The 110,961-nt window shown below is 61.5% G+C and carries 108 protein-coding genes and 3 pseudogenes (1 of these 111 only partly in view); 70 read left to right on the forward strand and 41 right to left on the reverse strand.

Going from position 1 to position 110,961, the window contains the following annotated elements; genetic code table 11:
- The 4 genes and pseudogenes from BHD07_RS24260 to BHD07_RS24275 form a co-directional block, all read left to right on the forward strand.
- A pseudogene (locus BHD07_RS24260) lies at positions 1–554 on the forward strand (polysaccharide biosynthesis/export family protein); the annotation flags it as partial.
- A gap of 528 nt (positions 555–1,082) precedes the next feature.
- Positions 1,083–2,072, forward strand: a complete 990-nt coding sequence (locus BHD07_RS24265) for a glycoside hydrolase family 19 protein (protein ID WP_338283462.1) — start codon at positions 1,083–1,085, stop codon at positions 2,070–2,072.
- 120 nt (positions 2,073–2,192) lie between these two features.
- Complete coding sequence (locus BHD07_RS24270) at positions 2,193–2,435, forward strand: hypothetical protein (protein ID WP_338283463.1); 243 nt, start codon at positions 2,193–2,195, stop codon at positions 2,433–2,435.
- Positions 2,436–2,488: 53 nt separating this feature from the next.
- Positions 2,489–2,854 carry a hypothetical protein gene (locus BHD07_RS24275; protein ID WP_318917972.1) on the forward strand — a complete coding sequence of 122 codons (366 nt, stop codon included), beginning with the start codon at positions 2,489–2,491 and terminating at the stop codon, positions 2,852–2,854.
- Positions 2,855–2,937: 83 nt separating this feature from the next.
- Here BHD07_RS24275 and BHD07_RS24280 read toward each other — a convergent pair whose 3' ends face one another.
- Positions 2,938–4,542 (reverse strand): calcium-binding protein, encoded by a 1,605-nt coding sequence (locus tag BHD07_RS24280; RefSeq protein WP_338283465.1) that lies wholly within the window; start codon positions 4,540–4,542, stop codon positions 2,938–2,940.
- Positions 4,543–4,750: 208 nt separating this feature from the next.
- On the opposite strand from BHD07_RS24280, the gene BHD07_RS24285 reads away from it, so the two are divergent.
- A complete protein-coding gene (locus BHD07_RS24285; protein WP_338283467.1) occupies positions 4,751–5,140 on the forward strand; it encodes a helix-turn-helix domain-containing protein in 390 nt (129 codons plus the stop codon).
- An 18-nt stretch (positions 5,141–5,158) separates the two neighbouring features.
- On the opposite strand, the gene BHD07_RS24290 is transcribed toward BHD07_RS24285, so the two are convergent.
- The gene (locus tag BHD07_RS24290) at positions 5,159–5,398 is read right to left on the reverse strand and encodes a hypothetical protein (RefSeq protein WP_338283468.1); all 240 of its coding nucleotides are present in this window, start codon (positions 5,396–5,398) and stop codon (positions 5,159–5,161) included.
- 182 nt (positions 5,399–5,580) lie between these two features.
- A complete protein-coding gene (locus BHD07_RS24295; protein WP_338283469.1) occupies positions 5,581–5,817 on the reverse strand; it encodes a hypothetical protein in 237 nt (78 codons plus the stop codon).
- Between the two features lie 112 nt (positions 5,818–5,929).
- On the opposite strand from BHD07_RS24295, the gene BHD07_RS24300 reads away from it, so the two are divergent.
- Together BHD07_RS24300 and ligD are read left to right on the forward strand one after the other, a co-directional pair.
- Positions 5,930–6,205 carry a hypothetical protein gene (locus BHD07_RS24300; RefSeq protein WP_338283470.1) on the forward strand — a complete coding sequence of 92 codons (276 nt, stop codon included), beginning with the start codon at positions 5,930–5,932 and terminating at the stop codon, positions 6,203–6,205.
- Between the two features lie 605 nt (positions 6,206–6,810).
- The gene (gene ligD, locus BHD07_RS24305) at positions 6,811–7,785 is read left to right on the forward strand and encodes a non-homologous end-joining DNA ligase (RefSeq protein WP_445190498.1); all 975 of its coding nucleotides are present in this window, start codon (positions 6,811–6,813) and stop codon (positions 7,783–7,785) included.
- Between the two features lie 16 nt (positions 7,786–7,801).
- On the opposite strand, the gene BHD07_RS24310 is transcribed toward ligD, so the two are convergent.
- Together BHD07_RS24310 and BHD07_RS24315 are read right to left on the reverse strand one after the other, a co-directional pair.
- Positions 7,802–8,713, reverse strand: coding sequence for a DUF6236 family protein (locus BHD07_RS24310; protein ID WP_338283472.1), 912 nt, complete (start codon positions 8,711–8,713; stop codon positions 7,802–7,804).
- A gap of 499 nt (positions 8,714–9,212) precedes the next feature.
- Complete coding sequence (locus BHD07_RS24315; RefSeq protein ID WP_338283473.1) at positions 9,213–9,635, reverse strand: hypothetical protein; 423 nt, start codon at positions 9,633–9,635, stop codon at positions 9,213–9,215.
- Positions 9,636–10,156: 521 nt separating this feature from the next.
- On the opposite strand from BHD07_RS24315, the pseudogene BHD07_RS24320 reads away from it, so the two are divergent.
- From BHD07_RS24320 to BHD07_RS24335, 4 genes and pseudogenes are all read left to right on the forward strand, one after another.
- Positions 10,157–10,246: pseudogene (locus BHD07_RS24320) on the forward strand (Stf0 family sulfotransferase); the annotation flags it as partial.
- Between the two features lie 249 nt (positions 10,247–10,495).
- Positions 10,496–11,395 carry a glycosyltransferase family 2 protein gene (locus BHD07_RS24325; protein ID WP_338283622.1) on the forward strand — a complete coding sequence of 300 codons (900 nt, stop codon included), beginning with the start codon at positions 10,496–10,498 and terminating at the stop codon, positions 11,393–11,395.
- Positions 11,396–11,576: 181 nt separating this feature from the next.
- On the forward strand, positions 11,577–12,572 hold the full coding sequence (locus BHD07_RS24330) for a Tim44 domain-containing protein (RefSeq protein ID WP_338283474.1): 996 nt from the start codon (positions 11,577–11,579) through the stop codon (positions 12,570–12,572).
- 228 nt (positions 12,573–12,800) lie between these two features.
- Positions 12,801–13,523: a pentapeptide repeat-containing protein gene (locus BHD07_RS24335; RefSeq protein WP_338283475.1), complete on the forward strand. Its 723-nt coding sequence runs from the start codon at positions 12,801–12,803 to the stop codon at positions 13,521–13,523.
- A gap of 19 nt (positions 13,524–13,542) precedes the next feature.
- Here the strand turns inward: BHD07_RS24335 and BHD07_RS24340 are convergent, their stop codons facing one another.
- The 3 genes from BHD07_RS24340 to BHD07_RS24350 form a co-directional block, all read right to left on the reverse strand.
- Positions 13,543–13,827: a hypothetical protein gene (locus BHD07_RS24340; protein ID WP_100674863.1), complete on the reverse strand. Its 285-nt coding sequence runs from the start codon at positions 13,825–13,827 to the stop codon at positions 13,543–13,545.
- On the reverse strand, positions 13,824–14,153 hold the full coding sequence (locus BHD07_RS24345; RefSeq protein WP_338283476.1) for a hypothetical protein: 330 nt from the start codon (positions 14,151–14,153) through the stop codon (positions 13,824–13,826). The genes BHD07_RS24340 and BHD07_RS24345 overlap by 4 nt, the downstream gene beginning before the upstream one ends.
- A 205-nt stretch (positions 14,154–14,358) precedes the next feature.
- Positions 14,359–15,048: a LexA family transcriptional regulator gene (locus tag BHD07_RS24350; RefSeq protein ID WP_324761939.1), complete on the reverse strand. Its 690-nt coding sequence runs from the start codon at positions 15,046–15,048 to the stop codon at positions 14,359–14,361.
- A gap of 135 nt (positions 15,049–15,183) precedes the next feature.
- Here BHD07_RS24350 and BHD07_RS24355 point away from each other — a divergent pair, with 135 nt between their 5' ends.
- The 3 genes from BHD07_RS24355 (at position 15,184) to BHD07_RS24365 (ending at position 17,074) form a co-directional block, all read left to right on the forward strand.
- Positions 15,184–15,720, forward strand: coding sequence for a helix-turn-helix domain-containing protein (locus tag BHD07_RS24355; protein ID WP_338283477.1), 537 nt, complete (start codon positions 15,184–15,186; stop codon positions 15,718–15,720).
- Positions 15,721–15,842: 122 nt separating this feature from the next.
- Positions 15,843–16,460, forward strand: a complete 618-nt coding sequence (locus BHD07_RS24360) for a hypothetical protein (RefSeq protein WP_338283478.1) — start codon at positions 15,843–15,845, stop codon at positions 16,458–16,460.
- Positions 16,461–16,708: 248 nt separating this feature from the next.
- Positions 16,709–17,074: a BA14K family protein gene (locus tag BHD07_RS24365; RefSeq protein WP_338283624.1), complete on the forward strand. Its 366-nt coding sequence runs from the start codon at positions 16,709–16,711 to the stop codon at positions 17,072–17,074.
- Positions 17,075–17,087: 13 nt separating this feature from the next.
- On the opposite strand, the gene BHD07_RS24370 is transcribed toward BHD07_RS24365, so the two are convergent.
- The 3 genes from BHD07_RS24370 to BHD07_RS24380 all read right to left on the reverse strand — a co-directional run bounded on the left by BHD07_RS24370 (position 17,088) and on the right by BHD07_RS24380 (position 19,325).
- Positions 17,088–17,267, reverse strand: a complete 180-nt coding sequence (locus BHD07_RS24370) for a hypothetical protein (RefSeq protein WP_275597732.1) — start codon at positions 17,265–17,267, stop codon at positions 17,088–17,090.
- Between the two features lie 163 nt (positions 17,268–17,430).
- Positions 17,431–17,631: a hypothetical protein gene (locus tag BHD07_RS24375; protein WP_018095315.1), complete on the reverse strand. Its 201-nt coding sequence runs from the start codon at positions 17,629–17,631 to the stop codon at positions 17,431–17,433.
- 1,286 nt (positions 17,632–18,917) lie between these two features.
- Complete coding sequence (locus BHD07_RS24380; RefSeq protein WP_338283626.1) at positions 18,918–19,325, reverse strand: hypothetical protein; 408 nt, start codon at positions 19,323–19,325, stop codon at positions 18,918–18,920.
- Between the two features lie 175 nt (positions 19,326–19,500).
- Between BHD07_RS24380 and BHD07_RS24385 the strand changes: the two genes are divergently transcribed.
- A complete protein-coding gene (locus BHD07_RS24385; RefSeq protein ID WP_100674885.1) occupies positions 19,501–19,866 on the forward strand; it encodes a hypothetical protein in 366 nt (121 codons plus the stop codon).
- On the opposite strand, the gene BHD07_RS24390 is transcribed toward BHD07_RS24385, so the two are convergent.
- The gene (locus BHD07_RS24390; RefSeq protein WP_018095312.1) at positions 19,863–20,267 is read right to left on the reverse strand and encodes a hypothetical protein; all 405 of its coding nucleotides are present in this window, start codon (positions 20,265–20,267) and stop codon (positions 19,863–19,865) included. The two genes, BHD07_RS24385 and BHD07_RS24390, sit on opposite strands and share 4 nt — an antisense overlap.
- A 338-nt stretch (positions 20,268–20,605) precedes the next feature.
- Here BHD07_RS24390 and BHD07_RS24395 point away from each other — a divergent pair, with 338 nt between their 5' ends.
- Positions 20,606–20,761, forward strand: coding sequence for a DUF3309 family protein (locus BHD07_RS24395; protein ID WP_020487478.1), 156 nt, complete (start codon positions 20,606–20,608; stop codon positions 20,759–20,761).
- A gap of 25 nt (positions 20,762–20,786) precedes the next feature.
- On the opposite strand, the gene BHD07_RS24400 is transcribed toward BHD07_RS24395, so the two are convergent.
- Positions 20,787–21,128, reverse strand: a complete 342-nt coding sequence (locus tag BHD07_RS24400; protein WP_018095310.1) for a GFA family protein — start codon at positions 21,126–21,128, stop codon at positions 20,787–20,789.
- A gap of 141 nt (positions 21,129–21,269) precedes the next feature.
- On the opposite strand from BHD07_RS24400, the pseudogene BHD07_RS31990 reads away from it, so the two are divergent.
- Both BHD07_RS31990 and BHD07_RS24410 read left to right on the forward strand, forming a co-directional pair.
- Positions 21,270–22,367, forward strand: a pseudogene (locus BHD07_RS31990) (phage adaptor protein); the annotation flags it as partial.
- A 44-nt stretch (positions 22,368–22,411) separates the two neighbouring features.
- A complete protein-coding gene (locus tag BHD07_RS24410) occupies positions 22,412–23,119 on the forward strand; it encodes a hypothetical protein (RefSeq protein WP_338283482.1) in 708 nt (235 codons plus the stop codon).
- On the opposite strand, the gene BHD07_RS24415 is transcribed toward BHD07_RS24410, so the two are convergent.
- Positions 23,026–23,607 carry a hypothetical protein gene (locus tag BHD07_RS24415; RefSeq protein ID WP_338283483.1) on the reverse strand — a complete coding sequence of 194 codons (582 nt, stop codon included), beginning with the start codon at positions 23,605–23,607 and terminating at the stop codon, positions 23,026–23,028. The two genes, BHD07_RS24410 and BHD07_RS24415, sit on opposite strands and share 94 nt — an antisense overlap.
- A gap of 533 nt (positions 23,608–24,140) precedes the next feature.
- Here BHD07_RS24415 and BHD07_RS24420 point away from each other — a divergent pair.
- From BHD07_RS24420 to BHD07_RS24455, 8 genes are all read left to right on the forward strand, one after another.
- Positions 24,141–24,869: a hypothetical protein gene (locus BHD07_RS24420; protein ID WP_338283484.1), complete on the forward strand. Its 729-nt coding sequence runs from the start codon at positions 24,141–24,143 to the stop codon at positions 24,867–24,869.
- Positions 24,866–25,468, forward strand: coding sequence for a phage adaptor protein (locus BHD07_RS24425; protein ID WP_338283485.1), 603 nt, complete (start codon positions 24,866–24,868; stop codon positions 25,466–25,468). Before BHD07_RS24420 ends, BHD07_RS24425 begins: the two co-directional genes overlap by 4 nt.
- On the forward strand, positions 25,465–27,081 hold the full coding sequence (locus tag BHD07_RS24430; protein WP_338283486.1) for a hypothetical protein: 1,617 nt from the start codon (positions 25,465–25,467) through the stop codon (positions 27,079–27,081). Before BHD07_RS24425 ends, BHD07_RS24430 begins: the two co-directional genes overlap by 4 nt.
- Positions 27,078–27,524 (forward strand): GNAT family N-acetyltransferase, encoded by a 447-nt coding sequence (locus BHD07_RS24435; protein WP_338283487.1) that lies wholly within the window; start codon positions 27,078–27,080, stop codon positions 27,522–27,524. The genes BHD07_RS24430 and BHD07_RS24435 overlap by 4 nt, the downstream gene beginning before the upstream one ends.
- 5 nt (positions 27,525–27,529) lie before the next feature.
- On the forward strand, positions 27,530–29,395 hold the full coding sequence (locus tag BHD07_RS24440) for a tail fiber domain-containing protein (protein ID WP_338283488.1): 1,866 nt from the start codon (positions 27,530–27,532) through the stop codon (positions 29,393–29,395).
- Complete coding sequence (locus tag BHD07_RS24445; RefSeq protein ID WP_338283489.1) at positions 29,395–30,690, forward strand: hypothetical protein; 1,296 nt, start codon at positions 29,395–29,397, stop codon at positions 30,688–30,690. Before BHD07_RS24440 ends, BHD07_RS24445 begins: the two co-directional genes overlap by 1 nt.
- Before the next feature lie 197 nt (positions 30,691–30,887).
- Positions 30,888–32,684, forward strand: coding sequence for a hypothetical protein (locus BHD07_RS24450; RefSeq protein WP_338283490.1), 1,797 nt, complete (start codon positions 30,888–30,890; stop codon positions 32,682–32,684).
- Entirely contained in the window at positions 32,685–33,170 is a 486-nt protein-coding gene (locus BHD07_RS24455) for a hypothetical protein (RefSeq protein WP_338283491.1), read from the forward strand.
- Between the two features lie 67 nt (positions 33,171–33,237).
- Here BHD07_RS24455 and BHD07_RS24460 read toward each other — a convergent pair whose 3' ends face one another.
- Entirely contained in the window at positions 33,238–34,080 is an 843-nt protein-coding gene (locus BHD07_RS24460; RefSeq protein ID WP_338283628.1) for a glycosyltransferase family 2 protein, read from the reverse strand.
- A gap of 229 nt (positions 34,081–34,309) precedes the next feature.
- Here BHD07_RS24460 and BHD07_RS24465 point away from each other — a divergent pair, with 229 nt between their 5' ends.
- The 3 genes from BHD07_RS24465 to BHD07_RS24475 all read left to right on the forward strand — a co-directional run bounded on the left by BHD07_RS24465 (position 34,310) and on the right by BHD07_RS24475 (position 35,825).
- A complete protein-coding gene (locus tag BHD07_RS24465) occupies positions 34,310–35,122 on the forward strand; it encodes a hypothetical protein (protein WP_338283492.1) in 813 nt (270 codons plus the stop codon).
- A 120-nt stretch (positions 35,123–35,242) separates the two neighbouring features.
- Positions 35,243–35,494: a hypothetical protein gene (locus BHD07_RS24470; protein ID WP_338283493.1), complete on the forward strand. Its 252-nt coding sequence runs from the start codon at positions 35,243–35,245 to the stop codon at positions 35,492–35,494.
- A complete protein-coding gene (locus tag BHD07_RS24475; protein WP_338283495.1) occupies positions 35,487–35,825 on the forward strand; it encodes a DUF1515 family protein in 339 nt (112 codons plus the stop codon). The genes BHD07_RS24470 and BHD07_RS24475 overlap by 8 nt, the downstream gene beginning before the upstream one ends.
- A gap of 144 nt (positions 35,826–35,969) precedes the next feature.
- Here BHD07_RS24475 and BHD07_RS24480 read toward each other — a convergent pair whose 3' ends face one another.
- Complete coding sequence (locus tag BHD07_RS24480; RefSeq protein ID WP_026168635.1) at positions 35,970–36,254, reverse strand: hypothetical protein; 285 nt, start codon at positions 36,252–36,254, stop codon at positions 35,970–35,972.
- A 36-nt stretch (positions 36,255–36,290) separates the two neighbouring features.
- On the reverse strand, positions 36,291–36,710 hold the full coding sequence (locus tag BHD07_RS24485; protein ID WP_338283496.1) for a hypothetical protein: 420 nt from the start codon (positions 36,708–36,710) through the stop codon (positions 36,291–36,293).
- Between the two features lie 283 nt (positions 36,711–36,993).
- Here BHD07_RS24485 and BHD07_RS24490 point away from each other — a divergent pair, with 283 nt between their 5' ends.
- The 4 genes from BHD07_RS24490 to BHD07_RS24505 all read left to right on the forward strand — a co-directional run bounded on the left by BHD07_RS24490 (position 36,994) and on the right by BHD07_RS24505 (position 42,659).
- Positions 36,994–38,769, forward strand: coding sequence for an SLC13 family permease (locus BHD07_RS24490; protein ID WP_018095300.1), 1,776 nt, complete (start codon positions 36,994–36,996; stop codon positions 38,767–38,769).
- Positions 38,770–38,916: 147 nt separating this feature from the next.
- Positions 38,917–39,477, forward strand: a complete 561-nt coding sequence (locus BHD07_RS24495; protein ID WP_100673781.1) for a DUF924 family protein — start codon at positions 38,917–38,919, stop codon at positions 39,475–39,477.
- A 41-nt stretch (positions 39,478–39,518) separates the two neighbouring features.
- Positions 39,519–39,980: a GFA family protein gene (locus BHD07_RS24500; protein WP_275597743.1), complete on the forward strand. Its 462-nt coding sequence runs from the start codon at positions 39,519–39,521 to the stop codon at positions 39,978–39,980.
- A 39-nt stretch (positions 39,981–40,019) separates the two neighbouring features.
- Positions 40,020–42,659, forward strand: a complete 2,640-nt coding sequence (locus tag BHD07_RS24505; protein WP_338283497.1) for a mechanosensitive ion channel family protein — start codon at positions 40,020–40,022, stop codon at positions 42,657–42,659.
- A gap of 167 nt (positions 42,660–42,826) precedes the next feature.
- Here BHD07_RS24505 and BHD07_RS24510 read toward each other — a convergent pair whose 3' ends face one another.
- Positions 42,827–43,468, reverse strand: coding sequence for a TerC family protein (locus tag BHD07_RS24510; RefSeq protein WP_100673778.1), 642 nt, complete (start codon positions 43,466–43,468; stop codon positions 42,827–42,829).
- Positions 43,469–43,869: 401 nt separating this feature from the next.
- Between BHD07_RS24510 and BHD07_RS24515 the strand changes: the two genes are divergently transcribed.
- Positions 43,870–44,133, forward strand: coding sequence for a hypothetical protein (locus BHD07_RS24515; protein ID WP_338283498.1), 264 nt, complete (start codon positions 43,870–43,872; stop codon positions 44,131–44,133).
- A gap of 99 nt (positions 44,134–44,232) precedes the next feature.
- Here BHD07_RS24515 and BHD07_RS24520 read toward each other — a convergent pair whose 3' ends face one another.
- Both BHD07_RS24520 and BHD07_RS24525 read right to left on the reverse strand, forming a co-directional pair.
- Entirely contained in the window at positions 44,233–44,892 is a 660-nt protein-coding gene (locus BHD07_RS24520) for a dihydrofolate reductase family protein (protein ID WP_338283499.1), read from the reverse strand.
- Between the two features lie 115 nt (positions 44,893–45,007).
- Complete coding sequence (locus BHD07_RS24525) at positions 45,008–46,417, reverse strand: adenylate/guanylate cyclase domain-containing protein (protein ID WP_275597747.1); 1,410 nt, start codon at positions 46,415–46,417, stop codon at positions 45,008–45,010.
- A 187-nt stretch (positions 46,418–46,604) separates the two neighbouring features.
- Here BHD07_RS24525 and BHD07_RS24530 point away from each other — a divergent pair, with 187 nt between their 5' ends.
- Both BHD07_RS24530 and BHD07_RS24535 read left to right on the forward strand, forming a co-directional pair.
- Positions 46,605–48,218: an SMc04171 family calcium-binding repeat protein gene (locus BHD07_RS24530; protein ID WP_338283500.1), complete on the forward strand. Its 1,614-nt coding sequence runs from the start codon at positions 46,605–46,607 to the stop codon at positions 48,216–48,218.
- 103 nt (positions 48,219–48,321) lie between these two features.
- Complete coding sequence (locus tag BHD07_RS24535; protein ID WP_100673774.1) at positions 48,322–49,155, forward strand: response regulator; 834 nt, start codon at positions 48,322–48,324, stop codon at positions 49,153–49,155.
- A gap of 63 nt (positions 49,156–49,218) precedes the next feature.
- Here BHD07_RS24535 and BHD07_RS24540 read toward each other — a convergent pair whose 3' ends face one another.
- From BHD07_RS24540 to BHD07_RS24550, 3 genes are all read right to left on the reverse strand, one after another.
- Complete coding sequence (locus BHD07_RS24540) at positions 49,219–54,351, reverse strand: beta strand repeat-containing protein (RefSeq protein ID WP_338283501.1); 5,133 nt, start codon at positions 54,349–54,351, stop codon at positions 49,219–49,221.
- A gap of 212 nt (positions 54,352–54,563) precedes the next feature.
- Positions 54,564–55,325: an outer membrane protein gene (locus tag BHD07_RS24545; protein ID WP_018095290.1), complete on the reverse strand. Its 762-nt coding sequence runs from the start codon at positions 55,323–55,325 to the stop codon at positions 54,564–54,566.
- Between the two features lie 408 nt (positions 55,326–55,733).
- Positions 55,734–56,738 (reverse strand): GlxA family transcriptional regulator, encoded by a 1,005-nt coding sequence (locus BHD07_RS24550; protein ID WP_003530649.1) that lies wholly within the window; start codon positions 56,736–56,738, stop codon positions 55,734–55,736.
- A gap of 506 nt (positions 56,739–57,244) precedes the next feature.
- Between BHD07_RS24550 and BHD07_RS24555 the strand changes: the two genes are divergently transcribed.
- On the forward strand, positions 57,245–57,517 hold the full coding sequence (locus BHD07_RS24555) for a metal/formaldehyde-sensitive transcriptional repressor (RefSeq protein WP_018095287.1): 273 nt from the start codon (positions 57,245–57,247) through the stop codon (positions 57,515–57,517).
- The gene (gene dmeF / locus BHD07_RS24560) at positions 57,514–58,470 is read left to right on the forward strand and encodes a CDF family Co(II)/Ni(II) efflux transporter DmeF (RefSeq protein ID WP_338283504.1); all 957 of its coding nucleotides are present in this window, start codon (positions 57,514–57,516) and stop codon (positions 58,468–58,470) included. The genes BHD07_RS24555 and dmeF overlap by 4 nt, the downstream gene beginning before the upstream one ends.
- Before the next feature lie 13 nt (positions 58,471–58,483).
- Here dmeF and BHD07_RS24565 read toward each other — a convergent pair whose 3' ends face one another.
- Positions 58,484–59,083 carry a YdeI/OmpD-associated family protein gene (locus BHD07_RS24565; RefSeq protein ID WP_338283506.1) on the reverse strand — a complete coding sequence of 200 codons (600 nt, stop codon included), beginning with the start codon at positions 59,081–59,083 and terminating at the stop codon, positions 58,484–58,486.
- A gap of 234 nt (positions 59,084–59,317) precedes the next feature.
- On the opposite strand from BHD07_RS24565, the gene BHD07_RS24570 reads away from it, so the two are divergent.
- Positions 59,318–60,181 carry an alpha/beta fold hydrolase gene (locus tag BHD07_RS24570; protein ID WP_338283507.1) on the forward strand — a complete coding sequence of 288 codons (864 nt, stop codon included), beginning with the start codon at positions 59,318–59,320 and terminating at the stop codon, positions 60,179–60,181.
- 123 nt (positions 60,182–60,304) lie between these two features.
- On the opposite strand, the gene BHD07_RS24575 is transcribed toward BHD07_RS24570, so the two are convergent.
- The gene (locus BHD07_RS24575) at positions 60,305–60,505 is read right to left on the reverse strand and encodes a hypothetical protein (protein ID WP_018095283.1); all 201 of its coding nucleotides are present in this window, start codon (positions 60,503–60,505) and stop codon (positions 60,305–60,307) included.
- Between the two features lie 550 nt (positions 60,506–61,055).
- Here BHD07_RS24575 and BHD07_RS24580 point away from each other — a divergent pair.
- The 3 genes from BHD07_RS24580 to BHD07_RS24590 all read left to right on the forward strand — a co-directional run bounded on the left by BHD07_RS24580 (position 61,056) and on the right by BHD07_RS24590 (position 62,880).
- Positions 61,056–61,952, forward strand: coding sequence for a LysR substrate-binding domain-containing protein (locus BHD07_RS24580; protein ID WP_338283508.1), 897 nt, complete (start codon positions 61,056–61,058; stop codon positions 61,950–61,952).
- Between the two features lie 97 nt (positions 61,953–62,049).
- Complete coding sequence (locus BHD07_RS24585; RefSeq protein WP_338283509.1) at positions 62,050–62,379, forward strand: ArsR/SmtB family transcription factor; 330 nt, start codon at positions 62,050–62,052, stop codon at positions 62,377–62,379.
- A 30-nt stretch (positions 62,380–62,409) separates the two neighbouring features.
- Entirely contained in the window at positions 62,410–62,880 is a 471-nt protein-coding gene (locus tag BHD07_RS24590) for an SRPBCC family protein (RefSeq protein ID WP_275597752.1), read from the forward strand.
- A gap of 196 nt (positions 62,881–63,076) precedes the next feature.
- Here BHD07_RS24590 and BHD07_RS24595 read toward each other — a convergent pair whose 3' ends face one another.
- The 7 genes from BHD07_RS24595 to BHD07_RS24625 all read right to left on the reverse strand — a co-directional run bounded on the left by BHD07_RS24595 (position 63,077) and on the right by BHD07_RS24625 (position 69,267).
- Positions 63,077–63,739, reverse strand: a complete 663-nt coding sequence (locus tag BHD07_RS24595; protein ID WP_338283510.1) for a phosphotransferase-like protein — start codon at positions 63,737–63,739, stop codon at positions 63,077–63,079.
- Between the two features lie 61 nt (positions 63,740–63,800).
- Positions 63,801–65,852, reverse strand: a complete 2,052-nt coding sequence (locus BHD07_RS24600; RefSeq protein ID WP_338283511.1) for an ASKHA domain-containing protein — start codon at positions 65,850–65,852, stop codon at positions 63,801–63,803.
- Positions 65,853–65,871: 19 nt separating this feature from the next.
- Positions 65,872–66,210 (reverse strand): hypothetical protein, encoded by a 339-nt coding sequence (locus BHD07_RS24605; protein ID WP_018095276.1) that lies wholly within the window; start codon positions 66,208–66,210, stop codon positions 65,872–65,874.
- A 2-nt stretch (positions 66,211–66,212) separates the two neighbouring features.
- Positions 66,213–67,175 (reverse strand): methyltetrahydrofolate cobalamin methyltransferase, encoded by a 963-nt coding sequence (locus BHD07_RS24610; protein ID WP_100673765.1) that lies wholly within the window; start codon positions 67,173–67,175, stop codon positions 66,213–66,215.
- Between the two features lie 121 nt (positions 67,176–67,296).
- Positions 67,297–68,388, reverse strand: coding sequence for a methylenetetrahydrofolate reductase (locus tag BHD07_RS24615; RefSeq protein ID WP_018095274.1), 1,092 nt, complete (start codon positions 68,386–68,388; stop codon positions 67,297–67,299).
- Entirely contained in the window at positions 68,385–68,972 is a 588-nt protein-coding gene (locus BHD07_RS24620) for a methylenetetrahydrofolate reductase C-terminal domain-containing protein (protein ID WP_275597755.1), read from the reverse strand. The genes BHD07_RS24615 and BHD07_RS24620 overlap by 4 nt, the downstream gene beginning before the upstream one ends.
- Positions 68,965–69,267 carry a virulence factor gene (locus BHD07_RS24625; protein ID WP_003530676.1) on the reverse strand — a complete coding sequence of 101 codons (303 nt, stop codon included), beginning with the start codon at positions 69,265–69,267 and terminating at the stop codon, positions 68,965–68,967. Before BHD07_RS24625 ends, BHD07_RS24620 begins: the two co-directional genes overlap by 8 nt.
- A gap of 305 nt (positions 69,268–69,572) precedes the next feature.
- Between BHD07_RS24625 and BHD07_RS24630 the strand changes: the two genes are divergently transcribed.
- Positions 69,573–70,040 (forward strand): BA14K family protein, encoded by a 468-nt coding sequence (locus BHD07_RS24630; RefSeq protein ID WP_275597756.1) that lies wholly within the window; start codon positions 69,573–69,575, stop codon positions 70,038–70,040.
- Positions 70,041–70,347: 307 nt separating this feature from the next.
- Here the strand turns inward: BHD07_RS24630 and BHD07_RS24635 are convergent, their stop codons facing one another.
- Positions 70,348–70,968, reverse strand: a complete 621-nt coding sequence (locus tag BHD07_RS24635) for a DUF1638 domain-containing protein (RefSeq protein WP_275597757.1) — start codon at positions 70,966–70,968, stop codon at positions 70,348–70,350.
- Between the two features lie 37 nt (positions 70,969–71,005).
- On the opposite strand from BHD07_RS24635, the gene BHD07_RS24640 reads away from it, so the two are divergent.
- Positions 71,006–71,164, forward strand: coding sequence for an entericidin A/B family lipoprotein (locus BHD07_RS24640; RefSeq protein ID WP_029956755.1), 159 nt, complete (start codon positions 71,006–71,008; stop codon positions 71,162–71,164).
- A 91-nt stretch (positions 71,165–71,255) separates the two neighbouring features.
- Here the strand turns inward: BHD07_RS24640 and BHD07_RS24645 are convergent, their stop codons facing one another.
- Positions 71,256–71,954 (reverse strand): corrinoid protein, encoded by a 699-nt coding sequence (locus tag BHD07_RS24645; RefSeq protein WP_018095269.1) that lies wholly within the window; start codon positions 71,952–71,954, stop codon positions 71,256–71,258.
- Between the two features lie 509 nt (positions 71,955–72,463).
- On the opposite strand from BHD07_RS24645, the gene BHD07_RS24650 reads away from it, so the two are divergent.
- The 6 genes from BHD07_RS24650 to BHD07_RS24675 all read left to right on the forward strand — a co-directional run bounded on the left by BHD07_RS24650 (position 72,464) and on the right by BHD07_RS24675 (position 79,695).
- Positions 72,464–74,038, forward strand: coding sequence for a trimethylamine methyltransferase family protein (locus tag BHD07_RS24650; RefSeq protein WP_018095268.1), 1,575 nt, complete (start codon positions 72,464–72,466; stop codon positions 74,036–74,038).
- 107 nt (positions 74,039–74,145) lie between these two features.
- On the forward strand, positions 74,146–74,850 hold the full coding sequence (locus tag BHD07_RS24655) for a ferredoxin (protein ID WP_338283513.1): 705 nt from the start codon (positions 74,146–74,148) through the stop codon (positions 74,848–74,850).
- A gap of 73 nt (positions 74,851–74,923) precedes the next feature.
- Entirely contained in the window at positions 74,924–75,676 is a 753-nt protein-coding gene (locus BHD07_RS24660; RefSeq protein WP_338283514.1) for a phosphodiester glycosidase family protein, read from the forward strand.
- A 78-nt stretch (positions 75,677–75,754) separates the two neighbouring features.
- The gene (locus tag BHD07_RS24665) at positions 75,755–76,390 is read left to right on the forward strand and encodes a helix-turn-helix transcriptional regulator (RefSeq protein ID WP_338283515.1); all 636 of its coding nucleotides are present in this window, start codon (positions 75,755–75,757) and stop codon (positions 76,388–76,390) included.
- 38 nt (positions 76,391–76,428) lie between these two features.
- A complete protein-coding gene (locus BHD07_RS24670) occupies positions 76,429–77,571 on the forward strand; it encodes a pyridoxal phosphate-dependent aminotransferase (protein ID WP_338283516.1) in 1,143 nt (380 codons plus the stop codon).
- A 72-nt stretch (positions 77,572–77,643) separates the two neighbouring features.
- A complete protein-coding gene (locus BHD07_RS24675) occupies positions 77,644–79,695 on the forward strand; it encodes an acyltransferase family protein (protein ID WP_338283517.1) in 2,052 nt (683 codons plus the stop codon).
- Positions 79,696–79,737: 42 nt separating this feature from the next.
- Here BHD07_RS24675 and bmt read toward each other — a convergent pair whose 3' ends face one another.
- Both bmt and BHD07_RS24685 read right to left on the reverse strand, forming a co-directional pair.
- Entirely contained in the window at positions 79,738–80,751 is a 1,014-nt protein-coding gene (bmt, locus tag BHD07_RS24680; RefSeq protein WP_338283518.1) for a betaine--homocysteine S-methyltransferase, read from the reverse strand.
- Positions 80,752–80,826: 75 nt separating this feature from the next.
- Positions 80,827–81,675 carry a LysR substrate-binding domain-containing protein gene (locus BHD07_RS24685; protein ID WP_275599855.1) on the reverse strand — a complete coding sequence of 283 codons (849 nt, stop codon included), beginning with the start codon at positions 81,673–81,675 and terminating at the stop codon, positions 80,827–80,829.
- Positions 81,676–81,772: 97 nt separating this feature from the next.
- Between BHD07_RS24685 and BHD07_RS24690 the strand changes: the two genes are divergently transcribed.
- On the forward strand, positions 81,773–82,180 hold the full coding sequence (locus BHD07_RS24690) for a tautomerase family protein (protein ID WP_338283520.1): 408 nt from the start codon (positions 81,773–81,775) through the stop codon (positions 82,178–82,180).
- Positions 82,181–82,222: 42 nt separating this feature from the next.
- On the opposite strand, the gene BHD07_RS24695 is transcribed toward BHD07_RS24690, so the two are convergent.
- From BHD07_RS24695 to BHD07_RS24705, 3 genes are all read right to left on the reverse strand, one after another.
- Positions 82,223–83,269, reverse strand: a complete 1,047-nt coding sequence (locus BHD07_RS24695; RefSeq protein WP_100673754.1) for a quaternary amine ABC transporter ATP-binding protein — start codon at positions 83,267–83,269, stop codon at positions 82,223–82,225.
- Positions 83,270–83,498: 229 nt separating this feature from the next.
- Positions 83,499–84,497 carry an ABC transporter substrate-binding protein gene (locus tag BHD07_RS24700; RefSeq protein ID WP_338283521.1) on the reverse strand — a complete coding sequence of 333 codons (999 nt, stop codon included), beginning with the start codon at positions 84,495–84,497 and terminating at the stop codon, positions 83,499–83,501.
- A 461-nt stretch (positions 84,498–84,958) separates the two neighbouring features.
- Positions 84,959–85,102, reverse strand: a complete 144-nt coding sequence (locus tag BHD07_RS24705; RefSeq protein WP_010969600.1) for a hypothetical protein — start codon at positions 85,100–85,102, stop codon at positions 84,959–84,961.
- A 283-nt stretch (positions 85,103–85,385) separates the two neighbouring features.
- Between BHD07_RS24705 and BHD07_RS24710 the strand changes: the two genes are divergently transcribed.
- The 3 genes from BHD07_RS24710 (at position 85,386) to cyaD2 (ending at position 90,049) form a co-directional block, all read left to right on the forward strand.
- Positions 85,386–86,840, forward strand: coding sequence for a cobyric acid synthase (locus BHD07_RS24710; protein ID WP_338283522.1), 1,455 nt, complete (start codon positions 85,386–85,388; stop codon positions 86,838–86,840).
- Positions 86,841–86,931: 91 nt separating this feature from the next.
- Positions 86,932–87,747, forward strand: a complete 816-nt coding sequence (locus tag BHD07_RS24715) for an alpha/beta fold hydrolase (RefSeq protein WP_338283523.1) — start codon at positions 86,932–86,934, stop codon at positions 87,745–87,747.
- Positions 87,748–87,871: 124 nt separating this feature from the next.
- Positions 87,872–90,049, forward strand: coding sequence for an adenylate cyclase CyaD2 (gene cyaD2, locus BHD07_RS24720; RefSeq protein ID WP_338283524.1), 2,178 nt, complete (start codon positions 87,872–87,874; stop codon positions 90,047–90,049).
- 60 nt (positions 90,050–90,109) lie between these two features.
- Here the strand turns inward: cyaD2 and BHD07_RS24725 are convergent, their stop codons facing one another.
- Positions 90,110–90,994: a FecR family protein gene (locus tag BHD07_RS24725; protein WP_338283525.1), complete on the reverse strand. Its 885-nt coding sequence runs from the start codon at positions 90,992–90,994 to the stop codon at positions 90,110–90,112.
- 763 nt (positions 90,995–91,757) lie between these two features.
- Here BHD07_RS24725 and cobU point away from each other — a divergent pair.
- The 12 genes from cobU to BHD07_RS24785 all read left to right on the forward strand — a co-directional run bounded on the left by cobU (position 91,758) and on the right by BHD07_RS24785 (position 106,465).
- Positions 91,758–92,285: a bifunctional adenosylcobinamide kinase/adenosylcobinamide-phosphate guanylyltransferase gene (gene cobU, locus BHD07_RS24730; RefSeq protein ID WP_100673749.1), complete on the forward strand. Its 528-nt coding sequence runs from the start codon at positions 91,758–91,760 to the stop codon at positions 92,283–92,285.
- Between the two features lie 3 nt (positions 92,286–92,288).
- Positions 92,289–93,353, forward strand: coding sequence for a cobalamin biosynthesis protein CobW (gene cobW / locus BHD07_RS24735; RefSeq protein WP_018095253.1), 1,065 nt, complete (start codon positions 92,289–92,291; stop codon positions 93,351–93,353).
- A 39-nt stretch (positions 93,354–93,392) separates the two neighbouring features.
- Entirely contained in the window at positions 93,393–97,208 is a 3,816-nt protein-coding gene (gene cobN / locus BHD07_RS24740; RefSeq protein ID WP_338283527.1) for a cobaltochelatase subunit CobN, read from the forward strand.
- A 10-nt stretch (positions 97,209–97,218) separates the two neighbouring features.
- A complete protein-coding gene (gene cobO, locus BHD07_RS24745; protein ID WP_338283528.1) occupies positions 97,219–97,863 on the forward strand; it encodes a cob(I)yrinic acid a,c-diamide adenosyltransferase in 645 nt (214 codons plus the stop codon).
- Positions 97,863–98,288 carry an EamA family transporter gene (locus tag BHD07_RS24750; protein ID WP_338283530.1) on the forward strand — a complete coding sequence of 142 codons (426 nt, stop codon included), beginning with the start codon at positions 97,863–97,865 and terminating at the stop codon, positions 98,286–98,288. Before cobO ends, BHD07_RS24750 begins: the two co-directional genes overlap by 1 nt.
- Before the next feature lie 160 nt (positions 98,289–98,448).
- Positions 98,449–99,615 carry a transporter substrate-binding domain-containing protein gene (locus BHD07_RS24755; protein ID WP_338283531.1) on the forward strand — a complete coding sequence of 389 codons (1,167 nt, stop codon included), beginning with the start codon at positions 98,449–98,451 and terminating at the stop codon, positions 99,613–99,615.
- Complete coding sequence (locus BHD07_RS24760) at positions 99,612–100,226, forward strand: ANTAR domain-containing response regulator (protein WP_338283533.1); 615 nt, start codon at positions 99,612–99,614, stop codon at positions 100,224–100,226. Before BHD07_RS24755 ends, BHD07_RS24760 begins: the two co-directional genes overlap by 4 nt.
- Entirely contained in the window at positions 100,207–101,103 is an 897-nt protein-coding gene (locus BHD07_RS24765; RefSeq protein ID WP_102761297.1) for an ABC transporter permease, read from the forward strand. The genes BHD07_RS24760 and BHD07_RS24765 overlap by 20 nt, the downstream gene beginning before the upstream one ends.
- Positions 101,103–102,023 (forward strand): ABC transporter permease, encoded by a 921-nt coding sequence (locus BHD07_RS24770; RefSeq protein ID WP_018095246.1) that lies wholly within the window; start codon positions 101,103–101,105, stop codon positions 102,021–102,023. The genes BHD07_RS24765 and BHD07_RS24770 overlap by 1 nt, the downstream gene beginning before the upstream one ends.
- 41 nt (positions 102,024–102,064) lie before the next feature.
- Positions 102,065–103,681, forward strand: a complete 1,617-nt coding sequence (locus BHD07_RS24775; RefSeq protein WP_127711066.1) for an ABC transporter substrate-binding protein — start codon at positions 102,065–102,067, stop codon at positions 103,679–103,681.
- Positions 103,671–104,615, forward strand: coding sequence for an acetamidase/formamidase family protein (locus tag BHD07_RS24780; RefSeq protein ID WP_338283534.1), 945 nt, complete (start codon positions 103,671–103,673; stop codon positions 104,613–104,615). The genes BHD07_RS24775 and BHD07_RS24780 overlap by 11 nt, the downstream gene beginning before the upstream one ends.
- 68 nt (positions 104,616–104,683) lie before the next feature.
- On the forward strand, positions 104,684–106,465 hold the full coding sequence (locus BHD07_RS24785; protein WP_338283535.1) for an ABC transporter ATP-binding protein: 1,782 nt from the start codon (positions 104,684–104,686) through the stop codon (positions 106,463–106,465).
- A 23-nt stretch (positions 106,466–106,488) separates the two neighbouring features.
- Here BHD07_RS24785 and BHD07_RS24790 read toward each other — a convergent pair whose 3' ends face one another.
- Positions 106,489–107,274 carry a TSUP family transporter gene (locus tag BHD07_RS24790; RefSeq protein ID WP_026168628.1) on the reverse strand — a complete coding sequence of 262 codons (786 nt, stop codon included), beginning with the start codon at positions 107,272–107,274 and terminating at the stop codon, positions 106,489–106,491.
- A 326-nt stretch (positions 107,275–107,600) separates the two neighbouring features.
- Between BHD07_RS24790 and BHD07_RS24795 the strand changes: the two genes are divergently transcribed.
- From BHD07_RS24795 to cobD, 4 genes are all read left to right on the forward strand, one after another.
- Entirely contained in the window at positions 107,601–108,029 is a 429-nt protein-coding gene (locus tag BHD07_RS24795) for a cobalamin biosynthesis protein (RefSeq protein WP_100673739.1), read from the forward strand.
- A gap of 133 nt (positions 108,030–108,162) precedes the next feature.
- Positions 108,163–109,002: a uroporphyrinogen-III C-methyltransferase gene (gene cobA, locus BHD07_RS24800; protein ID WP_338283537.1), complete on the forward strand. Its 840-nt coding sequence runs from the start codon at positions 108,163–108,165 to the stop codon at positions 109,000–109,002.
- The gene (locus BHD07_RS24805; RefSeq protein WP_338283538.1) at positions 108,999–110,288 is read left to right on the forward strand and encodes a cobyrinate a,c-diamide synthase; all 1,290 of its coding nucleotides are present in this window, start codon (positions 108,999–109,001) and stop codon (positions 110,286–110,288) included. Before cobA ends, BHD07_RS24805 begins: the two co-directional genes overlap by 4 nt.
- A gap of 2 nt (positions 110,289–110,290) precedes the next feature.
- Positions 110,291–110,961: the 5' portion of a threonine-phosphate decarboxylase CobD gene (gene cobD / locus BHD07_RS24810; RefSeq protein WP_100673736.1), read on the forward strand. Its footprint extends 331 nt past the window's final position; the window shows 671 of its 1,002 coding nt (coding positions 1–671); the start codon lies at positions 110,291–110,293; the stop codon falls past the right edge of the window.

Consider the following 110,961-nt stretch of genomic DNA (forward strand, 5'->3'; position numbering starts at 1 on the left):
TGACCCTCGTGCGCGGCAAGAAGACCGGCACGGTCCTGCTGAAATCGATCATCGAGAGCCCGTCGGAAAACATTCACGTAAAGCCGGGCGACCAGATCTTCGTGACGCGCGATCCGCGGACCTTCACTGTGCTCGGCCAGGTCCGCGCAAATCAGCGCGTCGAATTCGGCGCCAACGATCTCAACCTGCTCGAGGCCGTGGCGCTCGCCGGCGGCGGCTCGGATCGGACGGTGGATGCCAAGGGTTACTTCGTCTTCCGCTACGAGGAGCCGGACATCGTCATGAGCCTGCTTGGGCAGGAGCGGTTTCACAAGCTGTTGAGCAAGGGCATGAAGGCCGACCGCGTCGGGCGCTACCCGGTCGTCTACCGGTTCGATATGACGAAACCGGACAGCCTCATCGTCGGTCAGACCTTCCCGGTCAAGAATCGCGACGTCATCTATGCCTCGCGCCATCCTTCTGTCGACATCACGAAATTCCTCGATTTCGTCGCAAGGCCGATCGGGACTGTCAGATCGGGAATAGTCTTGACGGAGAATATGCAGGGAATGTGAGCCGCGAAGGCGGAGCGAAAAACCAGTGATCCGGGCGGGGTCACTGGTCAGCCGTACACGTTCTTCCGCACCACTAGGGTGGTAGGTCGGGACAAAATGACGCAGGGAGCGCGGGCTGTCCATACTGATGCCACGGCTTGCGTAAGCTCATGCGACCAACTAAAAATTGCATCGTCTGTGAATTCGAACGCTCAGACGCGGGCCTCTTCTTTCATTAAGAGAGAAGGAGCCTTTTTCGCGTCTAAGAACAGATACCCGCCATTCGATCGCTGAATCCCCGCTCCGGGGAAATGGGTCGGGAAACCCTTCCCGTCGCCCTGGAAGTCATCTGCGGGGGGGATTTTCGATCGCCTGCGTTAGGCGGCTCCTCGGGCGAGGCCCGTCGCTGGAGGCAGGCGCCAGGCCTCTAACCGCCCCATCCGCTGCGAGTACGGCAGGACGGCTGCGCGGCGTTACCACAACGCGCCGGCAGCCTCCATTCGCCCGTTCGGGCTAAGCGAAACTCAACATCACAATCAGGAGATACCGATGAGCGCCATCACCGCTCAGCAGGTTCGCGCTGCCGCGAAGGGCAGGGTGAACGAGAGCAATCTTGCGTCCGTACTTGTGGCGCTGGACAGATTCGGCGACCGCTTCGGAATGGATCGTCCGCACCGCCTCGCGCAGTATTTCGCACAGCTCATGCATGAGAGCGGCGACTTCCGTTACGATCAGGAGATCTGGGGTCCGACGCCAGCGCAGCAACGCTACGACACCCGCACCGACCTCGGCAACACGCCGGAGAGGGATGGTGACGGCCATCGCTACCGCGGTCGTACTGGGATGCAGCTCACTGGCAAGTACAACTATCGCCAGTTCCGCGACTGGTGCCGAGCGGCCGGCCTTGATTGCCCGGACTTCGTCGAGGATCCCGATGCCGTAAACACCGATCCTTGGGAAGGTCTCGTGCCTCTTTTCTACTGGGATACGCGCGGCCTTAACCGCTGGGCCGATGAAGGCGATGCCGAGACCATCACGAAGAAAATCAATGGCGGCAAGAACGGTCTCGCCGATCGCTTCGATCGGTTGGCCAGGATCTCGCTCGTGCTGCTCGGCTACCGCCCCGATAATATTCGCCAATTCCAGGCTGATCAGCGGATCGACGTCGACGGGGATGTCGGACCGAAAACACGCGCAGTCATGCATACCGCCCTTGTGGCGCTCACCCCTGGTGAGGCGGCGCGGCCCGAAGTCAAGGCGGCGCCGGTAACAGAGGAAAAGCCGGTTCCCGTACCGGTCACGCCTCCATCGCTCGAAAAACCGTGGTGGCAAACGAAGGAGGTCCTCACGCCGGTGCTGACCGGCGGCGCCCTGACCAGCGTCGGCACCTTCTTCGAGAAGTTCGGCAGCATCCCGACGGAAAACCTCATCGTCCTCGTGGTCGCGGGCATTGCGATCACGGTCGGAACGCTTCTCTACCTGCGCCATCGGGATCGTCAGAAGGTGCAGGCCGCGGCAAAGCAGATCGGAGCCGCGTGATGCTCTCAACTCCGCGCATAATTGCGGCACTCGTCGCGCTCGCCGTCCTCACCGCCATCGTTGCCTGGATCTACCAGCAGGGCGGTGACGACGTTCGTCAATCCATAGAAAGGCAGAACAATGAAGCTGGCCGCACTGCGGACGATGTCCGCACTCGCTTTGATTATTGCCCTGACGGGATGTGGGACTTCGGCGCCAGCAAGTGTCGACGGTCTCCGCCGCGTGGTGGGAACTGATCTGATCGGCGCGCGCGGCGCGACGCCGGCAGATCAGCGGAAGATCGACCGCACCGTTGTCGGCATCTGCGCCGCGGCGGTCTGGTCGAAAGCGGAATGCGCCCGTCACGGCGAAGCGCAGCAGTAAATCGCATCATTCACGAGGGCAGGGGATTGGCTGAAACACAGGAAACCGAAAAGATGGTCGCAACTCCGAAATGGAGGTTTGAATACAACCTCAACACCCTGGTGATCCTATTCGGCTTTGCCGGCGGCCTCGTAGCGTGGGGCGCGACCTGGGAGAGGGTCAACGCCAACCAGGGTTCTCAGGCTAATTCCATCGATCGTCTCGACAAGCGCCTGACGGCTGCCGAAGTCTCCCTGCGGCAGATCGATAATCACGAACTCCGGATCTCGGCGGTGGAGAAGCAGGCGGCCGAAGCGGCTACTTCGATGAAGGCCGTCGAGAACACGCTCAACAGCCTATCCATCGATACACGTGTGATGCGGGAGATCCTACAGAGGATTGAAGCCAGTCAGCGCGATGGCGCGCAGCTGCGGCGCTGATCGGGTTCGCGGAGGCTTGTTAAAACGAACAGCGCCCCAAGCATGAGGCGCTGTTTGTGCACATTTAGAGAAGCGGGATGACCTCACGTGATAATGAAGTCACCCGCAGTAATCCCGAGGTTGATACTGGCCGTTGCAAAATGTACCGCGCCACCGGCGCCATTACCGTCGCTGTCGTAGAACAGTTTGCCGGTGTCGCTCTCGTAGATAATGCGGTCGTCTGCGTCAGCGGCGAGGCCGGTAGTGTTGCTGGCAAATTGCCCCGCTGTCAATGCACCGGTTCCAACAACCCCGGTAAAGACGGCGTTGTCGATCCGCATCACGTCGTCGGCAACGACGAAGTCAGAGATTGTATCGACGTTCGATGCGGCATTCAGGGCGGTGCTGAAGACGAATGTGTCTAGCCCGGCAGATCCGATTAGAGTGTCATTGCCGAGGCCGCCATCGATGAAGTCGTTGCCATCGGCGCCGTCAATTGTGTTCGCCGCGTTATTTCCTGTCAGCTTATTATGAAGGGCATTTCCAGTGCCATTTATTGCGTCGTTGCCCATCAGTGCAAGCCGCTCGACGGCTCCTACCACGGCGCTGCTATTGGTAAGGCTGAAGGAAATATACGATCGGACTGTATCCAGACCGGCGCCACTGTCTGATTTCTCATCAACGATGTCGCCGCTATTATCAACGTAGTATAAGTCATCTCCAAGACCGCCGCGCATATTGTCAGCACCGCGCCCCCCGTTGAGAGTGTCAGCGCCGGCAAATGCTCGGAGCAAGTTGGCGCCTGAACTTCCTACAAGCATGTCCTTGAAATTCGTGGCGCGGACATTCTCGATGTTGGACAAAGTGTCTTGAGACCCAAAGCTGTCCGTTGCAGTTCTCATGGTGAGATTGATGCTGATGCCCTTGGTGCCGCCCTGCTGAGCATCCCTGTCGTATCGAATGGTGTCTATGCCCGCGCCACCATCAATAGTGTCGCGTCCGCCGAAGCCCGTAAATGTCTCATCGGCCGATGATCCTACCATCGAGTCCGAGAATTGGGTTCCTCTGAACTCCTCGAAATTATGGAATGTTTCTGAAAACCCGAACTGATCAACGACGGTACCGGCGGTCGCGTTCAGGTTGATGCCTCTTATCGCTGTTGGTGCGTCATAAGCGTCCTGGAAACTCAGAACATCAAACCCGGCTCCTCCATCGTAGGTGTCGGCACCTCCGCCGCCCGTAACGATGTCATCGCCGGCACCGGCATTCAAAATATCGTTGCCGAGGTGGCCTTTTAGTTCGTCATTACCGTTCGACCCGTTGAGCGTATCGTTTCCGCTCAGAAGCCAGCTTTCAAGCTCGGAACTGTCAAACCCGTCGGCAGCGTTTTGGAAAACTTCGAGCGAGAGGTTCAGGCCGGTTATGGTTTGCACCAACCCCGCACCGTTGTTCAAGAGAACCTCGATCGATGTCACTGTCCCTGCGACGGCTTCACCGCTCGCGTTGAAACTGAACCCCGTACCGACCAGCTTTACCTTGAGACCGTTGTCCAGCCGATAGAGGACCTCGGTGCTGGTAGTGGTCGAGCGGCTCGCCTTGTGCATGTCTACGAGCTCGCCGAAAGACGGGTTAACGCTGACGCCGCTCAGAGGTGGATTGTACTGGTTGGGATAGAGTCCTGCTGGAAAATGATACGTAACTGTGGCCATGATTTCCTCCGGGGCCGGTAATTTCCGGCCAAAATGACTAGTGCTATGGATAAAAAATAGACGCATTACAGGCAATTATAGGTTGTCACAGTTAGCAGAATAGCTTGTTCCTGTCGATCACCCAATCGGGTGAGTTGCCCTAAATGGATGGCTCGACACTCCCAGCGGCCAGCGTAATAATTGACGGCGGCGAAGAATGGGGAGAGCCATGAATAGTACAAACACGACGGGCGAGGTCGACGTTATCATCGGATCCAACATTCACCGCATACGGGTACTGGCTGGAGTGTCTCGGAGGGGGCTGGCAAGGGCGGTCGGCGTCTCCTGGTCACAGTTGAAAAAATGCGAGGACGGGGCGAGGAGGATCTCCGCAGGAAACCTCTTTGCCGTGGCTAGGGCCCTTAATTGCAGCATCGACGAGTTCTGTAGGGGAATTGACACGGGCGAAGCCAAGGTTGTTCCGCCAGAGCAAAGCGATGATGCCATGACCGTAGCAAGGAACTTCGATAGGATACGATCGCCTGCCCACAGAGCCGCGATCGCAAACCTGATTGCCACGCTTGCCGACGACGCCGCTTTCAAGTCGGCGGCAGAATGATCCTGCCCCCGCTGTTTCTCAGATCTCAACAAATTCTGGCTGCACGTTCCTTCCCGGAAGACGAGCCGTAAAGTCGATGTAAGGCACTGGCGTGCGAGCGTATGTGGTGAACGACAATGTTCCCGGCCTCAGTTCAATTTCGAACCCACATTTCGCAGCGTGCTTAATGGCCGCGTTGAAGGTGCGCATGGCCTCGGTCAGTTGGCGCTCTGCCTCCTGCTCTTCGGAGGTCTTCGGGAAGAGATAAATCTCGGCCATGGGCTCGGTTCCTTCTAAGTTTTCCCGGGCGCACTTGATCCCGCTTCCGCTGAGAGTACAATATGCGGAGCGACGTTCGAAGCGGTTCCCTTTAATGGAACAGGCGAGAGCCGATGACGTTGGAATACGTCGCTTATGGAGCTGCAGCGGTCCTCACTTCCACCACTGCAGCTCTATTCATGTCAGGCCATCTCTCGGTCTTGAGGAGCGGGGCTGCCGCCGTCGCCGCCACCATCGTCATCTGGCCACCAGCCTTGCCAATCGTCGCCTAGCGCTTCCTTCGCCTGGCTCCCGTCGAGACGGGCGATGAGCATCTGCACCAGCTCGTGCTCCGAAATGCCGCTCTCGTCGGGCAGGTATGCGGCAATGTCTTTCTGGCAATCCCAGATCAGCTGTTTCATCTTCAGTGCGTCGGCCATTGGTCGTCTCCTCGGAAGGTCAACGTCTTCAAAGTAAATCCATGCACAGGCGGAATATCGCTGACCCTGAGTGTGTCCTATGCACAGGGGCAACAACAGTGGAGTTTTCGCTATGAAGACACATCTTTTGATGACCTCCGCGGCAGTCCTGCTGATTTTCTCCGGCGTTGCCCAAGCGGATGATCACCTCTTTCAGGCGCAGCAGAACGGGCTGAAATCAGGCAGTACGGCGTCTTCGAACACGCACGCTTTCACGGCCAATGGCGCCGGCCATAGCGGTGCCCTTGCGCCAGGCCAGGGAAGCCCGTTCACGGGAGAAGAAACTCAAACGCCGGCCACTGAAACAGGCCCGGCCAACCAGCACGCCAATGTAAAGAGCCGAATTTAGAGCATTTGATACCACGATTATGCGAGTGCCCGCGCCAGGTGCCGTCGCGGGCACTTTCCTAACAGGTTGGGGGACCTGAATGCCGAATTGCTCGGCATCATGATAATTCCTCGGTGACCGCCTTTGTTCCCAAGGCTCTACGATCTGGTACGCATCCATTCCTCGTCGTCTAGCATGCATTGCAGGTCCTCCGGCACCATGCCAGGCCATTCGCACCTCAGGACAGATTCGTAGCATTCCTCGGCTTCAAGAGCCGCTGCCCTTGCAGAGCCGGCCTGACCGTTAGGACGTCTCCATTTGCTCGCGTTCTTTGCCCAGTGCCAGCACATGAACCAGTTCCACCACCCCATGTGGTACCAGTGGATGTGCGCGAATTTCCGTTCGCCGTCGAAGCCTGTAAAGTGCTTCCGGTGATCCGGCCAAGTCTGCCGCCATTTGTATTTCGGCTTGGGGAGATCGGACACGGCTGATCCTCCTCGTTTGAGGTTGCAACATTCGCCCCATTTCCGTGGAAGCGCCCGAACCGCCATCGGGCATGTTCCTAATATGTTCTCTCAGCCGAAAGAGTCAATTCGGCTTTTCGCGGGCCTGTGCGTTAATGGTCCATGGCCAGAGCATCCTCAAAGAAGCCCCGCGATCTCCCTCCGTCAGATCCTATGCCCGCTCGCGTCGATCCCTGCCCTGCGACGCTCGTCGACAAGCCGCCGAAGGGGCCAGACTGGGCCTACGAGGTAAAGTGGGACGGCTACCGGTTGGCCGTGCATATCGAGCCAGGCCGGGTGAGGGTGCTCACGCGCGGCGGTTATGACTGGACCGAGCGCTTCCCCTCGATCGTCGATGACGCTCGGAGGCTCGCCGTGCAAACCGCCATCCTCGATGGCGAGGCGGTCGTTCTCGATGAGCATGGCCGATCTGATTTCGGCATGCTGCAGCGGGCCCTTGGTCGGTTGCCATCCGCGATCGAGGCCGGCGCGATCGTTTTCCTCTCCTTCGATCTTCTCTATCTCGACGGCCGCGATCTTCGCCGGCTGCCGTTGCGCGAGCGCCGGCGATTGCTCGAGCCGCTGGTCGCCGGCCGGGAAGGTGCTGTCCGTCTTTCGGAGGAGGTCCAGGCTGACGGCGACGAGTTCTTCCGCGTTGCCTGCGCGCATGGCCTCGAGGGCATCATCGCCAAGCACGTTGAGAAGCCCTACCGCTCCGGCCGGGGCGACTGGTGGCAGAAAATCACCTGCAAGCGGCGCGACAGCTTCGTGATTGTCGGCTACGAGCCGTCGACCGTTCCTGGTCATATCGGCCGGCTGCTGCTGGCTGCGTGGAAGGACGGACAGTTGGTCTATGTCGGCGGCTGCGGTACCGGCTGGTCAAATGAGCTCTCGCGAGAGCTGCGCAAGCTGCTCGAGGGGATGGCGACAAAGACACCGGCCGTGACCTTGAGAAGGAAAGGAGCCGTCTTCGTGGAGCCGGTCCTGGTCGCCGAGGTCGAGTATCGCGCCTGGACGGACGACGGGAAGCTACGGCATGCATCGTTCAAGGGTATCAGGGAGCGGGCCGACGAAGCGATCATATATCACCTTGGTTGATGCGCATGCCGAGCGGCTATCCGGCATTGAACACCTCACTGTGAAACGAGGCCACGTATTGAAACGGGCTTTTTTGGCACTTTACCCGGCGGCTAATGTCACCCCCGACCCTAAACGAAGCATTCTTCGTGATTGTGTGGCTGAGAAGCGCGAGAGAAAGCGACGGCATGGAAGTGGCGGCTTGGACCGCGGCTGACGTGATGAATCCGCCGACGATCTTCAAAATGTCCATCTCGAAACGAGGTTTGACGTTTGAAAATCTGAACGGGAAACCAGCTTCTTTGGTCGCCGCGAGAACATCAAGGCAGCCTTTTTCGATCTTCTCAAGCGCGGAGACGAAAGCTCCGGCATCATCTCCCGCCCGCAGTACACTCGATGAAAAATCTTGGATTTCGATGCGCAAGCCCAGAAGCTCATCGCGCCGTTTTTCTTTGAATTCCAGTATGTCGTTGATCGGGACGTCTTCGTTTGGCACCGGTATAGCGCCCAAGAGTTCGACGTATGAACCGCCGGAAGTCACGAACTGTGAGGAGTGGTTAACTACGTTGACATACGTGTTCGATAAGGACCAGAACCCTGGTTCTTTGGTCTGCATGTCCTCAAAAGCCTTTAAATGAACATCAACGAATAGCTTCGCCAATGGGCCGCTGCTGGCAGAGCGGTATTTAGGACGACTAACAATACCGCATTTTTCAAGAAAAGTAACGCTTTCACCCGATCCGATCGACACGAGGTTGTTATCTGGCCACATTATTCTGTCGAAGAACAGTAGGCTAAAGCGTATCTCTTGCTCGTCAATACTGGCGCCCTTTATAGTCAATTTGTTGCCATCAACTTCTACTGGAGGGCTTATTATAATGCCCCTACCACGCTTTGGCTCACGTCCAAATAGGGCGTCGTTCCTCTTTCGCCGCGCGGCCTCTCCCATGACAGATCCCCCCTATTGTTTGATTGTCATCTGGTGCTAGCGCAACTCAAGAGCGGGGACAAGTATACGGCTATGATATTGTGGTTTGTACAGGTTCAGGACCCCGCTATCACCGTCGAGGGCCTTACAAACTACGGCCGCACTGAATCTTGCTAGCTGTTCGAGGAAGACCGCTGCTGCTCAAGCTCGCGCTTCGCCTTCAATGCTACGCTCCTGTTGTGGGATTGCTCTCAAGCAAAAATACAACCTGAAGTCCAGTAAAATGCGGTCACGACTGTGTGCGTTGGCGAGAACGGCAAATTGCAAAACCGAGTCACCAAGTCCCGAAATAATTCCCGAACTGATCATCTGGACATGGCGCAACGCCTTGTGTATCAGGGCGTCCCGCAAATTAGCCCTCTCTCCTGGGGGGCAAGTGGTAGATTCCCAAGACGGGAAGCTCCGGCTTGCATCGTTCAGGGGCATCAGCGAGCGGGAAGACGAGGCTCCCATTTACGAGCTACGGCCGCACTGCCTCTGCGGAGATATTCGCTACCGGTCTCCTGAACTGGCGCAACGTGAAATAACCCGCAACGCCACTGATGACCGGCGTGATCGCGCCAAAATAAGTCCAAGGTCTCGCTGCTTCTCCATCACCGTCAAAGTAGGTGACTACTATTTCAGTAGCGGCAACAGTGGTCAGCACGGCCAGCGCCAATTCCAGCAAGTAAACCCCTGTAAGAACCGCGAACCTCGCCCAGAAACCCGTTCGGGGGACAATTGCGGCGACAACGATGGCAGCGAAGGTCGCCCTTACCCATGGCGCGATCGGAAGTTCGCCTACTGGTATTTCGTGGTGGTAGGCGACTTCGGAGGTTGCAACCATGCCAAGGCCGGCGGCCAGGGTCAGTGCGATAATGTTCAATGCGAATGCCTTGGCCATTTCCGCTCCACGAATGCGCTACTTCTTTTCCGCGGGACCCTTTGGGCTACGAAAGAGAAGAAGTCCTCCGCCTGCATCTCCACGCATAGCGGGCGGAATGAAGCAAAACTCGGCCAGGTTGTCGAGAGAAAATCGATCCCGGTGGAAAACTGCAGCACACATCGTTCAGCGCCGATTAGATCGAACCGCGCTGGCCAACTGAGACGGCAGCACATCAAGGCGAATATTCGAAATTCCTGTTGCAGATTAACTTGAGACTCCGTAATTTGCGGTTTCCAATTCACGAAACGTTCCGCGTTTTTAGGTGTAGTTATCGCACGGCATTGGAAACTTCTTTACTTGATTTGCGGGCTGTTCAGAGAAAAATAGATTACTCTTAATCAGCGGGTCCACGGTTCGAGCCCGTGATCACCCACCAAAACCTCAAATTCTCTCGGAACGCAGCAATGGTTCGGCTTACGCCTGGATCGCTCCGGCTAAGCTGACGAGCGGACTTCGCATAGTCGCCACAGCCTCTTTTGTATGACCGGCGGGAGCACATTCCGGGAAAGATCGAGAACTTCGTCAAGCTTGGCAGCCGGACCCTGCGACCGCGGCACCCGTTTGCATTCCAGGCCGGCGGTTCTGTCCTCAACCGGCGCAAGCTTCGCGGTTGCGGCGGAGTTGAATTCGCGCACCGATGCCGATAAACGCTTCCTCTCGCAGCGGTCGATCGGGAGCAGACCTTGAAAGAACTTCACTATCCTTTTCGCCGAGCTGAGAGCGAGCGGGTTCGCAGAGGGATATTCGATCGCGTTCTTACCCGTTACGAAACCTACAAGCTGACGGCGCGGGTCCGCAAGCGGAAGCGGACGATCGAGATGTCGTGCCTGACGCCGGGCGGGCAGCGGGCGCTCGGCAAGGAAGACATTCCGCTCGTGTTCAATACGCATAACGACCGGAAGCTGCTGCCTTCGTTTCTCGCACACTACCGAAGGCTCGGCGTTACCCGCTTCATCTGCGTCGATGACGTATCGTCGGACGGGACGCGGGACTACCTGCTTGCGCAGGCGGATGTGGACCTTTGGAGCTCGCCGGTGCGGTATCGCGATGCCCGCAGGGGGCGTGAATGGCGAGAGGCTCTGTTCGAGCGCTATGGCTGGAACCGGTGGTATCTGAATGTCGATTCCGACGAGTTCCTGATCTACGAGGATTGCGAGAACCGGCCGCTCGATGCTCTTCTGCGGGCGCTGGAGAACAAAGGGGAAAAGCGCCTCGCAGCCCCGATGCTCGACATGTATCCGATCGGACCGCTCGGGGCTGCCACGCTCGACAGCGATGATGGCCGCATGCCGTGGGAAATCGCCGATCATTTCGACGGCTCCGGATACGAGATCAGCTATACGAAGCGGGCGATCAGCATCACGGGCGGCCCGCGGAAGCGCAAATTCGCCCATCTGCTCGAACTCATCAAATATCCTGTCATCTTCTGGGACAGGGAATGCAGCCTCGGCGTCAGCATTCATCAGCCGTTGCCCTGCGAAAGGAATTTCACCGCCGTCTCCGGTGTGCTGCTGCACTTCAAGTTCTTCTCCGACTACAAGGAAAAGATCGAACAGGCAGTCGCCGACGGGCAGTATTTCGATGCTGCGGCCGTCTACCGCAAGATGTTTGAAGATCTTCAGGAAACCGGTGAGTTCGACTTTTCCGATGCGTGCTCGACGCGGTTCTCGAGTTCCAGGCAGTTGCTTGAACTCGGCTTTATCGGACCCGTGCGCTAGCCGTAGCCGCGTCCGAGGCATCGGGAGGAACGGCGCCAAACGCCTCAATCTGGTGGACAGTTTACCGTTAGCTCACACCGAATACGAGGAAAGTCGGGGCAGCACTCTTAAATTCCTGCGCCTCTGGCTCTATATGACCTCGTATTGACCGATTGCGGTCGAGAGACAGGGAAGGGTGGAAATGCAGCGTTTCGGACGTGTTCTGGCCATTGCGGCAATCGGTGTTGCGGCGATGATGACGGTGGTCGACGTCGCTGACGCGAGGCGGGCAGGCGGTGGCTTCGGCTCGCGCGGCAGCCGGACCTTTTCCGCCCCGCCGGTCACTCGGACGGCACCGGCACCGGCCGCGCCGATCGACAGAACCATGACACCGCGGCAGAGCACCCAGCCCTCTACCGCGACCAATCCGGCCAGCCAGAACCGGACCAATGCACGGCCGGGCTTTTTCAATGGTTTCGGCGGATCCATGCTCGGCGGTCTCATGATGGGCGGTCTCATCGGCATGCTGCTCGGCCATGGCATCGGCGGCGGCATCGGCTTCCTCGGCCTGCTGCTGCAGGTCGGCCTCGTCGTTCTGCTGATCTCCCTGGCAATGCGCTTCTTCGGCCGCAACCAGCGTCCGGCCTATTCGGCGCCCGCTGCCTCGGCCCGCTCTTCGGCGGCAGCCGGCGCAGCGCCGTCCTTCCGTATTCCGCGGATAGGTGAAGCCATGGGTGGTGCTGCCACAGGGGCGTCAGCCGCCGCACCGGTACCGGTGCAGACAGATGAGATCAGCGTGGGCCAAGACGATCTCGATCGCTTCGAGGCGATGCTGAAGGATGTGCAGGCTGCCTACGGAGCGGAGGATTATGCGGCGCTGCGTAAGCTGACCACACCCGAAGCCATGTCCTACCTCGCGGAAGAGCTGAGCGACAACGCAACAAAGGGCCTCAAGAACGAAGTCCGCGACGTTCACCTCGTTCAGGGCGACCTCGCGGAGGCATGGAGAGAAAACGGTACCGAATATGCGACGGTCGCCATGCGCTACGAGAGCATCGACGTGATGCGTGACAGGGCCACCGGCAGGGTCGTGAGCGGCAATGCCGACGAGGCGACAGACGCCGTCGAGATATGGACGTTCGCGCGAAAGCCCGGCGCCGACTGGCAGGTATCTGCCATCCAGGGCGTCGAGGCCTGAACGCCCGCCAGCCTGACCGCCGGGCGGCAAGCCTGCCACCGGCATCATGATCCGATCAGAAGAAGGCGAAGATCGGCTATTGACGGCGCTGCTCTTTGCCGCTCTTTTCTGACGGGCGGATTCGCCTTAACATCTTGAATTCCGGTTGAGTTCTGCGCGGTGGTTCGTTCAGTCCGGCACGTGTCGGCCTGCTGATCTTTCGCCCGCAGCCGATCGAGGAGCGGCGATATGACGAAGCTTGGCAAGACGGGTGGCAGCGCGCGTACAACGTTCTGCGCTGCGGCGATCACGGTGTGGGCCCTTGCCGCCGGCGTCGCCGCAGCGGCGGATTGCAAAAGCGCTGCTGGACCGGGTACGGACTGGCAGGATTGCAACAAAAAGCAGATCATGCTGGGTGGTAGCGACCTCCCGGACAGCAATTTGTTCAACACCGATTTTACGATGACCGACCTGCGCGGGGCCAATCTCACGTCCGCTAATCTGGAGAAGGCGACGCTCGTTCGTGCTTCGCTCGCCAGGGCGAAAGCGGACAAGGCGAATTTCAGCAGGGTGGAGGCCTATCGCGGCAACTTTTCAGCCATCTCTGCGGAGAATGCATCCTTCGCGAGTGCCGAGCTGCAGCGCACCGACTTCACCGGAGCACGGCTGGCAGGCGCCGACTTCGAGAAAGCGGAACTCGGGCGCGCCAATTTCGACAAGGCCGTACTGACGGGCACGCGCTTCGCGATGGCCAATCTTTCGCGCGCCAAGCTGAGCGGTGCGGTTCTCGAAGGACCGATCGATCTGGATCGCGCCTTTCTTTTCCTGACGAGGATAGAGGGCGTCGACCTTTCCAGAGCCTCCGGGCTCACACAGGAACAGGTCGATCTCACCTGCGGTGACGGCGCGACCAAGTTGCCGTCGGGACTGGCCGTGCCCGCTAAATGGCCGTGCCCTCCCGACGACGATTGAAGCGTGAAGGTCGGGCGCTTCAACGATCACCGTTCGGTGCCGCAAGCTCGGCGGACACAAGCCTGAGACCCGGTCGTGCCTGCGGCGACTCCGCGCCGGCTCTCCGTTGCGGCCGATCGTCCTGCGCCGCCGCTTCAGCCAGATCATAGCCGAGAGCGAAGGCGATTTTCTTCAGCATTTCGCGAGCGCGAAACTCATGACGGGCTATGGCCTGGCTTTCGGTGACGAAGTAGGCGGCACTGACAGCCTCGATGAGATTGAGGGCAGCGAGATTGACGACGGCATATGTCTCGGCGCGGATCACAGGGCGCCTCCGAATTGCTGCCGGGGATTGTGCGTACCGAGCTGCCGCTGGACCTGGCTCGCATCCGCGCCGCTGCCGAACTCGCGCTCGCGATTGAGTGCGAAGAAGGCGTCGTCGACGAGATCCGACGCGGGCCGGGCTTCACGCTGGAAGATATGCCCATCTGCACCAAGATGCCAGGCGAGCGAAGCCAGGCTGGAATAGGCGGAGGAGAGAAAGCACTTGAGCGCCATCTGGTTCTGCGCGTCGGTTGAACGGAGAAAGTCGGCGGCGAAGAGTTCGTCGACCTGGCCATGAAGATCGGATCTGATGCGGGGGAGGGACATGTGGCGCTTATTCTCCTCGTATCGCTGCCGGCGTTCGTCCGCCGTGCAATTCTGCCCTGTGTTCACCCAACATTGCATCTGACACGATACATGTCAACACGAATTGTGTTGAGCCAGCCGACATGAGTGATGCCGTCGGGGTGCGGCAAAGGAATAAGCTCGCTGGTTCGACTTTCGCCCGACGACTGGGGGGGCTTTGCGTCTCTCAGGCGTTGCCGGCGAGCGCGATATAATGGACGGAGTGAACGGTACAGGCTTCGAAGCGCAGTTCCTTATGGGGGTTGAACTGCTCGAGAACCAGTTCGGAGCTGTTGTGGCGCACGAACTTCTTGACGTAGGCCAGCAGGGCCCCGCCTTCTTCCAGCCGAATCTGAGCGATCACGTAGTCGCCTTTCCGGACGCGGCGGCTGGGATCAACGAAGCAGACCTCGCCGTCTTCGTAGCGCGGGTACATCGAATCGCCTGAAACCGAGACCGCATAGGCGCCCGAGATGTCCGAGAGTATCGGCGGCGCCATGACTTCGTACAGCACGTTGCCGTTCATTATGAATTCACCGTCAACCCCGCCGACTGCCTGACCGAAGACCGGGATCTTTTCCCCCTGGCCGATTACCTTGGCGCCGATCCGGGCGTTCGGCGCGTCGACTTCGGCCATTGTCGAGCCGGTCGCGGAGCCCGTGGAGCTTCGGCGGTCGGTGCCGGTCAGCAGCCAAAGCGGGTCGACATTGAACTTGCGGCCGTAGATCTCGGCTTCGCTGAGTTCGAACTCGTTCTGCCCATTCTCGTGGGCGCGATAGGTCGAGGCCACGATGCCCAAGGCATTCGCTGCGTCGGAGGCGAACCGATAGCCCGCTTTGACGCGCGCCTCGCGCAATCTTTCAGCTCTTTCGCTCATGACACGGGACTTAGCAATGTTGATAACATAAATCATGTTGACAACACGACATTATAGATGTCATTGGTAAAGTCAAGTCGCGGCTGCGGAGGCACCGCGACTGCTGGGAGCACGGGAAAGGGGAGTTCGAGAACAGTGGCGGAGAATTCGGAACTGGCAAGGCAGACGCGACACTATCGCGCCGTGCGGGAGCGGCTGGCTCGCCCGAGCGAAGCGATGGGCCGATCTGCGCGCATCAAAGAGCTCGAAGGACAATTGGTCGACCTTGCTTCCGACAACGAAGCGAAAGGACGGCGGATTGCGAGACTGGAAGCCGATCTCGCCGATGCGGGAGCGCGGCTGCTCGCCCAGGCCCGAATTCTGCTTGGCAGCCGAGATAACGGTGCGTCGAATGAGGACGGCCGCGGCAGAGCACCGATCGAGGAGATCGTTGCCGCCGTGCTCGAGGATTTTCCCGGTGTTAGCTGGGACGACATCATCAGTGTGCGCCGGGAGCGCCGGCTGGTGAAGCCGAGGCATGCCTGCATGCGCGCGGTCTATGAGCGCCGCCGGGATCTCTCGCTGGCGGGGATCGGCCGCATCTTCCATAGAGACCACACGACCGTGCTTGCGGTCGTGAATGATGGCGGTGCCGGAAGCCGGGCAGCTTCCAGAGATGACACCGTCGGCTGAGCCTTGCGGCGGCTCGTATTCCATACCCACCCTCAGTTCACCCTGAATACCGTCACGTCCCGCCGCTTCACGGCAGGTCGCCCGCAACGGATGTCTCAATCACCACGCTCGAAAGGATTCCCATGTTGACCAAGGCTCAGAAATTGCGTGCAAAGCGCAAGGCACAACTCGGACGGCCGCGGAAGGCCAATGCCGAGCGCTTTGCATGCGCCAAGATAAAGCCGGAGTGGTCCAAACAGGAAAGCGAAAAGGAGGCCATGGCTGTGGCGCTTGCAGCGCGCAAGCGCATGCATGGCCTCGAGACCAGAGGCGCGCTCGCCGGCTACACGCTCGGCCGGCTGTTTCTAGACGGGCGGATTACCGAGCAGCAGCGGGAGGCGGGCGACGACTACGCGGCGGCGATGGTGCGCTATTATCATTTGACCGGCATTCCGTTTCCAAGCGTCAGGGCCCAGCAGATCGGCCACGTAAGAGGACATGCAAGCGAGCCGAGCGAGGCTCGCGCCGTGAAGGCGAAGAGCGCGGCGGAGAGAATGATGAGGCTTGAAGGCCTGTTGCTCGGATGCGAGGAGGGGCGGCAGGTGAAAGCCACCGTCTTCAACGTCTGCGTGATGGATTACGAAGGGTTGAGAATGATGCCGGAAGCCCAATTGGATTGGCTGAAGCGGGGCCTGAATGCCCTCCTCTTCGAAAAGGGCTTGCGTGAATATGGGAAGAAGGATACTTCGTTTACTCCATAATAGGAATAATATCCTATAGTTCGATCCGGCCTAAGGCGGTTCAGACCGTGCCCACAAGAATGCCGGGCAAACCATCGTCCCAAAACCGCTGCACTTTTGGGCGAATAGAGGTTAAATGCTTTCAATGCGAAGGTGCCTCGAACGAGCATGTGCGAGGCACATCGACCGTTTCCCCGGAGCAGAAAGAAGGTGAGTCCGTGAAAGCTTCAGCAATGCTCGCCTTTGCGGTGATTGCCGTAGCGACAGGTATGCTACCGGCACAAGCCCAGACCTGCAGCACGGGAATTTGCGCCGGTCGTCCCGCGGGCACCAGCAACCACGATCTCTTCATCGAGAGGGAATACCGCGACTTCCTGCAACAGCGATATCCGAACTACGGCTCCCGCTATCGCGGCAGGGCTCCCGACATCGGCATAGGCCCCGGTGCGACGGTGGGAGGCCCTTCGCCCCGGGCGGTGGACAGATCGCGCCTGCGCCAACGGCAAAGGGGGCAGTTCGACGCCAATGCGCATCTTCGCTGGTGCCAGGAGCGGTACGCCTCGTATCGCGCTACGGACGACACGTTTCAGCCCTTCGACGGCGGGCGCCGCCGGTGTAACTCGCCTTACAATTAGAGGGGGTAACCCCTCAGCGCGTTTTGCGCAGGAGTTTAACAGCGACGTAAGCCGCGGACTGCGCCTGAAGCTGAGTGGCGAACTGACCCTGGGCCGGATAGGTGACGCCGCGATAGCTGAGGACGAAGGCCCAGCGCCCGTTCGTTCGCTTTTCGACTCTGATTTCGGCATCGGGCTTGTTATCTGGACTCACCGCAGTCTTCCTCGTTCGCCATTCAGCGCCGGCATGACCCCGGCGCGAGTAACTTGCGCATCCGGCGGCGGAAAGCAAGAGTTCGCGGCGGTGCCCGGCATGCCTGAAGCGCTGCCTGCCGCACCTGTAAATGGTCCAGTGCAGGTTTGAACGTCGTGCCCGGTTACTCGACGGATTTAACCGGGCCGAAACGCTCCATGACGAACGAAGTCTGGACGCCACCCTGCAGGCGGTCGGTCTTTTCAAGTTTTACGCTGGCGAACTGACCGGATTCGGCGAGGGGCGTGCGGTGCCAGGCCGTGGTGACGAACAAGCCGGCACCGACGATGAAACCGACGGCGACATAGATCCAAGGATTGCGCATGGACGAAGCTCCTTCTCTCGGGAAGGCAAATGCATTGCGGGCTGTCGTGGTTCCCCGACGATCGGGATACTGGCCTAAATTTCAGTCTCTATAGTAATGTTCAAAGCAATGTGTTTTGCCTCGGCACGAAACGTCGTCCGACATCGAGCAACGATAGCGAACCGATCGCTGCCGTTCATCCGAGACATCATTATCGAAATATATACCCAAGCCCTCAAGCATCAGCCTTTCAGGATTGAAGCAGAGGCCAATGTCTTATGCAAGGAAATTATAATATACATCTGTACAACAAAATTTGAGCAGCCTCTTCATCAAGCAGGCATCCGAGCAGCGGGTTCATAGCGGGCCGCGCGTTGGCAGCAGCAGGCGAACTTACCTCCTGCGGTCCGCCGTGAGACATCGGAGAGATTTCCCGTGGGAAAATCGAAAAACAAGCGCTCTTGGCATGACGAAGGCTTGCGAACCGAGGGGCATTTGCGGTATTCCATAAATCAAGGATAGGAATTTTATCCTCTCAGGGCTTCAGCATTGCGATCTATGGCTTGTTGAGATTCTGATACCCGCCCCGGGTTGTCCAGTGCTCGTCACAGGGTCCAGTGAGACCAAGCCCTTGAGCCGAAAGAACGCTTCCCGCGCCGCAGACGCGGCGCTGCTGGATCTCTGTGACAAGCACAGAGATGAGGGAGGGGATTGCAGTCCTCCGATATGTTTACCGGGCCGCGCAGTCGGCAAGATGGCTTAAATACACGCAGACGGCAGCTGCCGTAATGTCCACCCTCCCGATCTCCTCATCCCTGCGACAAGCACAGGGATGAGCACGGAGGAGGAATTGCAATCCTGCTCTGATCCTGCGAAGGCGACCTCGAAAACGTCCGGCGCTCCTCTCGGCGCCACGCGCTCCTCACTTCCATGGTTCACGGCGATGCCGCGCGTTCCAAGACGCCGCGGCGCCGTGTGCGGCCGGCGATGCGCTTCCGCGTCACCCGAATCCGCGAAGCGGATTCTGCGTGAAGACGCGTTGACCCCAATATCTCGCATGATCCAGGCGCCAGCGGCGCCGGGCGAGTGGGCGGCATCGCCGGCCGCAAATGAATTTGATCCACCGCAATACCCGCGAAACGCAAATGTTCATGAGGAGAAGTCCATGAGTGAAAGGAAGGGCCAGCCCCTCCTGGGCCAACGATGACACTTAAACAGGCGTTATCGAGATGGCGGGAACAGGCGGCATCCAACATGCTTTCCCAAGGGATCCGCTTCAGAGACCTGGCTTCGGCGACCGGAGGCGGTTAGCCCAAGTACTCGACTGCTATGACGAGATTGCCGAAGAGTATCTGCCCCGGGTCGCCTGATACTCTCGGGGTGTAGTAAAGAGGAACGACGCGGGGACGTCCGCTCCAAAGGCGCAACGTAGGAAAACCAGTGTGGCTCACGCAGCAGGCATCCTGCTGCGTGGGGTCGTTCCAAAAGCTGAATGAGTAAGATGAGGCCGACATATCCCGCAACTGGATCACGTGCTCACCGATCGGCACGAAACAATCATCTTCTCCATCGCACCAGCCGCTCGTGTGCTCGAAACTTCTGTCAGGCATTTGAAGCCAGGCCTTCACGAAGTATTGCGGTTCGCCCCGTTCCCCCGCAGAGGCGGAGATCGTCGATGCGGCAATGAGAAAGGCGGTGGCGAGGCTTCGGCGCATATTCGCTCCTGGCGTGGCGGTTTTCTCTTCGATAAACGAGGCGGCACAGTCCTGTTGCGCCAATCTGATCCGGGATACTGGCGCAATTATGGATTGCATATGGCGGGAAGATTGTTCCAGAAATTGTGGTCATGAGCTGCCGGCCCGAGAAGGACGAGGAGCGGAGAAATTCATGATGAAAGATCAGAGCGCCATGCCGGAGGCGGAAGCGCCGGACGCGGCGGGCATGCCGGCTGCGAGAGGTGAGGGCAGCCCGCTGGGGAGCAGCTTTCTCGGTGCCGTGCGCGCGGATTTCGCCCAGCATGGCAGCGAGGTCATCGCTCGCATTCGCGACGAGAAGCCGGAAGCCTATCTGAAGCTCGTCGCCTCGGTTCTGCCGAAGGACCTGAGTGCCGCAACCGGCGGGGTTGACGATTTGTCGGACGAACAGATCATCGACCGGATCCGCGCGCTGGACGCTGCGATCCGGCCACTGCTTCCCGCCAGGAAGAGGGCAGGCGGCCTGCGAAAGCGCGTGCCGCCCGCGAAAGTGCAGCTTTAATGCGTCGGCGCCACTCTTGCCGAAACAGACGCTTCGCTGCTCGAGAAGATGATGACGGCAAAGAGCAGAACGCCAGCGAAGGCGATGAGCGACGAAACGGCGACGATCGGCTCCACGGCCGTGTTTCCGGATAGCATCAGGTAGAGCGACGGGATCAGGACGGCCACCCCGAAGGTGTAGACGGCGTACTGAATCACCGCCAGCCGCCTTGCCGCCTTTTGAGGATTAAGCGCGTGATAGCCGCCGAAAATCGCCATGGTTACCCAGCCGAGCAGATTGGCGTGGGCGTGGGCGCCCGTTGCGGCATGGTTGCCTGTGATCGACATATGCAGGCCGATCGAAATGCCCAGGATCAAAAAAACAATCGCCGTTCTGAAATAAAGATTTGCAATACGTGGCATCGGTTTCCCCTCCGAGAAAAAAAGAAAATTAGCATGTTCTCATGCGTATGAGAACATGCAGATAAAAGGCCCTTTCACGCCGCCTCGCTGTTCCAGATGTGACAAATCGGAAAACGAGGACCAGGCTTCCAAGGAAACTGCCCGTTCTGATTGAGTGTTGCCCGCATATGGGTCGCGTGGGGCGTGGAACATATTCTGACTTCTCGCATTCGTAGGATGAACGATGTTCTTTGTAGCGCACCCACATCTTCGGAGGCGCGCAAAAGTCGCTGCAGAAACTCGATTTGGCGCGTGATTTCGTTCGCAGAAATTTCGATCGTGCAAGGGAGAACCGCAATATGCTTGGCACCGTCCTCCTCATTATTCTGATCCTGCTTTTGATCGGCGCCATTCCGGCCTGGCCCTACTCGTCCGGCTGGGGATACGGCCCTTCGGGAATTCTCGGCGTTCTGGTCGTGGTCCTGTTGATCTTGCTCTTGATGGGCAGAATCTGAAGGCCCGAGGCACACAGAGCCGATTTCACCAACTCGCGCCGTCGATAAGGCGGTGCGGGATGTCTTCCCAGACCGAACGATCGAAGACGCGCATGTTGACCCCCATGCGCGGTGAGCTGCGGCCGGCCGGCGACCAGTGGGTTATGCAGCCGCAAACGCCGCAGTGGTGCATAGTCAAGGTCCTGTCGCCTTGGACATATCCGACGAGCTTTCTTTCAGGATCGGTGATGCTGACCTCGCTGGAAGGGTAATAGCCCCAAAGCGTGCCGAGCCTGCTGCAGAGCGAGCAGTTGCAATCGCCGAGCGTCTCCGGGCGGACGGGGACCGCGACGCGGACCGCCCTGCAATGGCAATGGCCTTCGATCATGATTTTCTCCCATCGGCGCTTCGTATGTCAGCACGGCATTGGGGACATTATTGATGTTATTCCGGCGCAGTCCAGCAAAGACGAAGCGATGCTTACGCCGGCTACGACCGCAATTCGCAAAATATAGAGGCGTGATCACGGATGAGCGTATCCAACCCATCCGAGGGGACAATTGCGTCCGGCCTTTCCGCGATGCTCAGGGAACAGATGCTGCTGATGGCGGAGCTCCACAGGCGGCAACGAACGAATATCCTTGCCGCCTACCGGCCCTATGCCAAGCAGCGGGAGTTCCATGCGGCGGGCGCGGCTTTTCGCGAGAGGCTGTTCATGGCCGGCAACCAGCTCGGCAAGACGCTGGCCGGCGCAGCGGAGGCGGCGATGCACCTGACCGGGCGCTATCCCGACTGGTGGCAGGGCCGGCGGTTCGACCGGCCGATCGTCTTGCTGGCGGGCTCGGAGTCCTATGAACTGACCCGCGACGGCGTGCAACGGCTACTGGTCGGGCCGCCCCTCAACGAGGAGGAGTGGGGCACCGGATTTCTCCCGAAAGCGGCGATCAAGGCGACGACGCGCCGCGCCGGCGCTTCCGGTGCTCTCGACAGCGTGACGGTGCGGCATGTTTCGGGCAGAGCCTCGACGCTGCTCTTCAAGGCATACGAACAGGGGCGCGCCAAATGGCAGGCCAATACGGTGGATTACGTCTGGTTCGACGAGGAGCCGCCGGAAGACGTCTATTTCGAAGGGATTACCCGCACCAATGCAACGCGCGGCGCCATCGCGGTCACCTTTACGCCGCTCAACCGCGGGCTTCGCGTCGCCGACATGGAAGTGACTGATGAAATCGCGCTGATCGACGGGGAGGGCACGCTACCGGCCGATTTCCTCGAAGCGCGCGAGGTCAGGAACGCTTCGGGAATTCCGATTCGCGCCGTATCGCTGCAGCAACTGACGAACAGCTGCGTGGACCGCAGCGGCACGCCGGCGGGCTACGCCATCGTCGGCAGCACCATCAAGGTCCGCCCGGTCTCCGACAATGAGCTGACGGTCACCTATTACGCCCGCATCCCGGCGCTCGCGCCGTCGAATCCGACGAACTGGCTGCTGGAGAAGGCGGCCGACGTGTACCTCTATGCCTTGGTGACAGAAATCGCGATCTGGGAGCGCGATGCCGCCAAGGCACAGGCGGGGCAGCAGCTTATGTCTCTCGCGCTTTCCGGGCTCACTGTCGAAGACGAGCGTACCCGCTGGGGCAATGCGAAGATGGTCGTTGGAGGGGTGACGCCATGACGGATACGAAGAACTTGATTTTCTCCTGGCTGACGAACGCGTCGAACCTTCGCGCACAAATCATCAGGAATTGGCGGACGCCATTTCCTCCCGAAGAGCGGGAGCTGGTCATCCGCCAGGCCCGCCGAATCTACAACGACCGCAACATGCATCCGGACAATCCGCGGATGGTGATGCAGGAGCGTACAGGCGTGCCAGTAAAAGAAGAATACCAGGTGACGCCGCAGAAGCAGGGTTATCCAGACGATACCGCCGAGCGTGAATATGCCGCGGAAGCCTTTGCCGCCTATATGAGCAACGCAAACGGCACCAAGACGGATGCCCCCGATCTGGCGAAGATGCTGCGGCCGATCGTCCGGGAGACGCCGGAACTGAAGGGTATTCTGCGGCTCAACGGCGTTGGCGGCTTGGGGTTACCGCGGCCGGGTCCAACGGCCTGGCTGGATACGACGCCAAAGGAAGCAGGACCGGGGAGAGTTGGCCGTGACCCTGGCGATTGTCTTCTCGCCGATGACCTGCTCGCCATGCGGGGTGGCAGGCGAAGCCAGTCCCGCGCTGCTTTGGCCGCCGACGTTCAATCGCTCATTCGCGGGCTATCTTCGCAGACGGTTCAGTTGAACCGGATAATATGTTTGAGCGTCGGGTGGCGCCTGACTTGGTCACGGATAAGAAAGGCAATGTCCGGCCCCACCGTCTTGATATAGTTCGGATCGAGCAAATAGGCGCAGATCGAAATGGCCGCATATTCCCGGCGGATGGCGTCGCCTTGATATCCGTGGTTCTCGGGGCCGACCCAGTGTTCTTCCGGTATGGGCACGCCGCTCTGCTCCTGCCGGACCATGCGCGGATCGTCCGGGGGAGTGTGCATATCGTTGTAAATACGGCGCGCTTGCATCAAGGCTGCCCCGGCCAGCGGTATTCCACCGACCTTCCGGTCGATCATGTGTCCGATTTCAAGGCAGAGAGCGAGCTTGTCTTGCGGCGACATCCCGTCCACGACGCGCTCGATTTCGTGATCGGGGGCGGACTCATCCACCGCCTCGCGATCTTCGGTCGATGCCGGCGACGATTTTGCGTTCGGCGCGGCCTCCGGCTTCCGGGGGGCAAACCATTTCAAAACGGCGTCGAGAGACGACCGCAGGAAGGTATGCCCGGCACCCGCCGGTTTCGCCTGCGACTCTTCGTTCGACATGCCTTTTCTCCCCGCCGGATAAGCCTCCACGAACGGACGTCGAGGCACAGCCGGAGGAGCGTATCGAGACGCGTTATCGAGAGCAAGCTTTCAGCACGAGCCATTGTGCCGACGCGGCAAGACTCCCGGCCGCGGCTTTTGCAAGCCCGCACCGGAGCGCATTTACCGCGGCACAGGAGAACCGCATGAGCGAATATCTTCACGACTGAATCGTGCAAAAAAATGCTGAACGAAGCTTCGACGCCGCGGCGTGCGATTGATGCCGCCTGCCATCCGACATCGTCGGCAGCATCCGGTGCTTTGCCGAGCGGGTGTTCTGGACACGGTGCAAGTCCTGTCCGATTTCGAGAGCGGCTCCGGACGTTTTGAACATATGCCCACGTCTTGAATGGGGGTCCGCATCAACAAGCGGCGGGTTCGGCTCGCCCTTCTTTTAGAGGAAAGACCATGGGGGAAGCCAAGGAGAAGACGACGATCGGAGACGAGCGCGCCCGTTGCGGGAATGCGCGGACAGTCATCGCAGGAGCGACGCCATGACCGATGCGGCGAAGAAGCGGATCGCATCCATGATTCTCGATGGCGTTCCGCCGCAGGCTGAGGGCCTGCAACCCCAGATTGCTGGGTCACTTTCCTCCCGACAGGAGATGGAGTATGATCCTCCAACTTTGCCTCAGCGGCCGGTCGAGTTGGATTATCCCGCAGGAGAAAAGAGCTATGTCGAACGAGGAATCGCCGATGAATCAGGACGATTGCTGCAAGACATCGACGGAAGACCCCTCACAGCGCGCTATGTCGCGGGCCGTACGCATGTGCGCGGGGCTGATACCGTACTCGGCAACGAGGGACTCGGTCGAATTGTCCTTTGGGGAACAGGAGAGTTTCCTAGACAAGTTCATGGAAGCAAGATCCAAGGCGCAAACGGCGCAACGGAAATAGATCTCAATACGGGCGAACCAAGAGGCGTCCTTCTTTCCGCCGACCTTCATCCGGACGATATCCCGCGCGTTCTTGCCCATGAGCGCGTTCTTGCCCGTGAGACGGGGCATGTCATCGATCAGCTCACCGACACCATGTCGATCAACGGGATCGAGGACGAAGCGCGACGCAATTATCACTGGCTCATCACGGGCGAAGCGCCACAGCCCGGCGCAAAGCTCGTCGGCCCCGAGGATCTCGGATATCCGCAGCACCTGATCGATCTCGCCGGGACCGGCGGATTGGCAGATTTCAAGGAAACCGGGACGGGGAAAGGCGAGCTATGACCCTGCTTTCCGCAGTCAATCGAGTTTGCGACATCGTCTCGCTCTCGCCGTTCGACAGCGTCTACGGCTCCGACGAGCCGAACGCGCAGACGATGGTTGCCATGGCGCAGGAGGCAGGCGACGAGATCGCCCGCCGCGCCGACTGGCAGAAGCTCTTGAAGGCGCACACCGCTGCCGCCTCGCCGGTGACCCTACCTGACGATTTCCAGCGGCTGACGCCTGGCGGCCCGGTCAGGACAGCCGCCGGCGTCTTCGTCCGCCCCGTCACCAATTCCGGCCAGTGGGCGGTCATCGCCCGGATATCCGCGGCGCAGCCATATTTCTTCATCAGAGGCGGGCAGGCGCTGTTCTCGCCGGCCTCTGCTGCCGCGAGCGCCGTCATCGATTACGTCTCGAAGAACTGGATTCTGCACGATCCGGATGGGCCGCAGGATGCCTTTTCGGCAGACGATGACACGACGCTTTTCCCCGAGAGACTGCTGGTCAAGGGCATCGTGTGGCGCTGGAAGAGGCAAAAAGGCCTCGCCTACGAGGACAACCTTGCCGAGTTCGAAGCCGACCTCGCGCAGGAGATCAACGCCGACAGGGGCGCCCAATGAGAATTCAGCCAAGGCCGGCCCGTATAGGGCAATCCAATCGCGGGGCGGTATCCATCGGCCGTCAACAGACATCGCAGCCGGTGACCTTCCCTGCGCCCAAGGGCGGGCTGGTCACGACCGCGGACATGGCGTCGCAAGAGCCGGGCTCGGCCACCGTGCTGCGCAACTTCTTCCCGACGCTGATGGGCTGCAAGATCCGCGGCGGCTCGCAGAAGCAAGGTCTTGCGGTAGACGGCGGCGATATCAAGAGCGCCTTCAAATACAAATACGGCAGCAACGAAAAGCTGTTCATGGCGACGAACGCCGGCATCTACAACATGACGTCGCCGGCCGCGCCCCCGATCACGACCGCGGCGGATGTTTCCGGCATGAGCGGCGGTGATTGGTGCGCCTTTCAGCATACCAATGCCGGCACGTCCTATCTCGTGTGCCTCAACGGCGCCAATAACCGGCAGCTTTACAACGGCGCGAGCTGGACGACCTCTCCTGCCATCACCTTCACCGATGGCACGACGATGCCGCAGCTCAATTACGGCTGGCTGTTCAAGAACCGGCAGTTCTTCCTGAAGAACGCGACGCTTGACGCCTATTACCTGGCGGTCAACGCGGTCGGTGGCGCCGCTTCCGTCTTTCCCCTTGGCGGCGTGATGAAGAAGGGCGGCTCACTACTTACCGGCTTCTCCTGGTCGCTGGAAAGCGGGGACGGCCTCAGCGACATGTGCGTGTTCGTCTCGACAGAGGGCGAAATTGCGGTCTATGCCGGGTCCGATCCGTCGAGCGCTTCCGACTTTGCATTGAAAGGCGTCTATCAGATCGGAAAGCCGCTCGGAAAGAATGCCTGGATCAGGGCAGGGGGCGACATTCTCGTTGCCACGACGGACGGACTCACGCCGATGTCGCAGGTGTTCCAGCGCGACCGGCAGGCTCTTTCGCTGGTGTCCGTCTCTCGCCCGATCGAGGATGACTGGCGCAAGGCAGCCAACGCCACCGGGAGCGGCTGGACGCTGACGCAGTGGCCGGAACAGAACCTCGTCTTCGTGGCCTTTCCGGAAAACACCGTGGTCACCGACACGACCTTCGTCCTCAACGTGCTGACCGGCCGCTGGTCGACGATCAGCAACTGGCAGGCGCTCTGCTACGAGACGCTGCAGGGCGGGCTGTTCTTCGGCTCGCTCGACGGCGTTATGTGGCAGGGAGATGCGGGCGGGACGGATGACGGGATGGCCTTCTCGGCGACCTATCTTTCGCAGTTCTCGCCGGCCGGCCGGTTCGGCCAGCGGGCGACGGCCACGATGGCGCATATGTACTTTCGAGCGAAGTCCAGCCCCAAGGTAAGGCTGTTTGCCCGTGCCGACCACGACCGGTCGACGCCCACATTCGCCACCGCGACCGAAGGCGATGCAACCTCGTCCGAATGGGACGTCGGTTTCTGGGACGTGGCGATCTGGGACGGCGTTTCACAGGTGCGGCGCTACGAATTCCGGCAGAACGTCCGGGCGGCTGGCGACATGCTGGCTGCCGGCTGTGTGATCACCTCGGGCGGAAAATTCAAGCTCGATATCGAGGTCGATCTCGCCACGGTGCAAGTCTCGGTCGGGGAGGCCAGCGCTTGAGCCTGATCTGGGGCGGGGCATCGAACCCCGCCGTCAATCAGACCATAGCCCGGTTCGTCGCAAGCCGCATTCCCGGCTGCGACCGCGGCTTCGAGCATTTCACGACACTGGGAATGATCGAAGGCGAGCACCTCGTCGCCGGCATCGTCTTCCACAACTACACGCCCGAGGCCGGGGTCATAGAGCTTTCGTCCGCTTCGACCAGCAAGCGCTGGCTGACGCGCCCGATGCTCAAAGCGATGTTCGGCTACCCCTTCGACCAGATCGGCTGCCAGTTGGTCGTTCTCAGGGTTTCCGAGCGCAACACCGTAATGATCGAAATAGCCGAGCGTTTCGGCTTCAAGGCCTACCGCATCCCGCGCCTTAGGGGCCGGGAGGAAGCGGAAATCATTTTTACGTTCACAGATGACGACTGGCGCAGCCACGCCGTCAACAGAAGGTAGACGCCATGGGGAAGCAAAAAGCTCCAAGCCCTCCGGATCCGAACAAGACGGCCGCGGCACAGACGGCAACCAATATCGGCACGGCGATTGCCAACCAGACGCTCGGCAACGTCAACCAGGTGACGCCCGACGGCAACCTGACCTATTCGCAGACGGGCTCGACGAAATGGACGGATCCGTTGAACGGCAAGGAATATGATCTGCCGACCTATACGGCAACGCAAACGCTTTCGCCCGAGCAGCAGGCCATCAAGAACCAGACCGATGCCGCCGAACTGAGCATGGCGACGCTTGCCAGCACACAATCGGGCAAGCTCAACACTCTGCTCGGCAGCCAACTCGACATCTCCAAGGCGCCGGCAGCGGGAAGCGCGGGTGCGATCGGGCTGCCGAAGTATCAGAGCTTCACCGGCGGCCCGCAGCTTCAGACCGGCCTTGGCAATTACGGGAACGTGCAAAGCTCGATCGCCGGAGCCGGCCCCATCCAGACGGGCCTTGGAAATACCTGCAAAGTTCAGACGGCGCTTGCCGGCGCCGGGAACGTTCAAAGCGCGATCGTGAGCGCCGGCCCCATTCAGAACCAGGTTGCAAATGCCGGCAAGATCCAGACATCACTTGGCAATGCAGGCGACATCACCAAGTCCTATGCTTTCGATATCGACACCTCGAAATACGAACAGGCGTTGCTCGACCGGCTGAACCCGCAGCTCGAGCGGGACCGGGCGGCGCTCGAAACGAAGCTCAGCAACCAAGGCCTGCAGCCGGGTTCCGAAGCCTATAACCGCGCGATCGACGAAGCGAACCGCGCAGCGAACGACGCGCGGATAGGGGCGACGCTGAGCGCGGGGCAGGAACAGTCCCGGATCGCCGGGCTCGCGCAAGGCCAGGCGATGTTCCAAAACTCCGCCCAGCAGCAGGCCTATGACCAGATGACGGGGATCGGCCAGTTCTACAATTCCGCTCAGGCGCAGCAATATGCGCAGAACGCGAACGACATGCAGATGGCCAACGCCGCCCAAGAGCAGACGTTCGGCCAGAACAAGGCGCAGCTCGAGGCCCGCAATGCCGCCCAGCAGCAGCAGTACGACCAAACCCTTTCTTCCGGCCAATTCGCGAATGCCGCCCAGCAGCAGCTGTTCAACAATGCCCTGCAGGCCGCCCAGTTCACGAACGCCGCCCAAGAGCAGACGTTCGGCCAGAACAAGGCGCAACTCGATGCCGGCAATGCAGCCCAGAACCAGAAGTTCACCCAAGGATTGGCGGGTGCCGAATTCGGCAACAACGCACTGCAGCAGCAATACCAGAACCAGAACACCGCCACGGCCGGCAACAATGCGCTTGCCGATCAGCGCTTCAACGCCCAGCAGGCGAAGTTCAACCTGCAGAACCAGGAGAGAGAGCAATATCTGAACGAGCTCTATGCCCAGCGCAACCAGCCGGTCAACGAGATTTCGGCGCTCCTGTCCGGCGCCCAGGTCGGCAGCCCGAATTTCGTGCCGACGCAGGGGGTGCAAGTCCCGACGGTCGACTACGCCGGTCTCGTCAACCAAAACTACCAGAATCAGCTCAGTACATGGCAGCAGAACAACGCCAACTCGCAAAGCCTGCTCGGCGGCCTGCTCGGCTTCGGAGGGCAACTCGCCGCGCTCTCCGACAAGCGGGCGAAGAAGGACGTCGAGAAAGTCGGCCAACTCAAGGGCCATGGCCTCTACGAGTATCGCTATAAAGGCAAGCACGACGACGGGAAGCGGCACATCGGCGTGATGGCCCAGGAAGTCGAGAAGATGCGGCCGGACGCAGTGTCGCGCCGCCCTGACGGGCTCCGCCAAGTCGACTACGGCAAGCTTTTCACTGCTGGAAGGAAGAAATAATGGCTCCATCCTTCATCTTCGGTGGGAATACGGGCGAGACGCCCCAATCCGTCAAGCGCAAGCGGGATCTCGCCATGGCGATCATGGGTGCTTCCGCTGCGCCCAGGAACGTCGGCGAAGGCCTCAATGCGCTCGGCTCCGGGATTGTCGCGGGCATCATGAACCGGCGCGCCGACAAGGCCGAAAAGAGTGGCAGGGCCGGTGCCGACAGTGTGTTCCAAGGCATCGTGAACAGGATTACCGGTCAAGCGCCGGATGCGGACGGGTCACGCATGGTTTCGACCGGGGCAGGACCGGCGAGCACTGGCCCTGTATCTTCGCAGTCTTCCGCTTATCGAGATGCAATCGCCTCGATCGAGAGTGCAGGCAGCGGCGGCTACAAAGCGATTGGCCCGACGCATCCGAAAATGGGCCGCGCGCTCGGCCGATACCAGATCATGGAGGCAAATGTCGGCCCATGGTCTCGCGAAGTGCTCGGCCGCGAAGTATCGCCGGACGAGTTCATGGCCGACGCGCGGATTCAGGACGCCATTTTCGACGGCAAATTCAACAGCTATGTGCAGCAGTTCGGTCCAGAGGGCGCGGCTCAGGCGTGGTTCGCGGGCCCCGGCGGGGTCGGCAAGACAGACCGGAAGGATACGCTCGGAACCGACACAGGCACCTATGGACGCAAGTTCATGCGCGCCCTTGGTTCACAGGGGCAGCCGCAGAAAGCCGCCGGCCGCGATCCCTCGATCGGGATGCCGCATCAAACCGCCGCGGGCGCGGTCAACGCCATGAGTGCGGGGATAAGCAGCCCTTCAGCGTCGCTTTCGGAAGAGGTCGCCGCCTTCGAGCAGACGCCTGAGTACCGGGCCCAATTCCCCGGCATGAACGTGCCGCAGGGCATCCCCGCGCAGTTCCAAGGCTCCCGGACGCTCGCCAATGCGCAGGGCGGCATCATGCCGGCGCTCATGGGCGGCGCCCCGGCCTCGCCCGAGCAGATCGCAGAGGCGCAGGCGATCGGGCAGCAGCAGGCGCCGCAAGCCCCGACCCGGATGGAGCTACTTCAAGCCCTCGGCAATCCGTTCCTCAGCGAAGAGCAGCGCGCGATTCTGCAGACACTCTATCAGCAGCAGGTGCAGCAGTCCGATCCGGTGCGACTGATGGAGCTTGAAAGAGGACGCCTTGAAATCGATGCCATGCGAAACGGCGACTGGTCAAAACTCGATGACGGCAGATTCTACAATCAGCGTACGGGAGAAGTGAGGGACACCCGAACCAAACCGAACGCGTGCCTCCCGACCTTGCCCTGAGCCCGCGATACGGCGTTGACAACGTGGTCGTACGACCCTGCCTGAGACGTCAGTTTGTCGAAGCAACCCAAGGGCCGGGTGTGGCGCTGGTGGGGCTAAGGCAATCAAGGAAGAGTGTTGCCGGCAGTCCAGCGGAATGAACGAAACGGGAAACCACGGGCGGTTCTTCGGAGCCGCCTTATTTCATGGAGGTTACGATGCCACGCACAGGCGGAGTCTATTCACCACCTGCCGGCACGAAAGGTGTGTCCAATACGACCATTCAGAGCGTGCCCTACAATGCGCTTGTGGATGACCTCAGCGCCGACGCCAATGCCGCGCGGCCGGTCACGGCAGGAGGAACGGGGGCGACCTCGGCAAGCGCAGCCCGGACCAATCTCGGATTGGCGATCGGTACGAACGTGCAGGCCTACGACGCCGGCCTGCAATCGATTGCCGCGCTCGCGACTGCCGCCGACAGGATGATCTACACAACGGCAGCCGATGCCTATGCCACGACGGCGCTGACGCCGTTCGCGCGCACGATCCTCGGCGACGCAGACGCAGCGGCGGCGCTGACGACCCTGGGTGTGTCCGCCTTCGCCAAAGCGATCCTGGACGACACGGATGCGGCTACCGCCCGGACGACGCTCGGAGTGGCAATCGGAGCGGACGTGCAGGCCTACGACGCCGGTTTGCAGTCGATCTCCGGGCTGACGACCGCCGCAGACAGGACGGTCTACACGACCGCATCGGATGTCTATGCGACCACGGCGCTGACGCCATTTGCGCGAACGATCCTCGACGACACCAGCGCCGCTGCCGTGAAGACCACGCTCGGCCTTGCGGCAGTGGCGTCGTCCGGATCGGCCTCGGATCTCAGCTCGGGAACGATTTCCGACGCACGGCTTCCGGGCTCGATGGCGGGCAAGAATTTTTCGTCGGGCATAAGCTTCGCCAATGCGGTTGCTGCCGGGAGTACCGATCTTTCGAAGCATATCCAGCTCTACAGCGGTTACGGATTCACGATCACGGGTTCGACCCTGAACTATACGGTCCCGGCCAACTCCTCTCATGTGTGGAACGTCAACGGAACGGAAGTCGGCCGCCTCAATTCCTCGGGCCTGACGCTGGCAACACCGCTTGCGCTCGCCGAAGGAGGTACGGGCTCGACGGACGCCGCGACGGCGAGAGGCAATCTCGGTGCGAACAGCGCTTCCAATCTCACGACCGGAACCGTTCCGAACGCCAGAATTGCCGGAGCCTATGACGGCATCACGACGCTCGGCCAGACCGGCACCCATACGATCACCACCCCCGGCGAGGCGATACGTATCGTTGGCCCCGCCTCCACCGACGATCCGTATGTGAGCTTCTATAAGGGGGCCACTCGCCAAGCTTATATCCAGCACACCGACGGCACGGGGGTGAATCAAGGGCTTCGCATTTATAACGATACGGCGACCGGCGGAGACACGGCCCTCACACTGAAGAATTCCGGCGGCGTCGACAGCCTGGAATTCCAGGTCAACGGCGCCGAGCACGTCGTCTATCACTCCGGAAATCTATCCTCGGCCGACCTCAACTCGATCTATGGCTACACGCCGGCGAATTCTGCAAAACAGATCATCGCCGGCAACGGCCTGACCGGCGGCGGCACGCTTGCCGCAGATCGCACCCTGACGCTCGGCACGCCTGGCGACATTACCAACTCGACGACAAACTCCGTCACCTCTACCAGCCACACCCATGCCCTCGGGTTTACTGCGGCGGAGGTCTATGTTGGAACTGGTGCCAACGACACGAGCTTTCCGCTCGGCCATATTGTGGCACTGGGTAACGACGCCAACATTGCACGCAATGCCTCCGGCACCCCCACCCTCCACAATTCGATCAACAGGTACTACGTCCCATCGACCCACCCGAGCGCCGGAGCAGCATTGGCGGGGACCTGGCGCTCACGCGGAGTAGTCAATGGCAACGGCGAGTACAACATCATGCAAAGGGTCGCTTAAATGGAAAAGTCGATTTTCGAGGTGGTCACCGTCCACAAGGTCACGGATACGCCGACCCCTGGCATCTACGACCTTGATCTCACGTTGAGCATCAACGGCGTGGAGGAACGTTTCGAACACTACGTTTCCACACCTGACGACTCGATCGGTGCGAACCCAGCAATCCGTACCTGGATGAAGCAGCATCCGGACTTTCCGGTTCAAAGCTATGTACCGCCGACGACGGAGCAAGTCCGTGCATCGCTTCCGCTACTGACCACCCGTCGGTTTCGTCTAGGCCTCGTCAAGAACGGGTTTACTCCGGCTCAGGTCGCGGCCGCTATTGAGACAATGCAGGAAGGTCCTGAGAAGGAGGTTGCGAAAATTGAGTGGGAATACGCCACCACATTCAACCGCGCGCATCCGCTCATAGACCTCATTGGCACCGCCCTCGGCCTCTCGGACGAGCAGATTGACGCCATGTGGTCCACATCTGCCGACCTCTAGCCTGTCCTATCACGGATCGACATACAAAGCTGCGCTGTGGCAACGAAACAATTGCCATCAAATGACATTAGAAAATCCAAAAAATCTTATACCGAGTCTTTCGTCGCGCGTCGTTCCAACACATCCGAAAGAATTTCATCCGGGTCGACCAGCTGACATCTGGAAGCTTTTTTACCAGATTGTAGCAGCCTTTAGTATATTTCAGTCTCTGAGTTAGGCGATCTCGAAAACTTTTGGCCCCATAACGCGCCTCAGAGCCAGATCCCTCTGTGAAGTCGAATGTTGGTCCGTCGACGTACACTACGAGGTCGCGGACGACAAGTTCTGAAACGACGTATGATGCGAAACACCAAGGATTTCCAAGTTCGAACCAGCGTTCCATGAGCATATCTTTTGCGCTGGCTCTGTACAGACCGTAGATCCACTCAGCCGGGAACGTTAGATTTCTCGGGACCTTGCCTGATGCGTATTTACTTGTGAATTCGAAGACAGAGTCGTCCGGGGCTTTGATTCTGGACCCGCTTCGCCCTACCAGCTTCGTCGAGCATGCGGCAAGAAGCTTTCCGGGATTTTCGTCAAGTGCTTCAACCAAGCGCGCGAGAAAATCCGGCGACGAATGGTCATCGCATGCGCGCAGGCAAAAATATTCGCCACGTTCGGCGCCGAGCCGGACTGCTCTCGCGAAGTTATCGATCGCGCTTACATGTTCTGCGCATTTGACGACGGAGAAGCGTTCATCCGACCGGCAAAATTGCTCGGCTATGTCGACCGTCTTATCCGTCGATTTATTGTCGAGAATGATTGCTTCGAAGCCATCGAACGTCTGTTCGGCAATGCACCGTAGACTGCTGGTGAGTGTCTTTTCGCCATTGTAGACGGGGAAAACGACGACAACCTTCGGCTTGGGCACTGATTTTATCTCTACCGTTGAATCAGTCTTGCACATATCCAATGGCGCAACGATCCGCAACGGGCGTCCATGGCGAGAGCGCCAAGCGCTTCTTCGGCGGCAGCAAGCTCGCAACGGACGAAGGCCTGTTGAGGAGATCAAACAAGCCGCGGCGCGTATCCCGAATCTCAACAGGCCTTCGTCCGCCTTTTTTCGCCGACGAACTGCAGTTTCAGCAGAAAGGAAACCCATGACCCAAACCGTGCCTCCGGGCGCGGCGATGCTGCTCGACTTTATCCGGGAGGCGGAAGTCGGCAGCAAAGGCCGCGCGTCTTACGACGTGATCTACGGACATAACCAGGGAAAGCTCACAAAGCCGCTTACGCACATGGCGATCGCCGAGGTGATCCGTGCGCAGAAGGGGTGGGCGAGGGCGCATGGATCGAGTGCGGCGGGGGGCTATCAGTTCATGCGGGCCACGCTCTCCGGACTTTTGCAGGAAGTACCGGGATTGGGCGGAGATCAGCGCTTCGATCCTGCGCTTCAGGACCGGCTCGCCCTTCACCTTCTGAACCGCCGTGGTTTCGCCGGCTTTATCTCCGGCGAAATTGGCCCCGTTGAATTTGCGAGGCGCCTGGCGATGGAATGGGCGTCTCTGCCGGTTCTCGCCGATAGCCAGGGTGACCGGCAGCGAATAAGGCGCGGGCAGTCCTATTATGACGGCGACGGGCTCAACCGAGCGCTGGTGCGGCCGGAAAAGTTGGAAGCCGTGCTTCGCGCAGTGCTGGCAGCCGGTCCACGAGAGGTCGAGGGGGACCGCGCGGGCGAGGCGGCGGCGGTTGTGGTTCCAGCACGCCCGCGCAAGCCGGTTTCCCGGTCCGGCCGCTTCTGGACCTGGTTGCTGACGGCTGGCGGCACGATCGTCACGGCGCTGAAGGAGCTGAACCTCGTCGCGCTGGATTGGCGGGTGCAGCTTGCGATCCTCGTCATAATCGTCAGCTTTGCCGTTTACGCGATCTGGTCGATGCCGGCGGTCCGCGACGCTTTGAGGCTCACACGATGACGTTTCCGTGGAGCAACCTGGTCATCGCTGCCTTGATCCTGGCCGGAATTTCCTGGGCCATACTCGAAATCCGTTCGAATGCCGCGCAGGCGGTCCGCAATTCCATCGAAAGGCAGAACAATGAAGCAGCAAAGGGCGCTGACGCGAAGCGCTTTGACTATGACGTCTGTTCTTCTTCTGGAGGGCTGTGGAACTTCGGGACCGGCCGATGTGAGCGGCCTTCGCAGCATCGTGGGAACTGAGCTTGCCGGCGCCCGCGGCGCGACGCAGATCGACCAGCGCAAGATCGACCGCACGGTGGTCGGCCTCTGTGCGGCATCCGTCTGGACCAGGGCGGAGTGTGCGAGACACGGGGAGGGCGGAGATGATTGACGCCGGCGTTCACCAACAGCTCGGCACCTTGGTCGCCGAGGTGAAGAACCTGCGGGAGGACCTGCGCCGATCGGAGGACAGATCGGATGCCGGCCGCGTATCCATGACGCGCCGGATGGACGAGTTGGTCGAGCGCATGCGGACCCTCGAGGGCTCGATGATGCTCGTCAAGGACGATATTGCCGCGATGAAACCGGTGACCGAGGACGTGCGCAAATGGAAGCTGATGGGGATGGGCGCTCTCGGCGTTATCGGGATCGGCGGGGCGGCGCTCGGCGTGACCTTTGCCGATGTGGCAAGACGCGTGCTGATGCTCACGAAGGCAGGGTAGAGAAATTTTCGCAGTAAGTACGTTGCAGCGGCGCTGAAGACGCCGTTGCAATAGGTTCCTTTTTTACCGCAATCCGTTGGCCCGACCGGCGTCACTTTCCTCGAAGAGGCTCCAGGGTGCTCCAGCGCAGGAACGCGGCCCAATTCAGTCGTCGTCGAAGAGGGGAAGGTCGCGATAGCGGCGGCTTACCAACCGCAACGATCGGTCCGGCTCTATGACATAGCTTTCGTAGACCCGGCGGCCGAATCGGTCGATGAACTGATGCGGCACAATGCTGCCGACCGGTGCCTTGGTAAGCCTGGTGCGCGGCTGGCCACCATAGGTGATGCTGCCGGGAATCGGCTCCAAATAGGGCGAATAGCCCATCGAGGTCGCCTCGCAGCCGGTCAGAAGTGTGAGCATGCACAGGATAGGAAGAACATATTTCATGACGATCCTCGCCACTTGCATGGTTCTCGCCGGCGTTCAGTCGCTGAAGATGTCGTAATCTATGCGGCGGCTGGTCAGTCGCAACGAGCGGTCCGGATTAATGACATAGGTCTCGTAAACCCGGTGACCATAGGTGTCGAAGAACTGGTGCGGCACCATGCTGCCGATCGGCGCCTTCGTCAGCTTCGTTCGCGGCTGACCGCCATAGGTAATGCTGCCGGGAATCGGTTCCAGTCTGGGACCGTAGCCAACCGTTTGCGTCGATGTACAGGCACTGAGCGCGACGGCGGCGCAGAGGGTGAAGAGAGCTGTGCTCAGGGCACCGCGCCTCCGGATGGACGTGTGGGCATGTCCTGCATCGGCTTGCATTGTCGCGCGGTTCTCCGCCTTCGTTTCGGTTTCGGGTAAGATGCAGTAGGCTGCGGCGGATTGCATCGCGTGACGGTTCATGTACATGCTTCGCCTCACATGAGTTGCACCACCTTATTCCTTATTCGACAACGTGCAAAGAAAGCAGGAAGTTCGGCATGTCGCGGCAACCACCCGCGTTTCGTGGGGATTTCGCGATATTTCGATTGCATAGGCAGAAATCTTTGAACGATGTAATGGCCGAAGCCCGCCGATGCTCGCGCAATGCCGCCCGAACCTTCGGGTGGTATCGCGCGTTTGATCCGGTGTCGGTAAATGGGCTTGCAAACAGAACCCCGGTTTCCGACGAGTCGCTGCTCAGGTACTGCCCATGACCGCCGAACAGACCCTTTCGTTTCTTGTGCTCGGCGCCATGATGATCTTCTTCATTTGGGGTCGCTTTCGCTACGACATCATCGCCTGCTCGGCGTTGATGCTTTCGGTAGCCGTCGGCATCGTTCCTTTCGATAACGCTTTTGACGGCTTCAGCGACGACATCGTCATCATCGTCGGCAGCGCACTGATCGTCAGCGCGGGCGTGGCGCGTTCGGGTGTGGTCGATGCGGCCATCCAGCGATTTCTTCCGGACCTGCAATCGGTAAGGGCACAGCTCGCTCTTCTCGTCGTCACGGTCACGGTCCTTTCCGCCTTCATCAAGAACATCGGCGCGCTTGCGATCATGATTCCGGTAGCGTTCCAGTTCGCGCGTCGCTCGAATGTGCAACCGTCCGTCTTCCTGATGCCTATGGCTTTCGGCTCGCTGATCGGTGGCCTGATGACGCAGGTCGGCACCTCGCCCAACGTGGTCGTGTCCCGGGTGCGTGCGGATCTGACGGGCGAGAGTTTCACCATGTTCGACTTCACGCCCGTCGGCGCTTCGCTGGCACTGGTCGGCGCGGTGTTTCTGCTGTTCGGCTATCGCCTGGTGCCGGAGCGGAAAAGTCAGCAGGTCGGCATGCATCAGGCGATCGAGATCACCGACTACACGTCCGAGGCGATGGTCCCTGCCGGATCGCCGGTGATCGGCAAGCCGCTCAGTAATCTGGTCAAGATCGGCGATGGCGGAGCCGTGGTGATCGCCGTCTTCCGTCGCGGCACGCATCTGGCGCCGCTGCCCGATGTCGTCGTCGAACTCGACGATATCCTTCTGCTCGAAGGCGGTCCCGCTGCGCTCGACCGCATCGTCTCCCAGGCAAAGCTCAAGATCTCCGGCGATCGTGCGCCGATGCCGAACGACAAGGAGAAAGCCGAGACCGAAGCCATCGAGGCGGTAATCGCCACCGGCTCACCGCTCATCGGCATGTCGGCTCAGCGCCTGGCGCTCTTCAACAATCACAACATCAACCTGCTGGCGGTCAGCCGCCAAGGCGAACGACTGAAACAGAGGCTTGGCAGCATCAGGCTGCGGGCCGGCGACATCGTCGTGCTGCAGGGTACCCGCAGGGACTTGCCGTCTTTCCTGCAGGACTTCGGCTGCCTGCCGCTCGCACAACGGGAAATTCTGCTCGGCACCATTCGCCGTGCCACCGTCCCGCTGCTTGTTCTGGCGACCGCGATGGGGGCGACAGCGGTTGGGGTCGTGCCTGTGCAAATCGCCTTTTTTGCCGCGGCGCTTGCCATGGTAGTGTTTCGCGTCATCCCTCTGCGTGACGTTTACCGCGCCGTGGACGGACCGATTCTGGTCATGCTTGCCGCGCTGATTCCCGTCAGCGACACTTTACGCACGACGGGCGGCTCGGACCTGATCGCGGGCTGGCTGAGCGGGATGGCGGTGAATCTACCGCCTGCGGGGGCGCTTGCCATCATGGTCGTTGCGGCCATGGCGGTGACACCCTTCCTGAACAATGCCGCCACGGTCCTTGTCATGGCGCCGATTGCCGCCAGTTTTGCAACGGCGCTCGAATACAGGCCAGACGCGTTCCTGATGGCGGTAGCGATCGGTGCCGGCTCTGACTTCCTCACGCCGATCGGCCACCAATGCAACACGCTGGTAATGGGACCCGGTGGTTACCGGTTCAGCGACTACCCACGACTGGGGCTGCCGCTTTCCATCGTCATCGTGATCGTCGCGGTGCCGATGCTGATGTGGATCTGGCCGCTGCGTTAGAATGCCGGGGAAAAATGGAACCGCGCGAATACGGATTGCCTGCAAAATCGCAGGCATTCGGTGGAAACGGCCTGATCGCCGCCTATCTTGCGGCGGAAGCGTAACTTTTGTGGAATGGCTCTGGCAGCAGGGAGGCATGTGGGCGTCATGACTGGCGATATCGAGATCTGTACGCCGGAAGAGGTGCTGAAATTCTGGTTCACGGAACTTTCCTATGACCACTGGTTCACGCCGGATCCCGGACTCGATGAGCAGTGCGCGCGGAGATTTCAGGCGTCGCACCTGGCCCTGTCCAGAAACCTCGACAATGTCTGGCGCGAGACCCCGCAGAACTGGCTGGCGGCGGTCATTCTTTTCGATCAGATGCCGCGCAACATGTATCGCGGGTCGCCCTTGGCCTTTGCCACCGATTGTCTGGCATTGCGCGAGGCGAAGCTCGCCATCGGCGCGAGCGCCGACATGGCAGTGCCGACGGAATGGCGCGCGTTTTTCTATATGCCCTTCGAACACTCCGAAAACCTGACCGACCAGACCATGTCGGTCAAGCTGTTCACGGAACTAGGAGACGCCGGCTACCTCGACTATGCGATCCGGCATCGGGACGTGATCGAGCGGTTCGGCCGCTTCCCGCATCGCAATGGCATTTTGGCCCGCACTTCGTCACCGGCCGAGGAAGAGTACCTCGCGCAGCCCGGCGCCGGGTTCTAGACATGAACCATGGCGGAAAACGCTGAGATCAGGAGGAAAACATGAGTGCCGGAGAACTGCCCTGGCAAGGGGGATGCCGTTGCGGAGAGGTCCGCATCAAGGTGAGCGCGCAACCGCTTCTCACGATGGCATGCCATTGTACCGGCTGCCAGCGAATGACCGGGAGCGCGTTCTCGTTGAGTGTCGCCATTCCGAGCGAAGGCTTCGAGGTCACACGCGGCGAGCCTGTCATCGGCGGCCTTCATGGCGCAACGCGCCACTATTTCTGTCCTCATTGCATGAGCTGGATGTTCACGCGCCCCGAAGGCATGGACTGGTTCGTCAATCTCCGCGCGACCATGCTCGACGATCCCAGCTGGTGCAGGCCTTTCATCGAAACCTGGACCAGTGAAAAGCTGCCGTGGGTGAGCACATCCGCCGTTCATAGCTATGCGGCGTTGCCACCGCTGGAGGATTACGAACAGTTGCTGGCAGACTACGCCGCGCATTCCGAAGGGGATTGAACCGCGAGACTGTTCAGATCGGCCTAGATCTCAAAGGGTTTGCATCTTTTCGCCGTTATGCATGTGCAGACCGGTCATCGGCGAAGCCTGGAGCGGTTCTGCGCGGCGCAGGGATTATCGAAGGGTAGGAAATTGCATCTCCTGGATAAACTAAGGGCGCTTTCGATTGCCCTGTCTTTCGGTGCGCTGACGCTTGCTGCCGGCGGATACGCAGTTGCGCAGGAGCCCGCGCCGAGCGTCGAGCAAACGCGGCCGGCCGCACCGGCCCAGCCTGCCCAATCCGACCAGCCTGCGCCGCAGGCCGAACCGGCACAGCGGGCGGAGCAAACGGGGGCCGGTCAGGCGCCGGATGCCGCATCGCCGGTACTGCAGCAGGCGGAGGATCAGCTTGCCCAGGCCGACCGGGAGCTGAAGCGTCTCATCGAGCGTACCAATGCCGTCGAGGACGACGACGCCATGCTCGCCGAACTCAGGGTGCAGGTCGACGAGCTTTCAAAGCAGATCATCGCGGCCTCCGTTCCGACTCGTCCGAGGCTCGACGAAATCAAGGCGAGGCTCACGGAACTCGGCGATCCTCCCGGTGAGGGACAGCCGCCCGAAGACGCGGTCATCACCGATGAGCGAAAACGGCTCCTGGCGGAGCGCGGGGCGGTCAATGCTCTGACGGGCAAGGCGGAGAACCTGTCGATCGAGGCGAGGAAACTTGCCAACCGGATCACCGCGACGCGCCGGGCGATCTTCTCCAACACTCTGCTGAGACATACGGATGTCTCGGCGGCGATGCTGAGCGAGGCAATCACTGCAACGATGCACGAAGCGATGGCACTGTCGCGCAGCATCGGCGGTTGGCTGACATTCGCCTGGAACTACAAGCGCGTGCCGCTGCTGAGCGCGATCTTCCTTTCGCTCTGCGCCGCGCTGCTCTTCCTGGTCGGCGGTTACAGGCTTTTTTCGCCGGTCCTCATGCGCGACGAGGAAGACGACGAGCCCACCTATTTCCGGCAGCTTTCGCTTGCGTTCTGGTCGACGCTCATCCCCACTCTGGCGCTCGCAGCCTTCGCTACGTCGAGCTACTTCTTCCTAAGTAGTTTCAACGTCTTGCGGCCCGATATAGCTCCCATCGTTGCGATCACGCTCGCCATGGGCGTCGTGCTGTTCTTCATAGCCAGGCTGGCAGGCGCGGTGCTATCGCCGCACCGGTCGAGCTGGCGGCTGGTGCGTGTTTCGGATCGCGGTGCCAAAATGCTGATGGTGCCGATCTTCGCGATGGCGCTCGTCAACGGGCTCGACTATCTGCTCGGCAGCATCAGCGAGTCGCTCGGTTCCCCGGTGGTGTTGACGATTGCCAAAAGCTTCGTGGCATCCATCATCATCGGTCTCATTCTGATGTCGATGGCGTGGATCCGGCCTGTGCTGAGGGCCGATGAGCCTTACGATGCACCGGGACATGCCTGGCCGCGGGTAATCTCGCTCTCCTTCCTCCTGCTGGGGGCGGCGCTTATCGCGACTGCATTGTCGGGCTATGTCGGCCTGGCGCGTTTCATCGCGACCCAGATCACGGTAACGAGCGCGATCCTTGTGACGGTCTATATCGGCCTCCTTACGGGCAAGTCTGTCTCCAAGCAGGGCGCGTTTGCCGAAACGGTAGCGGGGCGTTATCTGGAGCGCCGCTTCCATCTGGAGCCGGTTGCGCTCGACCAATTCGGCCTTTTTGCCGGTCTCGGCATCTATGTGCTCGTTCTCTCCTTTTTCATCCCGCTGATATTGATGCAGTGGGGCTTCAAGACTGCGGATATCGAGTCCTGGGCCTATCAGGTGCTGACCGAAATCAGGATCGGTACAATCACGATTTCGCTGGTGGGCATTCTCGCGGGAGTACTGCTCTTTGCCCTCGGCTATCTCGTCACGCGTTGGGTGCAGCGCTGGATCGACGGCAACGTCATGGCGCGCAGTCGTGTCGACGCCGGCGTGCGCAACTCCATACGAACCGGTATCGGCTATATGGGTGTGGGCATTGCCGGCCTTATCGGCTTGTCTGCCGCCGGCATCGATCTTTCGAGCCTCGCCCTCGTCGCCGGCGCTCTCTCCCTCGGCGTCGGTTTCGGCCTGCAGAACATCGTCTCCAACTTCGTTTCGGGGCTGATCCTTCTGGTGGAGCGTCCCTTCAAGGTGGGCGACTGGATCGTCAGCGGTACGACCGAAGGCTTCGTGCGGCGCATCTCCGTCCGCGCGACCGAGATCGAGACCTTTCAGCATCAGTCGATCATGATGCCGAATTCCCTGCTCATCAACGCGTCGGTCGGAAACTGGACGCACCGCAACAAGCTCGGCCGGTCGGAAATCGCCGTGACCGTGACCTATGCCAGCGATCCGCGCCGGGTTATCGAACTGCTCTACGAAATCGCCGCAGCCCATCCGATGATCCTCAAGAATCCGGCTCCCAATGTCGGCTTCACGGCCTTCCAAGACGAGCGAATGACGTTCGAATTGCGGATCTATGTCGCTGACGTGCTGACGGCCGGCGGCGTTCGCAACGACCTTCGCGTCGCGATCTACGAGCGCTTTCGTGACGAGGGGATCGGCGCGCCGTTCCCAATGAAGGTCGAAGATGTAACGCCTGAGGAAGAAGCCGGAAGCGCCGGCGCCGAACCGTCTGTTATCGAAAAAGAGAAGGCCTAAGCTGGCTGAAAACAACGCCTGACGCGCCGGTGCTGTTGGCGAAGGCCGGAAAAGCGAAGAAGGAGCGGAAATGCCGCTCCTTCTTCTCTATTTGGCCGAGCCCCGGCCGCAGGTTGAAATGACGCACTTCCGCACGGAAAACCGTTACGCAGGTTTCCCGGAGCGCTTTACAGCCCAGCCAGCGCCTGAGCCACCGGCACAACGTGTGGCCACACCTCCATTGTGCCGCGATAGATCATGTCGAGTGCGACGTACAAGATGATCGCCAGGCCGATGTAAGCGATCCAGTGATAGCGGCTGAGCAGGCGGGCAATAAAGCTGGCGGCGATGCCCATCATCGCGATCGAGAGCGCCAGACCGAAGACGAGCACGGTCGGATGCTCTCGGGCGGCGCCGGCGACGGCGAGGACGTTGTCGAGCGACATGGACACGTCCGCTATCACGATCTGTGTTGCCGCTTGTTTGAAAGTCTTCTTTGGGGCCGAGGCGTCCGCATTTTCGAGCCCGTCAACGCCTTCGTGACCGCCAGTGCGAATCTCGCGCCACATCTTCCAGCAGACCCAAAGCAGGAGAAGCCCACCGGCGAGCAGGAGCCCGATGATCGCAAGCAGTTGGACCGTAAAGATGGCGAGCACGATGCGAAGCACGGTGGCGGCGAGAATGCCGACGAGGATAGCCTTCTTGCGCTGCTCCAGCGGCAAGCCAGCTGCTGCAAGGCCGATAACGACAGCGTTGTCGCCGGCAAGCACCAGGTCGATCACAATGACCTGCAGCAGTGCCGTCAGGCCGGCGGAAGTGAAAATCTCCATGTGTGGTAACCCTTCTTGTCCCCGAAACGCCTGCGGCGTCGCAAAACGCATAGACCGCGAACAATCGACGGATCAAGTGGCCGGGTCAACTAATCGGCACTTTCGAAAGAGATACGATCGTCGAGCAGCTTCCGGTGCCTCCGGCGCGACTCGAGCCGCCGCATCGTTTTTTCCTGCACGCCTTACGCTTCGAGAAATTCTGCGCTACCGCGCCGAGCGTCTCATCAGACACCCAAAGGCCTGCAGCACTTCGATCTGCCGCATGTTTTTGACCTTTGCTCGGTTACGATCAAGCAAATATGCGGTAGGCTGGCCGCGGCTAGAGGGGTGGCCGGCGCCTTCTTCTCGCGACGGGAAGGCGGCCGGCCGAAACGGGGGGCGGCGCTCGTGCGCCGAATGTGATGAAGACGTATGCTGTTGTTCTGGTGCCTGCAATGCTGTGGGCTGGCGTGGCCTGTGCCGCAACTGTTACAAACACGGACGGCGAGGCCGCTGTTCTGGTGATCGTCGAAGGGGAGAGCCGGATCGAAGTTGCAATCGATGCAGGTGCCACGGAAGTGATCTGCCCCGGCGGCTGCTTCGTCACTGCGCCGAGCGGCGACCGCGTGGGGCTCCAGGGCGACGAGACGATCGAAATCGTCAACGGCTCCGTCGTTGTGAAGTGACGCCCCTCCGGGAGCCGGAGGTTGGAGTCTTTCCACGACAATTGCGGGGCCGTAGCCCCGCATCAGTGACGAACGACGGCACTATACACAGGCAGAAGGTCAGCTCAGCTTTCTTCGCCGCTCCAGCTCCGCTTCGGTCGGCTGGTCGAACTCGAACGAACCTGGCACGACAGGACCGCTGCGGACGTATTGGTTGACGGTGACGCCCGTCCCCGAGACTTTTGAACCCACGAGTTTCAACGCCATCGGCATGGCGCCGTGACCGAAGAGCCGCTTGCCCTTTCGGAGCACGACCGGAAAGTACGAGATGTACATCTCGTCTATCAAATCATTGCTGAACAGGGTCTGCAGGAAATCGGTCGAACCCTGGGTCAACAGATCGGGGCCTTCCTCGCTCTTGAGTTTCTTGAGCGTGGCTACCGGGTCGGACCCGAGAGTACGGCTATTTTGCCAGTCGAGCCTCAGATCGGGGTTGCGTGTAGCGACATATTTGGTGATCCGGTCAAAGAGCGGACCGATCGGATCGTCAGGGCCGGCATAGGGCCAGTGTGCGGCGAAGATGTCGTAGGTCTTCCGACCAAGCAGAAGATCGAACGGCCTGGAAAACATCTCGTCCACCGCTTGTCCCATGGTTTCGTCGAAATAGGGAGCGGCCCAGCCGCCATGGTCGAAGCCGCCGACCGGGTCTTCGTGCGGTCCGCCCGGCGCCTGCATGATTCCGTCAAGGTTTACGAATGCGCCAACGATGATCTTTCTCATTCCGGCTCTCCTCGTTCGTGGTGTTACCGAAGCTAGGACGCTGGACGAAGGCCGATACCGACAGAAACGCCACAAGCTGCAAGAATTTCTTTGAGAACTTTAGCGCAGGAGCGGCTCACGGGATCGCGAAAATGCTGATCTCGTTGGCGATCCCTCTTAGTGCCACGTTGTGCGCCACCGGGCTTAGGCCCCGATCAGAGAGCACACTGGATGCTCGAGGATCCTCGAGGACGGAGCCGGTCGCGAAGATCTCACGCGAGGTGGCGAGATGCTGGACGCGCGAGGCGATGTTGACGGTCTGACCGAAATAGTCCTGCCGGTCGTTGAGATTGACCGCGATGCATGGCCCCTCATGGATGCCGATCTTGAGGAGCAGGTCCTCGCTGCCGCGCTCTTCGTTGAGTCTGCGCATTGCCTCGCGCATCCGCATTGCCGCGGTGATAGCCCGGTCGGGCGCTGGAAAAGTTGCCATAACCGCATCACCGATCGTCTTGACGACGGCGCCGGTCTCGGCCGCGACGATTTCGTTCAAGACGTTGAAATGCGTTTTCACCAGGTCGAAGGCCGCGAGGTCGCCAACGCGCTCGTAGAGTTCCGTCGAGCCGCGCAGGTCGGTGAAGAGGAAAGTAAGGCTGGTGATTTTCAGCCGTTGGTCCACATCGAGCGTGTCGGTGCGGTAGATGTCGCGGAATGTCTGGTTGGAGAGCAGGCGCTTGGCGGTGAGAAACGGCCGACGGCGGCCGAGCAGGGCATGCAGCGCTTCGCCTGCCACGCAGATCGAGGGCAGGGTACGAACTTCGGCGTGGTTCTCCACCGAAACGCGCAAGGGGCCGGGCGGCAAGCTCAGCGTCTCGTGATGGCGGTGCGAGCGATCGAAGACGAGCCCGAGATTCCTCCTTTCCCTTGTCGGTTCGCCGCTCACATCCAGGAATTGCGCAGCATGCGTCACCGGCTCGAAGACGATAACGAACTCCGCGGGAAGCTGCAGCGAGATCACGGCTTTCTCGCCAGGCGGCAGTTCCAGCGCCTCGAGCAGGAATTCATCGACCTTTGCTTCGTAATCCTCTTCCGGCAGGTCGATGCCGGAACCCCAGTAGATCTGGCGGAAATATTCGGCCGGCGGCAATTCATGCGGCGTATGTGCCCCTATGTGGCGCACGCGCGGACTGATCGTGAAGGTGACTTCGACCATCTCGTCGAGCGTCGGCTCGTAACCGGCGGCACACAGCGCGCAGGTATATTCCGTACTCTGCACCGTCTTCAGGGACGTGTTGGCATCGAGTACACCGCCGCAACCCGGACAGAGCACGTTCCAGGAAAGCTCGAAAATTCCCAGGCGCGAGGCATGCAGAAAGCCTGCGATCGTCTCTTCCTCGTCGAGTCCCTCGCGCGCTGCGAATGCGAGCGCATTGACGCGGCAAAGCTTGTGATCGGGAGCATCCAGAACGAGCCGCTCGAATGCATCGGCGACCTCCGTCCTTGCCGAATGGCGCAGCACATCGAAGAGGGTTTGGGCCTCGCTCATGAACACATCTTATACGGAAATCGGCGGGCGGTCAGTCCACATTTCGGTTTGGGTACAAAGTAATTTTATATTTGAAGTAATGTGATCTATATTTATAGATCGAAAAAATATTTTTGGCTGCGTCTCGATTTATACTTTGAAATTTAATATTAATGGCGTGCTTCGCAATTCATGGGGGAAGAGCGACATGACCACAGTCGTGGGGACGGCCGGAGACGATACGCTATCCGGAACCGGGGAGAAGGATCGCATCTGGGGTCTAACCGGCGCCGATGAGATCGAAGCTGGCGGCGGCGATGACCTCGTCGACGGCGGGGCGGGAAACGACCGTCTGACAAGCAGGAGCGGGTATGACCGACTCGACGGCGGCGAGGGAGATGATCTCATCAGCCTGATCGGGACCGGCGGCGCGGTTACAGGCGGTGCCGGCGTCGATACGCTGGTGGTCGACCTGTCGAGCGTCAGCTCGGACGTCCGGTTCAGCGGCGAGCACGGGCACGGCATCATCGGCTACAACACGGCGAACTGGGAACACATCTTCTTCAATCGCATCGAGCGGCTGGTGCTGACGACAGGCAGCGGCAACGACCGGATCTTCGGCGCCGCCACCGACGACATCATCTCGACCGGCGCCGGGAACGACGTCGTGGGCCCATATGGCATCGACGGCGACGACGGCACCAGCATGTTCGGCGACGACACGATCGACACAGGCAGCGGCGGCGACATCATCAACGACACTGTTGGCGCGAACCGGATCTTTGCCGGCGACCACAACGACATCATCATCACCACGCTTTCCTCCGCGGTGATCGACGGCGGGAGCGGCTGGGATAAACTATCCATCTTCGATGAAGGGCGAACCGACGACGTCACCGTCGATTTCGGACAGGGGTTTGCCTCGACGGGCACGCGGATCGGCGGGATCGAGGTTGCCAGCGTGGATCTCGGCGGCGGCAGTGATACGCTGATTGCCGGAAATCTGTCTTCGCTCAGCGCCCATATGGGCGAGGGCGACAATTATGTCGCCGGCAGCAGCGGCAGGGACTATGTCGCCTCCGGAAGCGGCGACGATGCCCTTTATGGGGGCGCTGGCGATGACATCCTGATCAGTGCCGGCGGAAACGACGTGCTCGTCGGCGGCGATGGGAACGATGACATCTACGACGGCGGAACGAGTTTCGGCGACGGAGAGACATATATCGACGGCGGCGCCGGCGACGACCTTATCCAGGTGGTTGCGCCATCAGGCTTTATCGATGGCGGGACCGGCAGCGATACGTTGCGCGTCGTCGATCCCCTGCCGGGCACGAATTTCGACGCTTCGACCGGCATGCTGGGTACGTCGCTGATCTTCACAGGTATCGAGAGGTTCGAGCTGTCCGGCGGCTCGGGGAACGATACCATCCGCACGCTTGGAGGCAACGACCAGCTCGCCGGCAACGCCGGCAGCGACCGTCTGGACGGCGGCGCCGGAAGCGACGTGCTTTGGGGGGGCGCGGGTGACGATGTCATGACCGGCGGAGCAGGCGCAGATACCTTCCTTTGGTCGTCTGATACGTTTTCGTTCTCAGGTGTGGATCGTATCACGGATTTCGATGCGGACGGAGGCGACCTGCTGCGCTTTTCCGGATATGCACCCGACACGACGCGCATCGAGAGCTTCGCCGACCTGGTTGCCGCCGCGACGGAAACCGAAGACGGGCTCTACATCGCCTTCAACGGGTCCGATACATTCGGTCTGTTGCTGGACAAGGTCGCACTTGCCGACCTTTCGGCGGATGATGTCGTCTTCGTTTGAGGGATGCCTTCGCCGGACATCGGGATGAGTGCGCCCATTAACACCGGATAAAGCGTTTTGCTCCTAGGGTGCCTCCGGGGACACTCTTTTTCATAGGCGATCAATGTCATTCTTCGGCATTTCCGGAATGTACTTTTCCGGCGAATCCCTCGGCGAACACCGCATCGTGCTTGCCGAGGACTCCAACCTCTTTGCCTCGATGGTCTCGAAGCGGCTGAAGGAGCTTTTCGATATCGACGTGATCGTCTGTCGCGACTACGAGGACTTGCAGTTCGCGGTCGAAAACGCTTCCTTCGCGCCATCTCTGGCGATTTCCAATATCAACCTTCCAGGCGCCGAGAACGGCGAAGCGCTCACCTACCTGATCGAGATGAGCGTACCGACGATCGTCTTCACCGGCTCGTTTCAGGAGAGCACGCGCGAGGCGATCCTCGCCAAGGACATTGTCGATTATGTCATCAAGGACAGCGTCTTTGCTGTCGATATGCTGGCAGAATCCGTCTGCCGATTCCTGACGAACCAGCAGCACCACGTGTTGATCGTCGACGATAGTGCGACGGCCCGGGCCGTGTTGACGACGCAGTTGAAGCGCTACAATTTCAGAACGAGCTCGGCGGACAGCGGCTCTGCGGCGCTGGAAATCCTGAAGAGCAATCCGGACATCGCCCTCGTCATAACCGACTACAATATGCCCGATATCGACGGTTTCGAACTTACGCGGCGAATCCGCGCCGCCCACGGCCCGCATCAGCTAAGGATCATCGGTGTGTCGTCGTCGACGGACCGGCTGCTTTCCGCCCGTTTCCTCAAAGCCGGCGGCAACGATTTTATCGTCCGTCCCTTCGTCAACGAGGAGTTCTACTGCCGCGTCAATCAGAACCTCGATACCCTCACCAAGGTGAGAACGTTGAACGCGAGGACCAAGATTCCGGCCTGAAGGGCGATTGCCATTCGGGCGACCGGCGCCGATTGAGGTCGGAATTTGCCGTGCCGGACTGGGTTACAACAGAAAATCTCCCGTCGCGAGGCTCTTCAACCCGGAAAGCTCGATCTGAAAATCAGCGCGGCCGTCGCCGTTGACATCACCATAGATGATCGTCTGGTCGTCGAGGGTGCCCGCCGGATTGAACGTCTTGTAGATGAGCTCGCCCGCGTGACGGGAGAATTCGCCGGTGCCTCGCCACGTGAAGGCCTGATTGCCGGCCGCACCGGTGTTCGCATCGATGGCCGATAGATCGAGTCGATCGAAGCCGTTCGCGAAATCTGTCACGGTGTCGCGATGTCCGGCACCAGAGGCCGGCCCATATGCAACATTGTTCACATAGCCGGAGAAACCGGGCGCCGAGTCGTTGGTAGATTTGAAAACGAAGATATCGTTCCCCGCTCCTCCCGTCAGCAGATCGGCTCCTGCGCCGCCAATGATCGTATCGTTGCCGGCTGCGCCATTGATGACATCGTTGCCCGCTCCTACGTCAAAGGTCTCGTTCGCGGCGGTGCCGGTGAGGCGGTCGGCGCCGGCCGAGCCGATATACCGCTCAATGGCGTCGGTGACGGACACCCTGATCGTCTTGGTTGCTTCTAGTCCTGTTCCGACAGACGGGTCGTCAAGCCCGATGGTCACGTCGAGGTATGGGTTTGTCTCGAAATCGAGCCGTGCTCCTGCCTTCAACCAGAGGACGTTGCCGCGGATTTCGAACAGCGACGCATCCGCGCCGCTCAAAGTCAGCAGATTGGTCCCCTGAGTGTCGTCGGCGATCACAAGAGTAGCAACCTTCTGGGCCGTTCCCGTCGAGGCATCTTCGGCAATGCGGGTGAGGTGCTGTGTGAGCGTAAGGCTAGGAGCGTCGTTGACGGGGTTGACGGTGAAATTGAATGTCGCAGGCGTCGGCGCGGAGTTGTCCTCGTTGCCGTCTTCGACGACGACCCGGAAGGAGGCGGCGGTGGTCTCCGAGCCGTTGTGGCGGAAGGAGACGAGGCCGGCTGCGAGTTGCGCCGCCGTAAAGCTCGCGGCCACTGACCCGTTGACGAGGACAGAGCCATTGACGGCGTTCGAGATGTTGAAGCTAACACCCGCTGCGGTGTCGTCCGGATCGGAATAGCCGAGATCGGCCGTCGTGAGCTTATAGGTTCCGCCCTCTGCGACCGCCGCTCTCAGATCGCCGCTGCGTATGGGAGCGTCGTTGACGGGGTTGACGGTGAAATTGAATGTCGCAGGGGTTGGCGCGGAGTTGTCCTCATTGCCGTCTTCGACGACGACCCGGAAGGAGGCGGCGGTGGTCTCCGAGCCATTGTGGCGGAAGGAGACGAGGCCGGCTGCGAGTTGCGCCGCCGTAAAGCTCGCGGCCACTGACCCGTTGACGAGGACAGCGCCATTGACGGCGTTCGAGACGTTGAAGCCAACACCCGCTGCGGTGTCATCCGGATCGGAATAGCCGAGATCGGCCGTCGTGAGCTTATAGGTTCCGCCCTCTGCGACCGCCGCTCTCAGATCGCCGGTGCGTATGGGAGCGTCGTTGACGGGGTTGACGGTGAAATTGAATGTCGCAGGGGTTGGCGCGGAGTTGTCCTCGTTGCCGTCTTCTACGACGACCCGGAAGGAGGCGGCAGTGGTCTCCGAGCCATTGTGGCGGAAGGAGACGAGGCCGGCTGCGAGTTGCGCCGCCGTAAAGCTCGCGGCCACTGACCCGTTGACGAGGACAGCGCCATTGACGGCGTTCGAGACGTTGAAGCCAACACCCGCCGCGGTGTCGTCCGGATCGGAATAGCCGAGATCGGCCGTCGTGAGCTTATAGGTTCCGCCCTCTGCGACCGTCGCTCTCAGATCGCCGGTGAGCGCGGGAGCGTCATTGACGATGCCGTCGACGAGGATGGAGCTGGTCGGCGCTATATTGTTCAAGGTAAGCAGAGCGCTGTTGCCGGCGCTGTCGCTTATAGTCGCCCCATTGAGCGTGAGGGGGCCGAGCGTGATGCCGGTCCAATCTGCCTGGTTATCGGCAACCGTCAGTCGGAATGCCAGAGGGGTGCTGCCGCTTCCTGCAATATATTCGGCATAGGCTGTCCCGCCCATATCGAGCATAACCGCAAGTCGCGGAACGCCGTTGGTGGTGTCCACGGTCACCGCCTCATGGAAGTTGATCGCGAAGTCCAGACTGTCGCCGAATTTGTATGTGCCGGCTGCAGGCACTCCTACGCTGGTGACCGTCGGCCCAACGCCGTCCACGACGATGTTGTTCTGCGCGGCGATCGAGTTGGCGCCGCCCGGCGTCGGCAGTGTCAGATCGGCGCCGACATTGGTGGCGCTTCTGATCGCTCCGCCGTTCGCCGCTAGCGCGGAGATGCCCGCATAATCCAGATCCGGAGCCAGATCGCCCGCCTGAACCGTGTAGCTGAAGGACAGCGTATTCGATCCGGAACCCGAGATATACGCGGCAAGCCGATCGGTGGCGCCGGTTTCCAACAGCAATGTCGGCGTTCCGCCGATGGTGTCGACGTTGACCGCCCCGTCGAAGGTTACGGTCAGTGTGATCGTATCTCCTGCCTTGTAGACTCCGTCCGGTGCGGCAGCGTCGACGCTTAAGACCTTCGGAGCCGGCGACACGACGGCGATGGTGATCGTATCGCTATCGCTTTGCGCACCGCCCGAACCGGAATGCCCCTGATCATTGGTTGTGATCTTTAGTGAGGCGTCGCCCGAATAGCCGGGGCTAGGAGAGAAAACCAGCCCGTTCAGTGCGACGTTGATGTCGCTCAGGGAACCTGCAAAGGTCATGCCCGAATCGGACGTGCCGGTGCCGGCAATAAAGGTCAGACCCGTAGTGCCGCTCAGCGTAAGCTGGCCGTGTTCGGCGGTAAGCGTCACCACGACCGTACCGCTGCCGGCATCGACGTCGGCAATCGAAATTAGATTTCCATCTGCAATGCTGAAGACGAGGGCGCCGTCGGCTAGGACCGATTGCCCGACCGGGACGTGGTTTACGGGTGCATCGTTCACGGCAGTCACTACGAGCGTCGTGGAGGAAGCATCGCTTTTCGCGCCGCCGGACCCCGCGTTGCCGAGGTCGTTGATCTCCGTCGTCAGAACGACGTTGCTGGTCGAGTTGGACACCGGCGTAAATGTGACATTCGAACCGGCGATGAAGGCATTGATGTCGGCGAGGGAGCCGGACATTTCCAGCGATGTGCCCGTGCCGGAAACGGTAACGCCGCCCGCTGATTGCGCCGAGAGCGATCCCGAGGCGACGGTGAAAGTAACTGTAACGGCGCTGGACCCTGCATCCGCATCAGCGAAGGAGATGCCCGTAATTGCCGTCGCGGTGTCCTCAGAAATACTGACCACAGCGGGAGCCGAAACCGTCGGGGCGTCGTTGACCGCCGTTATTTGCAGCGCCGTCGTTTCCGCCGCGGTCTGCGCGCCGCCGCTGCCTGTGTTTCCGCCATCGGTGATGCTCGTCGTGAGGATCACGTTGCCGGTCGCATTCGCGGCCGGCGTGAAAGTCACGTTTGCGGCTGCAATGAATGCGTTGATATCGGCCACCGTGCCGGTGAGCGTGAGGCCCGTCCCCGTTCCGCCTGCGGTGACGCCGCTGCCGCTGACGGCCGAGAGCGATCCCGATGGCACGGAGAAGGTAACGGTCACGGAACTGCCGCCAGCGTCGGCGTCGGAGAATGAAATGCCCGTGACAGCGGCCGCGGTGTCCTCCGTGAGAGCGATTGCGCCGGGCGCGGAAATTTGCGGCGCATCGTTGACGGAGCCGACGTCGATGGTCTTCGTGGCGGGAGCGCTGTCGCTCGTGCCGTCATTGGTGCTGAAACTGATCGTACGAGCCGCAGCCGTGGGTGCCTCGGAGGTGTTCAAATAAGTGACGGTCCGTAACGCTGCCTGCCACTGCGCGACGGTTGCCGTTGCGCCCAGCGACGTAAGGGTCAAAACGCCTGTGAGGGAGCTGTAGGTGGCATCGATGTTCCCGAACGCGGCCGAACTGGTATTCGCGAAGGCCAGAACGTCCTGACCGGAATGAAAATTTCCGGTGATCTGGACGGTCGCCGAGGCGAGCGTACCGTTGTCGAGGTCGGACACTGTTAGTCCGGTGTCGATCGCCACCGGTGCATCTCCCTCAGTAAAGGATCCGGTACCACCGGACGTCGTCGTCACCGGAGCGTCATTGGCTGCGACGACATTCACCGTCGTCGATGTCGTTGTCGAATTGCCGCCTTCGGCGTCGCGGACCGTGACAGAGACGGTCCTTGTGCCGGTGGGCGAGGCGCCCATGTTGGCGTAGGTCAGATTGTGAATAATGGCTTCCACTGCGGCGCCCGAAGCGTTGCCGTTCAAAGCGACTTGCAGGAAGCTGGACCCCGCACCGCCTCCGCTCATTGTTCCGATAGCGGTGCCACCAAAGGTAACGATCGTACCTGAAATTCCGATTTGCCCGGCACCGGTTCCCTGGTTTTGCAGACCTAGGGCATCTTCGCCTGCAACCACTCCGGAAAGCGTGAAGCGTATCTGTCCACCGCTCCAGCCGGTATTGTCAACATCGGTGACGGCAGCCAGACTTGTGGTATCCACAAGTATCGCAGCTTGACTGCCGCTGACATAGTCCTTTGCGTCGGAGGCATCGAAATTGGTAACAACCGGCCGGTGGTTCGCGTCGATGGTTATATTATCGAGCCAAAAGCTCATCGTGCCGGTGGTCGTCGTCTCCGGAATGATGAGATCTTGCAGGCTGAGCGATGTTCCTCTGCTCATAGCGGGAACATTGCCGGCAAAGATCGCCCGATAATAATAGGGCCCGACGCCATCGCCGTGAATATTGTCGTCGTACCAGGTGGTTCCGTCCAGACCGAGCCCCGGCGACGAACCATTCACGACCAAAGGATCGGCGTTCACGCTTATCTGGTAGTCGTAGAAGTCGATCAAAGCTCCGGTTGCGCTGGTGATGGCGATCGAAAATTGTTCGCCGCCATAGGCCGGGTCCTCGGCGAAATTGAAACGGCCGTTGTCGAAATTGGCACTCCAATTTCCTTGCGCGGATATCGTGAAAACGAGCCCGCCGGCGCTAAGGACATTATCGGCCCCGCCGGCCGTTCCGTCGGTGATCTGCCCGGCGGAAAAGTCGATTAATGTTTGCGCCATTGTCTGCACTCCTGCAATATCTGCCGCGATCGCCTAGAGGGACGGCACTGACTCCAAGCCACGGGCGTGTCCGCCCTGTCTTTGTCTACGACGCCGTTTGTGTCACAAGCGTCTTAAGAAAACTCGTAATACATTGATTAAAAAGGTTTTTGTGTTCGCTTACGAAGCGGCCGCCTTGTGTCTTTGCCCCTACCACTCGGCGTCCCGCAAGGTCACATTCGCCAACGGATTCCGACCCGCACCACATCGAAATCGAGATCGTTTTCGTAGCGCGGGAACGCGCCGACCGGTTCGATCGCTGCGCCCGAGGCGGTCACCTTGCCGAAATCGTAATGAAGATATTCGAGCGTTGCCGACCAGTTCTCCGCAAATCGCCACTCAGCCCCAGCACCTGCCACCCAACCGCTCTTTGTTCCTCCGCCGGAAACGTTCATCTGACCGATCGTCGGCCAGTCGCTAAGGTCGTAGGCGCGCACGCCGATATCGGCCACGGCGACACCGCCGGTCACATAAAAGAGCAGGTCGTCGGCGGCAAGTCCGGCACGAAGACGTGCGGTGCCGACCCAGTCGGTGTCGAAGCTTGCATGTGTGTCGTTGACGATTGCGGACGTGCCGGTGCCGGCAAGATTCATAAGGCTGAAATCGACTGCGCCACCGATTACGAGTGTCAGCCCTTCGACATCGAGTTGCCGGTCGCAACCGGCTTCGATCCCGCCGACTACTCCGTGATCATCGCTCTTGATCACCTCGTAGGGCGGACCGACGCTGTTCCAGGAGGTTCCGTCCGTCGCGAATGGCCCCTGGGTGAACGGCTTATCGGTTGCTTCGGCATCGGCGCGGCCATAGCCCGCATTTGCTCCCAGATAACAGCCCGACCAGTTTCGGGAGGAAGTCAGTTCGTCGGCGAAGGTCGCGTGAGCGCTTGTTACCGTCAGCGCGATGGCGAAGGCCACGGGCGAGGCGAGACCGGACATATTATCTCTCGTGATATATGATAAACAACTTATAGATGATTGTGCTGATGGAATTCTCGTTATGCGACCATAAGTAAGACGGCGGCCCAAAGAAAGTGGGCGCTTTGCACAATCATTAATTTTTTGTGAGAGGGGGCCGTTTATCCGGAGAAAATGGTGCTCCGGCCCAATTGAAAGCGGCGAAAAGCGAAATCCTTCACTGCTGCGCGGCGGCGCGGCCGGAGAGCGAAGCCCGCCGTTTCCCTGTTTCAATGAAACAGGGAAACGTTCTAACAGTTTGGAATCACACACTTCCACACGGAAGAGCGTTACACCCTTTCCGGAAGTGCTCTAAAGCAATCGGCCCGTACGAACGAATCAGGGTTTCGACCAACCCGGCAAGGTCCCAGAGGGTCGAATAGACGCGATCTACCGTGCCATTTGCAGCGTCAGCTTGCGCTCGGCGCGTTCCTGCTGCGGCGAGCGGTTGTAAAGCTCGCGGTAACACTTCGAGAAATGCGAAGCGGAAACGAAGCCGCAGGCGACGGCGACTTCCACAACCGGCATGGACGACTGGATAAGCAGGTGCCGGGCGCGGTCGAGGCGGATTTCCAGATAATAGCGGGCAGGCGATCTGCCCATCTCCTGGCGGAAAAGCCGTTCTATCTGACGGCGAGACAGGTCCGCGCTTTCTGCGATCTCCAGTAGCGACAGCGGCTCGGAGAGGTTGCTCTCCATCAATTCGATGATTGACAGGACCTTTGCGTTCTGGACGCCGAGACGCGCTCTCAGCGGCAGCCGCTGGCGGTCGTGCGGCCCGCGCACCCGATCCGTCAGCGCCTGTTCGCATACGCGGTTGACGAGGTTCTCGCCGAAATCCTGATCGATCAGGTTCAGCATCATGTCGAGTGAGGCGGTGCCGCCGGCGCACGTATAGATGTTGCCGTCGATCTCGTAGAGGTCCGCATATACATCGGCCTGGGGGAAGCTCTCGGAGAAGCCCGGCAGGTTTTCCCAATGGATCGCGCAGCGCTTGCCCGTGAGCAGGCCCGCCGAGGCGAGCACATGGGCGCCGGTACAGAGACTGCCGACGGCGATGCCGCGATTATAGGCTTCGCGCAGCCATGCATTCACCGACTTGTTCTGGAAGTCCTCGACATAGACGCCCGAACAGACCAGCACCATCGATGGGCGGCTTTCTCCGCCGAGATACTTGCGTTCGTCGGCGAGCGAGGTGTTGACTTCGAGCGCAATGCCCGCCGACGAATAGACCTTTTGCCCGTCGGTCGAGGCGAGACGCCACGTATAGGCTTCATAACCGAGCATCCGGTTCGCGATGCGAAGTGTCTCGATCGCCGCCGAAAAGGGCAGCATCGAAAAGTTTGGCACCAGAAAGAAGACGAGCGAGCGCTTCTTCGTCAGCGGTTTGTGCATAGAACCTCCCAGGCTAAAGCACGTTGCAGAGATAGAATTCATGCGACGCACTTCAGGTCGTCGCTTCCGTGCATGTCGTCAGCCCCAAACCGCTGCGCACTTTTGGGCGACATGCATTAAGGCTCGTATATTCGTCGCTTGGAATATGCACTTCAGCTTGCCGAATTGCGACATTGGCATGGAAAGCCGCGACTGGGAAGAAATTTCGCATTGCGACATCCATCGGCCCGGGCCTCTCGCGGGCCGGATCGACGAGTATATGGAATGCGACAAGATCACGGACTGCGATGACGTAATCGAGCAAAAATGAGGCAAACTGAGCGAAAGCTGCGCAAGAGCGCCTGAGTTGCGACTTTGCCGCCAGCGACTTTTCATCTTCGCGGAGTTTGGATGTCGGTATCTGACAAGACGCATTGGAGAGCGCGCAGCTTCGTGGCCCGGCGTCAAGGCAACACAGCGACGGCGCGGCTTGCATGGGCGTCTGAAATAGGGTACCCCCCTATGCTATGTCCCACACGATCAGAGATCAGGAAAAGTTGCTCGCCCGTGTCCGCCGGCTAAAGGGGCAGATGGAAGCGGTAGAGCGTGCGCTCGAAGCTCGCCAGGCCTGCGGCGATATTCTCAACCTCGTCGCCTCCGTGCGCGGTGCAGTCAACGGGCTGACGATCGAACTGATCGAAGATCATATTCGCGGCCACGTCGCCGGCCACGAATCTCAAGGAGAGCGCGAAGAGGGCGCTGCCGAACTGATCGAAATCGTCAGGAGATACCTGAAATGAGCGAAACCCATTCACCGGCGCCCACTGGTCATGATCATGTATTCCTCGGCGACAATCACCAGCGCAACGAAAGGCGCACCTGGTCCGTCATCGCACTGACTGCGGGAATGATGGTCGCGGAGATCGCCGCCGGTACCTTTTACGGTTCCATGGCATTGGTCGCCGACGGCTGGCACATGTCGACACACGCCGCGGCCCTGCTCATCGCGGCGCTCGCCTATCTCTATGCCCGGCGTAACGCGCGCAACCCACGCTTTACCTTCGGTACGGGCAAGCTTGGCGATCTCGCCGGTTTCTCCAGCGCGATCGTACTTGCCTTGATCGCGCTGCTGATCAGCTGGGAAAGCCTCTTGCGGCTTGCCGATCCGGTGGCAATCAGTTTTCCGCAGGCCATTTCGGTGGCCGTGCTCGGACTTGCGGTCAATCTCGCCTGTGCCTGGCTGCTTCGGGAGGATCATTCACATCATCACCACCACCATGGTCATCATCACCATCACGAGCACCACCATAGCGTCTCGGCGCACGGGCGGGACAACAATCTGCGTGCCGCCTACCTGCATGTGCTGGCGGACGCGCTCACCTCGGTCCTCGCGATCGTCGCGCTTGCGGCCGGCAGCGTCTTTGGCTGGATATGGCTCGATCCGATGATGGGCATTGTCGGCGCGCTGGTGATTGCCCGCTGGTCATGGGGCCTGATACGAGACAGCGGCAGCGTGTTGCTCGATTACATTCCGCCGGGCGAGGACCTGCCCGACGAAATACGCGCGGCAATCGAGCGGGACGGGGATCGGATCACCGATCTGCACGTGTGGCAGCTTGGGCCCGGCCACCACGGTGCCATCGTTTCGCTGGTGACGAAGAATCCGCAAAGTCCGTCGAGCTACCGCCGCAAGCTCGAGCATATCCACGAGCTTTCGCACGTGACGGTCGAGGTCGAACCGCTGGCGGCCTGAGAGGCAGATCGATCTATCGCGCCTTGCGTCGTGGGTAAGGCGTCTCGCCGCGGGCAAGCATGCCGACATATTTTTCGATGCGCGCAGCCCGCGTCTCGGTCTTCTTCGCATCGTGAATGCGAAATAGGATTGCGTAGCGATTTTGGCTGTCGAGTTCGTCGAACAGCATCTTAGCCGCTGCGTTCTGCGCAAGCGCATGGTGAAGATCGTCGGGCACGGTCGCCTTGCTCGGCGGTGGCGCGGCGGCATCCCACCGGCCGTCGTTCTTGGCGCGTTCAACTTCGGCAAGGCCGCGCGGCATCATGCGCCCCTCGGCGATCAATTCGGTCGCCCGAGCGCAATTCACCTGCGACCATCGGCTGCGCGCACGGCGCGGCGTGTATTTGTTCAGGTAAAAGTCGCTGTCGGATCCAATACGCTGACCGTCGATCCAGCCGTAACAGAGCGCCACATCGAGCGCCTCCCTCGGCGTGATGGTCGCTATCCCGGACGCCTTCTTGGCGAATTTCACCCAAAGCCCCTTGCAATCAGGTCCTTGCTCCGCGATCCACGTTTCGAAGGTCGTTGCGTCCGCAAAATGGATCACCGGCAATTGGGCTTCACTTGCACTCATGAGGATTACCGATCTACTGGGGAACTCTCGACACGGACCGCTTTTACAAAAGCAAAAACATGCCACTGATGCCAGCCGCAAATATTACCAGGAGGCGAGGGGGCCGTCCGGGCAAAGGCAGTCACAGGTTGCGTAGCGCTGCAAAAATTGTGTTGCTCATGTCGGGGAGCGGGAGCCTCGCTCGTCTTATCATCGAAACCGGCACAGGCCGGTCCCAAACCGAGGAGAAGAACGATGTTCCGCACCGCCCTGATTACCGCGACGCTGCTCGTTGCGGGCGCCACGCTTGCCCGATCCGAACCGGCGGGCGATCGGGTCAAGGTCAACGGCATGGAAATGTATTACGAAGTCTCGGGCGAGGGCGACCCGCTCATCGTGCTGCATGGCGCCTACATGAACATCCCTTCGATGGGTGCCATTATCCCGAAGCTCGCCGAGACCCACAAGGTCTATGCGATCGAGTTTCAGGGCCACGGCCGCACCACGGATATCGACCGGCCGATCACCTATCCCAATCTTGCCGATGACGTCGCAGCCTTCATGGATGCCGTGAAGATCGAAAAGGCCGATGTCTTCGGCTACTCGATGGGTGCGGCTGCCGGTCTGCAGCTTGCCATTCGCCATCCGGAAAAAGTCAACAAGCTCGCCGCCGCCTCCGTGGCCTATGATGCCGAGGGCTGGCAGCCGGCGTTCAAGGCCTTCATTCCCCAGATGTCGGTCGAGATGTTCGTCAACATGCCGTTTGCCGAGGACTATCGCAAGCTCGCAGCCAATCCCGACGGCTTCCCCGAGCTCGTCAGGAAACTGATCGCGCTGGAGAAGGAGCCGATGGCATGGGAAGCGGACGTCAGGACATTGAAAACCCCGGTTTTGATCATCACCGGCGATGCGGACGTGGCGACGCTCGAACATTCGGTCGCTCTGTTCCGGCTGCTCGGCGGGGGCGTCATGGGCGACATGGGCAAACCACTGCCCGCCTCTCGACTTGCCGTCCTCCCGGCGACGTCGCACACCGCCGTCATCAGCCAGCCCGAGCTGCTTCATGCGTTCGTCGAACCTTTTCTGAAGGGCAAGACGCCGAAGGGATTCTTCGAGTAGGGAGCACTTGCTGGCGCCAAGTGCTTGGCGCTTTTCGAAACAAAAAGGGCATTCCGTTGCGGGAATGCCCTTATAGTCTGGTCTTGCGGTCAATGCCGGGAGGATGGCATCTGCAGTCTTTATTCATTGGTCCGTCTTATGCACTGCATCATCGACGGAGGGGAAGCCGATATCCTTCAACGTGTCATAGGAGAGGTTCTCCAGGACACGTTCGTTGCGGTGGCGCTTCCAGGCGGCCCAGGCACGTGCCCGCAGGTTGAAAAGTCCGGGCAGGGCTGCGAGACCCGGGCTCGATGCGGATGAAAAATGCTCGTTCATAGACATAGCTGGTTCCTTCTGAGTTCCTCAAAAGGTCGCGACCATGGACGTTATGGTGCAACGCGATTGATCATTCAAACGAATATGTTTGATGCGATTCATCAAACCCCGTGATTGATTTCGCCTGCTTTAGTCGTTCTATCGGATGCTCTGATCGGTTGCTGTTCCGCGGGTAACAGGTCGTTTCGGACCCTGGCTGGCAGTCTCGCCAATTGGCGGCGTGTTTCCACCCGATTCCTGACTAGATTGCCGGCACGGCGCCGTTCGGCAATCCGTTCGATAAGAGATCGGGCATGCCACAGCATCGCCAGAACGATGTCCCCGTCATCGATGGTTCGAGCCTGCCTGGGCGCCCGGCCGGTGGGCGCGGCACTCGGGCCCGGACTTTCGTGAGGGGCGCCATTATCGATCGCCAACATCAGAGCCGACATAGCCTTCTCCTTCTGGTTCAGGGCGTTTCCGTCCCTTGGAGGCTTGACTATCGCGCATGCGTGATGTTCAATCAAACGAAATGAAGTTAAGTTATCTTTCAGTTTTTCTGATCTAGGGTGCCGCCATGAACATGATGATGCGCCACGCGCTTCCGCTGCTCGAAATGGACGTGCTCAAGACTTTCGTCGCCATTGCCGAGACCGGAAACTTCACCACCGCCGCGGAGACGGTCTACCGCACGCCTTCAGCCGTTTCGATGCAGATCAAGAAGCTCGAGGAAACGCTCGGCTGCACGTTGTTCCTGCGCGACGCCCGCTCGGTGTCGCTGACGCCGAAGGGCGAACTCCTGCTCGGCTATGCCCGGCGGCTTCTATCGCTCAACAACGAGACGGTGTCCCGCTTCCTGTTGCCAGACATGAACGGGGTGGTGCGGGTCGGTGCGCCGGAGGACGTCGGCGAGCGAATTCTGCCTGATGTATTGAAGCGCTTTGCCGAGACGTATCCGAACGTCACCATCGACGTTTCGATCGGCATGAGCAACGCGATGCGCAAGCGGGTCGACGAGCATCGGCTGGACATCGCCGTGTTCAACAGCCTTTCCGAGGACTCTGCCAAAGGCGCAGAAATCCTGATGCAGGAGAAACTGGTCTGGGCAGGTGCGAAATGCGGGAACGCGCATCTGCGCGATCCTCTGCCGGTTTCCATGTGGGAGGACGGCTGCGTCTGGCGTGCCGATGCGGTCGAGAAGCTGTCGCGTGCGGGCCGCAAGTTCCGCGTCGCCTTTTTGAGCGCCTATACGACCGGACAGCGTGCGGCTGTTCTCGCCGGGCTCGCGATCGCGCCGCTGCCGCGGTATCTCGTCCAAGGCGAGATGGTCCAGCTCGGCGAGCGTGACGGCCTGCCGGATCTAGGTCACTACAACATCGGCCTCAAGGTCATCGAAGATGCGCCGGCGCCGGTTCTGGCGGTCGCGGAGCATGTTCGCGCTGCCTTCGCCGAGCTGCAGATGCAGGCGGCATAATTCCGCAGGCGGCGTCCCGGGACCGCCAAACGACTCGGGAAGCAAACGTCGCGCGATACCGGGGTGGACGATCATAAGTTTTGGCTTATAATAAGCTATGACTTATGATCAGGATAAAGCCTTTGCTGCGCTCGCCGATCCAACGCGCCGTGCCATCTTCGAGAAGGTGGCTGAGCGGCGGCAGTCGGTCGCCGAGATCGCCCGGGCGATGCCGGTTTCACAGCCGGCGATCTCACAGCATTTGAAGATACTGAAGGCGGCACATCTCGTGCGCGACGTGCCGTCGGGTGCGCGGCGAATCTATTCGGTCGATCCCAACGGGCTGGGGCCGCTCAGGAAATGGCTCGACCGATTCTGGGATGATCAACTCGCCGCATTCAAGCAGGCGGTCGAGGCGGCCGAGTGGTCTGAAAAAGCCGAAGAGTAACTCTGTCGCGATCTCACGGGAGGAGACCTCATGAACATGATCGAGCCGGCACCGGTCCGTAAGTCGGTTACGGTGCGTACATCGCCGCAGCAGGCGTTCGACATTTTCGTCAGCGGAATGGGGACGTGGTGGATCAAGGGCCACAGCCTCACGCAGTCCGGTCAAAAGACGGTTGTGGTAGAGGCCGTCGCGGGTGGCCGCTGGTACGAGATCGGCAACGCGGGAGAAGAATGCGAGTGGGGGCGTGTCATCGCGTGCGACCGACCGAACCGAATTCTCTTCGACTGGCAGCTCAACGCCGATTTCGACTACGATCCCGGCCTGCATACCGAAGTGGAGATCCTGTTCGAGCCAAACGGGGAAGGTGGCACGACCGTCATTCTCGAGCACCGCCATCTCGAAAATTACGGCGTGAAGGCCGAGGAAATGCGCGGTATTTTCAATTCGGAAAACGGCTGGGGCGGCCTGTTGGCGTCCTATGTGGAGATGGCAGCAGCTTGAGTTCACCGTTCCCGGTCATCATGCCATTAGAACCTATGGCTGGCTCTGCCGACCGATCGGCCCATAAAGCGTATATGGGGACTGCAATCAGCGCGGGAAGCGTTCTTCCTGCCCAAAGACTTGGTCGGCTGGATACTTGTGACAAGCACATTGACATCAAACAAGCCGCCGCGGATATCGCGACTCTCAACAGACTTTAATCCGGCTGCGAAATGCTGGCCATTCTGGCCAGCCGTTGGAATGCTGTCGGAGCCATGGGCTCTGCTTCGAGCCGTTTGCGGATGAGCGCGGCGCATTCGTCAGGCGTCATCATGGACGTGTCGACTGCGAGATCGTAGATACCGGGGCGATGCACCTCTCGCTGCCAGGCGAGCACCTGGCGCGGAACAGGCTCCGCCTCGCTGCCGGCGAGGTAACCGCCTTCGCGGCCGAGCTGGCCGCGATTGCGCCGCTCCATTATCGTCTCAACCGGACACCGCACCCCGACGAAGAGGACGGGAAGGCCGAGAAGCCGCCGAGCGCAGTCGGGGAGGATATGGCGTGGTTCGCCATAGGCCTCGTGATGCCCGACATCGACGACAACGTTCAGACCCAGCCGGCTATGCGCGGCAACGGACTCGTAGAGGGCTGCATAGAAGAGAGGTACGAGCGCTTCGATTCCAGGCAATTCACCGCCGGGCCGCAACCCGATCCCCGGCAGGTAGCGGCGAGGTATTACTCGCTCCATGTAAGTGTCGACGCCAAGGTTCATCCACGGACCGTCGAATGTCTCCTGGATCACCGCGGCTATGCTCGACTTGCCGGATCGCGGTGCCCCGTTGAGGATGACGATCCGTCCAGGATTGCAGCCGCTTTTCATCGGATCTCCTCGGCCGTCGACACAAGGTCCGGCTATTCGAAGCGGTGAGACGAGGCTGGGGCTACTCCCTGCTGCGTCGCCGTCTGCGACCGCCCCCTTCGCCACCGTCGTCAATCAGTGCCTTGCGCGCCGGCAGGGTAACCACTTCGGCGAGTTTCGGGAAGGCATCCACCTTGTTCGGCATCGCCATGGCGTTGACGAAATGCTCCTGAAACTTCGATTCAAGCGCCGTCTCTATCTTCTCGATTTTCCTCACTGTTTGCTCGATCTCGCGGCGGTGACCGCGATTGAGGAGCGCCATCAGCGCGCCTGTGCCGGCGGCATTGCCGACCGCCTTCACTTCGGTGAGGTCGCAATCGGGAATCAGTCCGAGCACCATGGCATATTTCGGATCGATGAAGGAGCCGAAGGCACCGGCAAACCGGATCGTGTCGACGTGATCGACACCTTGTTTCTCCATGAGCAGCTTGATGCCGGCATAGAGCGCGGACTTGGCGAGCTGGATCGCTCGGATATCGTTCTGCGTCACGGTGATGCGCTGTTCGCCTTCGTGGAGCAGATAGGAGAAGGTGCGGCCGTTCGGGATGATGCGCGGGCTCTTCGCGACCATTGCGCCGTCGACGACGCCGTCCTGCGAAATGATGCCGGTGAGGTACATCTCCGCGACGACTTCAATGATCGCCGAGCCACAGATCCCTGTGACACCGACTGCCGCAGCGGCCTCGGGGAAACCTTCTTCATTCGACCATTTGTCGACGCCGATCACCCGGAACCGCGGCTCCAGCGTCTCGGGATCGATGCGAACGCGCTCGATCGCTCCGGGTGCGGCTCGTTGGCCGGAGGAGATCTCGGCCCCCTCGAAGGCCGGTCCGGTCGGCGATGAGGCGGCCACGACGCGCTCCCTGTTGCCGAGCACGATCTCGGCATTGGTGCCGACATCGACGAGCAGCATCATCTTATCCTGACGATGCGGCCCTTCGGAAAGCGTCGCACCCGCGGCGTCCGCTCCGACATGGCCGGCGATGCACGGGAGCATATAGAGGCGCGCGCCGCGATTGACCTCTATGTCGATTTCGTGCGCCCAATATTGCAGGGCGCCGGAGACGGCCAGTGCGAATGGCGCCTGGCCGAGCTCCGTCGGGTCGATCCCGAGGAACAGGTGATGCATGATCGGATTGGCGACGACGACCATGTCGAGAATGTCGCGGCGGTCGACCTCGCCCTCGGCGCAGACCTTGCCGATCAGGCCGTTCAACGCTTCGCGTACCGCTTTGGTCATCGCCTCGCGGCCATCCGGATTCATCATCACATAGGAGACGCGGCTCATCAGATCCTCACCGAAGCGGATCTGCGGATTCGATGTGCCGGAGGAGGCCACGATGCGTCCGGAGAGCAGCGATACGAGATGCATCGCAATCGTCGTCGAGCCAATGTCGCAGGCGACGCCATAGGCCTCGTTCTTCAGCCCCGGCCAGAGAGCGACAATGAAGGGACGCGAGGAGTCCATGTCGCGATGGATCGCCGCAGTCACCGCCCAATTGCCCTTGCGCAATATGCCTTGTACCTGGGGGATCAGGTGGGGGGCGATCAGAAGGTCCTTCCAACCCCAGTCTTTTTCCAGGACGACCTTTAACCGATCGAGATCGCCGAGCGGCTTATGCATGTCCGGTTCGTCGATCTCGACATAGCACAGTTGCACCGCCGCATTGCGCTCGATCACGCGGTCGGTTGCGGCCTTGCGCACCACCTGTGCGTTGATGACGGTGTCCTGCGGCACGTCGATGACGAGATCGCCGAGAATCTGGGCCGAACAGGACAGCCGCCGCCCGTCAGGCAATTCGCGCACGCTCGCGTAACGCTGCTCCTTGGGACCAATCGGCGAGATATGGTCGTTGGATGAAACGATCTTGTGCTTGGCGAAATTACCTTCCTGGACGGAAACCTGGCAACGTCCGCAGGTGGCGCGGCCGCCACAGACGCTTTCGACATAGACCCCAAGTGAACGTGCGGCGTCGAGGATCGGCGTACCGACGGGGAAACGGCCACGTTTGCCCGAGGGCATGAAGAGCACCAGCGGATCGTTCTTTTCGTCCTTCGAGGGCACGTTCAACATTTTCTGTCTCGCCAGCAGTTTATTTCGCGAGCCGGCGGGCGTTTGCCCGCACGCGCTTGGCATAGGGCCGAACTGCGGCCGCCGCTATCCGGTTGTGCGCGGCGGCAGAGCCCGGCTTTCCGGCGGCCAGTGCCGCGGCCGCACCCATCCCTTCCTTCACCAGGGCGACATTCGCGGCGACGACGCTTTCGGCGACAGCCGCCATCTTTTCGGTCACCATCCGGCTTGCCTCGACATAGTCGGTTGCCGAGCCGGTGATAGCGGCTACGGCCATCGCCTGCGTACGCGCGGCAATGACCATGGGTGCCTGAAACCAGAGTGCCGCCAGGTCGCTTGCGAAGGAGTGGTGCCTGGCCATTTTTACTCCGCCCGTGCGACGCCGGCGCGCGCCGCGCGTCCGCCGCGCCGCCCGCCGGCACCCGCCGGTGCGGCCGCAGCAGCGACGGCCTGGCCGCCTTCGGCCGGCTTGTGGTCGCGATAGGTCATGATCCAGTTTGTGCAGTTCGGGTCGGTGCCGTTAAGCACGTTTGCGGCTCGAACCGCCTCCATCTCCTGCGGACGGCAGGGGTTCATGATGGCCGAGGTCATGCCGGCGCCGATCACCATGGGGATGAAGCCGGCATTGATGCCGTGGCGATGCGGCAGGCCGAAGGAGATGTTGGAGAGGCCGCAGGTGGTGTTGACCTTGAGCTCTTCGCGAAGGCGGCGAAGCAGCGCGAAAACCTGCTGGCCCGCAGATCCCAGTGCGCCGATCGGCATGACCAGCGGATCGACGACGATATCGTGCGGCTTGATGCCGTAATCGGCGGCGCGCTCGACGATCTTCTTGGCGACCGCGAAGCGGACGTCCGGGTCCATTGAAATGCCGGTCTCGTCATTGGAGATCGCCACCACCGGAACGTCGTATTTCTTGCAGAGCGGCAGGATCGCTTCGAGCTTCTCTTCCTCGCCGGTCACCGAGTTGACGAGCGGGCGGCCCTTTGCGACGCGCAGGCCGGCTTCGATGGCGGCAGTAACCGAACTGTCGATCGACAGCGGCACGTCGACGAGGCCCTGAACGATCTCCAGAGTCTTGACCAGGAGCGGCGGCTCGGTCTCGTTCGGGTCGACGGCCGTCACGCCTGCATTGACGTCGAGCATCGTCGCGCCGGCGGCAACCTGCTCCAGCGCATCCTTGATCACTGTGTCGAAGTTGCCCTCGATCATCTCGGCGGCGAGCTTCTTACGGCCGGTCGGATTGATGCGTTCGCCGATGACGCAGAAGGGCTGGTCGAAGCCGATGATGATCTCGCGGGTGGCGGAGGCGACGATGGTGCGGGTCATATGAGATCCTCTGAACCTTGAGCGTTGGCCTATGTAATAGGGCCGTTCTGTGTTTGTAAGGCGCTGGACGAGCAGGAGCGCCGGTTATCCTCTGCTAAAGCCGCCGACTCACGGCTTTGTCTCAATGCGGGTGGTGCGCAGCGGCCTCGGCCATCTGCTGCTGATTTTCTTCTTTGCCTTCGCGGATATGTTCCAGCCGCTCCGCAACCAGCGCATCGGTCGGCGCGGCTTCGCGAGTCCAGGGTTTGCGGCCCCTCAGGACACCTGATTCATGGACGATTTCGGCAACATACTCTTCCTGGCGGTAGGCCATGACGTGGACGCCGGAAACGCCCTCGATCTCCTTCACCTCGTTCATGATGTCGATGCAGAGCTGCTTGCCTTCCTTTTTCTGGTCCTGGGCGCCCTCGAGCCGCTTGATGATGCTGTCCGGAATGTGGATGCCCGGAACATTGGAGCGGATCCAGCGGGCAGTCTTGGCGGATGCCATCGGCCCGACGCCCACCAGGATGTAGCACTTCTCGTGAAGACCGAGATCGCGCACCTTCTTCATGTATTCGCGAAACATCGGAACATCGAAGCAATACTGGCTCTGCACGAACTGTGCGCCGGCCTCGATCTTCTTGGCGAGGCGATAGGGGCGGAAATCATAGGGCGGAGCGAAGGGGTTGATCGCCGCTCCGAGGAATACCTGAGGCGGCGTCGTCAGCTTGCGGCCCGAAAGAAACTTTGAATTGTCGCGCATGATGCGCACCGTCTCGAGCAGGGACATGCAGTCGAGATCGAAAACCGGCTTGGCCCCGGGCTGGTCGCCCGCCTGCACGCCGTCGCCGGTGAGGCACATGATGTTCTGGACACCCATGGCCGAGGCGCCGAGCACGTCACCCTGAATCGCAATGCGGTTCTTGTCGCGGCAGGCGATCTGCATGATCGGCGCATAGCCCATGCGCGTCAGGAGCGCGCAGATGCCGACGGATGACATGTGGCAGTTGGCGCCTGAAGCGTCGACCGCATTGATGCCGTCCACCCATCCGTCGAAGACTGCCGCTCGCTCGTAGACGTCCTGGGGATCGGCGCTGTCCGGCGGATTGAGTTCGGCGGTCACTGCGAACTCGCCGCGGCGCAGCACGCGCTCCAACCGCCCGCGCGAGGAATGGCCGGGCAGGGGATCGAGCGGTGCGCCGGGATCGTGGGGATTGATGTCCGGACTCATTGCTGCGGACCTTCCTTGTTAGCCGCCTCGCGGGCGGCCGCGGCCTCGGCCGTTACCCGCAACCAGGAAGAGGTTTCGCGCAGCGACTGGTTGACCGGTTTCTGCACGTTCATGATTGCATCACCCTTCACCATGTTCTGCGAGCCCTTCCACGCCTGCACCCAGACGCAGGGCATGTCGGGTTCGACTTCGCAATTGCCGTTTGCGCGTACGCCGCCGCAGGGGCCGTTCCTCAGCTGTTTCGGACAGTTCATGGGGCACGACATACCGGTTGAGGACAACGCGCACTGGCCGCACATGCGACAGTCGAACAGGAAGCCCTTGACGTGACGCTCGACGAAGGTGACAGGCCTTTCAACCCGGTTGTAGCCGATTGCGTTCCAAAGCGGATGGAGAAGCAGGAACATGTCGGCGAAACGGTTGTAGAACCACTCGAGGAAACGCGAATTGCGCACGGCCCAGAGACGTACCGTGTATTTGTGGCGCGAGCGGCGGCTGGGCGACACACCCTGGGGCGTATAGGCGCCCGTCGCCGCCTTCCTGGCGGACTGGGCGTTGCCGGTCACGACCTTGGGGTCAGGCATTGTCCCGGCCTCCGGCCTTGACGAGTGCGACGAGGCGCTCCCGGTCATAGGCGGCTTCCAATTCCGCGGCCGCCCTGTCGGCTTCCGCCTCGAGGTCGTCGGATACCGGAACGGGATCGGCCTTGCGCCATTCGGCGAGGTAGTCGTCGGTCTCGGCGGCTCCGGTGCGCATGGCGCACATGTCGATCGCCTCGGTGAAACGCAGCGAGAGCTCGCGTTTGGCGGTCTTGCGGCCCTGCTTGATGATGACTTGCGCGGGGATATCGCGCCAGTAGACGATAATGCGGTCTGCCATCGGATTCCTGTTCTCCTATAGGGGCGACAATGCGCATGTCCACGCGCCGTGGCTCACCTTGCCACGACGTCCGATATGTCCAAAAACGACGCTGCACGATCGCGCATGCGAACCTTGCGTTCGCGGAGCGCGCCGCTTGTGCCGGCGCGGCGAAATGCCTGCCTTATCAGCGGCGACAAAGGACCGGGAATAGGCGTGCACCGGCCTTCGGATGGTCCTTAAGAATATCATGAATTTTGCATTCACTGCGTGTTCACCTGGCCGGCGGCAAAAGCTCTCACCTATTCGAACAGATAGGTGTGGAGATGAAGAAGATTGGGATACTGTTCCTCGCGGCTGTGACGGCTTTCACCGCCTATGCGCCTGCGCAAGCTATGCCCTTCCCAACCGTTCCGGTGTCGCAGGCGAGCGACGTGCAGACGGTCGACCACCGCGGCTGGCATGGTCACCGACATCGCCCGCGGCACGGCTGGCGCCGGCACGGCCATCGTCACGGCTGGTATAACGGGCATCGCGGCTACAGCTATCGCCGCCACGGCTACCGCCGGCACAGCGACGGCTGGTGGTATCCTCTGGGAGCCTTCGGTGCCGGCATGATCATTGGCGGCGCCATCGCCCAGCCGCGTTACGCAGAGCCACGCTATGCGGCGCCGGGACTGCCTTCCAGCCACGTCAACTGGTGCTATGACCGCTACCGCTCGTACCGCGCTGCGGACAATTCCTATCAGCCCTATGGTGGCCCAAGACAGCAGTGCTATTCGCCGTATTACTGATGTGTCGCGAGGCCGTCCGTCGGTAACGGGCGGCCTTAAAAGCGCGTCGCGCCGAAGTGTGGCTCAGTAACCCGAACTGCCGCCTCCCGAACTGCCCATGCTGCTGCCGCCGGAACTGCTTCCGGCAGGGTTCATCGTGTTTCGGCTGGATTGATTTGTCATGCACCCGGCGAGTGTCAAAAGGGCAATCGCGGCTGCGAGTATCGTCGATCTGCGGGCCATTGTCTCTCTCCCATCGTGAATTGGATAGGACATGTGACGGCGCCCAACTATTCCCTCGGGCGGCACAAACGCCGACTCAGAGGGATCAAATCTCGATCAGCGATGTCGTGAGATCGCCATAGCCGGTATAGCGGTACTCATATTCGAGCCCGAGAATATCGGCGGCGCGACGCGCCTTTTCCTGCAACACCGCGTCCTCCTGCTGGGAGAGATAGACGAGCTTGCGGTAGTGGCCGAAATACATGTCGCGCAGTTCCGGGTGCCGGTCGAGGCCGAGCGGCTCGATGACGAAGGCTTCGAACTGCCGGGCAAGGAAATCCGTCAGGAAGAAGGCTGTGATGTCATCGTCCCAGCGGGCTGCGAAATCCGTGTTTCCGGCAAAGAACGAGTAGCAATGCGGCCCCGGGATGCGCGTCACCCCTTCCTCTTCGCAGAGGCGGTCGATAAGCCCGCCGGTGCCGCAATCGGCATAGGCGATGAAGATGCGCTCGAAACCGTTGGCGCGCGCCCGGGTGATAGCCTCACGCAGGCCCGGAGTGATCTTTTCCGGCGTGTTGTGCCAGATGGCCGGCAGACAGTTGAGCTCGATGTGGTCGAGCCCGTTGGCCGCGCAGACGGCAAGAATTTCGCGCGCGATCGCGCCGCAACCAATGACATGAACTTTCTTCGGTTGTGCACGTTCTCTTGCCGACGTTGCGTTTTCCATCTTTATTCCGCCTTGCATCAACAAAGGAATCACGGTCATGACGACAAAATCCATCGCGACCATCGGAGCCGTTTTGATAGCGCTGGCAACCCTGAGTTCCTGCGCAAACACGATCCGCGGCGTAGGACAGGATACTGCAAACGCAGTAAACGCGACACAGGGAGCCGGCCATCGGGTCGCCAAGGCCGCCAACTGACGGCCTGAGCGCAAGATCGACGTTCTTTCCGAAAACAAAAAAGCCGGCTGCTCGTTCACACGGGCAGCCGGCTTTTTCATGTCGGATCGTCTCAGCCGGCTGCGAGCTGATTGTGCTTGCGCTTCATGTAGTCCTTGGCCGTCTCGACGGCGACGGCGGCATCGCGGCAATAGGCATCGGCCCCGACGGCCTTGCCAAATTCCTCGTTGAGCGGTGCACCGCCGACGAGGACGATGTATTCGTCGCGCAATCCCTTTTCTTTCATCGTGTCGATGACGACCTTCATATAGGGCATGGTCGTCGTGAGCAGGGCAGACATGCCGAGGATGTCCGGCTTCTCACGCTCGAGCGCTTCGAGGTAGTTCTCGACCGGATTGTTGATGCCTAGGTCGACGACGTCGAAGCCGGCGCCTTCCATCATCATGCCGACGAGGTTCTTGCCGATGTCGTGGATGTCGCCCTTGACCGTGCCGATCACCATCTTGCCGAGCTTCGGGGCACCGGTTTCAACAAGCAACGGGCGCAGGATGAACATGCCGGCCTTCATCGCATTGGCCGAAAGGAGCACTTCCGGGACGAAGAGAATGCCGTCGCGGAAATCGATGCCGACGATGCGCATGCCTTCGACCAGAGCCTGGGTCAGGACGTCGTAAGGCGTCCAGCCACGCTTGAGGAGGATGCGCGTCCCTTCCTCGATTTCCTCCTTGAGACCGTCATAGAGGTCGTCATGCATCTGCTGCACGAGTTCCTCGTCGGAAAGGTCCTCGAGAATGATTTCATCGTCTGCCATAGTTGGGTTCCTCGGTTCCTGGCACAGTCATTTCGCACGGGTGGCACGAGAGAGGGCGCAATCCGGACGCGTCGCCCAATCCTTAGCGGGCTATACCTAAAAATCTCTTGTTGAAAGCGACGTCGCATGTGATGAAAAACGACGGCGCCCGGCGTAAATGCTCCCACGCGACGGCGGCGGCATTATTCCGCGGTTCGGAATCTGCCGCCTGCAAAATTATACAGCACTTCAAGGCGTTAGAGTGGCGCTTGCGCGGTGCCGATCTGAAGCAGCCGAAAGACGACTGCAATGGCAGCGACCGCAGACCGAGTGTCTAAGATGCGCCAGCCGTTGGCGCATTAAGACCCGTACCGGTCCGGCGCCTTGGTAGCATTAGGTCAAATCGACTACCGGATGCATATGCCCGCCGCTGGATCAGCCTCGCGAAAGGGGTATGCACCCACCCATCAAAGTGTTGCGGCGTTCATCGCGCATGATGCGCGGGGCACCGCGGGAAGAGGAATGAGCGAATGAGCGACGTTACAGAACAAGGTGCGGCCGAAGGCGGCGGACGCCGCGCGCGTGGCGAGGGGCGGGGAGCGGCAGCGCGTCGCGCTTCCCGCACCGGCGGTGGCCCGGGACCGTCTCTGCCCTATATCCAGCGCAGGATTCGCGAATACGAAGTTCTTGACGAGGAAGGGCTGCAGCTCATCGAACGCAACGCCGAGGTCGTTCTCGAAGAGATCGGCATCGAGTTTCGCGATGATGCCGAAGCGCTCGATCTGTGGAAGGCCGCTGGTGCCGACGTGCGCGGTCAACGCGTGCATTTCCCGAAGGGACTTTGCCGCGAGCTCTTGAAGACGGCGCCGAAGGATTTTACCTGGCACGCGCGCAACCCGGAGCGCAGCGCTCAGATCGGCGGCAAGGCGACCGTCTTCGCGCCGGTTTACGGTCCGCCCTTCGTGCGCGATCTCGACGGCAACCGCCGCTATGCGACGATCGAGGATTTCCGCAACTTCGTGAAGCTCGCCTATATGGCGCCGTCGATGCACTCTTCGGGCGGCACGGTATGCGAACCGGTCGACATCGCCGTGAACAAGCGCCACCTCGATATGGTCTATAGCCATATCCGCTATTCCGACAAACCCTTCATGGGATCGGTCACCGCGCCCGAGCGCGCCGAAGACACGGTCGCAATGGCGAAGATCCTTTTCGGCGACGATTTCGTCGAGAACAATGCGGTGACGTTGAACCTCATCAACGCGAACTCGCCGATGGTCTTCGACGAGACGATGCTCGGTGCCGCGAAGGTCTATGCCCGCCATAACCAGGCTTGCGTCGTTTCGCCCTTCATCCTGTCGGGCGCGATGAGTCCGGTCACGGTCGCCGGCACACTGACGCAGATCCTCGCCGAAGTGCTCGCAGGTGCGGCCTTTACCCAGCTCATCCGCAAGGGCGCGCCGGTGCTGTTCGGCACCTTCGCCGCATCGATTTCGATGCAGTCGGGCGCGCCGACCTTCGGCACGCCGGAGCCGTCGCTCGTCTCCTACGGCGCTGCTCAGCTGGCTCGCCGCCTCGGCCTGCCGTTCCGTACCGGCGGCTCGCTCTGCGGCTCGAAGGTTCCGGATGCGCAGGCCGCACATGAATCGGCAAATACGCTGAACATGACGCTGCTTGCCGGCACCAACTTCGTGCTGCACGCAGCCGGCTGGCTCGAGGGCGGTCTCGTCTCGTCCTACGAGAAGTTCATGATCGACCAGGATCAGCTCGGCATGATGCAGAAGATGGCCGAGGGCGTGGACCTTTCCGAAGACGCGCAGGCGCTCGACGCCATCCGCGAAGTCGGCCCCGGCAGCCACTATCTCGGCTGTGCACACACGCAGGCGAACTTCCAGAGCGCCTTTTATCGCTCGCCGCTCGCCGACAACAACTCCTTCGAGCAGTGGGAGATCGAGGGCGAGAAGCGGATCGAACAGCGCGCCAACGCGCTCGCCCGCTCGTGGCTCGAAAACTATGAGGCGCCCTATCTCGACCCGGCAATCGACGAGGCGCTGAAGGAATTCATCGCCAAGCGGAAGGACTCGATGCCCGACGCCTTCACCTGAAAGGCTCCCGAGCGAGCCAGGGAGCAAGGCGGCGCGGCGCAGGTGGCCGATATGATACAGAAAGAGGTCTGGCGCCCGCATTATGAAACTCAAGGGCCGAAACCGAAATGACGGCTCCTTACGCATCGGAAAGCGATGTGCTTGAAACCATCCGTGCGGCGCTTGCGCCGCACGGTCTTTTTTTGCGCGGAACCGTGAACTTCGCACCGGGCGAGGGGGCGCCGACGCTCGAAGGAGGCAAGTCCGCGGCGAGCGTGGTGCTGATCGGCAATGTCGGCGGCTCGGTCTGGGAGTCCTTCAGTCGGTGGCGCGAAGGCGAACCGGACGGCGGCGGTGCGGAGCCGCTCGACAAGTGGTCGAAGCAGGTCATCCGCCCGGCGGCTGCGGCAGCAGGCGCCTCGGCGTATTTTCCATCCGATCCCCCTTGGCAGCCCTTCCAGCAATGGGCAATGCGTGCCGAGGGGCTGAAGCCGTCGCCGCTCGGCATCCTCATTCATCCGCGCTACGGCCTATGGCACGGCTATCGCGGCGCGCTGGGCTTCGATCGAGCCATGCCGGTGACGGGCGAGCCGGCGGGTGGCCACCCCTGCGAACGCTGTGTTGGACGGCCCTGCCTTTCTGGCTGCCCGGCGGACGCCTTGGCAGGCGCTACGTTCGATATGGGGCGCTGTCGCGCGCATCTGAGAACCGGAGAAGGGGTGACCGGCTGCCTTGCTCACGGCTGTCTGTCCCGCGATGCCTGTCCGGTGGGGTGCGACTATCGCTATCCGGCGGGGCAATTGCGTTTCCATATGGCGGCGATCGAGCTTTAATCAGCGCGCGCCCGCATAAATCCGCTGCAATCCATGCGATGCTACGTCGTATGATTCCCTCCGGGTCTGTTCGATGCCGCTGTTTACAAGAGCCTTCATCGCCGGCGCCGCCCTTCTATCCGCCGGTCTCGCTGCACCCGCATTCGGTGCCTGTCGCGATGTTCTCCATCTCGGCGAAACCTACCTCGCCTGCAGCTTCGACCCGTCGACGAGCGACATAAGGCTCTACAACAAGGATCAGATGGGCATGCCGTTCAGGTCCTTCAGGGCGCTGTCGCTCGAACTTCGTCGTCGCGAACAGTATCTCGTCTTCGCGATGAACGGCGGCATGTACCACGAGGACCTCGCTCCGGTCGGGCTGCATGTGGAGGAGGGTGCGGAGCTGGCGCCGCTCAATAGAAATCCGGGTTGGGGCAACTTTCACATGCTGCCGAACGGCGTCTTTTATGTCGGCGATGGCATGGCCGGGGTCATGGCGGCGGAGGCCTATCGCCTTGCCGGCATCGAGCCGCGTTTCGCGACGCAATCCGGTCCGATGCTCGTCATCGATGGTGCGCTGCATCCCCGTTTCCTGCCGGATAGCGACAGCCTCAAGACCCGCAATGGCGTCGGGGTGACGAACAGCGGGGAGGTGGTCTTCGCCGTGTCGAAACGGCCGGTGCGCTTTCACGATTTCGCGACCTTGTTTCGCGACGCGCTCGATTGCCCCAATGCGCTCTTTCTCGACGGAACGATCTCGAGCCTTTATGCGCCGGAGATCAATCGGCACGACCGGCTGTTTCCGCTCGGCCCGATCATCGCTGTCGTCGCGACGTTTCCGCGCTGACTTCTCGATCCGTCGATCCGTGATGATGTATAATAAGTCTAATGTTGACAAAACGTATAAATCGTTTCAGATGCATGCATGAATATGGATCCGGGCATTCCCACCTGTCTTGCTGTGCACGCGCCCTCGGCCGCGGCGATAAGCGCGTTGCTTTACCCGCATGCGGAGGTCGTTCTGCACGATCTGTCCACCGGCAAGATTGCGGCTCTCTGGAACGCCTTTTCCGGTCGCACCGCGGCGACCGACTCCCTCATCGAGGATGGCCTCGACGGCATGGCTGAGGGCGCCTGCGTGCTCGGCCCTTATGAGAAGACGGGCGCGGACGGACGGCGGCTGAAATCGGTCTCGGCGGTGCTTCGCAACAATGAGGGACATGCCGTCGGGCTGCTCTGCATCAATCTCGATGTCTCACGAATCGACGACGCCGTGAGGCTGCTCGCGGCCTTTGCCGGCACGCCGGAACCACGGCCGCCGGCATTGTTTTCGCGCGACTGGCGCGAGGAGATCAATGCAGCGCTGCACGCTTGGCTGAAGGTGAGAGGCCTTGCGCTTTCCGCCTTGAAGCGCCCGGATCGCGTGGCACTGGTTGCGGCACTCGAAGAGCAGGGGCTCTTCAAGACCCGCAATGCGGTCGACCATCTGGCGAGCCTGATCGGCACCTCGCGCGCATCCATCTACAACTACCTTTCGGCCGCGCGCGAAGGCGCCGCCTGAATCAGCAGCGAGCCTCGCGTTCAAAGGGAAGAACGACCATGACGACTTTGCCGGCCTTTCGCCTCGAGACGCATTTCTCGCGCTGGGAGTTCACGGCGCGCCACCACATGACCGCGAGCGACAGCGAAACCATGTCGATGGCGGAGCTGCTTTCCTGCGCCGACGACGCCGATCGCGACGCGTGGGAGCGGCTGACGCTCGGCTATACCGAGACCCATGGCGCTCCGGCGCTCCGCAAGGCGATCGCCGCGACCTATGAGGGGCTCGAGCCGGAAGATATCCTCTGCTTCGCCGGTGCCGAGGAAGGGCTCTACTGTGCCATGCTGGCTGCGCTCGGTCCCGAGGATCATGCCATCGTCACCGTGCCCAATTACCAGTCGATGGAAACGCTTCCGGTCACGCTCGCCGCGTCGGTGAGCGGCGTTGCACTCCGTCCCGAGAACAATTGGCAGATCGATATCGCCGATGTCCGGGCGGCGTTGCAGCCGAATACGAAGCTGATCGCGGTCAATTTCCCCAATAACCCGACGGGCGCTGTCGCCGAGCCGTCGGTCTTTCGCGCGCTCGCGGCGCTCTGCGCCGAGCGCGGCATTCATCTTTTCAGCGATGAGGTCTATCGAGGACTGGAGCGCGATGAGGAGAAGCGCCTGCCGCAGGCGGCCGAACTCTTCGATCGCGGTATTTCGCTCAACGTCATGTCCAAGGCCTATGGCCTTCCAGGTCTTCGGATCGGCTGGATCGCCTGCCGCGATCGCGCGCTTCTCCAGCGCATGGAAGGCATGAAGCACTACCTCTCCATCTGCAACTCCCGGCCATCGGAGGTACTGGCGACGATCGCGCTGAAATCGCGCCATCGGATACTTGAACGCAATCGCGCGCTCTGCACGCGAAATCTCGAGAAACTCGGAGCCTTCTTCGCCGAGTTCGCAGATCTCTACGAGTGGCAGGCGCCGGACGGCGGCTGCGTCGGCTTCGCCCGCTATCACGGGGCAGACGGCGTGGAGGAACATTGCCGGCGGCTTGTCGAGGAATCAGGCGTGCTGTTGCTTCCTTCGAGCCTTTTCGTCTCCGATCTGCTGCCGGTCCCGCAGGATCGCTTCCGCGTCGGATTCGGCCGCAGGAACATCGAAGAGGGGCTCGAAGCCTGGCGCCATCACGTGCTGCGGGCGCCCGTGAGGTGATCGGCGGCGTGGCGCCGGCCGATTGACCGTGTTAACGATGCGCCAACCTCATGGAAGTACCTGCCTCGCATTATGCATTATAGACCCGAGATCGACGGGCTGCGCGCCGCGGCCGTAATACCCGTCCTGCTGTTTCATGCCGGTTTCGGCTTTATCTCTGGCGGTTTCGCGGGAGTCGACGTTTTCTTCGTGATCAGCGGCTTTCTGATCACGAGCCTCATTCACAAGGAGATCCGCAGCGGCGCATTCAGCGTCGTCGCTTTCTATGAGCGGCGTGCACGACGCCTCGCGCCAGCGCTTCTGTTCGTCTGTGTGGCCTCTATTCCCTTCGCGCTCATGTGGATGCTGCCGAAGGAATTGAATGAATTCGGCAAGAGCCTCTACGCGGCGAACTTGTTCGCGGCCAATTTCTTGTTCTGGGACCAGACGAACTATTTCACGCCCGACACCGATCTCATGCCGCTGCTTCACACCTGGTCCCTTGCTGTCGAGGAGCAGTTTTACATCGTCTTTCCCCTACTTCTGCTTTCGCTGCGCCGCCTGTCGGAGGCGACCGGGCTCAAGGTGATCGTCGCGGCGACGGTTCTGAGCTTCGGCGCGACCCAGCTTTTCGCGCGCATCGATCCGGCGGCAAACTTCTATCTCCTGCCCAGTCGCTTTTGGGAACTAGGCCTCGGTGCCGCCGTCGCTCTCTCGGGTGTTTCAAATCGTGAATTCTCCAGATCCGTCCGCGAGTGCTTCGCCTGGGGCGGGCTTATCCTCATCGCTGCAAGCTATCTCTCGACAACCGACACGCAACATTATCCGGGCTGGGCGACCGTTCCAGTCGTCGCCGGTACGGCCCTTGTTCTCGCTTTCGCTCGCGGCGACACGCTGATCGGCAGGTGCCTCTCGGCCCGCCCGCTCGTTGCGATCGGCCTCTGCAGCTACAGCCTCTATCTCTGGCATCAGCCGGTATTCGCATTTGCGCGTCTGCGCACGAGTGACGGAGTGACGCCTGCGGGCTACGCCGGCCTCATCGTGCTCTGCTTCGGTCTCGCCTACCTCAGCTGGCGCTACGTCGAAGGTCCCTTTCGCAATCGTGCCCGTCTCGGGCGGAAGGCGATCTTCGCAACGGTCGCGGCGGTGGGGTCCATGGCCGTTGCGACTGGCCTGGTGCTCGACGGCAGCGACGGTCTCGCGTCCGGGAATGCCGAGCTTGCCCGCCTCACCAAGCCGAGCGTCGGCATAGGGAAGGATTGCAATGCGGTTGTCGACCTGAAATGCGGCACAAGCAGCGAACCGGTCATTGCCGTCTGGGGAGACTCCTTTGCCAGGCACCTCGTCGATGGCATTCTGGCCTCCGAACCGGGCGCACGGCTTGTACAACTGACGAACAACAATTGCGGTCCGCTCGCCGGCCTCGCCCCGATCAAGGCCAAGTTCGAGCCCGCTTGGCCGCAGGAGTGCATCGAGCACAACAGGGAGGTGCAGCGCTTCCTTCTGGCGCACAAGTCGATCCGCTATGTCGTGTTGTCTTCGCCGCTGAATCAGTATTTGGAGGAAGAGACGATGCTTCTCGACGGTAAGGGAGTGGTGCCGTCGGACGCTCGGACCGTGACCGGCAGTTATCGGGCAAGCCTCGCATGGTTACGGCAGAATGGCTTTCGGCCGGTCGTCATCGCGCCGCCGCCGCAGGATGGTCGCGATACCGGCCTTTGCGTCGCGCGAGCCCGACTGCTTGGAACCTCCGCCGATGACTGCGGGGCGTCACTTGCGAATGTCCGGACCCACGACCGTGACGTACTCTCGATTCTGGCGGACATCGCCAGCGACTATCCGGTCGTGAGCTTCACCGATTATCTCTGCGGCGGGGGCCGCTGCAGAACCGAGGACAGGGGAGTGGCGCTTTTCGAAGACCATGGGCATTTTTCCGAAGAGGGATCCCGTCATCTCGGTGCCGCGCTTCAGTTCTACCCGGCATTTGCCAGTGCTGCGGAATATGGCTGCTCCACGGAGCGCGGTCGGCTCGGGGCACCTTTGCGCGGGATTTGCGATCTCGGCGAAAATGTCGCTTTGGTGAGCGCCAGCGCGAGCGACGCCCCGCCGGCGCAAATGCGCACTCACCCTGGTCCCGTAGAATAGGATAGCTCCGGCTTTGCCGCCGGAGCTTCCGCAGGCATGACCTTAGGCGCGCCGACGGCGCTCTCGGGCCGGGGCGGCGGGACCTTCATTTGCCGATTTGTTCCGCAACGGACCGATTTTCTCGACGATCGTATCGAGCGTGGGGCGTTCACCCCTGGTGTGATTGTCGATCGCGAGCCGCATCGCGGCCAGATGGTTGCAGGAGGTGCCGCAACAGCCGCCGATGATCCTGGCGCCGGCGTCGACGGCCAACCGGGCATATTCGGCCATCAGCGGCGGAGTGCCGGAATAGTGGATCTCCGAGCCGCGGAATTCGGGAATACCGCAATTGCCCTTGACGATGATTGTCGCCTCCGGGCTGGCAGCCGTCATGTCGAGCAGCGAGGAAAGAATGTCGGACGCCCCGACGCCGCAGTTCGCGCCGACGGCAACCGGACCGTCGCCGATATCGGCGGCGACGCCGTGAATGTCTTTCGGGTGCAGGCCCATCATCGTCTTGCCGGCGGTGTCGAAGGAACCGGTGTAGACATAGGGAAGGCCGACCTTCGCCGCGGCTTCGGCGGCCGCACGAATTTCGTCCGGAGAGGACATGGTCTCGATCCAGGCGACCTCCGCGCCGCCGGCTTTCAGGCCCTCGATCTGTTCGACGAAGGCCGCGACCGCGTCTTCATAGGAGAGGGCGCCGAGCGGGATCAGCAGCTCGCCCGTTGGGCCGACGGATCCGGCCGTAATGACCTTTCGCGGCGCCTGGTCGGCCACCGCGCGCGCGATCTCTGCGGCCCGCTTGTTGAGCTGGTAGACCCGGTCTTCGGCCTGATGAAGCTTCAGTCGGTGGCGTGTGCCGCCAAAGGAATTGGTGAGAATGATGTCGGCGCCGGCATCCACGAAGTCCTGATGCAGCTTGGTGATGTTTTCCGGTTTCGTCTCGTTCCACATCTCCGGTGCCTCGCCCGCTTCGAGCCCCATGGCGAAGAGCGACGTGCCTGTGGCGCCATCGGCAAGCAGGACGCCCTTCTGGGCGAGGAGATCGGAAAGGGCATGGACTGCAACGGACATCGGATTTTCCCGGCTGAATGGAACTGCAATAAGATATAAAGATATCTTTATGTGTTGGCAACAGAATTGCGCCGATCAGCGCGGCAATTCGTTCGCAAGCAGCGCAGCTAGATCGGTTGCGGGCTTCTCTGCCCGGGCGCGCAGACGCAGGCTGAATTCCGCCGGAGGCAGGGATGGCAAGCCGAGATGGGCAGGAGCGCGCTCGATGCCGGTGCCGAGAAATCTTTCCGTCCGGGTCGTAACGGCGATGCCGCTCAAGACGGCGGCGCGCAGGCCCGACAGGCTGGGGCTCGTTGCCGCGATCCGAAAGCGGCGGCCGGTTCTCTCGAGGGACGATATGGCGGCGGCGCGGAAGCCGCAAGGTGGGTCGAGCACGGCGAGGGGGAGCTCCTCTTCTTCCGTTGCCAAGCCTCTGTCGGAGCCGAGCCAAAGCATCTGTTCGCGGAGCACGAGCAATTCGTCATCTGCAGCCGCCTGTCGCATGGCAAGAAGAATGTCGATCTGGTTCTGATCGAAGGCGGCCGTCAATTCTTTCGACCGCCCGATCCTCAAATCCAGGCGAATGCGTGGATGGGAACGCGCGAAGCGGCGCAGCAGTCCGGGCAGCATCGTATCGGCAAAGTCCTGAGTGCTGCCGAGGGAGATCCGTCCATCGGCGCGCGCGCCCCTGAGGCTGAGCCAGGCGTCGCGATGCGCATCCAAAATACGCCGGGCATGGGCGGCGAGCTCCTCTCCCACGGGCGTGAGCACGCGTCCGCGTCCGGCGGGCGCAAGAAGGCGCTCGCCGATCAATGCTTCCAGACGCTGCATTTGTGCCGTCACGGCGGAGGGCGAACGGTTGACGGCGGTTGCCGCTCTTGCAAGCGAGCCGCCCTCGGCGAAGGCGAGAAAAGTGCGCAGCAGCTCGGGATCGATCGGATTCATACTTCAATTTTACAGAAGTGTATCTGCAAAACAATTCGATTTTTTTGATGTGGCGACGATGGCAAATTGACGAGGTGTTTCGAAGAAAGGAACTGTGATGCCCATCATCAACATCAGCGTTACCGGACAGCCGGAGCCGGAGCTTTCGGCGAAAATAGCGGCAAAGGTAAGCGACCTCACACAGTCGCATCTTCGCAAGGACCCCTCGGTGACGGCGGTCGTCGTCAGCTATGTCGATCCGCGGCATTGGTTCGCGGGCGGAAAGTCGCTCGCCTCGCAGCAGACCAGCAGTTTCTGGCTCGACATCAAGGTTGTCGACGGCACCAATACGAAGCAGGAACTTGGTGCCTATGTCGAAGCGATCTTTGCGGCCTTCGAGGATATTCTCGGGATGGTCCATCCCGAAAGCTACGTGCTCGTGCATGAGGTACCGGCGGCTGCCTATGGCTATGGAGGCAAGACACAGGAGTTCCGGTACATCAGCGGAAGGCTGGGGGTCACTTGACTATCCGCTGTTGAGGGCGCCCATGGGCGCCCTCAAAGCCAATCAAGCCGCCTGCCGGTCGGTATGCTGCACGGGCGTCACCATGGCGGAGATGATCATCTGCAGGTCGATTGCACCGATCGGGCGACCGTTGGCGTCGACGACATGGGCGTTGCTTATTTGCGCGCCGGTCATGGTGCGAGCGGCCGCTTCGAGCACGGTGCCTACGGCGAGCGGCAGGCCTTCCGGGTTTCCGGAGAGCGGCCGCATGATCGTCTCCACGTTGACCACCCGCCCGCGGTTCACTTCCTTCACAAAGGCCGTGATGTAGTCGTCGGCTGGCGAGAGCACGATTTCCTGGCCGGTTCCCTGCTGCACGACGCGACCGTCGCGCAGGATGGCGATCTTGTCGCCGAGCCTCAGGGCCTCGTCGAGATCGTGGGTAATGAAGACCACCGTCTTCTTCAATTCCTTCTGCAGTTCGAGCAGGACCGACTGCATGTCGACGCGTATCAGCGGATCGAGTGCCGAATAGGCCTCGTCCATCAGCAGGATGTCGGCGTCGTTCGTAAGCGCGCGGGCAAGGCCGACGCGCTGCTGCATGCCGCCGGAAAGCTGGTTCGGATAGTGCTGCTCGAAGCCTTGAAGGCCGACGCGCTCGATCCAGCCAAGCGCACGCTTTTCGCTCTCGCGCCGATCGATACCCTGTATCTCAAGACCGTAGATGGTGTTTTCGAGAACCGTGCGATGCGGCAGCAGTGCGAACTTCTGGAAGACCATCGCCGTCTTGTGACGGCGGAACGCGCGAAGGTCGTTCTCGTTCATCTTGCAGACGTCGACGCCGTCGTAGAGGACTTCGCCCGAGGTCGGATCGATCAGCCGGTTGATGTGCCGGATCAGCGTCGATTTGCCGGACCCCGAGAGCCCCATCACGACCGTTATGCAGCCGCCCGGCATGGAAATGTTGATGTCCTGCAGTCCGAGCACGTGGCCGTGCTTTTCGTTGAGTTCGGCCTTACCCATCCCGTTCTCGACGAGTTTGACGTAATCCTCTCCGCGCGGGCCGAAAATCTTGTAGAGGTTCTTCACCTCGATTGCGTGACTAGCCATGGACAACCTTTCCCCTTCTCTTGGCTTGGAGCTTTTACGCCGACTGCGTTTTCGCGGCGCTTCCCGCTCCTTGCATCAGAACTGTGACAGCGGAACACGCCGACCGCTTTACTGTTTGCGACGCAGGCGCGGCTCGTGCGTCGCGCATCAGGCAGCCGCATCCTCGAAGGGGCGCTGGAATCGATCATCTTCACGATTTCGCGCCGATCCGACCGAAGATCACAGTGATCTAGAGCGCGGCCTTCACCTTTTCGGCGACCTCCGGGCCTACCCACTGCGTCCATATCTCCTGGAAGTTTTCGAGGAAGTAGCGGGCGGCGCTTTCGTTCGTCCCCTGGTTCTGATCCATCCAAGCCAGAATTTTGTTTACCGTCGCGTTTTCCCATTGCCGCGCCTGGACGTAGTCCATGGCGCTGCCTGCTCGATCGGCAAAGGACTTGGTCACCACGGTATAGACGTCCGAGACCGGATAGGAGTTTACCTTTGGGGTCGGGCAATTCGGGGCGGCAGTGCAGGAGTCCCATTCCGCCTTGTCGTGATCCACGCCGAAAGACAGCAAGGTCATCTCGTACTTGCCGAGCAAGGCGGTCGGAGCCCAATAATAGCCGAGCCAGCCGGTCTTCTTCTCGAATGCATCGGCGATCGACGCGTCAAGCCCGGCAGCGGAACCGGGATCGATCAGCTGGAAGCCGGCCTTGTCCGCTTCGAGAGCCTTGTAGAGGTTGGCGGTGGAGAACCGGCAATTCCATGTTGAAGGACAATTGTGGACCGCTCCCTTTGCGGGGTTCTCGTGAGAAGGGAAGAGTTCCGGGTGCTTCAACGCGTCCTGCACCGTTCGAATGTCCGGGTGCGCGTCGGCGATGAACTTCGGAATCCACCAGCCCTCGACCCCACCTTCGCTCAAGATCCTGGCGCCTTCGACGAGGCGGCCCTCCTTGATTGCGGCATCGAAGGGCGTGCGTACGGAGTTGATCCACAGCTCCGGCACCAGGTCGGGCTCCGCCTTCTCGTTCATCGAGGTGAAGGTCAGCATCGTGTCGCCAGCGACGAGCTTCACACTGCATCCATAGCCGTTTTCCAGAATGAACTTGTCCACGTGAGCCGCGACGCCCGCCGAGGCCCAGTCCATCTCGGCGATGCTGACGCCGCCGCATTCGGCAGCCCCGGAAGGGCCTGCCAGAGACCATATGCCCGCCGTGAGGATGAGGGTAGCAAGGAGTTTTTTCATGTCCGTCGACACCTTCACGTCACTGCGGCCACGCATGGTGGATGGAGCGCCGCCTAACCGCTCCCGCGCTGAAGCTGCCGGCCCACTTCGTTGTCATTGCGGCAAGCCTAAGTGTTCGCGTCGAGAAATCAACCTTTTCGATCCGGCGCCGGTCGCCGGCGGCATATTGCGCCGCGACGAGCTCGCGGTACCGAGGACGCGAACGGCGAAATCGCCGAAATTCACCTTTGGTTAAGGCCTCAATAACGATCCGGTAAGGTTGTGGGGATAATTGTCTGCCTGCGGCGGGCGACTGCCGCAGGTCCGGATCAGGTAGTGCGTACCGGACCCGATATTCAGCGGAACGATCTGATCGCCGCACCCTTCCGTTCCAACGGTTGGGTGCGGCTTTTGCATTTCAGGGCAGGAATCGTGAAGAAACCGCCCCGAAAAGGGGGCGGTTTCGAACGCGACGTGGCGCTTTATCCGACGTTGGACGTGCGGATGAGGCCGAGTGGGCCGACCGGCGCTTCCGCGACCACATTACGGACGCGGGACTGGCCGTTCGGCGCCTTGGAGTTCCAGGCGATCTGAACGAAGTTGGGTTTGCCGAAAACGAACAGCATGACTTTCTACCTTGGGAGACCGGGCAATTTTCCGGCGGGTTTCGATGGCGCGGATATAGGCTCTTGCCGCGACGGCTTGAATGCCAGGCTCGGCACCGCATGTCGCAATTGAGCTAGCTCGCGAGAATTTTCAGATCCTAAAAATTAAAACTGCACACAGGTTCCCGCTCCAGAACGCTTGAAGAAGGCCGGAAACGCACCGCGAACGCCGGTGACGCAATCATGGCGGAATCGCGTCGGGACGGAGCTTTGCGGCAGGCGGTTTCGATGCTACGGGAAAGGCATGACACGCAAGATCATGCTGCAGGGAACCGGCTCGGATGTCGGAAAATCGGTACTGGTGGCGGGCCTCTGCCGGCTCGCATCCAACCATGGCCTCAACGTAAAACCGTTCAAGCCCCAGAACATGTCGAACAATGCCGCCGTTGCTGACGACGGCGGCGAGATCGGCCGTGCGCAATGGCTCCAGGCGCTTGCCGCACGCGTGCCGTCTTCCGTGCATATGAACCCGGTGCTCCTGAAGCCGCAATCGGACGTGGGCAGCCAGATCGTCATCCAGGGCAAGGTGGCCGGCCAGGCCAAGGGGAGGGAATACCAGGCTCTCAAGCCAAGGCTCCTCGGCTCTGTCATGGAGAGTTTCGAGCAGGTGTCAGGCGGCGCCGATCTCGTGATCGTCGAAGGCGCCGGTTCGCCGGCCGAGATCAATCTGCGCGCCGGCGACATCGCCAATATGGGCTTTGCCACCCGCGCTGACGTACCCGTCGTTCTCGTCGGCGATATCAACCGCGGTGGTGTCATTGCGTCCCTGGTCGGCACGCATGCGATCCTGCCGGAGAACGACCGGCGCATGGTCACCGGCTACCTCATCAACAAATTCCGCGGCGATGTTACGCTCTTCGACGACGGCATCGCATCGGTCCGCCAGTTTACCGGCTGGCCTTGCTTCGGCGTCGTGCCCTGGCTGAAAAGTGCCGGGCGGCTGCCTGCCGAAGACTCCGTCGTCCTCGAGAGGCTGACGCGGGGCGGCGGCAAGGCGCTGAAGGTCGCGGTCCCCGTCCTGTCGCGGATCGCCAATTTCGACGATCTCGATCCCCTGGCCGCGGAGCCGGACGTCGACATCGTCTTCGTTCGGCCGGGGGCGCCGCTTCCAGACGATGCGGGCCTCGTCGTCATACCCGGCTCGAAGTCCACCATTGCCGATCTGGAGGATTTCCGCAGGCAGGGCTGGGACCGGGACCTCGACCGGCATATGCGCCGCGGTGGGCGGGTCGTCGGTATCTGCGGCGGCTATCAGATGCTCGGAAGCCGGGTTACCGATCCGCTCGGTATAGAGGGCGGCAAGCGCGCGATTGAGGGGCTGGGGCTGCTTTCCGTCGAGACGGAGATGGCTCCGGAAAAGACGGTTCGCAACAGCCGCGCCTGGTCGCGAGAATACGACGTCGCGCTCGAAGGCTACGAAATCCATCTCGGCAAGACGACCGGCGCCGATTGCAGCCGCGCGCCGGTCGAGATCGACGGCCGCCCGGATGGAGCGATGTCGGCGGACGGCCGCGTGATGGGCACCTATCTGCACGGTCTTTTCGGAAGCGACGCCTACCGTTCCGCGTTGCTCAAGAGCTTCGGTATCGAAGGCGGGGGAGGCAATTACCGCCAGTCGGTGGATGCGGCTCTCGACGAGATTGCCGGGGAACTCGAAGCGGTACTCGATCGGACATGGCTCGGCACGCTTTTGGGGTAGGGCCGGCCGGACGAGGCGTGCCCTTTCGGCATTTCTCACCCGGACCGTATCGTGTCGGAAGCGCAGAAAACGGCTCGTTGAAAGGATCGAAATGCAGCAATACGACGACGATCTTCGGCAGTTCGAAGCCCAGGGCGCACCGGCTCTGCCTCCGGCCGCGGAGCAGGGCTATGTGGAGCGCGATGGCGCCCGGATATGGTACTCGACATATGGCGCGGGAGCACCGGTGGTCCTGTTGCACGGCGGCCTCGGCCACAGCGGCAATTGGGGCTATCAGCTTGCGCCGCTTCTTGAGGCCGGCCGTCGCGTCGTGCTCATCGACAGCCGCGGACATGGGCGCAGCACGCGCGATGAGCGGCCCTACAGCTACGAAGTGATGGCGTCCGACGTCCTTGCCGTCACCGACATGCTGGGACTTCAGAAGTTCGCCGTGGTGGGCTGGAGCGACGGGGCGTGCATCGGCCTCGTGCTTGCGAGCGCGGCTCCAACGCGCGTTGCCGGCGTCTTCTTCTTCGCCTGCAACATGGACCCGAGCGGCGCGACAGAATTCGAGGCCACTCCGGTTATCGACCGTTGCTTCGCCCGGCACCGGAAGGACTATGCCGAATTGTCGGCGACGCCTGATGAGTTCGATGACTTCGTCTCGGCCGTCAGCGAGATGATGAGTACGCAACCCAATTACTCGGCGGGCGACCTCGCCGGCATCCGAGTGCCGGTCGCGATCGTGCAGGCCGAGAACGACGAGTTCATAAAGAGAGAGCACGCCCAATATCTCGCGCGGAGCATTCCCGCAGCCGAATTGATCACGCTTGAACACGTCAGCCACTTTGCGCCGCTGCAGAGGCCCGACGTGTTCAACGGCGCCATGCTTGCATTTCTCGACAAGGTGCTTCCAACCGGGACCTGAGGCTTTACACCCGTCGTCACGTTCTCCGTTGCATACGCCTTGCGAAAAATGCAGCATGGTTTTCGGGTAGGACGACCTCTTCGCCGCTGTGCATGGCGACGGCGTCCGGGCGAAGGGCGCTGCCATGGCACGCACGCAGCTAATAGGGGTGATTATCGGCCTGGTGATCGTCGCGGCGCTCACCGTGCTGCGCGCAAGCGATCCGCCACTTTTGCGTCTCGCCCGAGATCTCACTTTCGACGAGTATCAGCGCCTGGCGCCGCGCAGCTTCGAGGACGTTCCGGTTCGTGTCGTCGACATCGACGAGGCGTCGCTGAAAGAGTTCGGCCAGTGGCCGTGGCCGCGCGACCGCGTTGCCGCACTGGTCGACCGGCTCTCGGAAATGGGGGCGGCGGTGATAGCCTTCGACATCCTGTTCTCCGAACCCGACCGTCTTTCTCCGCGCAGCGTCATGCGCGATGTCGCCGGGGTCGATCCGGCGCTCCTTGAGCGGCTGCCGGACAATGACGAGATACTCTCCCGATCGATCGGCGACCGGCCCGTCGTGCTCGGTTTCGGCCTTTCCAACGCAGGCAACTACCGGCCGCCGGTGAAAGCGGGTTTCGCCTTCACCGGCGAAAGCCCGCTCGATGCGCCGCCGCGGCTTACGGCTGCGACTCCTTTGAGGCCACAACTCGAAGCCAGTGCCGTGGGCCTGGGCCATATCAGCCTCAATCCCGGCAGGCCGTCGGCCGTTGTGCGCGCCGTCCCGCTGCTGTTGAGCGATGGCGAGCAACTCTATCCGAACCTGGCCCTCGAAGCGCTGCGCGTGGCTCAGGGCGCTTCCACCTACATCGTAGCGGGTGCTCCGGATGCGCCTGATACCATCACGCTGATCAAGGTCGGCGAATTCGTGGTGCCGGTGACCGCGGCGGGCGAACTCTGGCTCTATGTCAGTCCCGATCGCGGTGAAAGATATGTCTCTGCCGGCCGGGTGCTGGCGCCCGGCGGAGTTTCCGCAGAGACGAGGGCAGCGATCGAAGGCAGTATCGTATTCGTGGGCACGTCGGCAGCAGGCCTGCAGGACATCCGCACCACGGCTCTTGGACACGACGTGCCCGGTGTGTCGCTGCACGCGCAGACTGTCGAGCAGGTTCTCTCGGGCCGTTTTCTCTCCCGTCCGGATTGGGCGGACGGGCTGGAAATCCTTGCGATCGCGGCTGCAGGCAGCCTGCTCGTCCTGCTGACCACCTTCGTCAGCCCGGCCGTCGCGCTTGCCTGCGGCCTTCCGATAACCGCGCTGGCCCTCGCGGCCTCCTGGTCAGCCTTCCTCTATGCAGGTCTGCTATTCGACCCTCTGGCTCCGATCCTTGCCGGATCGATCACCCATTTTGCGGCAACCGCCTATCGTTTCCTGGTCATAGACCGGGAGCGGCGCGTGGTTCGGCGCGCCTTCGGCCAGTACCTGTCGCCCTCGCTCCTCTATCGCATCGAGCATACGCATGACGCCCTGCGTCTCGGCGGCGACGATCGTGAGTTGACGATCATGTTCGTCGACGTGCGCAACTTCACAGAGATCAGCGAGCGCCTGACGCCGGGAGAGGTGGTCCGGTTTCTCAACACGCTTCTCGACGCGCTGAGCCGCCATGTCATCGCCAATGAGGGCACGCTCGACAAGTTCATCGGCGATTCGATCATGGCGTTCTGGAATGCGCCCGTCGACGTCGCCGATCACCCCGGCAAAGCCATCCGCGCCGCCTTGGCCATGCGCGAGACGCTCGCCCGCCTCAACGAGAGCGACGCCTTCGGCTTCGGGAGCGACCAAAAGGTGGCGATCGGTGTGGGGATCCATACCGGGCTTGCCTGCGTCGGCAATATGGGAGCGGAGATGCACTTCAACTATTCGGCCGTCGGCGACGCGGTCAACGTTGCCGCCCGGATCGAGGCCGCCTGCAAGGACGTCGGCTTCGATATTCTGATATCCGAGACGACGGCGGATTTGGGCGAACGGTACGCCGTGCTGGAGGCGGGGGCGCTGGCGCTGAAGGGCAAGAGCACGCGAACGCGCGTATACGCCGTGGTCGGTGACGAGCATATGGCCGCTTCGGCCGAGTTTTCCGAGCTGCAGCGCATTCATGAACAGTTGATCGGGGCGATGCGTTTAAGGTCACGGCCCCGCAGAGAACTCGTCAATGCCGCAAAGCTCAAGGCTCCGGCTCTGTGCGGGGGATTATCGGATTTCTACCGCCGCATCGGGCGCCGGACAGACCACTTTGCCGGTGAACCTTTGCCGTTCGCAGACGAAGTCAGATCCGCCGAATAAAGAGACCATTTGATCCAACGCACTTCCGACGGAAAACAGTTACACACTTTTCCTGGTGCTCTAACCGCGGCCCTTCTTCGTGCCTGTATCCTGGCCCTTCTTGCCCGTGTCCTGCCCCTTCTTGCCCGTGTCCTGCCCCTTCTTCCCCTTGTCGAGGCCACGCTTGCCCGGCTCGTTGCTGGGCGTCTTGCCCGGGCGGGGCGCCTTTTGCGGGCTTGCTTTTTCGGGCGGCCGCGCCCGTTCCGGCGTGGTCGGTTTGATCTCGATCGCGGCCGAAATACCGCAACTGCCGCTCATGCTGCCGAAGGAGGCAGAAAGTCTTTGGTCGCCCGAAAGAAAGGGCAAGGCCTTCCGGTTTCCGAGTGTCGCCAGTGTGCGGCGACCGGCCTTGTGCGTGTCCGTCATGGTGCCGTCGCGCTTTGCGATCACGCAATCGCAGCGTCGGGTGAGCTGTTGGCATCCCGCCGGGCCGCAGAACCGGGCCGCGCCCTCCAAGAGAACGATCGCCGTCGTTCCGTCATTGCCGATGTAGAAGTCGAACACGGTTCCGCGTACGCCGATCGTTCCGGCAGGCGTCAAGATCTGATAGGCCGAGTGCTTCGAATTTCCGCTGATCCAACGGAACGTGCCCTTGGCGGCGGCGACGGTGAGTTGCTGCACCGATTTCGAATCGTTGAAGACGAACTTGTCGATGACGACGGAAGAGCCTGCCCCCACCGCCAATTTACTGCCGTCGCGGAACACGAACTGGCCGAGCCCAGATCGGGACGTGCTTATTCGCTCGTCCCGGTGAACAGCGTCCCGCTCCACGAGCGGCCCGCCGCTGCCGGTGACGACCGTCCTGATCCGGACCGCTTCTCCAACCGGTTCGGCGGCAATCGTCGGCATGGAACCGTAAAACGCTGCGGCCAAAGCAGCGATTGCGGCACGACGCAAGTGAAACATCGCACCCTCCACGATGATCTCCTGCGGCCGACGTGGTCCGGGGATCATGAGCGTGAATGATAACCGGATCGACACAATGTCGCCGGACCCCAAGCATTCATTCTTATCATGGCCGGGCCGAAAGTGTCTGCTTACCCGTTCGGGGTAGCCGGCGCGAAAGCGCATTTCTGCCGTAATCGGCGGTCCCGGTGTCGCAGGCCGTCGATTGACTTTGCCGCCGCCGCTTCATAATTAACGCAGTATGGATGGTTCCCTCGTGCCGAGGTGGGGCGAGGGAGTAAATGGGAATGCGACGGGGCGGACCCACGCCGGGCGCCCTTATCGCAGCCGACCCCGCGACTGTAGAACGGTCAGGGTTCGCCATCGGGCATTTCGCCGGATTTCCACGCGCTGCATGGGGCAGTCTCGTGAAGTTTGGCGGCATGTCGGAAAAGCCACTGGCGTGGCATTGCGATGAGCCAGGCAGGACGCCTCTTCTTCTACGAATCGTCCGCCTTTCGCGATGCCGCAAACGCCGGGAAGGCGAGGCGAGCCCGTTCGGTCTTTTGCCGCATCGTTTTTCGGGCCGAGCCGGTTCGTCGAGCGTGCGGGCATGAGGATCGTGACGCCGTGAGCCAGGAGACCTGCCATCCGTCAGGGCATTCCGCCCGAGGGGAGATGCTCCCCGATGCCAGCACGGAGGTTGTCGTGGCTCACAGGTCTTCGATCGAACGCGTTCTCGGCGCGCGCCGTTGCCGCTATAGCCTTCTCTAGGGCAGGCGGTATGGACATTTCCAATCTCGGCCCGATCCTCGTGCTTGGCGGCGCGCGTTCGGGAAAATCCACCTTCGCGGAAAAACTCGTCGAGGCCACCGGGTCTCCGATGCACTATCTTGCGACCGGCCGGGCTTTCGACGAGGAGATGCGGGAACGCATCGCCCTTCACCAGGCTACTCGGCAGGGGAAGGGTTGGACCACCCACGAGGAACCGCTCGATCTCGTGGGGCTGCTTCGCCGCATCGATGAGCCCGGCCGGGCTGTTCTCATAGACTGCCTGACCCTGTGGGTGACCAATCTGATGATGGAGGAGCGCGACATGGCCGCCGAATTCGCCGCGCTCGCCGCCTTTCTGCCCGCGGCGCGCTCGCGACTCGTTTTCGTCTCTAACGAGGTCGGTCTCGGGATCGTCCCGGAAAACCGGATGGCGCGCGACTTTCGCGATCACGCCGGCCGGCTCCACCAGATCGTGGCGGAGAAATCCGCAGAAGTTTACTTTGTCGCGGCCGGACTGCCGCTGAAAATGAAGGGTTGATTCATGACACTCGCAAGGGCGCCGCAGGGCAAAATACCGGCTACCGTCATCACCGGCTTTCTCGGTGCCGGCAAGACGACGATGATCCGCAACCTCCTGCAGAATGCCGACGGCAAGCGCATCGCGCTGATCATCAACGAATTCGGTGATCTCGGGGTTGACGGCGATGTGCTGAAGGGCTGCGGAGCGGAAGCCTGCTCGGAAGAGGACATCATCGAACTGACCAATGGCTGCATCTGCTGCACCGTAGCCGACGACTTCATCCCGACCATGACGAAGCTGCTCGAGAGGGAGAACCGGCCGGATCATATCGTCATCGAAACCTCCGGCCTGGCGCTGCCGCAGCCGCTCGTCGCCGCATTCAACTGGCCGGACATCCGCAGCGAGGTAACGGTCGACGGCGTCGTTACCGTCGTCGATAGTGCGGCGGTCGCCGCGGGCCGCTTTGCCGATGATCACGACAAGGTAGACGCGCTGCGTGTCGGCGACGATAATCTCGACCACGAGAGCCCGCTCGAAGAACTTTTCGAGGATCAGCTCACCGCCGCGGACCTCATCGTTCTCAACAAGACGGACCTCATCGACGCCGCGGGGCTGCAGTCCGTGCGCGAAGAGGTGGCCTCCCGCATCAGCCGCAAGCCGACGATGATCGAGGCGAGGAACGGCGAGGTAGCCGCCGCCATCCTGCTCGGGCTCGGAGTGGGTACGGAGGGCGATATCGTCAACCGCAAGTCTCACCACGAGATGGAGCATGAGGCAGGCGAGGAGCATGATCATGACGAGTTCGACAGCTTCGTCGTAGAGCTTGGCGCCATAGCCGACCCTGCCGCTTTCATCGAAAAGCTCAAGGGCGTCATCTCAAAGCACGACGTGCTGCGCCTCAAGGGCTTCGTCGACGTTCCGGGCAAGCCGATGCGCCTCTTGGTCCAGGCGGTCGGCAGCCGCATCGACCAGTATTTCGACCGCGCATGGGCTTCCGGCGAAACACGCGGCACGCGTCTCGTCGTCATCGGGCTGCATGACATGGACGAGCCCGCCGTGCGCGCAGCGATTTCGGCGCTCGCGTGAAATGGCTTCGAATTTGAACGAGGAGTCCAGGGAGCATCCATGCATCTCCTCCTAGCTCAGAAAGGAACGATCGCCGACGGTAATGAGGCGATCGACCTGGGACAGAGCCCGGGCGACATATTGTTCCTGTCGGCGGCCGATACGGAGCTTGCCTCGATCGCGGCTGCCCATCGTCAGCGCGCGGGCGCAAGAAGCCTGCGGATCGCCAGCCTGATGAATCTCATGCACCCCATGTCGGTCGACACTTACGTCGAACGCACGGCGAGGCATGCGAAACTGATCGTCGTACGGCCGCTCGGTGGTGCGAGCTACTTCCGTTACGTCCTGGAGGCGCTCTACGCCGCGGCGGTTGCGAATAAGTTCCAGATCGCCGTGTTGCCGGGCGACGACAAGCCGGATCCGGGCCTCGACCCGTTTTCCACCGTATCGGTGGAAGACCGGCAGCGTCTTTGGGCGTATTGCACCGAAGGCGGCGCGGAGAATGCCGGCCTTTTCCTCGATTACGTGCAGGCATTGATCGATGGCGGCGACAAGCCGCAGCCGGCGCGACCGCTGCTCAAGGCGGGGATATGGTGGCCTGGCAGGGGCGTGATCGGCTTCGAGGAATGGCTGCGCCTGTCCGAATCGCGTCGGGCTGCAACCCCCGGTCAGGTGGACAGTGCGGGACACGAACCCACCGTCGCCATCTGCTTCTACCGCGCGCTCGTCCAGAGCGGAGAGACGAAGCCGGTGGAGGCGCTGATCGAGGCTCTGGCGGCCGAGGCTGTGCGGGCGCTCCCCGTTTTCGTCTCCAGCCTCAAGGATCCGGTCTCGATCGGCACGGTCGAAGCGATCTTCGCCGAAGCAGTGCCGGATGTCGTGATGAACGCCACGGGCTTTGCCGTTTCCGCACCCGGCGCGGACCGCCAGCCGACCGTGCTCGAATCAGGCGGCGCGCCGGTGCTGCAGGTCATCTTTTCCGGCTCGTCGCGGGAGGCCTGGGAAGCTTCGGCTCAAGGGCTGATGGCCCGCGATCTCGGCATGAATGTCGCGTTGCCGGAGGTGGACGGGAGGGTTCTCTCCCGTGCCGTTTCCTTCAAGGCTGCCTCGGTTTACGACCCGCTGGTGGAGGCCAATATCGTCGGACACGAGCCGCTTGCCGATCGCGCGCGTTTCGCGGCGCGCCTCGCCGCCAATTGGACGAAGCTGCGCCGGACACCGCCCCGGGGCCGCCGGGTTGCCATCGTTATGGCCAACTATCCGAACCGCGACGGACGCCTCGGAAACGGCGTGGGTCTCGATACGCCTGCCGGCACGATCGAAGTGCTGAAAGCGATGACGGCAGAAGGCTATGCTGTCGGCAATGTTCCTGATGACGGCGACGCGCTGATCCGCTTTCTGATGGCCGGGCCGACCAATGCGGCGAGCGGCGACCGGGAAATCCGCGAAACGATTTCCTTGAATCATTACAAGGGTTTCTTCGAAGCGCTTCCGAAAAAGATTCAGCAGGAAGTGACCGCGCGCTGGGGCGCGCCGCAGGCCGACCCCTTCTACATCGACGGCGTATTCGCTCTGCCGCTCGCGCGCTTCGGCGATGTGCTCGTGGGCATCCAGCCGGCGCGCGGCTACAATATCGATCCGAAGGAAACCTATCACGATCCGGACCTCGTGCCGCCGCACGGCTATCTCGCTTTCTATGCCTATTTGCGCGAGGTATTCGGCGCCCATGCGATCGTCCATATGGGCAAGCACGGCAACCTCGAATGGCTCCCCGGAAAAGCGCTGGCGCTTTCCGAAGAGTGCTACCCCGAGGCGATATTCGGCCCGATGCCGCATCTTTATCCCTTCATCGTCAACGATCCCGGCGAGGGCACGCAGGCCAAGCGGCGAACGAGCGCCGTCATCATCGACCATCTGACGCCACCTTTGACGCGGGCGGAGTCCTACGGACCGCTGAAGGACCTGGAGGCGCTGGTCGACGAGTACTACGAGGCTGCGGGCGGCGATCCCCGGCGGCTCAGGCTGCTCAGCCGGCAGATCCTCGATCTCGTCCGCGACATCGGCCTCGACCACGACGCCGGCATCGAGAAGGGCGACAGCGAGAACCAGGCGCTCGAAAAACTCGATGCCTATCTCTGCGACCTGAAGGAAATGCAGATCCGCGACGGGTTGCATATCTTCGGCCTGGCGCCGAAGGGAAGGCTTTTGACCGATCTTACGGTCGCGCTCGCCCGTGTGCCGCGGGGTCTGGGTGAGGGCGGAGATCAGAGCCTGCAGCGGGCAATTGCGGCGGACTTGAGATTGCACGTGGCTTTACCGCAACCCTTCGACCCGCTCGATTGCGTCATGTCCGATCCTTGGGCCGGCCCGAGGCCCGATCTTCTCGCCGCCCTCTCGGATGCGCCATGGCGCACCGCCGGCGACACGGTCGAGCGCATCGAACTGCTTGCAGCGAAGCTCGTTTCAGGCGAAATCGTCTGCCCGGTGGGATGGACCAACAGCCGCGCCGTACTTGACGTGGTCGAGACGCGGTTGAAGCCTTCGATCAAGAGCTCCGGCGAGGCGGAAATCAAGGGTCTGCTGACCGGCCTCGACGGCCGGTTTGTCGCCCCCGGTCCCTCGGGTGCGCCGACGCGCGGCCGTCCGGACGTGCTGCCGACGGGGCGCAACTTCTATTCGGTGGACAGCCGCTCCGTGCCGACTCCGGCCGCCTATGAGCTCGGCAGGAAATCGGCGGAGCTGCTTATCCGCCGCTACCTGCAGGACCACGGCGAATGGCCGTCCTCTTTCGGATTGACGGCCTGGGGCACCTCCAACATGCGTACCGGCGGCGACGACATCGCCCAGGCATTGGCACTGATCGGCGCAAAGCCCGTCTGGGACATGGCCTCGCGCCGCGTGACCGGCTACGAAATCATTCCGCTTGCCGTTCTCGGCCGTCCCCGTGTCGACGTCACCCTGCGTATATCCGGCTTCTTCCGCGACGCCTTTCCCGAGCAGATAGCACTCTTCGACAAGGCGGTCCGCGCGGTCGGCGCGCTCGACGAGGACGATGCCGACAATATGATCGCCGCCCGCATGCGTGCCGAAACGCGGCGGTGGGAAGAGCGGGGCGCCGACGTGAACGAGGCTCGACGCCGTGCCTCCTATCGCGTCTTCGGTTCGAAACCCGGCGCTTACGGAGCGGGCCTGCAGGCGCTTGTCGACGAGAAGAACTGGGAAACGCGCGGCGATCTTGCCGAGGCTTACCTCATCTGGGGCGGTTACGCTTACGGTGCCGGCGAGGATGGAAAGGCGGAGCGGGGCCTTTTCGAGGAGCGCCTGCGCTCGATCGAAGCCGTGGTCCAGAACCAGGACAACCGCGAGCATGATCTGCTCGACAGCGACGACTACTACCAGTTCGAGGGCGGCATGAGCGCTGCGGCTGAGCATCTCGGCGGTCAGCGTCCGGCCATCTACCACAACGACCATTCGCGCCCCGAAAAGCCGGTCATCCGCTCGCTCGAGGAGGAGATCGGCCGCGTGGTGCGTGCCCGCGTCGTCAATCCGAAGTGGATCGACGGCGTGATGCGCCACGGCTACAAGGGAGCCTTCGAAATCGCCGCGACGATCGATTACATGTTCGCCTTCGCTGCGACCACCGGGGCGGTGCGCGATCATCATTTCGAGGCAGCCTATCAGGCCTATATCGCCGACGAAAAAGTCCTCCGGTTCCTGCGCGAAAAGAACCCGGCCGCGCTTTCGGAAATATCGGAGAGGCTGCTGGAGGCGATCGACCGCGGCCTATGGAACCCGCGCTCCAATTCGGCGCGATTCGAACTGAACAGCCTTTCCGGCCGCGCGGCTACCGACCGCCTGATGGCCGGAAACCAATAGGGAGGACACCATGAACGACGAGACCGCGAATACCGGCGAACCGATCGCCGAGAAGGACGAAGCGCGCCACGCCATAAAGATGGCGAAGAAGAAGACCGCCCGTGACAAGATCATGGCCACCAAGACGGACGAAAAAGGCTTGATCATCGTCCACACCGGCAAGGGCAAGGGCAAGTCGACGGCCGGCTTCGGTATGATCTTTCGCCACATCGCCCACGGAATGCCCTGCGCCGTCGTTCAGTTCATCAAGGGCGCCATGCACACGGGCGAGCGTGATCTGATCGAGAAACATTTCGGCGCTATCTGCCAGTTCTACACGCTCGGCGAAGGCTTCACCTGGGAGACGCAGGATCGCGCGCGCGACGTCGCAATGGCGGCAAAGGCGTGGGAGAAGGCAAAGGAGCTCATCCGCGACGAACGCAACTCCATGGTGCTCCTCGACGAGATCAACATCGCGCTGCGCTACGACTACATCGACGTCGCCGAGGTCGTGCGCTTTCTCAAGGAGGAGAAGCCGCACATGACGCATGTGGTCCTGACCGGCCGCAACGCCAAGGAAGACCTGATCGAGATCGCCGATCTGGTAACGGAGATGGAATTGGTGAAACACCCCTTCCGCTCGGGCATCAAGGGCCAGAAGGGCGTGGAATTCTGATGACGCAGGCCTGGCAGTTCTGGGCGCTGCTCTCCGCGGTCTTCGCGGCGCTGACTGCCATTTTCGCCAAGATCGGCGTCGCAGACGTCACCTCGGACTTCGCGACGCTGATCCGAACAGCCGTCATCCTTGTCGTTGTCGTGAGCATCGTTGCCGTGACCGGACAATGGCAGCGCCCGACGGAGATTTCCGGCCGAACCTGGCTCTTCCTCGGTCTGTCCGGTCTTGCGACAGGGGCTTCGTGGCTCGCTTATTCCCGCGCGCTCAAGCTCTGCGATGCCGCTCGCGTGGCACCGGTCGACAAGCTGTCGATCATATTCGTCGCTGTGTTCGGCGTGCTCTTTCTCGGCGAGAAGCTCAATCTGATGAACTGGCTCGGCGTCTGCCTGATTGCGGCCGGTGCGCTTCTGCTGGCGGTATTCTAGCGAGCACGGCAAGATCCGGACACGAAATCGTCGCCGCCATGTCCTTTCGTATTGACAAGTCGTATCCTAACGTTAGGCTTGGCTGAAATTATCTGTCGGCATCTGGGCCTCGAAGGGAAACTTTGTTTCTCTGCGGGGCCTTTTTGCATTTGAGGGGCGAATGAAAGGCAACGTTACCTACCCGGTAGGAGTATTGTTCTCTCGGAGCGGGAGCTATGCGCAGCCGGCGGGCCAAGGCTTTGGCGGCGCAATGGCAGCGATCGAGCATGTCAATGCGTCCGGGCGTTTTCCGTTCAGGCTCGAGGCCCATCATCTCGATCCCGCAGGCGAGGCGGATCGCTATGCACCGCTTTGCAGGCAACTGATCCGCGAGCACGGTGTGCGCCATGTGGTGGGCTGCACCACCTCCTGGAGCCGCAAGGAAGTGATTCCCGTGGTCGAGAAGCTCGACGCGCTGCTCTGGTATCCTTGCGTCTATGAAGGTTTCGAGGTTTCCGAAAACCTTATCTACGTTGCCGCCTGTGCCAACCAGCACCTGGTGCCGCTTCTCGACTATATCGCGCCGCGGTTCGGCAGCAGGGCGATGCTTGTCGGCTCCAACTATATCTGGGGCTGGGAGACCAACCGAATCGCACGCGACATTCTCCATCGCTCGGGCGGCGAGGTCCTGGGCGAGCGTTTCGTGTCGATGGGAGACACGGATATCGTCCACCTGATCGACGAGGTGCGCGAGAAGAAACCGGATTTCATCCTGAACAACCTGATCGGCCCGTCGTCATACGCTTTCCTGCGCGCGCTTCACGCTCTCGCTGAAGCGGATGATCGCTTCCATCCGGATAAATGCCCGGTCATCAGCTGCAACCTCTACGAGGGCGAGATCGCCGGGCTCCGACACGCCGCGGCGGGGCATTTCACGGTCAGCTGCTATTTCCGCACGATCCAGTCGCCGGAAAACGACTCCTTCCTGAAGACACTTGCGGCGCTGGATCCGGGCGCCGTAGTCGATGCCTTCTATGTGCAGGCATTCAGTGCCGTGATGATGATCGCCGAGGCGATCGCGCGCAGCGGCAGCGACGATGCGGATGGTGTACGCGCCGCCCTGTGCGGGCAGGCGGTCGATACACCGCTCGGGGCCATCAGCGTCGATCGATGGACGAACCATGTGGAATTGCCGGCCCATATCGGCCGCGCGGGCGCAGATGGCAGTTTCGAGATCGTCAAGCGCTCGTATGAAGCCATCACGCCGGATCCGTTCCTGACATCCACGCCGCTTGTCCGCCCGATGGGAGGGAACGAGGCGCGGCCTGAGCTGAAGGTGGTGAAATGAGATCTGTTCATAACACCCCGAATTTCGATGGCTGGCGGGCGCTCATCCTGCACCGGCCGCATCAGAACGTCGACGCTCTCTTTGCCCAATGCGCCCGCATAGGCATTGCGGCGGAACAGGCCTGGCCGGATTTTCCCGGTGACCGATCTGCAGAGGAGTTCAACGTCCTCCTGATCGACGCAGATATGGGCCACGACGAGCAATTTCCCTGGCGTCAGGGGGAAGCCCCCATGCCGATGATCGCACTGATCGGCTCCGAGGCACCCGGCCGCATCGCCTGGACTATCGCGCAAGGGGCCGACGCGCAGCTTCTGAAGCCCATCGGCAGCGCCGGGCTGTACAGTGCTCTGATGGTCGCAAGCCACAGTTTTGTCCGCCGCCGTGCGCTCGATCGTGACGTCGCCGCATTGAAGCATCGCCTCACGCGGCGCCAGGAACTTGCGGAGGCAACGGCACTGCTGATGCTCCGGAAGAACTGCGGGGCCAGCGAAGCCTACCAGCACCTGCGCCTGACCGCGATGTCGAGCAGCTGCAGCATCGAGGACGTCGCCGCGGCGATCGTCCAGGAATTCGAGAACCACGGATTGAAGAATGCCGACAATGGTCGCTGAAACGGCGCGCAGCAAAGAGAATAGGACACCGGGCGTGTGGACGCGCCTCCTTCGCAGGCCGCTTGCGCTCATCGGTCTTGCGGTCATCATCGTGGTGGTGGGCGCAGCAGCGCTTGCGCCTTGGATCGTGCCCTATGACCCGCACGAGCAGTTCTTCGAGGGTCTGACCATCGAAGGCGCGCCGCTGCCGCCCAACAGCCAATTCTGGCTCGGTACCGACCTTGTCGGGCGCGACCTCCTGAGCCGTCTGATCTATGGCGCGCGCACCTCGCTCGTCATCGGCGTGGTCGCCAATGGCATTGCCGTCGTCATCGGCTCGCTCGTCGGCATTGCAGCCGGGTATTTCCGCGGCTGGGTGGACACCGTGCTGATGCGCTTCACCGACCTGATGATGGCCTTTCCGGCGCTCCTCCTTGCCATCGTTCTGGCCGCGATCTTCACACCCAGCCTGTGGATCGTTGCGATGGTCATCGCCATGGTGAACTGGGTGCAGATCGCCCGCGTCGTCTATACCGAAACCCGCTCGATAGCCGAGCGCGATTTCGTGACTGCCGAGCGGGCCATGGGGGCCGGCGCCGGCCGCATTCTCTTCCGTCACATTCTTCCGCATCTCCTGTCCACGATCATCGTCTGGGCGACGCTCGGGATTGCGACGACGGTGCTTTTGGAGGCGACCCTTTCATTCCTCGGTATCGGCGTGCAGCCGCCCATCCCCTCCTGGGGCAATATCATCTTCGAAAACCAGACCTATTTCACGTCGGCACCGTGGCTGGTGTTCATACCGGGTGCGGCGATCCTGGCGCTCGCGCTCGCCTTCAACCTGGTCGGCGATGCGCTGCGGGATGTTCTCGATCCGACGCAGCAGGGGAGGCATTGATGGCAGCCTATATCGCGCGGCGACTGCTTCAGACGGTCGTCATCCTGCTTGGTATCAGCTTCGTCACCTTCGTTCTCCTCTATCTGATACCGGCCGATCCGGCCAGACAGATCGCCGGCCGCAGCGCAACGGCTCAGACCGTGGAGAACATCCGCGAACAGCTCGGGCTCAACCTGCCTTTCTACGAGCAGTATCTGCGCTATGTTTCCGGCCTCGTGCAGGGCGACTTCGGCCGCTCCTACCTGCAGAAGACCGAAGTCGCGACGCTGATCGCGTCGCGGCTTCCCGCAAGTCTCGTGCTGATGGCCGGAGCCATCACTTGTGAACTGATCTTCGGTCTCACGATGGGGATCGTCGCGGCGCTTCGGCGCGGCTCACGCACCGACGATACGCTGATGATCGCCTCTTTCGTCGGGGTGTCGGCGCCGCAGTTCGTGATCGGCATCCTGCTGCTTTATGTCTTCGCCGTGAAGCTCGGCTGGTTCCCGATTGGCGGCTATGGCACTTTCGCCCATCTGGTCCTGCCCTCCGTTACGCTCGGCTTTCTGGGCGCCGGCTGGTATTCGCGCATGATGCGTTCCTCGCTGATCGAAGTGATGCGCCAGGATTTCATCCGCACGGCGCGCGCAACCGGTGCCGGCCGCGCCAAGGTCCTGTTCCGGCACGCAATGCCCAACGCGATACTGCCCGTTATCGCGATGATCGGCATCGACATCGGTTTGTTCATGTCCGGAATAGTCGTGGTGGAAAGCGTCTTTGGCTGGCCCGGCATCGGCCAGCTTGCCTGGCAGGCGATCCAGCGGGTGGACATCCCGATCATCATGGGCGTCACGCTCGTCTCTGCGTTTGCCATCGTGCTCGGCAACCTGCTCGCCGATCTCATCACACCGCTTATCGACCCGCGCATCAAGCTGCGCTGACGCGGGAAGAACCAACAGCAGCACGAAGAAAGGAACTTCAGATGAGGAACTTGCTACTGGCCGGCGTCTGTGCCGCTGCCCTCTTGGGAACTCCTGCGCTTGCCGACGACATCAAGCAGGGCGGTGAAATGACCGTCACCTACAAGGACGATGTTTCGACACTCGATCCGGCGATCGGCTACGACTGGCAGAACTGGTCGATGATCAAGTCGCTGTTCGACGGCCTGATGGATTATGTCCCGGGCACGACCGAGCTGCGTCCCGACCTTGCCGAATCCTACGAAATCTCTGAAGACGGCAAAGTCTTCACGTTCAAGCTGCGCCAGGGCGTCAAGTTTCACAATGGCCGCGAGCTGACGGCCGAAGACGTGAAATATTCGATCGAGCGCGTGGTGAACCCGACGACCCAAAGCCCAGGCGCCGGCTTCTTTTCGACGATCAAAGGCTTTGAAGATGCCTCTGCCGGCAAGGCGGAGGGGCTGTCCGGCATCACGGTGCAGGATCCGCACACGATCAGGTTCGAACTGACCCGTCCCGACGCCACATTCCTCCACGTCATGGCCCTCAACTTTGCGCATGTCGTGCCGAAGGAAGAGGTCGAGAAACACGGCGCCGACTTCGGGAAGAATCCCGTCGGTTCCGGCGCGTTCAAGCTTGCCGAGTGGACGCTTGGGCAGCGCCTCGTTTTCGAGCGCTTCGCCGACTACTGGAACGAAGGGCTTCCGAAGCTGGACCGCATCACCTTCGAGGTTGGCCAGGAGCCGGTCGTCGCGCTGCTTCGGCTGCAGAATGGGGAAATCGACGTGCCCGGGGACGGCATTCCGCCGGCGAAGTTCGTCGAAGTGACGAATGATCCGAACTTCAAGGACCTGATCATCCAGGGTGGCCAGCTGCACACCGGCTATGTGACGATGAACGTCAAGATGGCTCCCTTCGACAAGGTCGAGGTGCGCAAGGCTGTGAACATGGCCATCAACAAGGATCGTATCCTGCGCATCATCAACGGTCGCGCGGTTGCCGCCAACCAGCCGCTGCCGCCCTCGATGCCTGGCTACGCAAAGGACTATGCAGGTTATGCCTACGATCCCGACGGTGCCAAGAAGCTGCTCGAGCAAGCTGGCCTCGCGGACGGGTTCTCGACCGAACTCTATGTCATGAACACCGACCCGCAGCCGCGCATCGCCCAGGCGATCCAGCAGGACCTGAAGGCGATCGGCATCACGGCATCCATCAAATCGCTCGCACAGGCCAATGTCATTGCGGCCGGCGGCGAGGAAAACCAGGCGCCGATGATCTGGTCGGGCGGCATGGCGTGGATTGCCGATTTCCCCGATCCCTCGAACTTCTATGGTCCCATTCTGGGTTGCGGCGGTGCCGTGCCGGGAGGCTGGAACTGGTCCTGGTACTGCAATGAAGAGCTCGACAAGAAGGCAGCCGAAGCCGACGCCATCGTCGACCCGGCAAAGGCCGCGGAGCGCGAGGCCCTGTGGCGCGACATCTATCTGAAGATCATGGAGGACGCGCCCTGGGCGCCGATCTTCAACGAGGAGCGCTTCACCATCCGCTCCGAGCGTATCGGCGGCGACGACAAGCTGTTCGTCGATCCGGTCCACATCCCCGTCCATTACGATCAGGTATATGCAAAAGATGTGCAGTAACTGCGACTACACCATCCACGGACGCCATCACCATTACGGCTGGGATCATTCGATCCCGCCGGCGGAAACCGTGGCGCCCGGATCGCGGCTCGAGTTCAATTGCCTGGACTCCGGCTCCGGTCATTTCACCGCCGACAGCACGGTTGCCGATGTCTCGACGGTCGATTTTACGAAGGTCAATCCGGTCACCGGTCCCATCTATGTCGATGGGGCCAGGCCGGGGGACGCCCTGAAGGTGACCATCGAGCACTTCAAGCCGAGCGGCTTTGGCTGGACGGCCAATATTCCGGGCTTCGGGCTCCTCGCCGATCAGTTCGCCGAGCCGGCGCTGACACTCTGGAAATATGATCCGGCTACGCTCGCTCCCGCAGCCTTCGGCAAGCTCGGCCGGGTTCCCCTGAAGCCCTTCGCCGGCACGATCGGGCTCGCGCCGGCAGAGCCGGGGCTGCATTCCGTGGTTCCGCCGCGGCGGGTAGGAGGCAATCTCGACATTCGCGATCTGGCGGCGGGAACGACTCTTTACCTGCCCGTCGAGGTGGAGGGCGCCTTGTTCTCCATCGGCGACACGCATGCGGCGCAGGGGGATGGCGAAGTCTGCGGCACGGCCATCGAAAGCGCGATGGATGTGGTCGTGAAGCTGGAGCTGGTGAAGGACGCCAATCTCAAGATGCCGCGCTTTACCACGCCGGGCCCCGTCACACGGCATCTCGACGCCGAGGGTTATGAGGTCACGACCGGCATTGGAAGCGATCTGATGGAAGGTGCGCGTGCGGCCGTGTCCGGCATGATCGACCTTCTCTGTGCGACGCGCGGCATGAAGCCGGAAGACGCCTACATGCTGTGCTCGGTCTGCGGCGACCTCCGCATCAGCGAGGTCGTCGACCAGCCGAACTGGGTCGTGTCCTTCTATTTCCCGCGCATCGTCTTTGCGTGACGAACGGCCCTGTTCCGCCTCGGCGGGGCAGGGCATCCTCCTGATGACATTGCCGAGGCCTCTGCCCGATGACTTCCTCTCTGCTTTCCGTGAAGGAACTGACCGTCCAGGTGGCCACGCCGACCGGGCCGAAGGTCGTGGTGGAGCGTCTGTCCTTCGATCTTCTTCCCGGCAGGACGCTTTGTCTTGCAGGCGAGAGCGGATCGGGAAAGTCGATGACCGCGCTTTCGCTGATGCAGCTGCTGCCGAAGCCGATGGCACGTATTGCGGGCGGCTCGGCCACTCTCGATGGCGAGGACATATTGGCGCTTCCCGAAGCGCGCATGCGGCAGATTCGCGGGCGCAAGATCGGGATGATCTTCCAGGAGCCGATGACCTCGCTCAACCCGGTGATGACGGTCGGCAATCAGCTGATCGGTGCGATCACCGCGCATGGAAACGCCAGTGGCCGGCGCGCCGCGCGGGTGCGGGCCGTAGAACTCCTGGACCAGGTTCAGATCCCGGAGCCGGAGCGGCGGCTCGGCCAATATCCGCACGAGCTTTCCGGCGGCTTGCGTCAGCGCATCGTCATCGCGATGGCACTCGCGCAGAACCCGCGAATTCTGATCGCCGACGAGCCCACGACGGCGCTCGACGTAACGGTTCAGGCGCAGATCCTCGCCCTTATTCGCAAGCTGCAGGCCGATCATGGGATTTCGGTGATCATGATCACCCATGACATGGGCGTGGTCGCGGAGATGGCCGACGAGGTGCTGGTGATGAAGCATGGCCGCACCGTCGAGCACGCAACCAGCAGGGATCTTTTCGCGCATCCGCAGGATGCGTACACGAAGGAACTCCTTTCCGCTGTGCCGCGCCTCGGCGAAATGGCGGGGACGGAGGCACCGAAACGCGCAGCGGGGAAGGCGGTCGCGGCAGGATCTCAGCCAGGCGACGAACAGCCGATGCTCCTGGTCGAGAACCTGACGGTGCGTTTCGACATCAAGGGCGGCATCCTTCAGCGCCCGGTCAGGCGACTTCACGCGGTGGAAGGCATTTCTTTCTCCGTGCGCAGGGGTGAGACGCTGTCTCTCGTCGGAGAATCCGGTTGCGGCAAGTCGACGACCGGCAAGGCGCTCTTGAACCTTGTCCCGTGGACGGGAGACATCCGGGTCGACGGACGCTCCACGCATGGCTTGCGGGGGAGCACCATGCGGCCCATCCTGCGCGACGTCCAGATGATCTTTCAGGACCCTTACGCATCGCTGGATCCGCGAATGCGCGTCGGCGATCTGGTGGCCGAGCCACTGGTGATCCACGGCCTTGCAAGCGGAAGCGAGCTGCGTGACCGGGTGGAGTATCTTTTCAAGCGGGTCGGATTGTCGCCCGAGCAGATGAAGCGCTACCCGCATGAGTTTTCGGGCGGTCAGCGGCAGCGCATCTGCATAGCGCGCGCCCTGTCTCTCTCACCGAAGCTCATCGTCGCAGATGAGTCCGTCGCGGCACTCGACGTGTCGATCCAGGCTCAGGTGCTCGATCTCCTGCAGGACATCCAGGACGAGACCGGCGTCTCCTACCTGTTTATTTCTCACGACATGGCAGTCGTCGAGCAAATCAGCCATCGGGTAGCGGTCATGTATATGGGCCGTTTCGTCGAAACGGGCACGCGGCGGCAGATCTTCGAGAATCCGCAGCATCCCTATACGAAGAAACTGATGGCTGCCGTTCCCGTGGCAGATCCGGGTCGAGTACGCCGGGACTTCGTGCCGAAAGCGGAAGACCTGCCCAGTCCCGTGCGCGCCCTGGACTATGTGCCGTCCTTCCCGCCGCCATCGGATCTGGGCGGCGGACATCTCGTCTGGAGCGGCTGAACGCTCGTCGGTTTTCGACTGGCCTAAAGCCCCAGCCAGATCCGCAGCGGATATCCCGGATCGGCGAGCAGCCGGATGGCGAGCGCGATCGAAACGACGACCAGCAAAGGCTTGATGATCTTCGCGCCCTTTGCCATCGCATAACGCGAGCCGACCTGCGCGCCGAGGAACTGGCCGACGCCCATCGTCAGGCCGATTTTCCAGAGCACGACGCCGCTGAGCAGGAAGACGAAAAATGCGCCGATATTGGAGCCGAAATTCAGGAATTTCGTGTGCGCCGTCGCCTTGAGGATGCCGTAGCCTGCGAGGGAGACGAAACCGAGCATGAAGAAGGAACCTGTACCCGGACCGAAAACGCCGTCATAGAGGCCGATCAGGGGCACGAAGGTGATGGTGAACAGGAAAACCGACAGCCGCCGATGCTTGTCGATGTCGCCGATATTCGGCTTGAAGCCGAAGTAGAGCGCGATGCCGATCAACAGGAACGGCAGCACGGCCTCCAGGACGTCCGCGGGAACGACCGTCGCCAGCAAGGCGCCCAATACTGCGCCCGCCGCCGACATCAGGGCCATCGGGAGCTGCTCCCTGAGGTTCACATGGCCGTGCCGGGCATAGGCGATGCTCGCCGACCCGGAGCCGAAAAGGGACTGCAGCTTGTTGGTGCCCAGCGTCTCGAGCGGTGGAATCCCCGCAATCAGCATGGCCGGGATGGTGATCATCCCGCCGCCGCCGGCGATCGAATCGATGAAGCCGGCAAGGAATGCGGCCGCAAAAAGAAAGAGCAGTATGTGGAGGGCTAGGTCGTGCACTGGAGTCTCGAGCGAATAGGGCGGCGGAACTGCTTCAGCCGCCTTGTGTCAGAGCTGACGCCGAAATGCAAAGCATTGTCTGAGGCCGATTTCGTGGCCGCACGGTTTGCGACACGTGGATGGCGCAATCCGGTTTGACCGACCTGAAACGCTCCGATAAAAATGACGATCATGCGACGGCGTCCGTTCAGGCGGACTGAAAGAGCGTCCGGTGCGGCCGACCCATGCAGGGGGCTTGATCCGGTGCTGTCCGGACCGGTACGTGGCATCTGCCAGGCCGGCGCTTCGTATGGAACGCCGACGCCGCATGGGGAGCCGCACCGCATATGCCTTCCGCCGAAGGACACATCACCGCCGAACTCGTGCTCGGCCTTGGCTGCGAGCGCAACACTGCGCCCGAAGAGGTGATCGCGCTTGCCGAAAAGGCGCTTGCGGATGCCGGCGCTTCCGGCAGGGATGTCGCACTCGTCGCCTCTCTGGATGCGCGAACCGATGAGCCCGCGATCCATGCGGTGGCGCGGCACTTTTCGGTGCCCACGCATTTCTTCGACGCTGCCACGCTGGAGGCGCAATCGTCGCGTCTAAAAAATCCATCGAAGGTCGTCTTTGCCCATACGGGTTGCCACGGCGTTGCTGAAGGCGCGGCTCTGGCGGCCGCCGGGTGCGACGCGGTGTTGCTTGTACCTAAGATCCGATCGGTGCGGGCGACGGCGGCAATCGCCGGACCGGCTGACTATGCAAAGGGAGCCGTGTGATGGCCTCGGCCGAATTTTGTAGTTTCTTTGATGAGCGGATTCAATTATCTGCCATTGTTTCCTGCATAACGACTTCAAGTTTTTCCTTCGTCGGATCGGATGGAATGCCTTGCTTTGCCCGGAGTATCGACCGATGACCGACATGTTTGCCGGCCTGCCTGATCTCGAGCCGGGTTCGGTCTGGCTCGTCGGCGCGGGCCCGGGCGACCCCGGCCTTCTGACCCTGCACGCAGCCAACGCGCTTCGCCAGGCGGATGTGATTGTTCACGATGCGCTGGTCAACGGTGATTGTCTCAAGCTCGCCAAAGCGAGCGCAGCACTCGAATTTGCGGGCAAGCGCGGCGGCAAGCCTTCGCCGAAACAGCGCGATATCTCGCTGCGGCTGGTCGAACTGGCACGTGAAGGGAAGAGGGTGCTGCGCCTCAAGGGTGGCGATCCCTTTGTCTTCGGCCGAGGCGGAGAGGAGGCGCTGACCCTGGTCGAGCACCGCATCCCGTTCCGCATCGTTCCCGGGATCACCGCGGGCATAGGCGGGCTTGCCTATGCCGGTATTCCGGTCACGCATCGGGAGGTGAACCACGCGGTGACTTTCCTCACCGGCCATGATTCTTCCGGCGTCGTGCCGGACAGGATCAATTGGGAAGGCATTTCCAAGGGCTCTCCGGTGATCGTCATGTACATGGCGATGAAGCATATCGGCCAGATCTCGGCCAACCTGATCGCCGCCGGCCGCTCGCCAGACGAGCCTGTGGCTTTCGTCTGCAATGCTGCGACACCGGAGCAGGTGGTGCTGGAAACCACGCTTTCGTCCGCTGAGACCGATGTAACCGCTTCGGGGCTCGAGCCGCCGGCAATCGTCGTCGTCGGCGAAGTCGTCCGGCTGCGCGCCTCGCTCGACTGGCTTGGCGCTCTCGATGGCCGGGCGCTCGCTCCCGATCCGTTTTCGAGCCGCATTCTCCGGAATCCGGCATGAATGGAGTGATGATTGCAGCCCCGAGCTCCGGCTCGGGCAAGACCACGGTCACGCTCGGCCTGATGCGGGCATTGAAACGGCGCGGGCTCTCGATCGCGCCTGGAAAGGCGGGACCGGACTATATCGACCCGGGTTTTCACACGGCTGCCAGCGGCAAACCCTGCTTCAATTATGACCCTTGGGCAATGCGCCCCGAACTGCTCCTTGCCAATGCGGCGGCTGCGACGGAAGACGGGTCGGTGCTGATCATGGAGGCGATGATGGGCCTCTTCGACGGCGCGGCGGATGGCACGGGCGCGCCGGCGGATCTCGCCGCATCACTCGGACTTGCAGTGATCCTGGTCGTCGATTGCGCGCGCCTCTCCCATTCCGTGGCCGCCCTGGTTGGCGGCTATGCCCGTCACCGCGACGATGTCCGTGTCGCGGGCGTCATTCTGAACAAGGTCGGCAGCGACCGGCATGAGGGAATGCTGCGCGATGCGCTTGCCGGCATTGCGATGCCGGTCTTCGGCGTGCTGCGGCAGGACGCAGCACTGAAGCTGCCCGAACGCCACCTGGGCCTCGTACAGGCAGGCGAGCATGGATCGCTGGAAGCCTTCATCGATCACGCGGCAATGCGGGTCGCATCGGGTTGCGATCTCGAGGCGGTGCTTGCTGCGGCGACGCCGCTGACGGTGGGAGAGACGGCCGGGACGCTAACGCCGCTCGGCCAGCGGACAGCCGTCGCACGCGACGTGGCCTTCGCCTTCTGCTACGAGCATCTTCTTTCCGGCTGGCGCGGGCAGGGGGCCGAAATCACGTTCTTCTCGCCTCTTGCGGACGAGGGGCCCGATCCGCTTGCCGATGCGGTCTATCTCCCCGGCGGTTATCCCGAGCTTCATGCGGAACAGGTCTCCAATGCTTCGAATTTCCGCGCTGCCATGCACAAGGCCGCTGGAGACGGGGCGCGCATCTTCGGGGAGTGCGGCGGCTACATGGTGCTGGGCGACGGGCTTGTCGCGGCGGATGGCGGGCGTTACGAGATGCTCGGGCTTTTGCCGCTCGTCACGAGCTTTGCCGAACGCAAGCGGCATCTCGGCTACCGGCGCGTGACACCGGTCGACGACGTGTTTTTCCGCGGACCGATGACCGCGCACGAATTTCACTATGCCACGATCGTTTCGGAGGGAGCGGCTGAGCCGCTATTCACGGCACGGGACGCGGCAGGGCTCGATCTCGGCCGCGCCGGCCTCCGTCGCCGGAATGTTGCCGGCTCCTTCATGCATCTCATCGATTTCTCGGAATGATCATGGCTGCTCCCATCATTCATGGCGGCGGGATCACGGAAGCTGCAGCGCGCTTCGGCGGCACGCCCGACGACTGGCTTGATCTCTCGACGGGGATCAACCCGTGTCCCGTCGCCCTGCCGGAAATCGACGGGCGCGTCTGGCACCGATTGCCCGATCAGCATGTGGAAGAGGCGGCGCGTGCGGCGGCCAGGGGCTACTACCGAACCGGCGAACTCATGCCATTGCCGGTGCCCGGAACGCAGGCCGTCATTCAATTGCTCCCGCGGATCGCGGTTCAGGGAAAGCGCGTCGCCGTATTTGCGCCGACCTATGGCGAATATGCGCGCGTTCTGAAAGCCGCCGGCCTTTCCGTCGACTCCGTCACATGCGCCGGTGATCTCCAGACGGCGCACGGCCTGGCGGTCGTCGTCAATCCGAACAATCCGACCGGACGGCTCTTTCCGCCGGAGGAAATCCTTGCAATGGCGGAAGCGATGCGGGTGCATGACGGCCTGCTCGTGGTGGATGAGGCCTTCGGCGATCTGGAGCCGGACGCAAGCGTCGCCGGACACGTTGCCGCCAATGACAACCTCGTCGTTTTCCGTTCTTTCGGGAAATTCTTCGGTCTTGCGGGCCTTCGGCTCGGCTTTGTGGTCTCGAACCGGTCGATCGAGCAGTCGTTTCGTGACTG

This window comes from Sinorhizobium sp. KGO-5, assembly GCF_036245905.1.
GTDB lineage: Bacteria > Pseudomonadota > Alphaproteobacteria > Rhizobiales > Rhizobiaceae > Sinorhizobium > Sinorhizobium meliloti_A.

What these genes read in the sequence shown, in the direction of transcription:
- BHD07_RS24265 (WP_338283462.1), top strand. Translation starts at nt 1,083, where the DNA reads ATGAGCGCCATCACCGCTCAGCAGGTTCGCGCTGCCGCGAAGGGCAGG.
- BHD07_RS24585 (WP_338283509.1), top strand. Translation starts at nt 62,050, where the DNA reads ATGACTTATGATCAGGATAAAGCCTTTGCTGCGCTCGCCGATCCAACG.
- BHD07_RS24620 (WP_275597755.1), bottom strand. Translation starts at nt 68,972, where the DNA reads ATGCCTGACCCCAAGGTCGTGACCGGCAACGCCCAGTCCGCCAGGAAG.
- BHD07_RS24280 (WP_338283465.1), bottom strand. Translation starts at nt 4,542, where the DNA reads ATGGCCACAGTTACGTATCATTTTCCAGCAGGACTCTATCCCAACCAG.
- BHD07_RS24700 (WP_338283521.1), bottom strand. Translation starts at nt 84,497, where the DNA reads ATGAAAAAACTCCTTGCTACCCTCATCCTCACGGCGGGCATATGGTCT.
- BHD07_RS24770 (WP_018095246.1), top strand. Translation starts at nt 101,103, where the DNA reads ATGGCAGCCTATATCGCGCGGCGACTGCTTCAGACGGTCGTCATCCTG.
- BHD07_RS24315 (WP_338283473.1), bottom strand. Translation starts at nt 9,635, where the DNA reads ATGGCCAAGGCATTCGCATTGAACATTATCGCACTGACCCTGGCCGCC.
- BHD07_RS24635 (WP_275597757.1), bottom strand. Translation starts at nt 70,968, where the DNA reads ATGGAAAACGCAACGTCGGCAAGAGAACGTGCACAACCGAAGAAAGTT.
- BHD07_RS24615 (WP_018095274.1), bottom strand. Translation starts at nt 68,388, where the DNA reads ATGAGTCCGGACATCAATCCCCACGATCCCGGCGCACCGCTCGATCCC.
- BHD07_RS24780 (WP_338283534.1), top strand. Translation starts at nt 103,671, where the DNA reads ATGTGCAGTAACTGCGACTACACCATCCACGGACGCCATCACCATTAC.
- BHD07_RS24420 (WP_338283484.1), top strand. Translation starts at nt 24,141, where the DNA reads ATGACCGATGCGGCGAAGAAGCGGATCGCATCCATGATTCTCGATGGC.
- BHD07_RS24610 (WP_100673765.1), bottom strand. Translation starts at nt 67,175, where the DNA reads ATGACCCGCACCATCGTCGCCTCCGCCACCCGCGAGATCATCATCGGC.
- BHD07_RS24690 (WP_338283520.1), top strand. Translation starts at nt 81,773, where the DNA reads ATGCCCATCATCAACATCAGCGTTACCGGACAGCCGGAGCCGGAGCTT.
- BHD07_RS24375 (WP_018095315.1), bottom strand. Translation starts at nt 17,631, where the DNA reads ATGCGCAATCCTTGGATCTATGTCGCCGTCGGTTTCATCGTCGGTGCC.
- BHD07_RS24705 (WP_010969600.1), bottom strand. Translation starts at nt 85,102, where the DNA reads ATGCTGTTCGTTTTCGGCAAACCCAACTTCGTTCAGATCGCCTGGAAC.
- BHD07_RS24345 (WP_338283476.1), bottom strand. Translation starts at nt 14,153, where the DNA reads ATGTCCCTCCCCCGCATCAGATCCGATCTTCATGGCCAGGTCGACGAA.
- BHD07_RS24490 (WP_018095300.1), top strand. Translation starts at nt 36,994, where the DNA reads ATGACCGCCGAACAGACCCTTTCGTTTCTTGTGCTCGGCGCCATGATG.
- BHD07_RS24660 (WP_338283514.1), top strand. Translation starts at nt 74,924, where the DNA reads ATGCCGCTGTTTACAAGAGCCTTCATCGCCGGCGCCGCCCTTCTATCC.
- BHD07_RS24465 (WP_338283492.1), top strand. Translation starts at nt 34,310, where the DNA reads ATGACCCAAACCGTGCCTCCGGGCGCGGCGATGCTGCTCGACTTTATC.
- BHD07_RS24555 (WP_018095287.1), top strand. Translation starts at nt 57,245, where the DNA reads ATGTCCCACACGATCAGAGATCAGGAAAAGTTGCTCGCCCGTGTCCGC.
- BHD07_RS24365 (WP_338283624.1), top strand. Translation starts at nt 16,709, where the DNA reads ATGCTACCGGCACAAGCCCAGACCTGCAGCACGGGAATTTGCGCCGGT.
- BHD07_RS24520 (WP_338283499.1), bottom strand. Translation starts at nt 44,892, where the DNA reads ATGAGAAAGATCATCGTTGGCGCATTCGTAAACCTTGACGGAATCATG.
- BHD07_RS24685 (WP_275599855.1), bottom strand. Translation starts at nt 81,675, where the DNA reads ATGAATCCGATCGATCCCGAGCTGCTGCGCACTTTTCTCGCCTTCGCC.
- BHD07_RS24670 (WP_338283516.1), top strand. Translation starts at nt 76,429, where the DNA reads ATGACGACTTTGCCGGCCTTTCGCCTCGAGACGCATTTCTCGCGCTGG.
- BHD07_RS24285 (WP_338283467.1), top strand. Translation starts at nt 4,751, where the DNA reads ATGAATAGTACAAACACGACGGGCGAGGTCGACGTTATCATCGGATCC.
- BHD07_RS24605 (WP_018095276.1), bottom strand. Translation starts at nt 66,210, where the DNA reads ATGGCCAGGCACCACTCCTTCGCAAGCGACCTGGCGGCACTCTGGTTT.
- BHD07_RS24335 (WP_338283475.1), top strand. Translation starts at nt 12,801, where the DNA reads ATGACGAAGCTTGGCAAGACGGGTGGCAGCGCGCGTACAACGTTCTGC.
- dmeF (WP_338283504.1), top strand. Translation starts at nt 57,514, where the DNA reads ATGAGCGAAACCCATTCACCGGCGCCCACTGGTCATGATCATGTATTC.
- BHD07_RS24360 (WP_338283478.1), top strand. Translation starts at nt 15,843, where the DNA reads ATGTTGACCAAGGCTCAGAAATTGCGTGCAAAGCGCAAGGCACAACTC.
- cyaD2 (WP_338283524.1), top strand. Translation starts at nt 87,872, where the DNA reads ATGGCACGCACGCAGCTAATAGGGGTGATTATCGGCCTGGTGATCGTC.
- BHD07_RS24325 (WP_338283622.1), top strand. Translation starts at nt 10,496, where the DNA reads ATGTCGTGCCTGACGCCGGGCGGGCAGCGGGCGCTCGGCAAGGAAGAC.
- BHD07_RS24410 (WP_338283482.1), top strand. Translation starts at nt 22,412, where the DNA reads ATGACGGATACGAAGAACTTGATTTTCTCCTGGCTGACGAACGCGTCG.
- BHD07_RS24650 (WP_018095268.1), top strand. Translation starts at nt 72,464, where the DNA reads ATGAGCGACGTTACAGAACAAGGTGCGGCCGAAGGCGGCGGACGCCGC.
- BHD07_RS24440 (WP_338283488.1), top strand. Translation starts at nt 27,530, where the DNA reads ATGGGGAAGCAAAAAGCTCCAAGCCCTCCGGATCCGAACAAGACGGCC.
- BHD07_RS24500 (WP_275597743.1), top strand. Translation starts at nt 39,519, where the DNA reads ATGAGTGCCGGAGAACTGCCCTGGCAAGGGGGATGCCGTTGCGGAGAG.
- BHD07_RS24785 (WP_338283535.1), top strand. Translation starts at nt 104,684, where the DNA reads ATGACTTCCTCTCTGCTTTCCGTGAAGGAACTGACCGTCCAGGTGGCC.
- BHD07_RS24710 (WP_338283522.1), top strand. Translation starts at nt 85,386, where the DNA reads ATGACACGCAAGATCATGCTGCAGGGAACCGGCTCGGATGTCGGAAAA.
- BHD07_RS24590 (WP_275597752.1), top strand. Translation starts at nt 62,410, where the DNA reads ATGAACATGATCGAGCCGGCACCGGTCCGTAAGTCGGTTACGGTGCGT.
- BHD07_RS24545 (WP_018095290.1), bottom strand. Translation starts at nt 55,325, where the DNA reads ATGTCCGGTCTCGCCTCGCCCGTGGCCTTCGCCATCGCGCTGACGGTA.
- BHD07_RS24760 (WP_338283533.1), top strand. Translation starts at nt 99,612, where the DNA reads ATGAGATCTGTTCATAACACCCCGAATTTCGATGGCTGGCGGGCGCTC.
- BHD07_RS24630 (WP_275597756.1), top strand. Translation starts at nt 69,573, where the DNA reads ATGAAGAAGATTGGGATACTGTTCCTCGCGGCTGTGACGGCTTTCACC.
- BHD07_RS24715 (WP_338283523.1), top strand. Translation starts at nt 86,932, where the DNA reads ATGCAGCAATACGACGACGATCTTCGGCAGTTCGAAGCCCAGGGCGCA.
- BHD07_RS24455 (WP_338283491.1), top strand. Translation starts at nt 32,685, where the DNA reads ATGGAAAAGTCGATTTTCGAGGTGGTCACCGTCCACAAGGTCACGGAT.
- cobW (WP_018095253.1), top strand. Translation starts at nt 92,289, where the DNA reads ATGACACTCGCAAGGGCGCCGCAGGGCAAAATACCGGCTACCGTCATC.
- BHD07_RS24275 (WP_318917972.1), top strand. Translation starts at nt 2,489, where the DNA reads ATGGTCGCAACTCCGAAATGGAGGTTTGAATACAACCTCAACACCCTG.
- BHD07_RS24290 (WP_338283468.1), bottom strand. Translation starts at nt 5,398, where the DNA reads ATGGCCGAGATTTATCTCTTCCCGAAGACCTCCGAAGAGCAGGAGGCA.
- BHD07_RS24695 (WP_100673754.1), bottom strand. Translation starts at nt 83,269, where the DNA reads ATGGCTAGTCACGCAATCGAGGTGAAGAACCTCTACAAGATTTTCGGC.
- BHD07_RS24510 (WP_100673778.1), bottom strand. Translation starts at nt 43,468, where the DNA reads ATGGAGATTTTCACTTCCGCCGGCCTGACGGCACTGCTGCAGGTCATT.
- BHD07_RS24400 (WP_018095310.1), bottom strand. Translation starts at nt 21,128, where the DNA reads ATGATCGAAGGCCATTGCCATTGCAGGGCGGTCCGCGTCGCGGTCCCC.
- BHD07_RS24330 (WP_338283474.1), top strand. Translation starts at nt 11,577, where the DNA reads ATGCAGCGTTTCGGACGTGTTCTGGCCATTGCGGCAATCGGTGTTGCG.
- BHD07_RS24565 (WP_338283506.1), bottom strand. Translation starts at nt 59,083, where the DNA reads ATGAGTGCAAGTGAAGCCCAATTGCCGGTGATCCATTTTGCGGACGCA.
- BHD07_RS24395 (WP_020487478.1), top strand. Translation starts at nt 20,606, where the DNA reads ATGCTTGGCACCGTCCTCCTCATTATTCTGATCCTGCTTTTGATCGGC.
- BHD07_RS24595 (WP_338283510.1), bottom strand. Translation starts at nt 63,739, where the DNA reads ATGAAAAGCGGCTGCAATCCTGGACGGATCGTCATCCTCAACGGGGCA.
- BHD07_RS24540 (WP_338283501.1), bottom strand. Translation starts at nt 54,351, where the DNA reads ATGGCGCAAACATTAATCGACTTTTCCGCCGGGCAGATCACCGACGGA.
- cobA (WP_338283537.1), top strand. Translation starts at nt 108,163, where the DNA reads ATGACCGACATGTTTGCCGGCCTGCCTGATCTCGAGCCGGGTTCGGTC.
- BHD07_RS24380 (WP_338283626.1), bottom strand. Translation starts at nt 19,325, where the DNA reads ATGCGCCGAAGCCTCGCCACCGCCTTTCTCATTGCCGCATCGACGATC.
- BHD07_RS24270 (WP_338283463.1), top strand. Translation starts at nt 2,193, where the DNA reads ATGAAGCTGGCCGCACTGCGGACGATGTCCGCACTCGCTTTGATTATT.
- BHD07_RS24580 (WP_338283508.1), top strand. Translation starts at nt 61,056, where the DNA reads ATGAACATGATGATGCGCCACGCGCTTCCGCTGCTCGAAATGGACGTG.
- ligD (WP_445190498.1), top strand. Translation starts at nt 6,811, where the DNA reads ATGGCCAGAGCATCCTCAAAGAAGCCCCGCGATCTCCCTCCGTCAGAT.
- BHD07_RS24530 (WP_338283500.1), top strand. Translation starts at nt 46,605, where the DNA reads ATGACCACAGTCGTGGGGACGGCCGGAGACGATACGCTATCCGGAACC.
- BHD07_RS24485 (WP_338283496.1), bottom strand. Translation starts at nt 36,710, where the DNA reads ATGTACATGAACCGTCACGCGATGCAATCCGCCGCAGCCTACTGCATC.
- BHD07_RS24725 (WP_338283525.1), bottom strand. Translation starts at nt 90,994, where the DNA reads ATGTTTCACTTGCGTCGTGCCGCAATCGCTGCTTTGGCCGCAGCGTTT.
- BHD07_RS24450 (WP_338283490.1), top strand. Translation starts at nt 30,888, where the DNA reads ATGCCACGCACAGGCGGAGTCTATTCACCACCTGCCGGCACGAAAGGT.
- BHD07_RS24640 (WP_029956755.1), top strand. Translation starts at nt 71,006, where the DNA reads ATGACGACAAAATCCATCGCGACCATCGGAGCCGTTTTGATAGCGCTG.
- BHD07_RS24515 (WP_338283498.1), top strand. Translation starts at nt 43,870, where the DNA reads ATGAAGACGTATGCTGTTGTTCTGGTGCCTGCAATGCTGTGGGCTGGC.
- BHD07_RS24415 (WP_338283483.1), bottom strand. Translation starts at nt 23,607, where the DNA reads ATGTCGAACGAAGAGTCGCAGGCGAAACCGGCGGGTGCCGGGCATACC.
- BHD07_RS24495 (WP_100673781.1), top strand. Translation starts at nt 38,917, where the DNA reads ATGACTGGCGATATCGAGATCTGTACGCCGGAAGAGGTGCTGAAATTC.
- BHD07_RS24600 (WP_338283511.1), bottom strand. Translation starts at nt 65,852, where the DNA reads ATGTTGAACGTGCCCTCGAAGGACGAAAAGAACGATCCGCTGGTGCTC.
- BHD07_RS24675 (WP_338283517.1), top strand. Translation starts at nt 77,644, where the DNA reads ATGCATTATAGACCCGAGATCGACGGGCTGCGCGCCGCGGCCGTAATA.
- BHD07_RS24300 (WP_338283470.1), top strand. Translation starts at nt 5,930, where the DNA reads ATGAAGACACATCTTTTGATGACCTCCGCGGCAGTCCTGCTGATTTTC.
- BHD07_RS24775 (WP_127711066.1), top strand. Translation starts at nt 102,065, where the DNA reads ATGAGGAACTTGCTACTGGCCGGCGTCTGTGCCGCTGCCCTCTTGGGA.
- BHD07_RS24765 (WP_102761297.1), top strand. Translation starts at nt 100,207, where the DNA reads ATGCCGACAATGGTCGCTGAAACGGCGCGCAGCAAAGAGAATAGGACA.
- BHD07_RS24445 (WP_338283489.1), top strand. Translation starts at nt 29,395, where the DNA reads ATGGCTCCATCCTTCATCTTCGGTGGGAATACGGGCGAGACGCCCCAA.
- BHD07_RS24310 (WP_338283472.1), bottom strand. Translation starts at nt 8,713, where the DNA reads ATGGGAGAGGCCGCGCGGCGAAAGAGGAACGACGCCCTATTTGGACGT.
- BHD07_RS24350 (WP_324761939.1), bottom strand. Translation starts at nt 15,048, where the DNA reads ATGAGCGAAAGAGCTGAAAGATTGCGCGAGGCGCGCGTCAAAGCGGGC.
- BHD07_RS24480 (WP_026168635.1), bottom strand. Translation starts at nt 36,254, where the DNA reads ATGAAATATGTTCTTCCTATCCTGTGCATGCTCACACTTCTGACCGGC.
- BHD07_RS24385 (WP_100674885.1), top strand. Translation starts at nt 19,501, where the DNA reads ATGAAAGATCAGAGCGCCATGCCGGAGGCGGAAGCGCCGGACGCGGCG.
- cobO (WP_338283528.1), top strand. Translation starts at nt 97,219, where the DNA reads ATGAACGACGAGACCGCGAATACCGGCGAACCGATCGCCGAGAAGGAC.
- BHD07_RS24795 (WP_100673739.1), top strand. Translation starts at nt 107,601, where the DNA reads ATGCCTTCCGCCGAAGGACACATCACCGCCGAACTCGTGCTCGGCCTT.
- cobU (WP_100673749.1), top strand. Translation starts at nt 91,758, where the DNA reads ATGGACATTTCCAATCTCGGCCCGATCCTCGTGCTTGGCGGCGCGCGT.
- BHD07_RS24655 (WP_338283513.1), top strand. Translation starts at nt 74,146, where the DNA reads ATGACGGCTCCTTACGCATCGGAAAGCGATGTGCTTGAAACCATCCGT.
- BHD07_RS24470 (WP_338283493.1), top strand. Translation starts at nt 35,243, where the DNA reads ATGAAGCAGCAAAGGGCGCTGACGCGAAGCGCTTTGACTATGACGTCT.
- cobN (WP_338283527.1), top strand. Translation starts at nt 93,393, where the DNA reads ATGCATCTCCTCCTAGCTCAGAAAGGAACGATCGCCGACGGTAATGAG.
- BHD07_RS24805 (WP_338283538.1), top strand. Translation starts at nt 108,999, where the DNA reads ATGAATGGAGTGATGATTGCAGCCCCGAGCTCCGGCTCGGGCAAGACC.
- BHD07_RS24430 (WP_338283486.1), top strand. Translation starts at nt 25,465, where the DNA reads ATGAGAATTCAGCCAAGGCCGGCCCGTATAGGGCAATCCAATCGCGGG.
- BHD07_RS24625 (WP_003530676.1), bottom strand. Translation starts at nt 69,267, where the DNA reads ATGGCAGACCGCATTATCGTCTACTGGCGCGATATCCCCGCGCAAGTC.
- BHD07_RS24475 (WP_338283495.1), top strand. Translation starts at nt 35,487, where the DNA reads ATGATTGACGCCGGCGTTCACCAACAGCTCGGCACCTTGGTCGCCGAG.
- BHD07_RS24750 (WP_338283530.1), top strand. Translation starts at nt 97,863, where the DNA reads ATGACGCAGGCCTGGCAGTTCTGGGCGCTGCTCTCCGCGGTCTTCGCG.
- BHD07_RS24425 (WP_338283485.1), top strand. Translation starts at nt 24,866, where the DNA reads ATGACCCTGCTTTCCGCAGTCAATCGAGTTTGCGACATCGTCTCGCTC.
- BHD07_RS24390 (WP_018095312.1), bottom strand. Translation starts at nt 20,267, where the DNA reads ATGCCACGTATTGCAAATCTTTATTTCAGAACGGCGATTGTTTTTTTG.
- BHD07_RS24570 (WP_338283507.1), top strand. Translation starts at nt 59,318, where the DNA reads ATGTTCCGCACCGCCCTGATTACCGCGACGCTGCTCGTTGCGGGCGCC.
- BHD07_RS24665 (WP_338283515.1), top strand. Translation starts at nt 75,755, where the DNA reads ATGAATATGGATCCGGGCATTCCCACCTGTCTTGCTGTGCACGCGCCC.
- BHD07_RS24525 (WP_275597747.1), bottom strand. Translation starts at nt 46,417, where the DNA reads ATGAGCGAGGCCCAAACCCTCTTCGATGTGCTGCGCCATTCGGCAAGG.
- BHD07_RS24575 (WP_018095283.1), bottom strand. Translation starts at nt 60,505, where the DNA reads ATGTCTATGAACGAGCATTTTTCATCCGCATCGAGCCCGGGTCTCGCA.
- BHD07_RS24645 (WP_018095269.1), bottom strand. Translation starts at nt 71,954, where the DNA reads ATGGCAGACGATGAAATCATTCTCGAGGACCTTTCCGACGAGGAACTC.
- BHD07_RS24755 (WP_338283531.1), top strand. Translation starts at nt 98,449, where the DNA reads ATGAAAGGCAACGTTACCTACCCGGTAGGAGTATTGTTCTCTCGGAGC.
- BHD07_RS24295 (WP_338283469.1), bottom strand. Translation starts at nt 5,817, where the DNA reads ATGGCCGACGCACTGAAGATGAAACAGCTGATCTGGGATTGCCAGAAA.
- bmt (WP_338283518.1), bottom strand. Translation starts at nt 80,751, where the DNA reads ATGTCCGTTGCAGTCCATGCCCTTTCCGATCTCCTCGCCCAGAAGGGC.
- BHD07_RS24550 (WP_003530649.1), bottom strand. Translation starts at nt 56,738, where the DNA reads ATGCACAAACCGCTGACGAAGAAGCGCTCGCTCGTCTTCTTTCTGGTG.
- BHD07_RS24535 (WP_100673774.1), top strand. Translation starts at nt 48,322, where the DNA reads ATGTCATTCTTCGGCATTTCCGGAATGTACTTTTCCGGCGAATCCCTC.